Here is a 115343-nt window from a genome sequence, read left to right on the forward strand (position 1 = left end):
TCACGATCTCGTTCTCGTGGTTCACCAGCACCATATTCGCCTCGTTGTTCAGCACGAGGCTCAGCGCGTCGAGATTCGACGAGCCGACCGTCGCCCAGTTCGAATCCACCACGGCCACCTTCCCGTGTAACATGGTTTTCTCGTACTCGGCGATCCGCACGCCCGATTTCAGCAAGTTCCGATACAGAAAAGGCGTCGCGTAATCCAGCGCGACAAACTCCTTCCTGCCGATCACCAGCGTCACGCGCACGCCGCGCTGCGCGGCGCGAACCAGCGCGCGCCGTAGTTTGCGGCCCGGCATGAAGTACGGGTTCGCGAGCATCACCTCTTTTTCGGCGTGCGAGATGGCCGCCAGATACGCCTTTTCAATAGCGCGCCGGTTCAGGAGGTTATCGCGGGCGACAAACGCCACGCACGGCCGGTCAACGGCGTGAATCATGCCCCGCCGCGCCCGCAGACGCGCCCGCAGCGCGCGCCGGCTGCTTCGGGATGAATCGCCGGGCTTCGCGTTTTGGTCTTTCACGCTCGAACTGCGCGGCTTCACGCCGAGACGAATTCGCTGCCATTGAAGATCGAAGGCTTCGCGCACATCGGAAACTATTGGCCCTTGGGTCTCCAATGCAAAGTCCCATCGCGCGAACTCGATCCGCACGCCGTTCTGCTCGTAGTCATCGACTATGTTGATGCCACCGCAAAACGCAATCTGGCGATCGATCACCGCCAGCTTCCGATGCGTGCGCGAGAACCCGAGCTGCCCGAACAAATGCGGGTTATAAATGCGATGCTCGACGTTCGCCGCGGGCCATTCATCGAAGAGCGGGAGCTTCGCCGTGCCGATGCCATCCGTGATCACGCGCACATGCACGCCCCGCCGCCCTGCGTTCATCAACGCAGCGGAAACGGCACGGCCGGCCGCGTCGTCGCAGAAAATGTAGGTTTCGAGCGATACCTCGTGCTTCGCGGCGTCGATGCGTCCGATCAAATCCGGGAAAAACGCATCGCCGGATTTGAGCAATTTGACCGTGTTGTTGATGGTGAAGCACAACCTTCCCGGGCGGCGCCCGCGAAACAACGCCTGCTTGAGCCGCGCAAAGCGACGAGAAGGCCCGCCGAAACCCATCACCGGCTGTGCTCCGCGAGGCGCTCGGGCAATTGCAGAATCGCCTCGCGGTTCGATGAAGAAAAACATTTCGCCGCCGCTTCGCGAAACGGCAGCCACAGAAACGCGGTGTGTTCGCGCGGCGCGAGCGTCACTGGAATGCCGTGCGGCACGAGCAGGCTGAACTGGTGCTCGACGTTGCGCACGACGCCTTCGGCGTATCGATGCCGCCATTCCGGATAAATGTCGTACTCAATCTGGTGATGCCAATCGATGAGCGAGCGCTCCGGCACGCCCGGGCTGCCGACCACGATGCCCGTCTCCTCCGCCACTTCGCGCGCGGCGGTGAGCGAGAAGGGTTCATCGACGTGATCTTTGGAGCCGGTCACCGATTGCCAAAACCCCGGCCGATCGGCGCGCTCGATGACGAGCACGTCCATTTCGGGCGTGTGGATTACAACGAGAACGGATTCAGGGATTTTCGGCGGATTGAGCATTTTTGGAGACGGTGCGGCCATTCATGGAAGCTGGCCGACGAATGTAACCCAAAAAACGAAAAAGGCGCATCAAGCGCCTTTTTCGTTTCGGATGTTGCAGCCGAACTTACTGCACCTTCGGCTCCGGCTGACGCAAACGAATGTGCAATTCCTTCAACTGACGTTCGTCCACTTCGCTCGGCGCTTGCGTGAGCAAGTCAGTCGCGCGCTGCGTCTTCGGGAACGCGATCACATCACGGATCGAATCCGCACCCGCCATCATGGTGACAATCCGATCCAGACCAAACGCAATACCACCATGCGGCGGCGCGCCGTACTGCAGTGCGTCGAGCAGGAAGCCGAACTTGATCCGCGCTTCTTCAGCGTTGATCTTCAGCGCGCGGAACACCTTGCTCTGCACTTCTTCCTGATAGATCCGCACCGACCCGCCGCCGATTTCCCAGCCGTTCAGCACCATGTCGTACGCCTTCGCGAGGCATCGGCCCGGATCGGTTTCCAGATATTCCAGATGCTCGTCCTTCGGGCTCGTGAACGGGTGATGCGCGGCCACGTAGCGGTTGTCTTCTTCATCGAATTCGAACATCGGGAAGTCGATAACCCACAACGGCTTCCAGCCCGATTCGAACAGCCCGTTCGCGCGGCCGAATTCCGAATGGCCGATCTTCAGGCGCAGCGCGCCCAAGCTGTCGTTCACCACTTTCGAACGATCCGCCGCGAAGAAAATGATGTCGCCGTTCTGCGCGCCGGTCCGCTCGATGATCGCGGTGATCGATGCGTCGTGCAGGTTCTTCACAATCGGGCTTTGCAAGCCGTCGCGGCCCTTCGCGATGTCATTCACCTTGATCCAGGCCAAGCCCTTCGCGCCGTAGATCCGCACGAATTCCGTGTAGCCGTCGATCTCGCTACGCGTCATCTCGCCGCCACGCGGCACGCGGATCGCCGCCACGCGGCCATCCTTGGAGTTGGCCGGCGTACTGAAGACCTTGAAATCGACGTCGCGAACGGCATCGGTCAGATCCGTGAATTCCAGCTTCACGCGCAGGTCCGGCTTGTCCGAACCAAAGCGGCGCATGGCTTCCGAATACAGCATGACCGGGAATTTCTCGTCGAGCGAAACGTCGATGGTCTTCTTGAACACATGACGGATCATCGCTTCGAACAGATCGCGAATTTCCTGCTCGCTCAAGAACGACGTTTCACAGTCGATCTGCGTGAATTCCGGCTGACGATCGGCGCGCAGGTCTTCGTCGCGGAAACACTTCACGATCTGGTAGTAACGATCGAAGTTCGCGACCATCAGCAACTGCTTGAACAATTGCGGCGACTGCGGCAACGCGAAGAACTGACCCGGGTTCGTACGCGACGGCACCAGGTAATCGCGCGCGCCTTCCGGCGTGCTCTTGGTCAGCATCGGCGTTTCGATGTCGATGAAACCCTGCTCGTCCAGATACTTGCGCACTTCAATTGCCACGCGATACCGCAAGCGCAAGTTCTGCTGCATTTGCGGACGGCGAAGGTCGAGCACGCGATGCGTGAGGCGCGTGGTTTCGGACAGGTTGTCGTCGTCGAGCTGGAACGGCGGCGTGACCGACGGGTTCAGCACATTCAACTCGTGGCACAGCACTTCAATCTTGCCGCTCGTCAGCCCGGCGTTCGCCGTACCTTCGGGACGAGCGCGCACAACACCCTTAACCTGCACGCAAAACTCGCCGCGCACGCCTTCGGCAACCTTGAACATGTCCGCGCGATCCGGATCGCACACAACTTGAACGAGGCCCTCACGATCGCGCAGATCGATAAAAATGACGCCGCCGTGGTCGCGCCGGCGATGTACCCAGCCGCACAGCGAAACGCTTTGGCCCAGAAGGGCTTCGGTCACCAGACCGCAGTATTCAGATCTCATCGACATGATGTTGTGTCTTTCGTTATTCATTGATCAACGGCACGCACGAACACGCTGGAAACGATGTTCGCGGCACGCCGGCATTACAGCGGCGGGTCGACGGGACGGCGCGGCGCGGCCTGCGCTTGCGGCATGGACGGCGCGACTACTCCCATTGACACGATGTACTTCAACGCAGCGTCGACGGACATGTCGAGCTCGATGACTTCGCTTTTCGGCACCATCAGGAAAAAGCCCGAGGTGGGATTCGGCGTGGTCGGCACGTAGACGCTCACATGATCTTCGGTCAGGTGATTGACTACGTCGCCGCCAGGAACACCCGTCAGGAAACCGATGGTGTACGAACCCGAATGAGGATAACGGATCAGCAGTGCCTTGCGGAACGCGTTGCCGCTGCTCGAAAGCAACGTGTCCGACACTTGTTTCACGCTGGTATACAGCGGTCCGACCACGGGAATGTGACGCACGATCACATTCCACCACTCGACCAGTTTCTGGCCGATGAAGTTCTGCGTGAGCAAGCCCACGACAAAAATGAACGCGAGCGTCAGCACGGCGCCGAGACCCGGCAAATGAAAACCGAACACGCGCTCAGGCTGCCACGATTCCGGCAGGAGCAGCAGCGTCTGGTCCATGGTTCCGATCACGAGCCCGATCACCCACAAGGTGATGGCGAGCGGCACCAGCACCAGCAAGCCGGTTGCGAACACGGATTTCAACGTAGTCTTTTTGGTCGTCATTTACACAGCCGGAAGGCCGCACCGCAGGATTTCACGGTTTGGCTGGTTCGCCGCCCGAGGTGCATCTTGAGTTTCGGGCGGACATCTGCGTGCGTGCGATCGGACAGATCGAGCGGTTGAGCGCGGTGAAATTGCTCGCGCGGGTCGGGCTTCGTTTCCGTTTCAGACTTCGCGCTTCGTTTCGAGACTTCGGCGAGCGTCAATTAGATGCCGGAGCAGCCGGTTTCGATGCCGCCGGCGTGGACGACGTGCTGCTCTTAGAGCTATCCGATGACGCCGGTGCGCTCGCTGTCGACGATTCGCTTTTTGAGGCGTCCTTGCCCGAACTGCCCGAATCCGATGCGCCTTCGCTCTTCGTTTCGGCCTTCGCGCCATCGTCCTTCTTCGCCGCCGCGGGCGCGCCGTTGTTACCGCCACGGAAATCCGTCACGTACCAGCCCGAGCCCTTCAGTTGAAAGCCTGCTGCAGTGACTTGCTTGACGAACGTGTCCTTTCCGCATTGCGGACAGGTGGTGAGCGGCGCATCGCTCATTTTCTGGAGCGCGTCTTTTTGAAAGCCGCATGACTCGCAGCGGTACGCGTAGATCGGCATGGCACTCTTCCTACGGATTAACGTTTCGGCGCTTGCAAAGCCTTGAATTATAGCCGCAAACCATCAGCGCCCCCCTAAATTCGGCCGGGCGCTGGCAGGTTTGCGACCCGTTGCAACAGGTTGATGCGTGTTTTCTATCGCTGAAACGTAACGCGCACGCCTGTGGAACATTTCTCCCGCGCATCAAATATCGGCATCTTATTTTGTGGCGGTACCGGCTGTTTTAAAGACAGGCGCCTTAAACTTTTGATCGGCGTCGCCAAGTCAGCCAGCGCTCGCGCCCGGCGAATACGCTGATGGAGCCGGTCACGTCGTGCTCTTCGACCAGCTCGAAATGCGGTGTGAGCAATGCATCGAGCGCATCCCTTTCGATACCGAACGGTGGCCCGTTGGGTATCGCGCCAAGGAAATAGAAGCCGGCGAGCAACGCGCCCGGACGCAGGAGCGCCGCCATGCGCGTGGCGTAATCGGGCCATCGTTCACGCGGCAAAGCGCAAAGGAATGCGCGCTCGTAGATCCAGTCGGGCTCAAAAGGCGGCTCGTACGAAAAGAAATCGGCCTGCTCGACGAGCTTTGCATGCTCGCCCAACTGCAGCCGAGCCGCGCTTACGGCGCTTGGAGAAAAGTCGATGGCCTTGACCTGCCATTTTTCCTGAGCCAGCCAAAGCGCTTCATACGCGCTGCCGCAGCCGGGAATCAGCACGTTTTTCAACGCCTCGCGATGCTCAAGCGCAAACGCCAAAAACGCCTCGGGCACGCCGGCCTGATCCCACGGCATGAAGCGCCGGTCAAAACGTTCGTCCCAGAACTCGGGCGAATTGGCGTCGCGCGTAGCGAACGTCGGGACAGCGGGAGTGGGCTTATCGGCCATGGTCTAGCCTCCGTATGCGAACGCCTGCCAAAATTCCGCGAGCACAGCGCCCGCGCCAACGGCTAGCCCAAAGATCAGCAACGCCTGTAGCAATCGGTTGGTCCGTTTCTGCTCGAGCAGGATCATGCGCATCATTTCGTCGTTGCCGCCACGCGACGAGTCGTGTTGGTTTGCCAGCACCTGATGGATCAGGCGCGGCAACTGGGGCATGGTCTTGCTCCATTGCGGGGCTTCGAGCTTGAGCCTCTCATACCAGCCGCGCCAGCCGACTTGCTCGTTCATCCACCGTTCGAGATACGGCTTGGCGGTCTTCCACAAGTCGAGATCCGGATCGAGCGAACGCCCCAGACCTTCCACGTTCAGCATGGTTTTTTGCAACAAAACAAGCTGGGGCTGAATTTCGACGTTGAAGCGGCGCGAGGTCGAAAAGAGCCGCATCAGCACCTGACCCAGCGAGATATCTTTCAACGCGCGATCGAAATACGGTTCGCACACGGCTCGAATCGCGCTTTCCAGTTCCTCGACGCGCGTAGTCGGCGGCACCCAGCCCGACTCCAGATGCAGCGTGGCGACACGGTGATAGTCACGCTTGAAGAACGCCAGGAAGTTCTGCGCGAGATAGTTTTTATCGAAGTCAGAAAGCGCGCCTACGATCCCGAAGTCCAGCGCGATATACCGCCCGAACGTGTCCTCCGCCAGACTCACCTGAATGTTCCCGGGATGCATGTCGGCGTGAAAAAAACCGTCGCGGAAAACTTGCGTGAAGAAGATCTCGACACCTTCCTGCGCCAGCTTCGGGATATCGACGCCAGCCGCCCGCAACACTTCCACCTGACTGATCGGCACGCCGACCATGCGCTCCATCACGAGCACGGCGGGCGCCGAGTAGTCCCAGTACATCTCCGGCACCATCAGCAAATCGAGGCCGGCAAAATTGCGCCGTAACTGGCTGCCGTTTGCAGCTTCGCGCATCAGGTCGAGTTCGTCGTGGAGATATTTGTCGAACTCGGCGACAACTTCTCGCGGTTTCAGACGTTTGCCATCGGCCCACAACCGCTCGGTCCAGTAAGCAATATCGCGCAGCAGCGCCAGATCGGAGTCGATCACTGGCAGCATGTTCGGCCGCAACACTTTCACCGCAACCGGTTTGCCCGCGTGCGCGCCCGTCTTGATCTTCGCGAAGTGCACCTGCGCAATGGACGCGCTCGCCACCGGCACGCGCTCGAAATCATCGAACAACACGTCGATAGACGAACCCAGCGACTTTTCGACTATCGCGATAGCCACGTCCGAATCGAACGGCGGTACCTGGTCTTGCAGCTTGGCGAGTTCATTCGCGATATCGACCGGCAGCAAATCGCGACGCGTGGACAGCACTTGCCCGAACTTCACAAAAATCGGACCGAGGCTCTCGAGCGCCAAACGCAGCCGTACGCCACGCGCGACCTCGAACTTGCGGCCGAACGTGGTCACGCGCATCAGCATGCGAACGCGCCGGTCCTGAATGCCGCTCAGCACCAGTTCATCCAGGCCGAATCGCACTACGGTGAAAAAGATCTTGAGGAAACGCAGAAAACGCATGGTTCAGCCCATTACTTGCTCGTGCCGCGCGCTGGCGCGGCGCCGGGCGCTGACGCGCCACGGGCTTCGGCTTTTTGTTCGAGTCGCTCGATGCGTTTTTCGACGCGCGCGAGCGCGTCCCGGGCTATCGACAATTCAGCATTGAACGTGTCGAGGGCGCTACGGCGCACGAGTTGAGGTTGTTCGTCGAGCAGATATTCCGCGACCGATTCAAGCAGGTTGCGCCCCGAGCGGCGCGCTTGTTCACCGGCCAGCCGCACGGTCGAACCTATCCGGTGCGCCGGTCCGTCGCCAATCACGCGCGCCAGATCTTCCTCAGGCTCCCAACGCAGATGCTCGGCCAGTTTCGCGATGGTCGTCGCAAATTCCGCGTCGCCTTCAATGCGCACGTGTTTCATAACGGCCGCCTGGCCGCCTTGCATGAACGCGGGGAGAGCGTCGGGCGGCACGGAGAGCGTCACGTCGAACGTAGCCTGGTTTTCGTCGATAGCACCGATCAGCCCGTCCGGCTGCACCATCAGATACAGCGAAAACGGCGCGAGAACAAAGCACGCGGTCTTGCCTGCATACGGGGAAAGACGCTCGCGAGCCCATGATTCGCGCGCGAGCATGTGGTTCACAGCGGCCGCAAACGCCTTCGATGCGGTTCTGGCTGCGGCCTGGGTGGCAGAGGGGACTGCGGGTTGGGCGAATTCGTCTGCGTGCGTCATCGGCTCTGAGATGAAAAAACCCGCACAAGCGGTCACTCGTGCGGGTTTCTATTCTACCTTTGCAACTGGCGTTATCGTTTGGCTATGGTCACGCGAAACGCAACGTTAGCCGTCCGGTCTAGCCGACAAAGCCTGAACATCAAGCCTTCCCTGCTCAGCTAACCTGCTGAATACCAGCCAGCAGCCAGCCTTCGTTGCCGTACTTCTGCTTCGACAGGTTCCAGATTTCGACGAACGGCTCGGCAGCAGCACCTTCCGTTTCGCGGATCAGGCCGTGGAAACGCACGCTTGCCAGGCTCTCCGTGCCGCGATCTTCCACGCCCAGAATGTCGGCGTTGAGTTGCACGACGTCCGTGCGGTTCGGCTGCGTCCCACGCGCGTCAATATCCAGTTTCACCTCAGCGAACATTTCCGGCGTGGTGAATTCGCGAATGTCGTTCGAATTGCCACGATCCCAGGCGTCCTGCAGGCGCACGAAGTAGACCTTCGCGTTGCGCAGGAACGCGTCGGTATCGAAACCGGACGGCACGGCGACTTGCGGCGCCGTTGCCGCGTCAACCGGGCTTGCGTAGCTCTGAACACCCGACGGACCGTAACCACCCGGCGCCGACGGCGGCACGTAACTCGGTTCCTGCGACTGATTCAGGTTGGTACGAGCGGAACCTCCAAACGGCGAGCCCGCGCCCGCGCTGGCCAGAGCCGGCGTTGCGCCCTTCCTGCGGTTCATGAAGAAGCGGAAGATCATCACGGCAGCCAGAACGATCAACGCGATCATGATCATGTTGGCCATTGCGCCGGCGAACGCGCCGCCCAGACCGAAATGCGACAGCAATGCCGCGATCCCCAGGCCAGCCGCGAGACCTGCGATCGGGCCCAGCCAGCGGTTACGCGCGGGTTGTGCAGCCGCCGCGCCTGGAGCCGCAGCCGGTGCTGCGCGCTGAGCGTTCGCGGCCTGGCCCGGTTGCATGGATTGCGACGGCGGCGTGGCTTGATGTTGTTGAGTTGCCGTGGTCGATTGACGGCCCATGCTGCGGCCACCGCCCATGCGGCGCGCCTCGGCATCTTCTGTAACTAGAGCACCGGCCATGATTACGCCAGCCAGCGCAACGACCCCGGCTTTCCTGAATAACGACTTCAGGAAACCCCGAGTTTGGGGTAAGCGCGAATCGGACATTTCGAATCCTTTTAAAAGTGGAACACTAAAATTTGGTCCCGACGTGTAACGCTACCACGCCACCTGACAAATTGTAATATTCGACTTGTTCCAAGCCCGCGCGTTCCATCATTGTTTTTAAAGTTTCCTGGTCCGGATGCATCCGGATCGATTCCGCGAGGTATCGGTAGCTATCTGCATCTTTCGCTATCTTGTCGCCAAGCCACGGCAAAATCTTGAAACTGTATAGATCGTAAGCTTTTTTGAGCGGGTCCCATACCTTCGAGAACTCCAGCACCATCACCTTTCCGCCCGGCTTCACAACACGGTGCATTTCGGCTAACGCACCATCTTTGTGCGTCATATTACGAAGTCCAAAGGCAACTGTAATGATATCGAAATAATTGTCCGGGAACGGGATTCGCTCTGCGTCGCAGATCAGGGTCGGGGTGATCACGCCTTTATCAAGAAGCCGATCTCGCCCGACGCGCAGCATCGATTCGTTGATATCCGTGTGCCAGACTTCGCCTTTTTCACCGGCCTGCCTGGCGAACGCCTTTGCCAGATCGCCCGTCCCGCCTGCCAGATCGAGGACTTTGTAGCCCGGCCGCACCTTCGCCTGGCCGATCGTGAACAACTTCCACGCGCGATGCAAACCGCCCGACATCAGGTCGTTCATCAGGTCGTAGTTGCTCGCGACGGAGTGGAAAACGCCCGCCACCTTCTTCGCTTTATCTTGTTCGTCGACCGTTTCAAAACCGAAGTGGGTCTTGCTCATCGCGTTTGTCCTCGCTTTTATTCGTGTAATCGGCCGCGCTCCCCTGAGCCTTCGGCCATGCGCTGCGGCAAATCGCCGCTGCTATATATAAATTGTCAGTGGCGGTGTCCGCCGGACGCTTTTGGCGTCATTGGCGTGTCGCGATCAACGCCTGCCATTTCCAGCTTGGTCAGGTACTGCGCCCACAACTCTTCCTGACGCACCGCGAAGTCGTGCAGGATGTCCCACGAGTAGATGCCGGTGTTGTGGCCATCGGAGAAGTTGAGTTGCAGGGCGTAATGGCCGACGGGATCGGCCGAAATTATGGTTACGTCGCGCTTGCCGGTCTGCAGCGTTTCCTGCCCTGGACCGTGCCCCTGGACTTCTGCCGACGGCGAATATACGCGCAAAAGCTCGAACGGTACGCGATACGTCTGATCGTTGCCATATTGCAATTCGAGCGCGCGCGTCTTGGAATGCACGACGATGCCAGTCGGGATCGGTGTTTGTTTGGTGAGTCCGCTCATGTTGAGCCTTTATTGAAAGTCTGGGCTTATGACCCGAAAGCCGCCGCCATTTCGCTGCGCACCGCTTCCCGCAGCAACGTGGCCTGGGCGCGCCGATTCGATAACAGCGCCTGCGAAACCGTGCGCTGGCGTGGCGCCCAGATGGGCAGCGGGAACCGGGAATCGTTGGAGTGACGGGGAATGACGTGCCAATGGACGTGCGGAACCTGGTTGCCGAGGCTCGCCAGATTTACCTTTGCGGGCGCGATCACACGCCGGATCGCACGCTCGACGCCGTTCACCGCCAACATCAGCTTCGCCCGGTCGGCATCGCCGAGGTCGGACATCTCGGCCACGTGCGCAGTCCAGATCACGCGGCAAAAGCCCGGCCAGTCGGGCTCGTCGGCGAGTACGACGCGCAGCGCGTCGTCCGACCACAAGACTTCGCCGCCGTCTTCACGGCAAAAGACACAGTCCATCGTTTTCCTCTAGCGAAACTTGACCCCGGTCCGCTATTACACCAGCACGCGCTCGATCCCGCCATCATTGGCACGTGCGACGTAATCTTCCATCCAGCTCGCGCCGAGCACCTTGCGGGCGATTTCCACGACGATGTAATCCGCCTCGATATTCGCGTCCTCGTTGTACCGCGACAAACCCTGCAGGCACGACGGGCAGCTGGTGAGAATCTTGACGTCGGTTCCGGTGGATAACGCGCCGTCCCCTGCTTTTAGCACTGAACCCGGCGCGGCGCCCGCCGTTCCTGCAGACGCGTTCGCCAGACTGATGCCGTTTGTACCAGCTTCGGCGACGAGCGGAATGTCGCGCAGCTTCGCCGCGCCCTTGCGGATTTCCTCTTCCTTGCGGAATCGGACTTGCGTGGAAATGTCCGGACGCGTCACGGCGAGCGTGCCGGATTCACCGCAGCATCGATCGTTCTTTTCGATCTTGTAGCCGTCGTTGGCCGATCCCATGATGTCGTTCACGAGCTTGACCGGATCCATGGTCTTGATCGGCGAGTGGCACGGGTCGTGATACATGTAACGCGTGCCGCTCACGCCTTCCAGCTTGATGTTCTTTTCGAGCAGGAATTCGTGGATATCGATGATCCTGCAGCCCGGGAAGATCTTCTCGAATTCGTATCCGGCGAGCTGGTCGTAGCAGGTTCCGCATGACACCACGACGGTCTTGATGTCGAGGTAATTCAGCGTATTGGCCACGCGATGGAACAGCACGCGGTTATCGGTGACGATTTTTTCGGCTTTGTCGAATTGACCGGAACCGCGCTGCGGATAACCGCAGCACAGGTAGCCCGGCGGCAAAACCGTTTGCACGCCCGCTTCCCACAACATGGCTTGCGTCGCGAGACCGACTTGCGAGAACAAACGCTCGGAACCACAGCCTGGGAAATAAAACACGGCTTCGGTATCCGACGTGGTCGTTTTCGGATTGCGGATGATCGGGACGATCTTGTTGTCCTCGATGTCCAGCAGCGCCCGCGCCGTCTTCTTCGGCAAATTGCCGGGCATCTTCTTGTTCATGAAGTGGATGACCTGCTGCGTCACCGCCGGCTTGCCGACCGTTGCCGGTGGTTTCGCCGTCTGCTTCTTCGTGAACTTCTTCAGCACGTCGTTGCCGAGGCGCTGCGCCTTGTAGCCCACACCCATCATCGCCGTGCGGGCGAGGTTGATGGTTTGCGGGTTCGTGGCGTTCAGGAAGAACATGCCGGCCGCGTTGCCTGCGTTGAACTTCTTCTTGCCCATCTTGCGCAGGAGGTTGCGCATGTTCATGGTGACATCGCCGAAATCGATCTTCACCGGGCACGGCGTCACGCACTTGTGGCACACGGTGCAGTGATCGGCGACGTCGTTGAATTCGTCCCAATGCTTGATCGATACCCCGCGACGCGTTTGCTCCTCGTACAGGAACGCCTCGACCAGCAAGGACGTAGCCAGAATCTTGTTGCGCGGGCTGTAGAGCAGGTTGGCTCGCGGCACGTGCGTGGCGCAAACCGGCTTGCACTTGCCGCAACGCAGGCAATCCTTGATGGAATCGGCGATCGCGCCAATGTCCGACTGCTGCATGATCAGCGATTCGTAACCCATCAGCCCGAAACTCGGCGTGTAGGCATTGCGCAGATCTGCGCCAGCGAGCAGCTTGCCCGCATTGAATCGGCCGTTCGGATCGACGCGTTGTTTATACGCGCGGAATTCGCCGATCTCGTCTTCCGTCAGGAATTCCAGCTTCGTAATGCCGATGCCGTGTTCGCCCGAAATCACGCCGTCCAGATCGCGCGCGAGCTTCATGATGCGCGCGACCGCGACGTGCGCGTCCTGCAGCATCTCGTAGTTGTCTGAGTTGACCGGGATGTTCGTGTGGACGTTGCCGTCGCCGGCGTGCATGTGGAGCGCGACGAACACGCGGCCGCGCAGCACCGTCTTGTGGATGTTTTGCGCTTCTTCCAGGATGGGCTTGAACTCGCCGCCATTGAAGATATGGCGCAATTCCGCCCGGATTTCCTGCTTCCAGGAAACGCGGATGGTGCGGTCCTGGGCGACATCGAATACGCGAACGCCTTCCTGGGAATCCACCCGATCCGCGAGTTTTTCGGCGAGACCTTCATAGCCGAGCTGAACCAGATAATGCTGTGCTTCACGCAACGGCATATCCAGCTTTTCGCCGACAAACGTCCAGCGCTCACGCACGCGCTTGAGCAGATCGAGCGCTTGCTGCACGCGGTCTTCGAGCAATTCGGCGCTCGGAATTTCGTTGGCGTCGTCGCTCTTGCCGAGCGGCAGCTTGCCGGCCTTGAAGAACGTTTCGAGCGCATCGACGAGTTGCAGCTTGTTCTTGATCGACAACTCGATGTTGATGCGCTCGATCCCGTCCGTGTACTCGCCCATGCGGTTGAGCGGGATCACGACGTCTTCGTTGATCTTGAACGCGTTCGTATGCTTGGCGATGGCCGCCGTACGCGAACGATCCAGCCAGAACCGTTTGCGCGCCTCGGCGTTCACCGCGACAAACCCCTCGCCGCTCTTGCCGTTCGCCATGCGCACGACTTCGGACGTGGCCTGGGCCACGGCATCTGGATCGTTCCCGACGATATCGCCGATCAGCACCATCTTCGGAAACGCGTTGCGCTTGCTTTTGGTCGCGTAACCGACGGCGCGCAGATAGCGTTCGTCGAGATGCTCGAGGCCCGCGAGAATCGCGCCGCCCTGCTTCGACGTCTCGAACAAATAATCCTTGATCTCCACGATGCTCGGAATCGCATCGCGCGCCTGGCCGAAGAATTCGAGGCAGACGGTGCGCGTATGCGCCGGCATCTTGTGCAGAATCCATCGCGCGGATGTAATCAATCCGTCGCAACCTTCCTTCTGCACGCCCGGCAGCCCCGACAGGAACTTGTCCGTCACGTCCTTGCCGAGTCCTTCCTTGCGGAACTTCGCGCCGGAAATATCGAGCGATTCCGTGCGCAGCAATTTTTCGCCGGGCGCGCGCGAACCGTCGAACCAGTCGAGGCGAAATCGCGCCACGGGAATGTCGTGGATCTTGCCGAGGTTGTGATCGAGCCGCGTAATTTCGAGCCAGTTGCCTTCCGGATCGACCATGCGCCACCAGGCGAGGTTGTCCAGCGCCGTGCCCCACAGGACGGCCTTCTTCCCGCCGGCGTTCATCGCGACATTGCCGCCTACGCACGATGCATCCAGCGAAGTCGGATCGACGGCGAACACGAAACCGGCCTGTTCGGCGGCGTCCGTCACCCGACGCGTCACGACGCCCGCGCCCGAGAAAATGGTCGCGACACGGCCATCGACGCCCGGCAGATCCGTCATCTCGACGGGGCCGAGTTGTTCCAGCTTTTCGGTGTTGATGACGGCCGCGAACGGCGTCAGCGGGATTGCGCCGCCGGTGTAACCCGTGCCGCCTCCGCGCGGAATCACGGTCAGCCCGAGCTCGAAGCACGCCTTGATCAGCCCGGCGATTTCGGCTTCTGTATCTGGAGTGAGCACGACAAACGGATATTCGACGCGCCAGTCGGTGGCGTCCGTCACGTGAGACACGCGCGACAGGCCGTCGAACTTGATGTTGTCTTTTTCGGTGACCTTGCTGAAGACCTTCGATGCCTTCTTGCGCAAATCGTAGGTCTGCTCGAACTCCTTCTTGAAGTCCTCGACGGCGCGGCACGCAGAGCTGATGAGCAGTTCCACGCGCGCGGCGCGGTCGCGGCCGGCATCGTCCTGATGTTGCGAGAGATCGGCCTTGCGACGCTTTTCGATATCGCCCAGCCGATGATTCAGCGCTTCGATCAGCAAGGCGCGGCGTTTGGGGTTATCGAGCAGATCGTCTTGCAGATAGGGATTGCGGCGCACCACCCAGATGTCGCCCAGCACTTCGTAGAGCATGCGCGCCGAGCGGCCCGTGCGGCGTTCGCTGCGCAAATGGGCGAGCGCGGCCCAGGCTTCTTCGCCGAGCAGGCGGATCACGATTTCGCGATCGGAGAACGACGTGTAGTTATAGGGAATTTCGCGCAGGCGCGGCTCGGTATCGAGAGCCACGGCATGCGCGGCGCCGTTCGGATCGAAGGCTTGTGGTGCGTTCATATTCGACAGTTCGGTGGGCCGGCGCCCGCGCTGTTTGATGCAAAAGCAGCGATATAGCCGGCATTGCGCGGGGAAGCGCAGTTTTCGAGTGAAACTTTTTTAGTGAAGGTGCTCGCCGGCAGGGGTCACGAGCGATGCAAAACCTTCGAAAGTACCGGAATCATCGCCACGATCGCGCATGTGACTGCAGAGCCGCCCGGGTCGTGCGGCACAGCGCGCTGCACTCGGGTTGAGCGTCGCGGGGAACATGCGTCAAGAGGCCGATCCGGCTGCGCCGTTGCATCTTCCGATCCTGTATCGAAAAGCGGATTCTAACCTATCGCGATATTCGCCGTTCGCAGTCGCTAGCGGGTTGAAGGGGTTTGTGCTTGTTTGTTTTCGACGGGGATTTGGGAGTTTTGGCAGGAAGCGTTCGGCCACAAACGTGCACCAACCCGGCTGCTGCAAACAAGCCCTGCAAGCGCCAGCGCCAACCCCTTGGGCTATTATTGACACTTTCGCTCAAAAATGGCGCGCAACGCCGCGCGAACGGCTCCGGAATGACCCACCCTGATTACCTCAAGAAAGTCCTGACCGCGCGCGTCTACGACGTCGCCCGCGAAAGCGAACTCGAACCCGCCCGCAATTTGTCCGCGCGACTGCACAACTCGGTCTACCTGAAGCGCGAAGACAACCAGCCGGTGTTCTCGTTCAAGATTCGCGGCGCGTACAACAAGATGGTCCATCTCCCCGCCGATATCCTCGCCCGCGGCGTAATCACAGCATCCGCAGGAAACCACGCTCAGGGCGTCGCGTATTCGGCCACGCGGCTTGGCTGCAAGGCCGTGATCGTGGTGCCGGTGACCACGCCGCAAGTGAAAATCGATGCCATGCGCGCGTTCGGCGGACCGACCGTGGAAGTCGTCCAGCACGGCGAGTCGTATAGCGATGCCTACGGCCACGCCGTCAAGCTGCAAGAAGAACGCGGCCTGACCTTCGTCCATCCGTTCGATGACCCCGACGTCATCGCCGGCCAGGGCACCGTCGCCATGGAAATCCTGCGCCAGCATCAAGGCCCGATCCACGCAATCTTCGTCCCCATCGGCGGCGGCGGACTCGCGGCGGGCGTCGCGGCTTACGTGAAAGCGGTGCGCCCGGAAATCCGCGTGATCGGCGTGCAGTCCATCGATTCATGCGCGATGAAACAATCCATCGCCGCCGGAGAACGCCTCACGCTGACCGAAGTCGGCCTGTTCGCGGACGGCACGGCGGTGAAACTCGTCGGCGAAGAAACGTTCCGGATCTGCCGCGAGTTGCTCGACGAAGTCGTCACGGTCGACACCGACGCGCTCTGCGCGGCCATCAAGGACGTCTTCCAGGACACGCGCAGCGTGCTGGAACCGTCGGGAGCGCTGGCGGTTGCGGGCGCGAAGCTTTACGCCGAGCGCGAAGCGCTGGAAGCGAAGACGCTGGTCGCCATCACGTCCGGCGCGAACATGAACTTCGATCGCATGCGGTTTGTCGCGGAACGGGCGGAGGTCGGTGAAGCGCGCGAAGCCGTGTTCGCCGTGACCATTCCCGAAGAGCGCGGCAGTTTCCGGCGCTTCTGCGAACTGGTCGGTACGCGCAGCGTGACGGAGTTCAACTACCGGATCGCCGATTCGAACGCGGCGCATATCTTCGTCGGCGTGCAGATCAAGACGCGCAACGAAGCTGTGCAGATGGCGAATGCGTTTATCGAACACGGGTTTGCCACGGTCGATCTCAGCCACGACGAACTCTCGAAGCAACATATCCGCTACATGGTCGGCGGTCATTCGCCGCTCGCGCAAGATGAACGTCTGCTGCGTTTCGAGTTTCCGGAACGTCCGGGCGCGCTGATGAAATTCCTTTCTTCGATGGCGCCGAACTGGAATATCAGCCTGTTCCATTACCGGAATCAGGGCGCGGACACGAGCTCGATCCTCGTCGGCATCCAGGTCCCGCAATCCGATAACGCCGCGTTCGGACAATTCCTCGCCACACTGGGTTACCAGTGGTGGGACGAAGGCGCGAACCCGGTCTACAAGCTGTTCCTGGCCTGACGCACGCATGGCCTTCACGCTCGCCGACAAGCTGGTGGTCGCGATTTCGTCGCGGGCGTTGTTCGATTTCGAAGAGGAAAACGAGGTCTACGAAGCCGGCCGGCTGAGCGATTACGAGGCGTTGCAGCGTTCGCGGCTGAACGTTCCGGCCAAACCGGGCATCGCGTTTTCGTTGATCGAGAAATTGCTTGCGTTGAACGTGGACAGCGAGCGACGCGTGGAAGTCGTGATTTTGTCGCGCAGCGATCCCATCAGCGGTTTGCGCGCGTTCAGCTCGTGCAAGGAACATGGCCTCACGATCGAGCGCGGCGTGTTCACGCGCGGCGAGTCGCCGTTTCGATACCTCGAGCCGTTTCGCGCGTCGTTGTTTTTATCGGCGAATTCGGTCGATGTGCGCGATGCCATCGCCGCCGGTTTTCCCGCCGCGACCGTCGTTCCGCGCGCGCCGCTGGCCGTGAGCCGGTATCCTGACGAAATCCGGATTGCCTTCGACGGCGATGCCGTGCTTTTCTCCGATGAGGCCGAGCAAGTGTTTCAGGCGCAGGGATTGCCCGCGTTTGTCGAGCACGAGGTCGGCAAGAAAGATCTGGCTTTGGCGAACGGTCCGTTGAAACCGTTGCTTGAAGCGCTTCACAAGCTGCAAAAACTCGGCCACGAGGCGACGCGGATGCGCATTCGCACGGCGCTTGTCACCGCGAGATCGGCGCCCGCGCACGAGCGCGCGATCCGAACGCTGATGGCCTGGAACATCGAAATCGACGAAGCGATGTTCCTCGGTGGGTTGAACAAAGGCCCGTTTTTGGCCAAGTTCGAACCCGACTTTTTCTTCGACGACCAAATTGGCCATATCGAATCGGCCCGCATCGTGACAGCGACCGGGCATGTTCCGAATGGCATAGCGAACGCCTCATGACGCCAGAACAATCTCCCCTTGGTAAGCCCGTCCAGTACCGCGAACAATATGATCCCGCGCTGCTTTTTCCCATCGATCGCGCTTCGGGCCGCGCGACCATCGGCCTCTCGGCGCAACTGCCGTTTTTCGGCACGGACATCTGGAATGGCTACGAGCTTTCGTGGCTGAATCGCAAGGGCAAGCCGCAGATCGCGGTGGCGACGTTCATCGTGCCGGCGGATTCGCCGAATATCGTGGAGTCGAAGTCGTTCAAGCTGTATCTGGGATCGTTTTCGCAGACGGCTTTTGATTCCATCGATGAAGTTCGTGCTGCGATTCGCAAGGACGTTTCGGCCGTGTGCGGCGCGAATGTTTCGGTTCAGCTTGTTTCGCCCTATGAGTTTGGCGTGAAGCTGAAGATGGAGGAGTTCGAGGGTTTGTCGCTGGACCGGCTCGATCTGGATGCGGATATTTATACGCCCGATCCTTCGTTATTAAGCGCGTCGTTCGGGGAGTCGCCGGTTGATGAAACCGTGTTCTCGAATCTGCTGAAATCAAATTGCCCGGTGACCGGGCAGCCGGATTGGGGCAGCGTGCAGATTCGTTATGTCGGTGCGCCTATCGATCACGCCGGCTTGCTTCGGTACATTATTTCCTACCGCGAACACACCGGATTTCACGAGTTATGCGTTGAGAATATCTTTGTGGACATCATGCGCGAATGCAAGCCGGAACGCCTCGCAGTTTACGCACGATACACCCGGCGCGGCGGACTTGATATCAATCCGTTCCGGACCAACTTCAATTTGCCGATGCCGGATAACGCGCGGCTGGCGCGTCAATAAGGCAAACGATTCAGCGCATTTCTTTTAATGCTAAGGCTTGCGCTGAATCACCTGCCGCGCCCCTATTGATAACTCATTGTGAAGGTCGCATTCGCATCAGCAGTCCCTCGTGTTATAGGACCTGTGCGCACATAGCGAGCAGTGAACGGAATAGTCAGTGTTCCGGACAGGCCCACCGTGCCTACATTGAACTGATTCAAATTATTTATGATAGCGGAGTCCGGACCGTAGCTGATTATCCCGCCGTTATACACAATCTGATAACCCACCCCTTTTGCACTCGACGCAGAATTGAGGGATAACGTATTGCTGACGTTGTTGGGATTGGCGGCATCGGTCATGGTCATCGCGACTGACACCGGGCTTGGACAGTCAATCGAGATATTGAAACCTGTGTCGCCGCTCGTTGATCCAATCGATGGCAAATCGCTCACATGACCGACCGGCATCTTTACGGAGATGGCCGACTGCTGCACCGAACACGCGGGCGCGCTAACTGCGGCGGTATTGTTCGATAACTGTAATACGTTTATTTCGGCCACATCCATGTCCCCCGTTGCAAGCTTGACCGGAAGGTTAAAGTTTCCTGGCAGTACTTGGCCGGTTTTAATCAATTGAACGCGGAACACACCCGTGTAGTAGTTGTAAAGCTGCGCAATATGAGAGCCCCATACGGCCTTTGGCGAGGTCATGACGGCAGTCGCGTTGTCCATGGTATGGCTGGTATCCATGCCGTTATACCAGCTAGCCTTTATGCCAATACCCGTAACCCCGGTTTCATAGACATTGGTCATTCCAGGAACAGCCTTCATGGCGACAACATATCCGGCGGTGTTGTCCCCGGCGGAGCCGCAATTAGCGCGAGCATTGGGCGTTGCAACCCATTGGCTATCAAAGAGAATCGTTCCCACCGCGCTGTCCCGAGGAATACTAAGGTTAAGAGGGAGCGCCACAGTCGCGATAGTTGCGGGAGTCATGCCATACACATTGCAGCCAGCAAACGTGGACGCGTTAAGGCAGAAGTAAAGCATCAGCGCGCACGCAATCTGCGGCGCTGAAGAACATCGCAGTACTCTTTCACCCATCCATTTAATGAACATATTAGACGCCGGCAGGGTTAGCTTTTGGCAAGTATCCTGCCTACGTCAATGTGGATCAAATACTTTTCCACCATCTCCTATAACGCTTTCGCTTTACGACACGAGCGCATGAAGCATTCAGATTTTCCAGCGCGTTCATGACAATTTTTAGTTATCTTCACCGCTCGCGTTTCAATGCTGCAATTGCAATCTGGAAACGTTGGCCGCAACCGCCTACGCTTCCAGTCGCAATATAACCACTAAGGTTTTTGAAGAAAAAATCACCACATGCCACGTTGCAATCAAGCGACGGCCTTCTTATAAGCCACACAATCCACTTCAACCTTGCAATCGATCACCATCGACGAAACCACGCAAGCGCGCGCCGGCGGATGCTCACCAAAATATTCCTTGAACACCTTGTTAAACGATGCGAAGTCGCGCGGGTCATCGAGCCATACGCCGCATCGCACGACATGCTCCGCGCCATATCCTGCTTCTTTCAAAATGGCGAATACGTTCTGAATCGCCTTGTGCGATTGCGCGACGATTCCGCCTTCGATCACTTCGCCGTTTTCCATCGGCGTCTGGCCTGAAACAAACAGCCAGCCATCCGCTTCAACAGCACGCGAGAACGGCATTACCGCGCCGCCCTGTCCTTTACCACCTTCCACGCCATATCGTTTCATTTCGAAGTTCCTTTAAGTTAAAAATGCCCCAGCGCGTCGAGTTTCGAAGCCTCGCCACGCGCCACAAAATGTCCCGCCCGTAATCCCGTCACGGCGCCATCCAGATACGACAACGCGCCGTTCACCCAGACTGCGTCGATACCATCGGCCGTCTGGCGCGGCTCGGCGAAGGTCGCGGTATCGCGGACTTTATCGGCGTCGAACAGAACGAGGTCCGCGTGAAATCCCACCTTCACGAGACCGCGCCCGGCCAGTCCAAACCGCCGCGCCGATAACCCCGTCATCTTGCGCACCGCCTCCTCCAGCGGCACGAGCGACGTGTCGCGCGCGTAGTGCCCGAGCACGCGCGGGAACGCACCCCACAAACGCGGATGCGGCAACGGATCGTTCGGCAAACCGTCCGAGCCGACCATGGTCGCCGGATGCGACAAAATCCGCCGCACGTCGTCTTCCGACATGTTGTGATATACCGCGCCGGCCGGCTGCAAGCGCTTGCCTGCCTCCTGCTGCGTGACCTGCCACTCGGCCGCGACCTCGGAAATCAGCTTGCCGGCCATCTCCGGATGAGGCGTGGACCACGTGATCGTGATGTCGATATCGCCGGTTACCTGCTTCACGTCCAGCGTCGATGAACTCCGGTTATACGGATAACAATCGCATCCCACGGGCTGGCCGGCGCGGACTTTATCGAGCGACTTCAAGACCTCCGTGCTGCGCCCCCAGTTCGATGGCCCCGCGCACTTCAAATGCGAGATCACAACCGGAATGCGCGCATGCTTTCCCACGCGATACGCCTCGTCCATCGCGTCGAGAATGGCGTCGAATTCCGTACGCATATGCGTGGTGTACAGCGCGCCGGCGTTGGCCAACGGTTCGGCCAGCGCCATCACTTCTTCGGGCGGTGCGCTGAACGCCGAGCCGTACGCGAGACCGCTGCTCAGCCCGAGCGCGCCATGCGCCAGCGCTTCTTCGAGTTGCGCGCGCATGCCCTCGATTTCATCCGGCGATGCCCCGCGATCCAGCCGGTCCATATGGTTGTTGCGCAGCGCCGTATGCCCGATCAACGCGCCCACGTTCACGGCCGGACGCGCGTCGTTGACGGCATCGATATACGCAGCGAACGTCGGATATTTGAAGTCGCCTTGGGCACCCAATAGATTCATCGGATCGGGCGGCGCGCCCTTCAATGTCACCGGCGACGCGCTGATGCCGCAATTGCCGACAATCACCGTCGTCACGCCTTGCGAGATTTTCGGCAGCATCTCCGGCGAGCGGATGACGTGGGTATCGTCGTGCGTATGGACATCGATAAAACCCGGCGCCAGCACGCGCCCATCCGCTTCGACCACGTTCTCAGCCGTCCATTGATCGAGCGCGCCGATCGCCACGATTGTCCCGTCCTTGATCGCCACGTCGCGCAGAACGGCGGGCGCGCCCGTTCCATCTATGAGCCTTGCGCCTTTGATCAGCGTGTCGGCGTGTGTTTGTGAATCCGTTGTCATTTCAGTCTCCTAGAGGCTCGCCGTATGGCTCGCCGTAGGGCTCGCCGTGCGGCCGGCGTTCACCGCTGCCGCCGCGATACGCGTCGAGCGCGTGTTTCATGCGCCGCAAAAGCTCGCGGCTGGTTTCGCCTTGCTTCACGGCAAGTTCGGTGACGAGCAGGTCGAGCGCCATCAACATCGCGTATCGGGATGTGGATGGTTTGTAGATAAAGTCGGTCTCGTTCGCGATGACCGGGATCAGCCAGTCGGCCAGTTGCGCGAGCGGCGAAACCGGCGCGGTCAGCGCGATCACGCGCGCGCCATATTCCCGGGCGATGCGGCAGCTTTCAACCATCTCGGGCGTCCTTCCCGTCACCGATAACGCCACGACCACGTGGTCCTTCGAAAGCGTTGCGGCGACCATCCGCTGCAGCAAACCATCCTGATACGACGCCACCGGACGCCCCAGCCGTACAAGGCGAAAGCGCATTTCGTCGGCGAGCGCGGTCGATCCGCCGCCCATGCCGAAGACGTAGATCATCTGGGCATCGGCAAGGGCATCGGCGGCTGCGGCGATGGGCGCTGCCTGCAACGCGCCGCGATTGTGGGCGAGCGTGGTGTGGATATCGTCGAAAATGCGGGAAGCGAGGGAATCGGGAAGCGCGTCTTCACTGCTGCGATCACCGCCGCCGCGTAAAAACCGTTGGCCGACCGCCGCCGCTTGCGCGAGACGCAGCTTCAGTTCGCGCACGTCCTCGCAGCCGACCGCCTTCGCAAAGCGCGTCACGGTCGCGATGCTGACCGCCGCTTTTTTCGCCAACGCGCCGATGCTCGCGCGCGACGCGCCGGTCAGATCGTCGAGAATGAGCGCGGCAACCTTGCGTTCCGCCGTGCGCAATTCGGGCGCACGCTCGGCAATCCGGGCGACGATATCGAAAGGTGGCGGTTCGGACGACACGTTCATTGCAAGCCTTTTGGCGCGGTTTACGAGCGTGATACTAAATAACAATTTATCAGGCATCGTACTTTCTGTACCATAACCGAGTCAATCTCGAATATGCAGGTTTCGGCTTAAAAGCCGAGCCTGAACATATCAAAACGAACGATGGAGTAGCAGCACATGAAAGTTACAAACTATCAGACCCCGACAATCGACCCGTTCGGCAAGGGCCTTGGCATGGTCCCGGGCGTCAGCGTCCACCTGGCGGACGCGGCGCGTCTCGACTGGAATCTCCTCGACGAAGACGTGAGCCTTCCCGCCGCCGTGCTGTACGCGGACCGCATGGAGCACAACCTGAAATGGATGCAGGCGTTCGTGGCCGAATACGGCGTGAAGCTCGCGCCGCACGGCAAGACGACGATGGCGCCGCAATTGTTCCGCCGCCAGCTCGATGCCGGCGCGTGGGGCATCACGCTCGCGACCGCGCATCAGGTTCGCGCGGCGTATCGCGGCGGGGTGCATCGCGTGCTGTTGGCAAATCAGCTCGTCGGCAAGCGCAACATGGGCATGATCGCGGAATTGCTCACCGATCCGAATTTCGAGTTTCATTGCCTCGTGGATTCGGCGGATAACGTCGATCAGCTCGGCACGTTTTTCAGCGATGTGAACAAGCAGATCAACGTGCTGCTGGAACTGGGCGTGGAAGGCGGCCGAACCGGCATTCGCGACGACGCGCAACGCGACGCGGTGCTTGCCGCCATCGCGCGCTGGCCGGATACGGTGAAGCTGACTGGCGTCGAGTTGTACGAAGGCGTGCTGCAGGATGAATCGAAGGTGCGCGCGTTTTTACAGCACGCCGTGGACGTGACGCGTTCGCTCGTCGCGCAGGGCAAGATCGAACGCAGGCCCGCCATTTTGTCAGGCGCGGGATCGGCCTGGTACGACGTCGTCGCCGATGAATTCGCGAAAGCGAACAGCGATGCCATTGAAGTAATCTTGCGTCCGGGCTGTTATTTGACGCACGACGTGGGCGTGTACAAGAAAGCGCAGAACGAGATTTTCGCGCGCAATCCTATCGCGAAAAAGATGGGCGAAGGCCTGAAGCCGGCGCTGCAATTGTGGGCTTACGTGCAGTCGATTCCCGAGCCGGATCGCGTGATCATCGGTTTAGGAAAACGCGATGCAGCCTTCGACGCCGGCATGCCCGAACCCGCGCGGCATTTCCGTCCCGGCACGCAAATGCCGCGCGACGTGACGCCGGGCGAAGGCTGGGAAATCTTCGGCATGATGGACCAGCACGCGTATTTGCGGATCAAGCCGGGCGACGACATCAAGGTCGGCGACATGATCGCGTTCGATATCTCCCACCCCTGCCTCACGTTCGACAAATGGCGTCAGATTCTGATCGTGGATGCGAAATATCGCGTGAAGGAAGTGGTCGAAACCGCGTTTTAAGCGTTGCCGCTGAGCGTTGCGTCGCTTTCTGAAGATGTCGATGCAACCTCGATGATGCGCTGCTCGAGCACGCGCAGCGCACCCGACAAGGCCGCGATGGCTTCGTCGGGAAGCGTGGAAAGCGTCTCGCGCAGAAATTCGTTGCGACGCGGCAAACCGGCGTTGACGACGGCGCGGCCTTCGTCGGTGAGAATCACGTTGGAGATGCGGTTGTCGCGTTGATCGACGCTGCGCGTTATCCATCCCAGCGCCTCTAGCGTTTTCAATTGCCGCGTGAGCGCGCCTGGATCGACGCGCAACCGCTCGACCAGCTTCTTCTGCGACAACTCGCCCGAGTGATCGTGCAACGCGATCAGGACGCGCCAGCGCGGCATCGGCTGGCCGACTTGCGACTCGAACGACTGCATGAACACACGATAAGTGCGTCCAAATTGCTGAATGACCGCGATGCGTTCCGTTTCGTCCATGCTGTTTGATTCCTGCTTCGCGTTAGTGCTGCGCGTCCGACACTGAATTCATTCGGCCATTACGGCCGGCTCCACCTTCGTGCCCTTCAGGCGGACCGGCGGCACGCGCCGCGATTGCCACACGGCGATCACGGCGACAACCGCCGCCACCGCAATGCCGATATGTATTGCAGCGACCAGGGATTCACGCGCCGATTCGAGCAACGCAACGCCGTTGTGACCCGCCGCGACGAGTTGCGACAAGAGCGTGGTCTGCGCGTCGTGGTTGATGAGAATCTGCGGATCGCTGAGATCGCCGAACCAATGGCCGGCGTTGTCTTTATCGAGGGAAAGCCGCACGCCGCTTGCGTACAGATGCGTGATCATCGTGCCGGTCAGCGCCGTGCCGACCATCCCGCCAATCATGCGCAAGGATTGCAGCAACGCCGTCGCGATACCCAGATGCTCGCGCCCCGCCGTCAACTGCGCGAACACGGTCAGATTCGGCATGACGAAACCCAGACCCATGCCGCCGAGCACCATGATCGCCATCAACAGCGGCCGCGGCATGGAACGCGTCGCGATCACCACGCCAAGGCATGAGATCGCGAGCAACGCGAAGCCGATATACAGCATCGCGTTCGGATTCTTCACGCGCGTGACGATCCGCCCATTCAGAATGCTGCCGATGGTAATAAACACCACCAGCGGCGTGATGATCAGCCCGGCGTCTTTCGGCGACATGCCGAACCCGCCCTGGAACAGCAGGGGCGCGTAGAACAGCAGCGAGAACATCGTGAAACCGCCCAGTATCGCCAGCGTGAACAGCGCGGACAGGCTCTTGTTGCGGAACATATCGACGGGAAGAATGGCGTAATCGCAGCGCCGTTCCCATTTCCAGAGCGCATATCCACACGCAACGCTCACCACGAGCAGCACCAGCGTTCCCGCTGAAACGCCGTGTTTGGGCAACATTTCGACGAACAATTGCAGCGAACCCAGCGCAATCGCGATCAGGCCCGCGCCTTGCCAGTCAAGTCGCATCTTGCCTTCGTGCTTGATGTGCCGAAGGTGCGGCAGGAAGCGCCAAACGAAGAACACCGAAATCAGTCCGACGGGCAAATTGACGTAGAAAACGGAGCGCCAGCCGTAATATTGGGTCAGGATTCCGCCTAGCGACGGCCCGACCGCGTTGGCTATACCGAACGCCGAGCTCATCATGACTTGCCATCGCAGGCGCACGACTGAATCGGGGAACAGATCGGCAATGCACGCGAACGCGGTCCCGACCAGCATGCCGCCGCCGATTCCCTGAAGGCCGCGCGCAAGCACGAGAAACAGCATGTTGTTGGCCATGCCGCAGAGCGCGGACGCGGCCGTGAAAACAACAATGGATGCAATCACGAACGGTTTCCGGCCGTAGTAATCGCCGAGCCGCCCGAAGATAGGCACGGTAATGACCGATGTCAGCAAATAGGAGGTCGCGACCCACGCGTAGAGATCAAAACCTTTGAGTTCTGCGACGATGGTCGGCAACGCCGTGCCGACCACGGTTTGATCGAGCGCGACCAGCATGGTCACGAAGCAGATTCCCAACATCGCCATCAGCGATTCGCGGAACGGAAGCACTTGTCCCGCGGAGTGATGCGCGGCAGTATGAACGGCCATTTTTTGATACCGCAATGATTGACTTGTCAACAGACTTGGAATCATAGCACGCGATATTGTTCTAAATCAAAGCCTGAATCCTTATTGGACCCTTTCGAAAAACATCATGGAACCGACGCCCATCTCCGCCTCGCCCCTTTCTCCGGAAGACCTGGCGACCTTGCGCCGCGCCAAGGAAGCGCTGGAAAGCCCGTCCCTGACGATGAAACTTGCGAGCGTGGTGGGCTCGCCCATCGAAAAATTGATGGCGCGCATGCCGAACATCGCGCAGGAAAAAATCGATGACGCCACGCAGGCCGCGCTCAAGAAATGCCTGCAACTGGCGCTGCGCACGCTGACCAAAAGTTCAGTCGATGGCGTTCTGTTGCCGCCCGAAAAGCCCCACAACCTGATGCACAAGCTCGCGGTCGCGACGACCGGCGCGGCCGGCGGCGCGTTCGGGATGTTCGCGTTGCCGGTGGAACTGCCGGTCACGACCACGCTGATGTTTCGCTCGATCTGCGACATTGCGCGCAGCGAAGGCGAAGACATTCATCTCATCGATACCCAATTGCAATGCATGATGGTCCTCGGCATGGGCGGCCCGAGTTCCAGCGACGATAACGCCGATATCGGTTATTTCATTGTGCGCGGGACGTTGGCGCAGTCGGTATCGAAGGCGACGAGCGAGATTGCAGCGAAGGGATTGAGCGGGCACGGCTCGACGGCGTTGCTCAAGTTCTTACAGACGGTGGCGTCGCGCTTTTCCGTACAGGTCAGCGAACAGGTCGCCGCGAAGTCGATCCCCGCGATCGGCGCCGTGCTTGGGGCGATGGTGAATACAGTGTTTATCGATCACTTCCAGCAGATGGCGCACGGGCATTTCACCGTGCGCCGGCTCGAGCGTCAGTATGGACAGCTTGCGGTGGAACGCGCGTTTCAGACCATCGACATTTCTAGTGGCCGTTGAAGCGCGACGCCGCGTACGAACTGAGCCGCGTGTTCCAACGCCTGGTTCGCTTCGGGCACGAACGGCGCCAGCATTTGCAACGCGTGCGGCATGTTCGGCAGGATCTCGAACTGCACGCTCACGCCCGCCGCGCGCGCCTTCTCGGCGACGCGCGTGGAATCGTCGAAGAGTACTTCCGTGTCGCCCGCTTGAATTAAGAGCGGCGGCAAGCCGTCGAAGCGCCCATATAACGGCGATACATAGGGATTACGAACGTCCGCATTTCCCGTATAAAGCTTGCCCGCCGGGGCAATTGCGCGGCCGTAGAACATCGGGTCGCGGCCATTGTTGGTCGTAACCGATGCACCCGTTGCCGCCAGGTCCGTCCATGGCGAAAACAGCACGGCGCCGGCCGGCAGCGGATCGCCGGCATCGCGCAATGCAAGCAGCGCGGCGAGCGCAAGACCGCCTCCGGCTGAATCGCCCGCAATCACGAGAGACTGCGGCGCGACACCATCCGCGATCAGCTTTCGATACGCAGCCAAAGCGTCATCGAACGCCGCCGGAAACGGATGTTCGGGCGCGAGCCGGTAATCAAGCGAAAAGATCCGCGCGCCGGAACGCCGCGCAAATGCGAACACGAGATTGCGATGCGTCGCAGGCGAACAAAAGTAATAACCGCCGCCGTGCAAATAAAGGATCGTGATATCCGATGGCGTTTCCGGCGAAAGCCATTCGCCGCGAAGGGGTGCGTCGCTAACGCTGTATCGCTCATCGAGATGCCAGCCGCGCGGCACTTTCGGCGACCACACGCGTTTCGATGTCATCGCGCGCGCCCGGGCCACATCGATACCCGGGGTTGCAGTTGCAGGGCGCATCTTGTTTCGCAGGACCCAACACATCAGCGCGCTTTGCCAGCTCATTACCCGTCCTCTTTATATAAGCGGTGTTAGTTTGCGGGCATCACTTGTCCGCGGATCTCGCCCGTAGGGTTCTTCTCGGTATGAACGTTGAAGTAGTACTTGCCGGCCATCAGATCGGTGGCTTGGTCTTCAGAGAGCGTAGCCTCGCCGTTGATCGGACTTGGCAACGCGTTTTTATCGATAGGAACCTGCACCTTCGCGTTCTGCCCCACCGGCGCGGGACCGTGGAAATGCGCCATGGTCGCCGGACCCGACAAGTCGGCGTACGTCACGTTCCACTGCAGCGTTTTGGTGCTTGTATCGAAGGTGGCTTTCAGCACGCCGTGCCCCTTGCTCACGCGCGGTGGCACTTCGCTCGATGGTTGCAGGTTGGCCTGCAACGCGACGCTATCGGCGAACGCCGAAACAGACACGACTGACAGCAACGCCAAAGCCAGATTTGCAAGGCGCCTACGATGCAATGAACTCGGTCTCGTGAACATTTTTGCTCTCTAGTGGCTAACCAACGAGTCGATGAGTGGTCTGTCTCATCGACCAGTCATAGTAGAGCATTTTTGATATGGGCTTCGATGCAGGCCTTTTAAGAAGAGTTCGAGCGGATATGCGAAAAGGCGCCCGAAGGCGCCTTTTCTTTACAGCATGAAACTTACAGCGTTAAAGCATTAGAAGCGGTGACGGATACCCGTCGAGATCACAACTTGGTTGCCATGCGCTGAAACGGCTTGGCCTGCAGTGAACACTTGCGCTTCTGCGCCGCTCTTGGCGAGCTGAACGATACCTTCAGCATAGATGTCCGTACGCTTCGACAACGAGTAGTCGGTCTGCAAACCGACTTGGTGGAAGCGTGCGCGATCATTATCGCCGCCCACACGGCTACCCTTCGCATCCGTGTAGGTGTAAGCTGCGCCGACTGCCAAAGCAGGCGTCAGTGCGTAACGAGCATTCAACTCGTAGTTGTTGTAACGATCGGTAGAACTAAGGCCTGAATCCTGGAAGCGGCTTTGCGTCCACACGCCACCGAGGACAACCGGGCCGATAGCGTAGTTCGCGCCAACGCCAAACGTGCGTTGCGTCTGGGCCGCAAGGTGACTTTCGGTAACAGCACCGAACCCAGTAGCGTTCGTGTTTTGCCCTTGCAGGTATGCTGCTGCAATCTTGAAAGGACCGTTGGCATATTGCAGGCCGGCGCTGTACGCGCGGTTGTTAGCAAATCCACCTGCCTGGTTCGAGAAGCCATACAGACCACCGAACGTCAGGCCACCGTAGTTCGCGCTCTGGTACTTGACCGCGTTGTTCGTGCGGACCGAGCCATTCAGGTTGTCGAGGTCACCCGGGTGTGCGAAGAACGTGCCGCCCCAGCTGCCAGTTGCCGACATCGGCCCGAGATAGTCGACCACGGAGTCATATTGGCGACCGAGCGTCACTGTGCCCATGTTTGCAGTGCTGATGCCGGCGTAAGCCTGACGACCAAATTGACCGCCATTTTGTTGCGTTTTGCCGTCGCCCATGCTGAAGCCGTTCTCCAACGTGAAGATCGCCTTCATGCCGCCGCCGAGATCTTCAACGCCACGCAGACCCCAACGGCTACCGTTGAGGTTGCCGCTCGACAGACGGAATGCAGCAGCGCTGCCCTTGTCCGAGCCAGGAGCAACTTCATTGTTCACGTACGTGAAGCCAGCATCGATAAGGCCGTACAGCGTAACGCTGCTTTGCGCGTTAGCGGCGGTCGCAAAAGAAGCGGCTACGGCCGCAACGATCAGAGTCTTTTTCATGGTTGATCCTTTTAATGAGTCTGACGACTCGACTAGTTGCATAACGCGACGCCCACTTGCTTGACTTCAAGGCGACTCGTCTCCGGTCTTTCCCGGACACCGCGATTCGGCTGAACAAAGTTTAGGGCGCAGGCTTTTAAGCAAACCATCGAAGCAGACACAAAAGGCTTTTTGAATAAGTCGAAAAGTCGGGTTTCAATCGGCGCAAACGCTTGCCGCATCAGGCATTTCCGTTATCTTGAATTAACCTCTGGATACCTAATTAGTTGAACGCGTTGCACAGTTGCGACAGTAGCAACCGCACGACACAACGGCCCTTTCCGTCGCTTTCGTCTTATTCCTATTTCTCCGATAACGCCACGCGATTAGCATCGCGCACGCGAGTAGGGGTCTCTGCAAGACCCTCTACGCATCCCTACTCCCGCCCCGAAAACGTCACCATGGGGCGACTCTGTGAGCGTCGGTAGTCAATGAATCATCTGCAAGCCATGCGCGTTTTTGTGAAGGTCGCCGAAACCGGATCGTTCGGCCGGGCTGCGGCCGCGCTCGATTTATCGAATGCGGTGATCACGCGATATGTCGCGTTGCTCGAGGCGCATCTCAACACGCGGCTTCTGAACCGCACCACGCGCAGCGTATCTCTCACCGAAGCAGGCGCGTCTTACGCCGAAGGCTGCCGCGCGGTCATTGAACAGGTGGAGACGATTGAATCGACGGTATCGCAAACATCGTTTGATCCCTCAGGCGTGTTGAAGCTCGTGGCGTCGGCGTCGTTTTCGTTATTCGGGCTCACGCCATTGCTCTGCGAATATCGCGATGCATTTCCCAACGTGAAACTACGGCTCACGCTGTTGCATAGGCCCGTGGATCTCGTGGATGAAGGCTTCGATGTAGGGATCGTCGTGCCGCGCATGGTCAACAGCGGCACGCTGATCAACCGGCCGCTGTTCAAGGTCACGCCCGTGATCGTGGCGGCGCCCGACTACCTCGCAAAACACGGTGTGCCGTTGCGTCCCTCCGACCTCACGGCGCACGCGTTTTTATCGCCATCGGCGGATATACATGGCGCCACGTGGTCGTTCACGAACGCGGCGGGTGAGAACGAAGATATCGTCATCGACCCGGATTACACAGTCAACAACTCACAAATGCTGCGGCAGGCCGCACTGTCCGGAATGGGTATCACCGCGCTGCCGGAAAGTCATGTCGCCGAGGATCTCGAGAACGGCGCGTTGCTGCGCCTGTTGACCGACTACACGGTCAATAACGCCGACAAGGAAGTGTCGCTGGTTTATCCCGGACGCCGGCATGTGTCGGCGAAAACACGTTCGTTCGTGGACTTCGCGATCGCGCATTTCAGGAAAGATACGGCTGTCGGCGCGTTGTTCTGAGCGCGCCGGATCAACCTGAACGCCTTCATGCCATTGCCGCGCACTGCCCTTCTATGATTTCCAGCAACACTTCGCAGCGCGCGATCAGTAACTTGCCGTCCTCGTTTCTACGCGCGGCGGGTTTATCCAGAAGATCGCGCCGGAATGCATCGAGCGCCATCTGCAACGGACGATACTGCAACACGCTCGCCGCCCCGATCACGCGGTGATGCCACTCGCGCAATTGTGCGACGGAACCGCCGGTATCGAGCAGCGACCTGAGCGTATGAAGGTCATCGCGAAAGGAAGAGACGAACGCATCGAGCAAGGCCTTCACCGTCGTCTCGCTGCCCCAGAGCTGCGTCATGTAGTCGAGATCGAGTTCATCGCTTTCATCCGCCTCATCCGGATCTGAGCGATGGTCCGCAACGTCAAGTGGCTCTGGTCCGGGCAACGTGTTCTCCATCACGCGCCATCGGTTCAGATGCTCGCGTAACGTGGCAAGACGAGTCGGCTTGACGAAGCAATCGTCCATACCGGCATCGCGGCACATGGAAAGCTCCTCGGGCGCTGTGCTCGCGGTGATACCCAATATGGGCAATCTCTTCGATAACCCCAATTCACTCGCCCTGACACGCCGCGCCAGCTCGTATCCGGTCATGTTCGGCATATGGCAGTCGGTGATGAGAAAACCGTAGTGCCCGTGCTTCAGCGCCGCGAGCGCTTCCACACCATCGGGCACGATATCGCAAGCGAATCCGAGCAAGGAAAGCTGATGACGGATCAACTCCTGATTCACCGGATGATCTTCCGCGACGAGCACGAGCTTTCCTGTGCGAATGGCGCGCTCGCGATCGGGCGCTTCCATGCTTGTCTCGATGCCCCGTGTCGCGCGCGATGCAATCTGCGGCAAGCCGGTCAACGCGGCCACGCACGCAGCGCCGAGGCCGCGCCATGAAATTGGATTGACGCTCACGCGAATATCGTCTTCGAGGATTCGATACCCCGTCGGCTTCGGCTTTTCCGTGACGTGAATCACGCGTGTTTTTAATGGCAGCGCTTCTTCGTGGGTATCGCTGAGGAACACCAGATCGGTGCCATTGAACGTTTGGGGATCGCGCAACGCGGCGTCATCGCGAGAACGAATGGTGAGGTCGAGGCCAAGTGCGTGCCCGTAGTCGACAAGCGCACGGGCGACGCGAAGATCATCGATGGCGATGATGCCGCGCTTGCCACGCAATCCGTCGATCTGATAGGTCGTCGTTTCAACCGGCATGGCGAGCCGCACGGTCATTTTCGTGCCGACGCCCAATGCGCTTTTCAGCTCGAGCGTTCCGCCCATCAGCTCGACGAGCTTGTGACAGATGGTGAGGCCGAGACCCGTGCCGCCGAAGCGGCGCGTGGTGGACGATTCAGCTTGAACGAACGGCTCGAAAAGGCTTGCTTGAGCATCGGCGGCAATGCCTATGCCCGTGTCTTCCACGCTCAACTCGATCGTCTGCGCGCCGCGCACGCTTTCGACCATGTTCACCGACAGCATGACCTCGCCTTTCATGGTGAACTTGATGGCGTTGCTCAGCAGGTTGAACAGCACCTGGCGCAAGCGCACGCTGTCGCCGCGCACGCTAGCAGCAACGTCGGGCGATACCGCCACGCGCACGCGCAAGCCTTTTTCATGCGCGCGTCCGGCAAGCAGGCCGACGGCGTTATCGACGAGTTCGCGCAAGTCGATAGGCATCGACTCGATGTTCAGCCGCCCGGCCTCGATCTTCGAATAGTCGAGCAGATCGTCCAGGATCTGCAGCAATGCGCTTGCCGAATCCTGGATCATGCCGAGCATCTGCGATTGATCCGGATTGAGCGGCGTGGTTTCGAAGACTTCGACAAGCCCGAGCACGCCGTTCATCGGCGTACGGATTTCGTGGCTCATCATCGCGAGGAAATCGTCCTTCGCGCGCGACGCCGCTTCGGCCGTATCGCGCGCCGCCGCGAGTTCGTCGGCACGGGCGCGCTCGATGCTTGCGTCGACCCAATAGCCGTTCCAGACCACGGCGCCGTCCGCCTCGCGACTCGCGACGAGATCGGCGCGAATCCAGCGGCGTCCTTCGTCGACGATCGATCGAAACTCCGTGTGGACCGGCTCGAGCGTCACCGCGGAACGCTCGATTGCATCGCGCACACTGCGCTTGTCCTCGGCGTGAATCGCCGACAAGCCCGCGACCTCGTCGCGGCTCAGCGTCGCGAGATCCAGGCCGAATAAATGCCGCGTATCGCCGCCAACGTACGGGAAGCTGTAGGTGCCGTCCGGCGCGCGCCGCAACTGGAACACGACGGCCGGCAACGAGCGCGTGACGTCGTGCAGGCGGCGCTCGTTTTCGCGCGCGCGCATTTCGGCGTCGCGGATATCGGTGATGTCGATCATCGTGCCGACAGCGCCCGCCATCTCGCCGTCTGCCGCCTTGAACGCGCCGGTCCAGAAAAGCCCATGACGCGGCTCACCCGCGCGATCCCGGAAAGCGATCTCGACTTGCTCGCGCTGCCCGTTCGCGATGCTCTGACCAACGAGGTCGTGCAGACGCTTGCTGTTTTCGGAGCCCCACGACTGCGTTTCGATCGTCGTGCGGCCGACCACGTCCTCGCGCCGGATTCCAAGCGTCTTTTCAAATGCCCGGTTCACCGCGATGTAACGATTCTCCAGGTCCTTCGCGATCAGCGGATAGGGCACGACTTCCATCATGGTCTGCTGGAAGCTGAGTTGCGTCGCGAGACGTTGTTCCGTCTTGACGCGCCGCGCCATCTCGCGCTGAAGCAAAACGAACGCGCGCAACGTAACGCCGAGAATCACGCCGATGGCAATGAGCACCGGCAGCAAACGCACTGCGCTGACGCTCCATCCGCTCGATGGCGGATCGAATGCGGCCTGACGCGCGAGGAGAATCTTCTCCTTGTCGGCGACAGGCATGGCGCGCAACGCCCGATCGATAATCGGCACGAGCCGGCGGTACTCGGGGCGCAGCGCGAAACCCATTTGCTCGAACTCGCCCGCGGGTCCAATGATCTTCAGTTGATCTTCGTATCGCGCGGCCAGCGCAATATCGACGGCGGCGAAGTCGCCGACAAATATGTCCGCCTCGCCGCGCGCGACCCGGTCGAGCGCCGCGGTCAGATTCGGCGCAACGCTGAACGCCGCGCTCGGAGCGAGGTTGCCAAGCCGCCCGCTCGCGGCAAGGCGTGCGGTCACGACCACGCGCCGCGCCGGCGCTTCCCCGAGATTGTCCGCTGGCGCCTCGTTCAGGCGCCCGACCATCACAAGCGGATAGCTTTCGACCGGCTCGGTCGCGATCCCGCCGGCCAGACGCGGCGTACCGCGTCGGGTTGTGGCGAGCACGTCGATCTGCCCGTTCGCGAACGCGCTCGATACCGCCGCCCAATCCGGATACACGCGCTGGTCGAAATCGATATCGAGCGCCTTCGACAAATACGCCGTGTAAGCCAGCGCAATCCCGCCTGTCTGGCCATCGGAACCGGCATAAGTAAACGGCGCCCAGCTGGTATCGATACCCAGCGCGAGCGGAGGCAACGAGCGCAGGTACGCGCGTTCGTCGGCGCTCAGGTCGAATGCCGGGGTTTGCTCATTGTTACTTGCCCATCGCGTCCGGATTGCCTCGATAGGCGCCGGACCCTGCTCGATCAGCCGCTGGTTCACGTCGTCGCGCGACGCGGTGCGGGCGTGCGGCATGGCGAAATGCGCTTCGCTTGGATTCGTTTCCGCGGACACGCCCGATCCCGCCATCACGAGCACGAGCACGAACAGCGCCATCAGGCGGACGAAGCGGGAAATATGCGAAGTTGACATGGCGTGCAGAACTGTTCGATGCGCGCTGGTCATAGCGGCTGTTTGCCGAGCGCGCCGCTGACACGGCCCGTGTGTCGTATCGGGCGGGTATCGACGGAAGCGTTGCGCTGGAGCATGGGAAAAAAGAAGCCCGCGAGCACGCCGCCAGCAAGCGGCGCGGCCCAGAAAAGCCATAACTGATCCAGTGCCCAGCTTCCCATGACGAGTGCCGGACCCGTGGAACGGGTTGGATTGATGGACGCGTTGGTAACCGGAATGGCGAGCAATGAACACAATGTCAACGACAACCCGATCAGCGCCGGGCCGCCAATTCGCATGCGTTTGCCAGCGGTCACGACGAGATTGACCCACACGAACACGAACGTCATCAGCACTTCCACGATCAACGCCGCGTGCAATTCGTAACGTCCGGGTGAATGCGCGCCGTAGCCGTTCGCGCCCAGCGCAACGAGGCCCGGCGACGCGCCCGGCCGCCCACTGGCCACAACATATAGAAGCCATGCGCCCACAATCGCGCCACAAACCTGCGCTGCGATTGCTGGTATGAGCTCGCGTATGGGAAATCGATTGGCGATGGCGAATCCGACCGTCACGGCCGGATTGAAGTGGGCGTAAGAAATGGGGCGCAGCACGTAGACGAGCGTGGTTGCGGCAAGCCCGAAGGCCACCGCCTGGCAGATGAGCCCAAGGTCCGCGCGGAAGTACCCGCTCGCCAGCGCCGTGCAGCCGCAACCGAAAAAGACGAGCGAAAAAGTTCCGACGCACTCGCCTAACATTTTCTTGAACATATCGTCTTCCATCCCAGGTTGAGCGTCGTCACCCGAGGCGTCACCGCAAGGCAATCGTCGCGGAACCGCAAACATCGGGGGGAGTAAAACGATCAAGTCTGGGCGCAAAGACCCATCCCATTAATCAGAGCATTCCTAAACGTTTCTGACTAATATGGAGGCATGTTTCTATCGCGATGCAGGAAGATGCCGCGAAAAGGACGTCAGGCGAGCCCGATCTGCCTGAGATAGTTCAACAATTGCGTTTCATTTTCGAGACCGAGTTTTCGCATGGCGTTGCGCCTTTGCGTACCGATGGTCTTGACGCTTCTTCCAAGATGTTCGGAGATGCCATTGAGCGACTTGCCACTCGCATACAACTGAAACACCTCCCATTCACGCGCACTCAGTACGCCGGCCTGGCTGGGGATATCGTTGAAATGGGATTTCAGCAGTGCTTGCGCGTGTGTCGACACGAAACACCCGCCGCCGATGACGGCAACCACCGCCTCGCTCAGGGAATCCATGCAATCGCGCTTGTCCACAATTCCATCAACCCCAAGCTCGAGCAGACCGGCGAGCATTTGCGCTTGCGCAATCATGGTGACGACGATCAGGCGGGGCCGCTCGGGTTGCCTTAGAAAACGCCGCAGGAAGGCGATGGCATTGCTCTCGCCGCTAATACCCGGCATGCCAATATCCGAGATCACAATATCGCAAGGGAAGCGGTCGATCCGGTCGGCGAGCGATTCGGTATCGATGGCCGTTGCCACCACCTCGACCCGCGGATCACGGCGAAGCCAGTTGCCGATACCCTCTCTGACGGCCGCGTGGTCGTCGGCCAGGATGATCCGGACGTTCGAATCCGCTAGTATTTCTTCCACGCTTCGTGCTAGGTCCCGAGCCGTTGTACCTGGACCAGACCACTGTCAAACGCGAAACGATAAAGCTCTGCGTCCGTGTGCAATTCAAGCTTGCGCATGGCGGCGCATTTTTGCGCGCTGATCGTCTTGACGCTACGCCCGAGTTCGCGCGCGATTTCCGTCACATTTCCGCCGCGCGCGTAGCGTGCGATGACGTCGAGTTCGCGACGCGTGAGCTTCTGGCGGATCAGGTCCACGCGATGCGACGAGGTCGCATCGGCGAGAAGCGCACGCACTGACGGGCCGAGATAATCCTCATTCGCCAGCACCGTGACGATTGCCACGTAGATCAACTCAAGGCGATCCTGCTTGCTCACCACAGCGTTCGCGCCTGCGTCGAGCGCCCGGGCGATGAGATCGGCGTCCGTTGTCATCGATAAAACGACAATCGCCGCCTTCGGATGATTCTTGACAATGAACTTGATCAAATCGATGCCATCACCGTGCGTACCGCCCGGCATGTAAAAATCCATGATGACGACGTCGCATTCCTCTTTCTCCAGCGCGGCGATCAGCCCCGTAGAATCCTGCGCGCGGCACACGATCTCGATGTTCTGCACATTGGCAATCAAACGCTCGATGGCCAGAACGACTAATGGATGATCATCGGCGACCGCCAACCTGATTCGTTGAGTGAACGCAATCATTTCCTAACCTCTTTAAACCCGATATCCGCCCGGGTGATGCGTCCGCTCAAGGCGGGTTGCACTTTGCCTGTGTTCGCATGGCCCGGTGCAGGATCGTTGATCTGTGTCGCCATCGACATAAGATGCTTCTGAAAGCATTTCAAGTTAAGAAATCTCATTACGTGAGGCCGTATGCGCGCGCGAACGCGAACAGTCCCGGATCGTTCTGGACTCCGAGCTTGCTCATGGCGTCGCGTTTTTGCCGGCTGATGGTGCGCACATCGCGCTCCATGAAGCGCGCGATCTCGGTGATCGAGAGGCCGCTTGCAAACATACGTACTACTTCGATTTCGCGAGGCGACAGGCGCGGACCTTCGCCGAGCAGATCGTTTTCCGCACCGGCGACAGCGAGCGCGTCGACAACCGATGAGCTTAGATACCGGCGCCCGACGCCCGCAAACTTGACGGCCGCCGCGAGCTGATCCATGGATTCGACCTTGTTGAGCAGGCCCATTGCGCCTGCGCTCAGGATCGATCGCAGGATCGCAACATTGCTCATGCTGGTCAGCACGACGATACGAATCTCCGGCCAGTCCCGCCGCACCCGCTTGATCAGACGCAGCCCGTCCTCCGCCTGCAAACCCAGTTCGGGCATGGCGAAGTCCGTAACGAGCACGTCGCAAGGCGTGCTACCCAGTAATCGCAGCAACGCGGCCGCGCTTGCGGCTTCGCCTACGACTTCCAGATTTTCATCCGTGCTGAAGGTGGCTCGAATGCCAAGCAAAACGAACGGATGGTCGTCTGCCAGAACGATTCTCAGTTTCAATCCGGCCTCTCATTTTTTTGTTTGCACGTCGGGTTAGTTCAGGGCCGATCCGGCAACGATTAGTTTGGCAACACGCCGTTACGGATAAGAACACGGGCACCAAGCCCCTCAATATAGGAACACTCTCAATGTCCCTTTCACAAAGCGAGGCGCTTTCTAAGATTTGACTTATTTCCAAGCTCGGCGCGCTCGCCTGCGCGCTTTGCCGGGTTGGGCGGCACTCGGTTTTGCTGCGATTCAACGATATTCAGAGTAGTTTTCAACCGACTGACGCCTCAATACGAATTGTCCTATTCGCGCGCGTTTAGAAACATTCCACTACTTTGATTCGATTGAAGAAATAGTCGATCGACACACGATGCGTGGAAATCTGTTTCAAGGGTAAAGGCGATGGAAAGGCGGCTAGGGACTTGAACAGCGATGCGAATAGGCCCAAAACGTCCCCAACCGCATTTGCGGAGGTTCGGGCCAAGCCGGAGGTATTTCTGGTTTTATCGGAAAAAGCGAACAAGGCTTTCATAAAAGACACGCGCAAACGATTGCGCTTGCGCAAACTAGTCGTGGCTAAATCGCAACGCCAAGCCCGGCCTCTAACCAGAGCAAAATTTGCCGGCAACAAAAAAGACCCGGAGTTTTCCGCTCATCAGTCAGTGAGCAGGAAACTCCGGGTCCATCACGTACGATCCAAGAACTGGATTTTGCCGTTTAAAACGGAATGTCGTCGTCCATTTCGTCGAAACCGCCGCCAGCCGGCGCGCTCGGACGGCTTGCACCACCACCGCTTCCGCCCGCCGCCGGACGTCCGCCCGATGCGCCGCCACGGCTCGCTCCGCCGCCGCTGCGCTCAGCGGGCGCACGGCTGCTGTAGCCGCCTTCATCGCCGCCGCCACCGCCGCCCGCGCCGCCACGTCCGCCCAGCATCTGCATCTGTTCCGCGACGATTTCGGTCGCGTACTTTTCCACGCCCGCCTGATCGGTGTACTTACGCGTGCGAATACGGCCTTCGACGTAGATGGACGAGCCCTTCTTCAGGTACTCATTGACGATCTCGGCCAGCCGGCCGAAAAACGTCACGCGATGCCATTCCGTCATTTCCTTCATGTCGCCGGATGCCTTGTCCTTGAAGCGATCGGTCGTCGCAAGACGGACGTTGGCCACGGCGTCGCCGCTTGGCAGATACCGGGTTTCCGGATCAGCGCCCAGATTTCCCACCAGAATGACCTTGTTGACGGATGCCATGATTTCTCCTGTTGATTCAATTCAGTTCAATACGATTCAATTCGATGCCACGCGGGCCCAATTCAACTACGCCGTGCGCCGGATCTTTTGCGGCGGCGGCTTCATGTTCGTTGCGACGATCAGCCAGGCCAGCACCAGCCCCGAACACGCGAAAAATACGGCGCTCTGGCCGTCCACCTTCAGCAGCCATCCGCCAATCACTCCGCCGATTGCCAGGCCGATCGACTGCGTCGTGTTGTAGACGCCTGCCGCCGCGCCCTTTCTCGTCCCGGGCGCGAGCTTGGAGACCAGCGACGGTTGCGACGCCTCCAGCACATTGAAGCCCAGGAAGTAGATAAACAAGATCGCGGCCACTGACCACAGAGTATGCGGAGCGGCGCCGAGTAACAACTGGCCAATCAGGATAAGCAAAATGGCGCCGAGCATCACGGCCTTCATCTTGCCGCGTTTTTCAGCAGCAATAATTGCCGGCACCATCAGGACGAACGCGAGGCCCATGACGGGCAAATACACTTTCCAGTGCGCCGCGACGGGCAAACCGCCTGCTTCAAGAATGCGCGGAACGACCAGAAACAGTGCCGTCTGCGTGGCGTGCAGGACTAGCACGCCGAAGTTCAGGCGTAGCAATTCGACGTTGTGGAGCACTTCGGCGAAAGGCGCCTTTACGTGCACGGGCGGCCGGGGCGCGTCGGGGACCACCCAGATGACCACGCCGACGGCGAGTATCGATAAAAAGCCGATCAGCGTGAACAGTCCGCTCATGCCGACCCACTGGAACACGATCGGCGCACCGACGATCGCCACGGCGAACGAAACGCCGATGCTCGCGCCGACCATCGCCATGGCCTTCGTGCGGTTTTCCTCAGTCGTCAGGTCCGCGATAAACGCAATCACCGCCGACGAAACCGCGCCCATGCCCTGAATCACGCGCCCGACAATGATCCACGTCATGGAATGCCCGGCCGCCGCGATAAAGCTGCCGATCGCAAAGACGATCAGCCCGAACGCGATGACCGGCTTGCGCCCGAGCTTGTCCGAGACCCAGCCGTAGAAGATATAAAGCAGCGATTGCGTGACGCCGTAAGCGCCGAGCGCAATGCCGACGAGCAGCACGTTGTCGCCGCCGGGTATCGTTTTCGCGTAGATGGAAAACACCGGCATGATCATGAAGAGACCGAGCATGCGCAGCGCGAAGATCGCGGCAAGCGACATGGTCGCACGCAACTCGGGCGCGCTCAGACGTGTGGACGTAACAGACGGATTGGACATCGGACGAGGTAATGTGGAAACGCGTCAGGCGGAGTGCGCGATACGCGCAAACCGGGCGGTCGCCTTGTGGTTGCCCGGAACGGCACTATATGAGACAGACGGCCGGGGCGGAAATTTGTACTTTGGAACGTGCTTCGGAACCACGCTCCGGCCCCACGTGAACGTCATGAAAACCCCGCCGCACGCTTGATTGACGCCGATGAGCGCGGGCAACGCGCCCTCGAAAAGTCGTTATAGTAGCAGGTTTAGCCCCCTTACTTTCCGCCCGGATTCATGGAAGAAATACGTATTCGTGGGGCTCGCACCCACAATCTCAAAAACATCAGTCTCGACTTGCCGCGTCACAAGCTGATCGTGATTACGGGCTTGTCGGGTTCGGGGAAATCGTCGCTCGCCTTCGACACGCTCTACGCGGAAGGTCAGCGCCGTTACGTCGAAAGCCTGTCCGCCTACGCACGCCAGTTCCTGCAGCTGATGGAAAAACCGGATGTCGACCTGATCGAAGGGTTGTCGCCGGCAATTTCGATCGAACAGAAGGCGACTTCGCATAATCCGCGCTCGACGGTCGGCACCGTCACCGAGATTCACGACTATCTCCGGCTGCTGTTCGCCCGCGTCGGTACGCCGCATTGTCCGGATCATCACATTCCGCTCGAAGCGCAAAGCGTGTCGCAAATGGTCGATGCCGCGCTCGCCATGCCCGAGGAAACCAAGCTGATGATCCTCGCGCCCGTGGTCGCGGATCGCAAGGGCGAGCACACGGAATTGTTCGAAGCCATGCAGGCACAGGGTTTCATCCGCTTTCGGGTGCGTTCGGGCGGCGGCACGGCCAATGAAGGCGTCGCGAAGATCTATGAGATCGAGTCGCTGCCGAAGCTCAAGAAGAACGACAAACATACGATCGATGTCGTCATCGACCGGTTGAAGGTCCGGCCCGACATGAAGCAGCGGCTGGCGGAATCGTTCGAAACCGCGCTGCGTCTCGCCGACGGCCGCGCGATCGCGCTCGAAATGGATTCGGAGCGCGAGCACTTATATAGCTCGAAGTTCGCTTGCCCGATCTGCTCGTACTCGCTGCAGGAACTCGAGCCGCGCCTGTTCTCGTTCAACAATCCCATGGGCGCGTGCCCGGAATGCGATGGCCTAGGTCAGATCACCTTCTTCGATCCGAAGCGCGTGGTCGCGCACCCGTCGCTGTCGCTCGCGGCCGGCGCGGTAAAAGGCTGGGACCGGCGCAACCAGTTTTACTTCCAGATGCTGCAAAGCCTGGCGTCGTTCTTCGAATTCGATCTCGATGCCGCTTTCGAAGACTTGCCGGAAAAAGTCCGCAAGATCCTGCTGTTCGGTTCGGGCAAACAGGTGATTCCGTTCTCGTACATCAACGAGCGTGGCCGCACGACGGTTCGTGAGCACGCGTTCGAAGGGATCATTCCCAGCCTGGAACGCCGCTACAAGGAAACGGATTCCGCGGCGGTGCGCGAGGAATTATCGAAATATCAGAACAACCAGGCATGTCCGGCTTGCGAAGGTACGCGGTTGCGCACGGAAGCGCGCAACGTGAAGCTGGGCACGGGCGAACATGCGCGCGCTATTTACGAAGTGAGCGGCTGGCCGCTGCGAGACACGCTCGGTTACTTTCAGACGTTGCGGCTCGAAGGCTCGAAGGCCGAGATTGCGGATCGGGTCATCAAGGAAATCGTCGCGCGGCTTACCTTTCTGAATAACGTCGGGCTGGATTATTTGTCGCTGGAACGCAGCGCCGAGACGCTCTCGGGCGGCGAAGCACAGCGCATCCGGCTGGCATCGCAGATTGGTTCGGGACTGACCGGCGTGATGTACGTGCTGGACGAACCGTCCATTGGCTTGCATCAGCGGGATAACGACCGGCTCATTGATACCCTCAAGCATCTGCGCGACATCGGCAATTCGGTGATCGTGGTCGAGCATGACGAAGACATGATTCGCATGGCCGATTACGTGGTCGACATGGGCCCGGGCGCGGGCGTGCATGGCGGTGAGATTGTGTCGCAGGGCACGGCGAAGCATGTCCAGAACGATCCGAATTCGATGACCGGACAGTATCTGTCGGGCAAACGCAGCATCAGCTATTCGACCGATCGCATCGCGCCGGATGAACGGCGGCTGCGGATCATCGAGGCTTACGGCAACAACTTGAAGAACGTCTCGCTCGACTTGCCGGTTGGTTTGCTGACGTGCGTGACGGGCGTCTCAGGATCGGGCAAGTCCACGCTCATCAACGACACGCTGTATCACGCCGTTTCGCAGCATTTGTACGGATCGGCGACCGAGCCGGCGCCTTACGAGGCTATCGAAGGGCTCGAACATTTCGACAAGGTCATCAACGTCGATCAATCGCCTATCGGCCGCACGCCAAGGTCGAACCCGGCAACCTACACCGGCCTTTTCACGCCGATCCGCGAGTTGTTCGCGGGCGTGCCGGCATCGAAGGAACGGGGTTACGATCCAGGCCGGTTCTCGTTCAACGTGAAGGGTGGCCGTTGCGAGGCGTGCCAGGGCGACGGCGTGCTGAAAGTGGAAATGCACTTTTTGCCCGACGTGTACGTGCCCTGCGACGTCTGCCACGGCAAGCGCTATAACCGCGAGACGCTCGAAGTCCAGTACAAGGGCAAGAACATCCACGAGGTGCTCGACCTGACCGTGGAAGCGGCGCACGAGTTTTTCAAGCCGGTGCCGATCGTGGCGCGCAAGCTGAAAACCTTGCTCGATGTGGGCCTGGGCTATATTCGCCTCGGCCAGTCGGCGACCACGCTTTCGGGCGGCGAAGCGCAGCGCGTGAAGCTTTCGCTGGAACTGAGCAAGCGTGACACGGGTCGGACTCTCTATATTCTTGACGAACCGACCACCGGATTGCATTTCCACGATATCGCCCTGCTGCTCGAAGTGATTCACCGGCTGCGCGATCAGGGTAATACTGTTGTAATCATCGAGCATAATCTGGATGTAATCAAAACCGCCGACTGGGTGATCGACCTGGGTCCGGAAGGCGGCGCCGGCGGCGGCCAGATCATCGCGCAGGGGACGCCGGAGCAGGTAGCCAAATCGAAGGCCAGCTTTACCGGCCGGTATCTCGCGCCTTTGCTGCAGCGGCCGAGATCGGCGGCATGACGAACACGCACCATCCGCAACCATGAGCCGGCCCGTTTTCAGGCCGTAGCACTCTATAACCCGTTCGCGGCAGGAGACCGAAGGATTCATGGCTAAGCGCAACGAAGCGGCCGAAAACAGGCCCGCAGTCCGGCCCGTGAGGCTGACGAGCGATATGAGCATGCCCAAGCTGTCGGCGGTGGAGATCGGCAGCTATCTGGCCGCGTTCGCCGGCATGTTCGCCGTGCTCCGTCTGGAGCTGCTCGGCGCGCTGCTGGCCGGCATGCTCGTATTCCAGCTCGTGCACACCATTGCGCCCGTTATCGAGAAAACCATGACGAGCGGGCGCGCCCGCTGGGTCGCGGTCGTGATCCTGGCGATAGTGATCGTGGGCGGGCTGGCTGGTGCGACGGTTGCAACCATCGATCATTTTCAACGCGATGTCCCGAGCGTCCAGAAGCTCCTCGATCAACTCATGATGATCACGTCGCACGCGCGCCTGCAGGTGCCGAACTGGATCGCGAACTATCTTCCCGTTGATTCGGAGCAGATGAAGGACAAGGCGACCGACCTGATGCAGAAGCACGCGGCCATGCTGCAGCAAGGCGGAAAAGACGCCGCGCGCGGATTCGGACATGTGCTGATCGGGATGATCATCGGCGCGATCATCGCGGTGGGCGTGCCGCGCACGACGCATCGGCTGCCGCTTTCCACTGCGCTGGTCACGCGCGTGACGCGGTTCTCAGAGGCGTTTCGCCGTATCGTTTTCGCGCAGGTGAAGATTTCCGCCATCAATGCCGCGTTCACCGCGTTGTATTTGCTGGTTGCGCTGCCGGTGTTTCACGAACGGCTGCCGTTATCGAAGACGCTGGTGATGGTGACGTTTATTGTCGGATTGCTGCCGGTGATCGGGAATCTGGTTTCCAACGCGCTGATCGTCGCGATTTCATTGTCCGTGTCTTTTGGAACGGCGGTGGCGTCGCTGGTGTTTTTGATCGTGATTCACAAGCTCGAATACTTCCTGAATGCACGGATCATCGGCGGGCAGATTGAAGCGCGCGCGTGGGAATTGCTGCTGGCAATGCTTGCAATGGAAGCCGCGTTCGGACTTCCAGGCGTGATCGCCGCGCCGATTTTTTATGCTTATATCAAACGCGAACTGGTTTATTTGAGGCTGGTTTAATCTTGGAAACTGGCGGAGATTCAATGCAAACTCCGCCAGCCTTCCGGTCTACTTGAACACCACCGTCTTACTGCCGTTCAGCACGATCCGATGCTCGACGTGCCAGCGCACCGCACGCGCCAGCGTCACGCATTCCACGTCGCGGCCAATCGCCGTCAACTGATCCGGCGCCATGCTGTGATCAACACGCTCCACTTCCTGTTCAATGATCGGACCTTCGTCAAGATCCGTCGTCACGTAATGCGCGGTCGCGCCGATCAGCTTTACGCCGCGATCGAACGCCTGGTAATACGGCTTCGCGCCCTTGAAACTCGGCAGGAACGAGTGGTGAATGTTGATCGCCCGGCCATTCAGCGCGGCGCACAATTCCGGCGACAGGATCTGCATGTATCGAGCGAGTACCACGAGATCGATCTTGTGCTGCTCGACGATTTCCAGCACACGCGCTTCTTGCGAAGCCTTGGCCTCGGGCGTCGATGCCATCAGCGGCAAATGATGAAACGGCACGTCGTAACTCGCGGCGAGCTGATAAAACTCGCGATGATTCGAAACAATCGCCGGAATCTCGATCCCGAGTTGTCCCGTGCGATAACGGAACAGCAGATCGTTCAGGCAATGCCCGATCTTCGACACCATGATCATGACGCGCGGCTTGACGGATGCGTCGTGCAATTCCCACTTCATGCCGAACTGATCGGCGAGCGAACTGAACGATGTGCGCAATGCTTCAAGTCCCGGATCGCCGCCGACTTGCTGGAAATGCACGCGCATGAAAAATTCGCCGGTGTGGCTGTCGCCGAACTGCGCGGAGTCCAGGATATTGCTGCCGAGATCGAACAAGAATCCCGACACGGCATGCACGATTCCCGGACGATCCGGACACGACAACTTCAAGATGAAACTATGTTCGGTCGACATGAACCGATACTCCTTTGAAATATTTCACAGCACTGGCGGCGAGAACACCGCCTGCATGCCTTCGCACGCGTCTTCATCGATCCATTGGCGGCGCAGGAGCAGGTCGAGCGTGGCGAGACTGGCGTCCACGGTCATCGAGCCCTCTTCTATCCAGCGCGCCGCTTCATCTATTCGCGCAAGCCGGTGCTCGCCGACTTCGCCGTCCTGGTTGCGCGGCGCGAAATCTACCGGCAGCGACAGGTCGAAAACGTAGATCTGCTCGACTTGAGTGCCTTCGGACAACGATTGCAGCACATAAAAGACCCGCCCGCGCGTGGCGTTCGCGGCCAGGTCGGGCGGCATGCCGGCTTCTTCCCAGCATTCCTTCACGAGCGTTTCTTCAATCCCCATCCCCCAGCCGATACCCCCTGCCACCACGTTATCGAGCATGCCCGGATCGGTCGCCTTGGTTTCGCTGCGGCGCGCTATCCAGAGCGTGGGCGCCTGGCCCGGCTCTTCCACGACGCCGTTCAAATGCACCGCGTACGTCATTGTGCCGAAGAACCGCGAAGCCGCCCGTTCGATGAACGCCAGCGGATCGGCATCGAAGGTATTTCGGATCGCGTAGGTTTCGTCGCGCCAGCCGGGAATGCGGCCATCGGCGGCGAGCATGCCGATTACCGCACCGAGCGCAGCGCTGCGGGATTCCAGGGTGTTGAATGTGGCCGAGAGACGGACCGCGGTTTCCGTGACTTCGAACACGTCGGGCCAAGGTTTCAGCGCCGATACGTCCGCGCGGCGGATCCAGCCGACCCGCTCTTCGGCGATGTAAAACGGCGAGTGCGCCGAAGCATCGAAACGGCGCGCTGCGGTGATTGCGGGCAAGGTCATTACAGGGCCTCCGGCGGCGGGAAGGCAGGAATTGTACAAGGTGGTGTTGGGCGCGGGGTCTGCTCTTACTTTCGTGCGCTCGTCCTTGCGGATCTCGTCGCCGCGAAAGAGAAAGGTCCGTAAGAATGCGGGGCGATGCGTCAATCCTTTTGCGGGATTTTGCCTGGGAGATTAACTTAATCGGGTAAAGACTCGGTGTTGTCCTTCGACAAAACTCGATACCCGCTGTATTCGATCCACGCTTCACCGCCAAAGCTTGCTGTTAGTACCGCAATTTTTTTTGGTGGCAAGTCTGAGCCAAAAGGTGTCGACTTGTCCAAAATCTCACGCGCAGCCGTGAATTTCGGTGAGTCGAAATCGTAAAGTATATCCAACGAGTAGACGATATTTTCCACGCCATAATCCGTGACAAGGCATCGCGTGACGTCCATAAAAACGATTGTTTTACGTTCCTTGAAATTATCCGAAACCAGTTCAAGATATACCGTGCTGCGCCGATTATCAGACCAGAATCCCGCAAAAATCCAATCGTGGAAGGAGTTAAATCTATCAAAGTTATCAAGCATTTCAACGATTCCATGGGCTGAAAGGTACGACGTCGAAGTTTTTATCGCGACGGCCTCCCGTCCAGTTATGGGCGTGTGGTCGCATCCCTAAATGCGGATGATCGAAATCCAAATCAACTACCGGCGCCCCAGTATCACCGTATAGCCGCATTTGTCCGCTTCCGGGGTTCGTGTACCACGTCCCCGGATCGCCGCGGTTAGGCGTTTTCGCTAGGCTGAAACCATCGCCGAAACTGGGCATGTTGCCATACTCAAACGGCGCGGCGTCGCCTAACGCCGTACCGACCGTGCCGACGTCCAAGACTTCGCCAAGATCAACAGCGCCATCGTCCATGAACGGTAACGAAGACGCAACAGCAGACGCCGCCGTCGATGCAAGCGCGGCAAGTGCATCACGCGCTGCCCAAGCTGCGCGATTGCGAGCCGCCGCCTCTGCAATTGTTTCAATGTGCCGCAACGGTTTCAGCGAGCGCGCTGCACGCTCGGCGCGCTCCATTTCTTGTTTATACGCCTCAAAATCTTCCTCATGTGCTTTTGACCGGGCCTCATAGCGAGCGGCGCGCTCGGCACGATCCGCTAATTCACGCCTATACCTATCATCCTCGGTGAGCGCCGGGACGAAACCATCATGCGGGATATAAGCCGGCTTGGCACGCACAATCACCGCCGCGCCGTTTCGAACCTCCCAGCACAGAGCGTTTATGACGTCGCGCGGGCTATCGCCATAAGGACTTGGCCGGTATGACGGAACCGAATTCACGAGGAAATTTTGAACACGCTCGACAAGCTCCGGCTGGGTTGCCCAATGCTCGAAATTGGCGGTCTTGAATAAGACTTGGCCGGCATCCAGCGCTTCCTGCTGCTCTTTAGTTCTGCCATGCGGCGCGTAATCCCATCGTTTATAAAGCAAGAACCGATGGCTTTCATAACGCATCAATTCGGTTGTCATTCTAAATATTTGATTGTTCTAACGCCTCTACGTTATCGCAACTTTCCGCACACCTATCTCAATAAAGAGGCAGGAGCGCGGGCGGTGACTTGCATTGATGTTCTCGATTACGCGTTAGCGCGTCTGCGCGCTTCAATCCTTCAACGCCACGCGAATTCCCAACCCTATGAACGTCGCGCCCGCCAGCCGGTCGAGCCACAGGCCGACCTTCGGACGGCGCTTCAAATACGCGCCGATCATCCCTGCAGCTACGCCAAATACCGAGAACACCACCACGGTCTGAAGCATGAACACGCCGCCCAGTTCGAACATCTGCAGCATCACGCTTTGCGCGCCGTGCGGATTCACGAACTGCGGCAGGAACACGATGAAAAACAACGTCACTTTCGGATTCAACAGATTCCCAATCACGCTCTGACGAAACACGGTCGTCAACGGCTGGGGCGGCCGCTCGTGCGCGCTCGACAAACCCTTGCTGCGGATCGCCTTGATGCCGATCCAGATCAGATAAGCGGCGCCCGCCAGTTTCACGATCTCGAACGCTACTTGCGATGACTTCAACAGCGCCGCCACGCCTAGCGCTGCAAGCGTCGTGTGAAACGAAATGCCGGCTGCAAAACCGAGCGCGGCGACAAGTCCAGCCGCGCGTCCCTGCGATATCCCACGCGCCAGCACTTGCAGGTTATCGGGACCGGGAGCCGCCGTTATTGCAATCGATGCAGCCAGAAACAGAAGGAAATTTGGCATGGCTCAAAGCGCTCCAGTCAATGACCGTCGAATTCGCAAACGGTGAACAACGGCAATCCGGAATCGCGCAGAAGTTTCGATCCGCCGAGCGCCGGCAGGTCGATGATCGCCGCGCCCTCCACCACCTCGGCGCCCAGGCGCTCCAGCAGGAGCTTGCCCGCCATCATCGTGCCGCCAGTCGCAATCAGGTCGTCCACGAGCACCACGCGCTCACCCGGCTTGCACGCGTCCTCGTGGATTTCAACTGTCGCGCTGCCGTATTCAAGCTCGTACGACTGCGACAGGGTCTTGTACGGCAGCTTGCCTTTTTTGCGGATTGGCACGAAACCCAGGCTCAGCTCGTAAGCGAGGATCGGCCCGATGATAAAACCACGCGCATCGAGCCCGGCGATCGTATCAATACCCGCATCTATATAGCGCTGCACCAGCAAATCGATCAACGTGCGCAATGCGCGCCGGTCTTGAAGCACGGGCGTGATATCGCGAAATTGCACGCCAGGCTGCGGCCAGTCCGGAACCGTGCGGATTCGCTCGCGGATGAAACTCGTTGGATCGGATAACGGCGAAACCACCGGCGCTGCTGTTGAGGACATGATCTCTCCGGAAAAACGTCAGGCTACCGCGCCCGCGCGGCGCGTGCGCGACAGCCGTTCTTCGGCTCGCTGCAACGCTTCAGGCAAGCCGCGCAGCACCACAATGTCGCTCGCGCGCAGCTTGGTTTCAGGATCGGGCTCCACGCCGCGAATCCCGTGACGGCGAATCGCCGTGACTTCCACGCCGTCATCTACAAGCCCGAGTTCATCGAGCGTGCGGCCCACGGCGTCGGCGTTTTCATCGACGGGAACCGATTGTAGCCGCACCTGCTCGCGGCGTTCTTCGTCGTCGGAATCATCCGCGCCGTGAAAATATCCGCGCAGCAAGCTGTAACGCTCGTCGCGCATTTCTTCCACGCGACGCACCACGCGCCGCATCGGCACGCCCATCAGCACGAGCGTGTGAGAAGCCAGCATCAGGCTGCCTTCCACGATTTCCGGAATCACTTCGGTCGCGCCCGATGCGATCAGCTTCTCGAGATCGGCGTCATCGACGGTACGCACGATGGTCGGCAACGTCGGTTCCAGCTCATGAATGCTGTGCAACACGCGCAACGCCGACGGCGTATTGGCAAACGTGATGGCAACCGTCGCCGCACGATGCAAACCAGCCGCGACCAGCGCCTCGCGCCGCCCGGCGTCGCCGTAGACGACGCTTTCGCCCGCCGCCGCAGCAGCAGCCACGCGGTCAGGATCCAGATCGAGCGCCACGTAGGACAAACCTTCGTGCTCGAGCATCCGCGCCAGATTCTGCCCCGCGCGGCCGTAGCCGCAGATGATCACGTGGCCGCTCTGCTTGATGCTGTGCGTCGCGATACGCGTCATCTGCAACGATTGCCGCAACCATTCCGTCGACGAAAGCCGCAGCACGATCCGGTCGGCGTTCTGGATGATGAACGGCGCGGCCAGCATGGAAAGCAGCATCGACGAGAGGATGGCTTGCAGCAGGACGGGCTCGACGAGATGTTTATCGAGGATCAGGTTCAGCAGCACGAAACCGAATTCGCCGGCTTGCGCGAGGTTCAGGCCGGTGCGCATGGCGACGCCGGGCGGCGAGCCGAAAAGCCGCGCAAGCCCGGTGATCATTACGGCCTTGAGCAGAATCGGCACGATGAAAAACGTTGCCACAAGGAATGGATGTTCCCAGATGACGCGCGGATTGAGCAGCATGCCGGTGGTCACGAAGAACAGACCGAGCAGCACGTCGCGAAACGGCTTGATGTCCTCTTCCACCTGATGCCGGTACGGCGTCTCCGCGATCAGCATCCCCGCAATGAAAGCGCCGAGCGCGAGCGACAAGCCGAATTTATCGGTGATGAACGCGGCGCCCAGCGTCACCAGCAACAGGTTCAGCATGAAGAGCTCTTGCGACCGTCGACGCGCGACGATATTGAACCACCGCGTCATGAACTTCTGGCCAAGGAACAACAGCACCGTCAACGCCACGACAATCTTCACGGCGGCAATGGCGAGCCAGAACGCGAGTTCTTTCGAATTCCCGTTACCAAATGCCGCAATGATGATCAGCAGCGGCACCACGGCCAGATCCTGGAACAGCAGCACACCGAAGATATTGCGGCCGTGTTCGGATTCGAGTTCAAGCCGTTCCGCGAGCATTTTCGAAACAATCGCCGTCGACGACATGGACAACGCGCCGCCGAGCGCGATGCTCGCTTCCCACGACATATCGGTCCAGAAATTCGCGATCCAGCCAAACAGCAGCGCAAGCAGGATGGTCCCGCCGACCTGGCTCGCGCCAAGTCCGAACACAATCCTGCGCATCGATCTCAATTTAGATAATGAGAACTCAAGCCCGATCGAAAACATCAGGAACACGACGCCGAATTCGGCGAGATGCTGCGCACGTTCGCTGTCCGGCGCGATGCCCGCCGCATGCGGGCCGACAATGATCCCCACCGCCAGATACCCGAGCATGGGCGGCAGGTTGAAAAAGCGGAACACGACGACGCCGACCACTGAACACAGCAGTAACAGCAACGTCATTTCAAGCGGAGAAGTCATCCGTCTGGAATCCTCGTTGGTCGTTGGATTGCGGATCGGTTTCATCCAGGCGCCGGCTGCTTGCCAGCACGACTGGAAGCCCGACCTGCGTGGGCGGATGAGCGCGGAAACGGCGACGGGTAAAGCCCGGCGGCCGCCGTCCGGCGCGGCATAAAGGTGCCTTTGATATACTCCGCGCATGATAGCGAAAATCAATGGCGACCGGGCACTTGCGCTGGCTCGCACCGTGCTCGAAATTGAAGCCGACGCTGTTCGAGGCCTGTCCGCTCAACTCGATGACAACTTCACCGGCGCCGTCGAATTCCTGCTCGGATGCAAGGGCCGCGTGGTGGTATCGGGCATCGGAAAATCCGGGCATATAGCCCGCAAATTCGCGGCTACGCTCGCAAGCACCGGCACGCCTGGTTTCTTCGTTCATCCGGCGGAAGCCAGCCACGGCGATCTTGGCATGGTAACCGCTGACGATGTGTTTATCGCGTTATCGAATTCTGGTGAAACTTCTGAACTCGTCGCCATCCTGCCGATCATCAAGCGCCTCGGCGCCAAGCTGATCGCCATCACCGGCAGCCCCGAATCCAGCCTCGCGAAACTCGCCGACGTGCATCTGAACGCACACGTCGACAAGGAAGCGTGCCCGATGAACCTGTCGCCCACGGCCAGCACGACCGCGGTTCTCGCGCTGAGCGACGCGCTCGCGGTCGCCGTGCTCGACGCCCGCGGCTTCGGCCCGGAAGACTTCGCGCGCTCGCATCCGGGCGGCGCGCTCGGCCGGCGCCTTTTGACATATGTACGCGACGTGATGCGCACGGACGACGAAGTGCCGGTCGTGTCGCTCGACGCCACCGTGTCCGACGCCCTCTTCCAGATCACCGCGAAGCGCATGGGCATGACGGCCGTGGTGAACGGGAAGAATCACGTTGAAGGCATTTTCACCGACGGCGACCTGCGCCGCATTCTCCAGCGCGAAGGCGACTTCCGCGCGCTGCCGCTGGCGGATGTCATGACCCGTAATCCGCAAACCATCGGTGCGGACCATCTCGCGGTGGAAGCGGTGGAACTGATGGAGCGTTATCGCATCAATCAGATGCTGGTCGTCGATGAAAACGCGATCCTGATCGGCGCCCTGAACATGCATGACCTCTTTTCCAAGAAGGTAATCTGATGTCGACCTTGTCTTTCACGCCGGATGTTGGTGCAACGGAAGACGCGCACGACCGCGCGAGCCGCGTGAAGCTGATGATTTTCGACATCGACGGCGTGTTCACCGACGGCAGCCTGTTTTTCACCGCCACCGGCGACGCCATGAAGTCCTTCAATTCACTCGACGGCCACGGCGTGAAGATGCTGCAATCGGCCGGCGTGCAGACGGCGATCATCACCGGGCGCAACTCGGGAATCGTCGCGGCGCGCGCGGGTGAACTGGGTATCACGCACCTCCACCAAGGCGTCGCCGATAAAACCATCGCGCTGGCCGAATTGCTGCAAAGCACCGGCATTTCGGCGACCGAATGCGGCTACATGGGCGACGACTGGCCCGATCTCGCCGTCATGCGCCTGTGTGGTTTCGCCGCTGCGCCCGCCAATGCGCATGAAGAAGTGCTGCGACGCGTGCACTTCGCGGCATCGAAACGGGGTGGCGAAGGCGCGGTGCGAGAAGTCTGCGACGCAATCTTGCGCGCGCAGGATCGCTATGACGGCCTGCTCGCAGCCGCTATTGGAGCCTGATCCTCATGGCGCGCCCGACCAAACTGACATCACTTTTGCCGCTCGTCGCCATGGCGGCGCTCGCCGGCGTCACGTACTGGCTGCTTCAGGCCACGCTTCCGCCCGCGCAAACGCCGGAGCGCCCGAAGGAACACGCGCCCGACTACTTTGCCAACAACTTCTCGGTCTCCGAGCTCGACACCACCGGCACGACGCAATACCGGCTGACGGCCATATCGATGGTGCATTACGAGGACGACGAAAACAGCGACCTGGTCAAACCGGCCATGCGCATGTTCCAGCCGCTGCGGCCGACCGTCACGGCGACTTCCGAGCGCGGGACGGTGAACGGTGATGTATCGATTGTCGATTTGTACGAAAACGCCCACCTGTTGCGGGTCGCCGGCTTCGGCGACCCGCAGATGACAGCGGATTCCGAGCACTTCCGGATCCTTGTGAACGACGATGTCATTGAAACAGAAAAGCCGGTTAAACTTCAGCGCGGTCCGTCGGTGATGACGGGCGACGGCATGAATTACAACAACGCGACCCGGGTAATGAAGCTCTTCGGCACGGTACGTGGCCAGATCGCCGCCTCCACCCTGAACAACTCATCCAAATAAACCCGGCAGTTCCGACGAATTGCGCTTAATCCATTCAAGTGTGACTGCATGAACAAACCGTTTCTCCGACCCGAATCCGGCCGTCTGCGTGCAGCCCGCGCTGCATTCATACGCCGCGCCGCACGCCTCGTGCAATTCGGGATTGCGGCAGCCAGCGTGGCGTTGCCGCTGGCAGGTTTCGCACCCGCTGCACACGCCGAACGCGCCGATAACGACAAGCCGCTGAACATTGAAGCGGACAACATGACGTATGACGACCTGAAGCAGGTCAACATCTTCACAGGTCATGTGGTCGCGACCAAAGGCACGATCATCATCAAGGCTGACCGTGTGGACGTGACGCAGGATCCGCAGGGTTACCAGTACGCCACGGGCACGTCGACGGGCGGCAATCTCTCGTATTTCCGCCAGAAACGCGACGGCCTGGACGAATACATCGAAGGCAATGCCGTGCGGATCGACTACGACGGCAAGCAGGACCTCACCACGCTCACCACGCGCGCGGTCGTGCGCCGCCTGGTCGGACTGACCAAGATTCAGGACGAAGTGCACGGCAGCGTGATCACCTACGACGGGCAGAAGGATTTCTACACGGCGAAAGCCGGCAAGGATGTCTCAGGTCCGGGCAACCCCACGGGTCGCGTTCGCGCCATGCTCGCTCCGCGCAACGGCGGCGCAGCGCCGCTGACAGGCGGGCCTGCCAAGCTCACCCCGTCCAACACGTTGCAAGGATCGCCGCAGCCGTGAACTCGCCCGCCATGCCTCATCGAAAGCCGGAAGGAACGAGCAGCTCGCTCACCGTCCGCAATCTGAAGAAACGCTACGGTTCGCGCACGGTCGTAAAGGACGTGTCGCTCGACGTGAAAAGCGGCGAAGTGGTCGGGCTGCTCGGGCCGAACGGTGCGGGCAAGACCACCTCTTTTTACATGATCGTGGGCCTCGTTCCGCTCGATGCAGGCGAAATCGAACTCGACGGCACGTCCATCAGCCTGTTGCCGATCCACCAGCGAGCGCGCCTCGGGCTGTCGTATCTGCCGCAGGAAGCATCGGTTTTCCGCAAGCTGACCGTCGAGCAGAACATCCGCGCCGTGCTCGAACTGCAGACCGGCGAGAACGACAAACCGCTCTCAAAGCAGGCGATCACGGACCGCGCGGAAGCCCTGCTCGACGAACTCCAGATCGCGCATTTGCGCGAAAATCCGGCGCTTTCCCTGTCCGGCGGCGAACGGCGTCGCGTGGAAATTGCCCGCGCGCTTGCCACGAACCCGGCTTTCATCCTGCTGGACGAACCGTTTGCGGGTGTCGATCCGATTGCCGTTCTGGAAATCCAGAAGATCGTGAAGTTCCTGAAGCAGCGGAACATCGGCGTGCTGATCACGGACCACAACGTGCGCGAGACGCTCGGCATTTGCGATCACGCGTACATCATCAGTGACGGCAGCGTGCTCGCGGCCGGCGCGCCGAGCGAAATCATCGAAAACGAGAGCGTGCGGCGCGTGTATCTCGGCGAACATTTCCGCATGTGACGGCGTGAACTACATGCCCGCAGTGCTGCAAAGCCCCTGTGGGCGGCAATGCGCGGCTTTGAAACAGCGCCAGCAAGTCTTTCGTGCCGCCCGCGGGCGGCACGCTTGTTTTTGGCCGATCCCCGCGAGGTTTCGCGCCCGTGGCAAACTCTCTACAATGATTAAAACCTTGCCATGAAAGCCAGCCTCCAACTACGCCTATCGCAGCATCTTGCGCTCACTCCACAACTGCAGCAGTCCATCCGGCTGCTGCAGTTGTCGACGCTCGAATTGCAGCAGGAAGTCGCGATGGCCGTGGCGCAGAATCCGTTGCTCGAAAACGAGGACGACTGGACCACCAGTCCGCTGCGCGTGGCGGCGGACGGATCCCTGATCACCACCGGGGCATCGGTGAGCGCGCCCGACCCCATGATGAGCAATGGCACGTCGTCGAGCAGCACGACCGAGCGCTCGGAAAACGGCGACCCGCAAGGTGTCGATGAATACAACGGCATGAGTTCGTCGGACAACGGCCCGGATTCCAGTTCGTGGAATCTGGAGGATTACGGCCGCTCGAACAGCGGTTCCGACGACGACGACCTGCCTCCGCTGCAAATCCACGAATCCACGACCACGCTGCGCGATCACCTGATGTCGCAGTTGCGCATGACGAAGGCGAATCAGCGTGATCGTGCGTTGATCACGTTCCTGATCGAATCCCTGGATGAAGACGGTTATCTCACTTCCTCGCTCGACGAAGTGAAAGCCGATCTGCCCGACGAACTCGACGTGGATCTCGACGAATTGAGTGCCGCGCTCGCGCTGTTGCAAAGTTTCGATCCACCGGGCGTGGGCGGACGTTCTGCATCGGAATGTCTCAAGCTGCAGCTTCTGCGGCTGGATTCATCGCCCATCAGGACGCTGGCGCTCGATATCGTCATGCATCACCTGGAGTTGCTCGCCGCGCGCGATTTCACGCGCCTGCGCAAGCAGCTCAAAGCCTCCGATGACGCGCTGCGAGACGCCCATTTGCTGATCCGCTCGCTCGAACCGTTTCCGGGCGCGGCGTTCGGAAAAAGTGAAGCCGATTACGTGGTCCCGGACATTCTCGTGCGCAAGATGTCTAGCGGATGGACGGCAGAATTGAATCCGGAAATCGTGCCGCGGCTTCGAATCAATCACCTTTACGCGAATATTTTGCGCAACAATCGCGGCGATCCGGGCAGCGGTTCGTTGCGCCAGCAACTGCAGGAAGCACGCTGGTTAATTAAAAATATTCAACAAAGATTCGAGACGATTCTTCGTGTGGCGCAGGCAATTGTGGAGCGTCAGAAGAACTTTTTCGCGCACGGTGAAATTGCAATGCGGCCCTTGGTTTTGAGGGAGATTGCTGATACGCTGGGTTTACACGAATCCACCGTCTCACGTGTGACAACCGGCAAGTACATGCTGACCCCGTTCGGGACGCTTGAATTTAAGTACTTCTTCGGATCGCACGTTTCTACCGACACGGGTGGCGCGGCATCGTCAACGGCGATCCGGGCACTCATCAAGCAACTGATAGGAGCCGAAGACTCAAAATCTCCTCTTTCAGACAGCCGCATCGCCGAATTGCTGGCGGAACAAGGATTTGTGGTGGCGCGCCGCACGGTGGCCAAATATCGCGAAGCCCTGAAAATTCCGGCAGTGAATCTGCGAAAGTCTCTGTAGCCCGCTGCATGTTGCGGCGGGCCTTTACCGGCCGCGTCGCGAACACGCGAACGAGCCGGCCGATGCGTTCCCCGATCCGTTCAGCCGTCGAGCAAATGGCCAACCACGGGCGCAGCGACCGGTTTTCAGCAGCGCAAAAGCGACCAGGCGGCCATTAGCTTGGAGAGCAACTATGAATCTGCAGATCAGTGGACACCATCTCGAATTGACGCCTGCGTTGCGAGAATATGTGATCACCAAACTGGATAGAGTGCTTCGGCACTTCGATCAGGTGATCGACGGCAGTGTGGTCCTCTCGGTCGACAATCATAGGGAAAAGGACAAGCGGCAGAAGGTTGAAATCAACCTTCACCTGAAGGGCAAGGACATCTTCATCGAAAGTTGTGACGTTGATATGTACGCGGCGATCGACCTGATGGTCGACAAGCTGGATAGGCAGGTCATTCGCCACAAGGACAAGATCCAGGGTCACGCACATGCAACAATGAAGTACGAGCCGCTAGAAAGCGAAGCACCGGCGCCGTAACTGCCGGGCACGCTTTTAGAGGTCTGCATCGAATGCTTGGACGGCGCATCAGTTGGACAGTTTTTTCTGATGCGCCGGGGTCCGGACAAACCAGCGCCGGACCACCTTACCGGTAGCAGCCGCCTGACAGCAGGCGGCTTTTTTGTCTCCGGCAGTTGGCTCGTCCTGGTGGGCGCGAAGGCAAATGTCAACTGTTGCATTCGTGGCACCAAACGTTGGCGCCGTATTGCGCGCCGCACCATCGCCGAAGACGCTGTTCTATAATGGTCCGGGTAATACCGGGGTTGTTAATTCGGAATGAAACCTAGCGGAGAGAAGTCGGACTTCGATCTTCCGCACATTCCTAACCAAAATCGCCGTGAGCGCTCAGTGCTTGTTCGAGCTTCTGAAGTCGCCACCGTGAGGAGAATTCAGGCCACGCATCTGCCTGCCAACATGAATCGTTTAGCCAAATTTCTTCCCCTCGAAAATGTCGTACTCGGACTGTCCGTCACCAGCAAGAAACGTGTATTCGAGCAAGCGGGCCTGATCTTCGAGAATCAGAACGGCATTGGCCGCAGCACCGTCACCGACAATCTCTTTGCGCGCGAGCGTCTCGGCTCGACCGGTCTGGGCGAAGGTGTCGCCATTCCCCACGGACGCATCAAGGGCCTGAAGCATCCGCTCGCCGCGTTCGTGCGTCTGGCTGAGCCGATCGCTTTCGAGTCGCCGGACGGCCAGCCCGTATCGCTGTTGATCTTTCTGCTCGTTCCGGAGCAAGCCACGCAGCAGCACCTTGAAATCCTGTCGGAGATTGCCCAGTTATTGTCCGACCGCGACACGCGTGAACGTCTGAACACCGAAGAAAATCGTGAGGCGCTGCATCAGCTTCTCACGCAATGGCAGCCTTAAGTCCGCCAAATCTGCTCGAATCCACGCATATGGCGCGAGCAATCCTCTCGCGCCGGCGGCCCTTCTAGCGCACAATCAGTCCTATTGAGCGGAGCATTGATCGGGCCAACCCCGGCCCCTTCAGTCGCCCAGCGCTCGCGGCCCCTCACGGAGTTCCGGCCTCATGGATACGTCCAGCATCAATGCCCAGAGTATTTTCGACGACAACGCGGCCGCGCTGAAACTCAGTTGGCTGACGGGTCACGAAGGCTGGGAACGCGGCTTTTCAACTGAGACGGTCGCCAATGCAACATCGAGTGCCGATCTGGTCGGCCACTTGAACCTGATTCACCCCAACCGCATCCAGGTGCTCGGCGACGCCGAAATCACCTACTACCAGCGTCAGTCAGACGAAGACCGCTCGCGTAACATGGCCGAACTGATCGCGCTCGAACCGCCTTTCCTGGTGGTCGCGGGCGAAGTCGGCGCGCCGCCCGAACTGGTTTTGCGTTGCACGCGTTCGTCCACACCGCTTTTCACCACGCGCATGTCCGCGGCGGCCGTGATCGACAGCTTGCGGCTTTATATGTCCCGCATCCTTGCGCCGCGCGCGACGCTCCACGGCGTGTTTCTCGATATTCTCGGCATGGGCGTGCTGCTGACGGGCGACTCGGGCCTCGGCAAAAGCGAACTCGGGCTGGAGCTGATCAGCCGCGGTCACGGTCTTGTCGCGGACGACGCAGTAGACTTCGTGCGCCTTGGTCCGGACTTTGTCGAAGGACGATGCCCGCCGCTGCTGCAGAATTTGCTCGAAGTGCGTGGTCTCGGCCTGCTGGACATCAAAACCATCTTTGGTGAAACCGCGGTTCGGCGGAAAATGAAGCTCAAGCTGATCGTTCAGCTCGTGCGTCGGCCGGACGGCGAATTTCAGCGGCTGCCACTGGAAAGCCAGGCGGTCGATGTGCTCGGCTTGCCGATCAGCAAGGTCACCATCCAGGTGGCCGCCGGCCGAAACCTCGCCGTGCTGGTCGAGGCGGCCGTGCGCAATACGATCCTGCAACTGCGCGGTATCGATACCTTGCGGGACTTCATGGATCGTCAACGGCTCGCCATGCAGGATCCGGAGAGCCAGTTCCCCGGCAAGCTGATCTGATCGGTTGACTTACAAGCCGGCGACGTCTGGACCCGAACTTTTTGCCCAATCTGACGAGTCCTTATTCATGCGCATCATCCTGATTACCGGCATTTCCGGCTCCGGCAAATCCGTCGCCCTGAACGCGCTCGAAGACGCCGGCTACTATTGCGTCGACAACCTGCCGCCGCGCTTCTTGCCCGAACTCGCGACTTATCTCGAATCGAAAGGTCAGGCGCGCCTCGCGGTCGCCATCGATGCACGTTCCAGCCGTTCGCTCGACGAAGTCCCGGCCATCATCAACGGCCTCACGCAATCCTTCGATGTCCGCGTGCTGTTCCTCAACGCCAGCACCCAGTCGCTGATCCAGCGGTTTTCCGAGACGCGCCGCCGCCATCCTTTGTCCGGTTCACCCACGCACGACGCCGATGTCGGCCTGCACACGTCGCTTGGCGAAGCCATCGAACGGGAACGCGAACTGGTCTCGGGGCTTGCGGAATTCGGCCACCAGATCGACACGAGCAATCTGCGCGCGAACGTTTTGCGCGCGTGGGTGAAAAGTTTTGTGGAGCAGGAAACGGCCGGCTTGACGCTGATGTTCGAATCGTTCGGATTCAAGCGCGGCGTGCCGCTCGACGCCGATTTTGTCTTCGATGTCCGCACACTCCCGAATCCGTATTACGACCGCGAGTTGCGGCCGCTGACGGGCCTGGATCAGCCGGTGATCGATTTCCTGTCGGCTCAGCCGATGGTTCATCAGATGATCGACGACGTCGGCACGTTCATTGCGAAATGGTTGCCGCAGTTTCGCGAAGACAACCGCAGTTACCTCACGGTCGCGATCGGCTGCACGGGCGGACAGCACCGCTCGGTGTTTATCGCCCAGACGCTCGCCGCGCGTTTCGGCGAAAGCGCCAATGTGATCGTGCGGCATCGCGACGCACCCATCGCCATCGATGGACACGTCGCGCCCTTGCAAACCTGATCGCCTTCGGGCGGTCTTTTTAGAAGAAGCGCGCGATGTCCACCAATCCCCTTCTCGCCGACCTGCCGCTGTTTCCCCTGCACACCGTGCTGTTTCCCGGTGGCCATCTTCCCCTGAAAATCTTCGAGGCGCGCTATCTCGACATGGCGCGCGCGTGCCTGCGCGAAGGCACGCCGTTTGGCGTGTGTCTGCTGAAAAGCGGCAACGAGATTGCATCGCCAGGCGATCCGTCGGTGCCGGAGACCATTGGATGCCTCGCCGAGATCACGCAGTGCGACGTGGACACGTTCGGCATGCTGCTGATCCAGGCGCGCGGGACGACGCGGTTCCGGCTGCTTTCGCATCGCGTCGAACCGAGCAATTTGCTGGTCGGCGTGGCGGAGACGATCGGGGACGACGCACCGCTGGAAAATGCCGAAGCAGTGGTCAAGTTCGGCGCGTGCGCGGAGGTGCTGGAGCGGATCATCGATGCAATCAAGGCGCGGGAACCGAAGGACCTGCCCTTCATTGAGCCTTTCCTGCTCGACGATCCGACGTGGGTATCGAACCGTTTGTCGGAGATCCTGCCGATCCCCATGCGCGCCCGGCAAAAGCTGATGGAGCTGGAAGATGCTGCGGCGCGCATCGATGTCGTGCATCACTATATGCAGCAGCATCAGCTTCTGTAACTCAACTCAGATCAGCGAACCTTGCAGCGCGTCGAGCAGCTTGCGCACCGGCGCCGGAACGCCGTAAGCGTCGATCTTCGATAACGGCGCCCAGACCGTGTGGTTATCGGCGAGTTCGGGCGCTGCGTCCGCGCGCCCAAGACGCGGTTCGATATCCAGCTTGAAATGCGTGAACGTGTGCGTGAACGGGCTCAGGCGCTGAAGCTTGTCCGTGCCGCCGCCGAGGCTATGCGCGACGGCGGCTAAAGCGTCTTCATCGGCGGCTTCGGGGAGGCTCCATAAACCGCCCCAGATGCCCGTTGGCGGGCGTTTTTCCAGTAAAACCGTATCGCCGTCCTGCAACACCAGCATCCACGTCTTGCGTGTCGGCACCGTTTTTTTCGGCCGCGCCGTTGGCAATTCCTTTTGCCGATGCGTCACGTTCGCCACGCAATCCGGCGCGAACGGGCAGCGCGGGCAGTCCGGCTTGCCGCGCACGCAAAGCGTCGCGCCCAAATCCATCAACCCCTGCGTGTAGGCCGTGACGTCGTCCTTATGGGCAGCGTCGGGCAACAAGGATTCGGCGAGCGTCCACATCGCGTTTTCGACTTTCTTCTCGCCCGGGAAACCTTCCACGCCGAACACGCGCGCCAGAACGCGCTTGACGTTGCCATCGAGAATCGTCGCGCGCGCGCCATACGCGAACGATGCAATCGCCGCCGCCGTCGAGCGGCCAATCCCTGGCAATTCCGCGAGTTCATCGACGCTGCGAGGAAACTCGCCGCCATGTTCCGTCGCGACGACGTCGGCGCATCGATGCAGATTCCGCGCGCGCGAGTAGTAGCCGAGGCCGGCCCAAAGCGCCATGACGTCGTCGATGGGCGCGGCGGCAAGCGCGTTGACATCGGGGAAACGGTCAAGAAACCGCGCGTAATACGGAATCACCGTGGACACCTGCGTCTGCTGCAGCATGATCTCCGACAACCAGATCCGGTAAGCATCGCGCGTGTTTTGCCACGGCAAGTCGTGACGGCCGTGAACGCGTTGCCACGCGATCAGGCGCGTTGAGAAATCGGTGAGCTGGAGCATGTCGGCTAGCGCTGGCAGCGCGGGCAAAAGTACGTGGATCGCTGGCCTTGCACGATGTGTTTGATGGCCGTTCCGCAAACGTGGCATGGCAGGCCGGCGCGATCATAGACGAAATAATCGAGCTGGAAATAACCCGACTCGCCGTTGCTGCCAACGAAATCCCGCAGGGTGCTGCCACCCTTTTCGATAGCTGCCGCAAGCGTTGTGCGTACGGCTTCGGCCAAGAGATCGTAGCGCACGAGCGAAATGCGCCCTGCCGCGACCGTCGGCCGGATTCCCGCACGGAACAAGCTTTCCGATGCATAGATATTGCCGACGCCCACGACCATCGTGCCCGCGAGCAGCGCCTGTTTCACGGACACCTTGCGCCCGCGCGTCAGCCGGTACATGAGCGTGCCGGAAAACTCGGCGGTGAAGGGCTCGACGCCCAGACCGGCGAGCAGCGGATGGTCGAGAACATTGCCGTCTTCGCGCGAATGCCACAGTACGGCGCCAAAACGCCGCGGATCGCGGAAGCGCAAAATGAAGTCGTCGAAGATCAAATCGATATGATCATGCTTCGCGGCATCGGGAGGGCGCGGGACATTACGCAATACCCGCAGCGTTCCCGTCATGCCGAGATGCACGATCAGCCAACCGTCAGAGGTTTCGAAGAGCAAATACTTGCCGCGTCGCTCGACCTTGTCGATTTTCAGCGCCTTCATTGTCTTTGCAAGGTGCGCGGGAATCGGCCATCGAAGCGCGGGCGTGCGGATATCGACACGCTCGACACGGCGGCCGGCAACGAACGGTTCAATACCGCGTCGGGTTACTTCGACTTCCGGCAACTCTGGCATGTTTTACTGGTCTGCAACTTGCTGTGGGACGTGCGCGTATTGTAGCGAGCGCGTTACAATCGACTGAAACATTGATCGGATTTCCATGAACTTGTCCTTCGTTAAGTTGTTTTCGAAGCAGCGTGCAGCGACCGCTGAAACGATTGCGGCACGCGGTAAGCCGGTCTCGCCGAGCAAGCTCGCGGCAGCTGTGGCGCTAGCCGTGGCGGCGTTCGCACTTGGCTCCTCCGCCTACGCCCAGAGCCCGGCGCAACTTCCTTCTCCGGATGACGATCAGGCGTCAATCAACGCAGCCGATCTGATCACCGCGCCGCCCACGGGCAAGGAAACACAGGACCTGCCCAATATTGCGGTGTCCAGCCAGATCGTGTTCCAGGTGCTCGCGGCCGAAGTCGCGTTGCAGCGTAATCAGGCTGCGCCCGCATACCAGACGTATCTCGCGCTTGCCCGTGACACGCATGATCCACGTTTCGCCCAACGCGCGACCGAGATTGCGATTGCAGCACAAAGTCCCAACGACGCGCTGACGGCCGTTCAGCTTTGGCAGCAGTTTTCGCCGAATTCGGAACGCGCGGCGCAATTGAGCGCGTCGTTGCTGATCTTGTCCGGCAAGCCCGACGACGCGGAGCCGATCCTCGCCGGCGAACTCGCGAAGATCCCGGCCGAACAGCGTGGCGACGCAATCATCTCGCTGCAGGTTTTGATCTCGCGCGGTCCGAACCGCGTGGGCGGGCTGAATGTGTTGAAGGACCTGGTCAAGAACGACATGGACCGGCCCGAAACGCAACTGGCGCTCGCCCGCCAGCAGATTGCCGCCGACGATCAGCCGGGCGCGAAGGCATCGCTTGAAAAGGCGCTGCAACTCAAGCCCGACTATTTGCCCGCAGCGTTGACGCTCGCGCGCATGGGTCCGGCCGAGCGCAGCGAAGGTATCGCTTCGTTCGAAAAGTACGTCGACAAGAATCCGAAATCTCATGACGCGCGGCTTGCGCTTGCGCAACTGTATTTATCGGCGGATCGGCTCGATGACGCCCAGAAGCAGTTCGAAGCCATGCGCAAGAACGACGCGAAGGATCTGACGCCGTTGATGGCGCTCGCGTTGATCAACATCCAGAAGAAGCAGCCGGACAAGGCGAAGGACTACCTTACTCAGTATGCCAAGGCGGCGGAAGCCACGCCGGGCGCTGACCCGGGTCAGGCGTACATCTATCTCGCGCAGCTTTCGCTCGAGCAAAAGGACGACGTCGCCGCTAACCAGTATCTCGACAAGATCACGCGCTCGAGCCAGCAGTACTTGCCGGCGCAGGTCACGCGCGCGCAGATCCTGGCGAACCACGGCAAGGTCGACGAAGCCCGCCAGTTGCTCGGCAGCCTGCAGACATCTGATCCGCGCGATCTCGCCTTGCTCGCTCGCACTGATGCTTCGCTGCTGTTCCAGGCCCAGCGTTATCCGGAGGCGGAGACGGCTTTGTCGAAGGCGTCGGCAGCTTTCCCCGAAGATCCGGATCTCACGTACGACTACGCAATGGCCGCCGAGAAAAACGGCCATTACGACGTCATGGAAACGCAGCTTCGCAAGCTGATGAAGACGCAGCCGGACAATCCGCAAGCGTATAACGCGCTCGGTTATTCACTTGTCGATCGCAACGAGCGGCTGGACGAAGCGGTTAAGCTGATTGAAAAAGCGGTATCGCTGGCGCCAAACGATGCGTTCATCATGGACAGCCTTGGCTGGGCAAAATACCGGCAGGGCAATGACGCCGAAGCGGCCAGCATCCTGAAGAAAGCCTACGATTTGCAGCCGAATGCTGAAATCGGCGCGCATCTTGGCGAAGTGCAGTGGAAGTCGGGACAGCAGGACCAGGCGCGCAGCACGTGGCGTCAGGCGCAAAAGCTTGAACCCGGCAACGACACACTCGTCAAAACGCTCAAACGATTCCAGGTGAACGACCTTTGAACTTGAATGCAATGAATGTCTTGAACGGCCAGCGCGCTCGACGCAGCGCACTGGCGTTGATGGCGGCAAGCGCCGTGGTCCTCTCCGGATGCGCTGTCAAACCGCGGGTTCCGACTACATCGAATGCGGCAACCGCTGTCACTGCGCAGACCAGCCGCGCGTATCACGGCAGGTTTGCAGTCCAGTATGACGACCAGAATGGTCAGCAACGAAACGCGTACGGCAACTTCGACTGGCAGGAAACGGGCGATACCGTCACGCTGCAGTTGCGCAACCCGCTGGGACAGACCATGGCTATCGTGACGTCGTCGCCGTCGTCGGCCACGCTGGAATTGCCGAACCGCCAGCCGCAAACAGCCGATAACGTCTCCGAACTCATGCGCAACGCAGTGGGTTTCGCGTTGCCCGTGGAAGGCTTGCGCTACTGGCTGCAGCCGTCGCCAGCGCCGACGTCCCGGGCACGCACGACCATGGATTCATCGTCGCAAAATGACCGCCTGAAGCAAATCAAGCAGGACGGCTGGACCATCGACTATCTGGCCTACGCCGATGCACCCGCCACCGGCGTGAAACGCCTGAACCTGTCGCGCGAAGAACCGCCGCTCGACATCAAGCTCGTCCTCGACCAGTAACGTTTTTCGCATCCACAAGCATGGCTTCCACTCAACCGGGCTCATCAGGCCCGCTGCCGGGCGCATCGCTACGCAATTGCCTTGCGCCGGCCAAGCTCAACCTCTTCCTGCACATCACGGGACGTCGTCCGGACGGCTATCACGCGCTCCAGACGGTATTCCAGTTGCTCGACTGGGGCGACATGCTGCACTTCACCCGTCGCGACGACGGCGTGATCGCCCGCATCACCGACGTCCCGGGCGTGCCTGAAGCAGATGACCTTGTTGTGCGCGCGGCACGTCTGCTGCAGTCCACAACAGGCACCCCCCTTGGCGTAGACATAGAAATTGATAAAATACTGCCCATGGGCGCCGGTCTCGGCGGCGGCAGTTCTGATGCCGCTACTGTGCTGCTTGCCCTGAATCGCTTGTGGGGCCTGGCTTTGTCCAGACAAGCGTTGCAGGAACTGGCGTTGAAACTTGGCGCCGATGTGCCGTTTTTCGTCTTCGGGCAGAATGCTTTTGCTGAAGGCGTGGGCGAAACGCTGCAGCTTGTCGATTTGCCGAAACGTTTCTTTCTGGTGGTGAGTCCTGCGGTACATGTTCCAACTGCCGCGATTTTTTCAGAGAAAGCGTTGACAAGGAACTCAAAAGTCCTCACAATAACGGACTTCCTTGCACAACATAGCTCTGACACAGATTGGCCTGACAGCTTCGGCCGAAATGATATGCAGGCAGTTGTGACAGAGAAGTACGCGGAAGTAGCTCAGGTGCTGGAGTGGTTTTCGAATCTTTCACCTGCGCGAATGACCGGATCTGGAGCGAGCGTGTTTGCCGCTTTTCGTAGTAAAGCCGAAGCTGAGATGGCGCAAGCCAAACTCCCGGCAAGCTGGAAAAGCAAAGTGACCGAAAGCCTGGATTCGCATCCTCTCTTCGCTTTCGCGTCGTAAAGTTTCGTTTTGCCGGGTTTGTCCTACACTGCCCGGTGAGACTCAAAGTTAGTGTAGGGGAGTCGCCAAGTTGGTTAAGGCACTGGATTTTGATTCCAGCATGCGAAGGTTCGAATCCTTCTTCCCCTGCCATTAATTTCCCGCGTTTTTCCTCTCGCCCCAGCCAAGAAACAGGTGCACGATGAGCAGTGACGGCCTGATGGTATTCACTGGCAACGCGAATCCCGCGCTTGCACAGGAAGTCGTCAAAATCCTTGGAATCCCTCTTGGCAAGGCAATGGTCAGCCGGTTTTCCGACGGCGAAATCATGGTCGAGATCCAGGAAAACGTCCGCGGCAAAGACGTGTTCGTGCTGCAATCCACCTGCGCGCCGACCAACGACACGCTGATGGAACTCATGATCATGGTCGATGCGCTCAAGCGCGCATCCGCTGGCCGGATCACCGCAGCCATCCCGTACTTTGGTTATGCCCGCCAGGATCGCCGTCCACGTTCGGCTCGCGTCGCCATTTCGGCGAAAGTCGTGGCGAATATGCTGGAAATCGCCGGTGTGGATCGTGTCATTACCATGGACCTCCACGCCGACCAGATTCAAGGTTTCTTCGACATCCCGGTCGACAACATCTACGCAACGCCGGTTCTGCTCGGCGATCTGCGCAAGCAAAATCACGAAAACCTGCTGGTTGTGTCCCCTGACGTAGGTGGCGTGATTCGCGCCCGGGCACTGGCCAAGCAACTCAACACCGATCTCGCGATCATCGACAAGCGTCGCCCGAAGGCGAACGTCGCTGAAGTGATGAACATCATCGGTGAAGTGGAAGGCCGCACGTGCGTGATCATGGACGACATGGTCGACACCGCCGGCACGCTCTGCAAGGCAGCACAAGTTTTAAAGCAACGCGGCGCAACCAAAGTGTTTGCGTATGCCACGCACCCGGTATTGTCGGGCGGCGCAGGCGAGCGGATCGCGGCATCGGAACTGGATGAACTGGTTGTGACGGACACCATCCCTCTTTCCGACGAAGCGCGCGCATGCACCAAGGTGCGTGTGTTGTCGAGCGCGGGGTTGCTGGCCGAGACGTTCTCGCGCATCCGGCGTGGCGACTCGGTGATGTCGCTGTTCGCCGAGGGTTAAAAAGCGGTTGAAAGTATTTGCGGTGGAGCGAGGATAAAACTTCGCAACGCCGCGTAATCGGTTCAGGCGAACGAAGGCCTGGATCGCTGCTCTGGGGCTGAACGCTTTCGCGGACAGCCCCGTTTTCACTGCCTGGTCGCGGGCAGATTATGGAGTTGAATCATGAAAGTAGTCGCTTTTGAGCGCAATCTGCAAGGTACGGGTGCGAGCCGCCGCCTGCGTAACTCGGGCAAGACGCCGGGTATCGTATATGGCGCAAACGCTGAAGCTCTGGCTGTTGAACTCGATCACAACGCCCTTTGGCACGCGCTGAAGAAAGAAGTTTTCCATTCGTCGATTCTCGAACTGGAAGTGGCTGGCAAGACGCAACAAGTCCTGCTGCGCGATGTGCAATACCATCCGTTCAAGCAAATGGTCCTGCACGTTGATTTCCAACGTGTCGATGCATCGAAGAAGCTGCACACGAAGGTCCCGGTTCACTTCCTGAACCAGGAAACGAACCCGGCCGTGAAGACGGCTGGCGCGGTCATCTCGCACGTGATCAACGAAATCGAAATCGAATGTCTGCCGGCTGACCTGCCGGAATTCGTCGAACTCGACCTCGCCAAGATCGAAGCGGGTCAGGCGTTGCACGTGAAGGACATCGTTTTGCCGAAGGGCGTGGCGCTGATCGCTCACCTGGAAGCAGAAAACCCGGTTATCGCTTCGGCGACCATTCCGGCTGCCGTTGTGTCCGACGAAGCTGCTTCGGGCGATGCCGCTGCCGAAGGCGACAAGCCGGCTGCATAAGTCTGCTGAAGCCTGTACGCTTGAGTCCACTCTCAGGAGTGGACAAAGTGACCCGCCGTTGCTCTGCTCCGGCGGGTTTTTTTTAGCCTTTTTCTGGTGCGGTTGAAGTTTGCTGAGCATGCTCGCGTGCTTTTATGCCGCCACGATTGAACATGATCAAACTGATCGTCGGGCTCGGCAATCCGGGCGCCGAATACACCGCGACGCGTCATAACGCCGGCTTCTGGTTCGTCGATCAACTGGCGCGCGACTCAGGGGCGTCCCTGCGCGATGAACGCCGATTCCACGGCCACTATGGGCGCGGCCGGCTCAACGGCCACGAAATCCATCTGCTCGAGCCGCAGACCTTCATGAACCGGTCGGGACAATCGGTCGTGGCCGTCGCGCAGTTCTTCAAGATCCTGCCGGACGAGATTCTTGTCGCGCACGACGAACTCGACTTGCCGCCCGGCACCGTCAAGCTGAAGCTCGGCGGCGGCAGCGGCGGCCATAACGGTTTGAAGGACATCTCCGCGCATCTTTCGTCGCAGCAATATTGGCGGTTGCGGATTGGCATTGGGCATCCGCGTGATCTGATTCCTGAAGCCGCGCGCGCCGGCGCGAAGCCCGATGTCGCCAATTTCGTGCTGAAACCGCCGCGCCGCGAAGAGCAGGACGTGATCGATGCATCGATTGAACGCGCGCTCGCCGTCATGCCGGTCGCGATCAACGACGAAATGGAACGCGCGATGATGAATCTGCATCGCAATAGCTGAACTGAATGCCTGATAAGGAGCGAAACGTGAGCCGTTTCTGGAGCGAGATCGTCAACATGCTGACGCCGTATGTGCCCGGCGAGCAACCCGCGCTTGCACATCCCGTGAAGCTCAATACGAACGAAAATCCGTATCCGCCGTCGCCGCGGGTCATCGATGCAATTCAGCGCGAACTTGGAAACGACGGCGATTCGCTGCGCAAATATCCCGATCCGACGGCGCGCGCCTTGCGCGAAACGATCGCGCGGCATCATGGATTGCGCGTGGAGCAAGTGTTCGTTGGCAACGGCTCCGACGAAGTTCTCGCGCACACCTTCCAGGCGCTGCTCAAGCACGACAAGCCGATCCGTTTTCCCGATATCACGTACAGCTTTTATCCCGTGTACGCGCAGTTGTATGGCGTCGCGTTCGATGCAATGCCGCTGAACGCGGATTTCGGCATCGATGTCGATGATTTCCGCGCGCCCAATGGCGGCGTGCTTTTGCCGAATCCGAACGCGCCCACCGGTCGTGCGTTGCCGCTCGACGAGATCAGGATCCTGCTCGCGGCGAACCCGGATTCGGTTGTTGTGATCGATGAAGCGTATGTGGATTTCGGCGCGGAATCAGCGGCAACTCTGGTCGATGAATATCCGAATCTGCTGGTTGTGCAGACGTTATCGAAGGCGCGTTCGCTAGCTGGCATGCGCGTGGGATTTGCCCTCGGCCATGAAGCGCTGATCGAGGCGCTCACGCGTGTAAAGGACAGCTTCAATTCGTATCCGCTCGACCGGTTGGCTCAAGTTGCGGCCATCGCTGCGTTTGAAGACGACGCGTATTTCCGCGATACCTGCGCGAAGGTCGTTGCGAGCCGCGAGCGTTTATCGGACGAACTGAAGGCGCTGGGATTCGATGTGGTGCCGTCGGCGGCGAACTTTGTGTTCGTACGCCATCCGTCACATGACGCCGCGGCGCTCGCCGCAAGCTTGAAGGAGAAAGAGATTTTCGTGCGGCATTTCAGGCTGCCGCGGATCGACCAGCATTTGCGGATCACCGTGGGCACGGACGCCGAATGTGACGCGCTTCTCGCCGCGTTGCGCGCCGTGCTGTAAATGCGAACAGGCGCTTGTTCAGGCGCCCTTCGCTTTCATCAACGCGTGATATTTCGCCATCAGCTGGATGGGATTTTCGTCATGCGCCGGGTCGCGCGGAATGCATTCCACGGGGCACACTTGCACGCATTGCGGTTCGTCAAAGTGTCCAACGCATTCCGTGCATTTGTTCGGGTCGATGACGTAGTAGTCGACGCCCATCGATATGGCGTCGTTCGGGCACTCGGGCTCGCACACGTCGCAGTTGATGCACTCGTCGGTAATGAACAGGGCCATGCTTTACTCTCTTCGTCCGGCGTTTCAGCCGGCTTTGTGATGCGCACTCACGGCACAGCAGGATCGGGCACGATCGGACCAACCTTGTCCTGCAAACGCTTTTCCACCGATGGGAACACGAATTTGCTGACATCGCCGCCAAGTTGCGCGATCTCGCGCACGATCGTGCCCGAGATGAATTGATACTGGTCCGATGGCGTCATGAACATGGTTTCGACGTCAGGCAACAGATACCGGTTCATGCCGGCCATCTGGAATTCGTATTCGAAGTCGGAAACAGCGCGCAGGCCCCGCACGATCACGCGCGCGTTGTTCTTGCGCACGAAATCCTTTAGCAGACCCTTGAAGCTCATTACCTTCACGTTTGGATAGTGCCCCAATACTTCATGGGCAATGTCCAGCCGTTCCTGGAGGCTGAAAAACGGCTTTTTGTTGCGGCTGTCGGCAACGCCAACCACCAGCGTATCGAAAATACTCGATGCGCGTCGCACAAGGTCTTCGTGACCGCGCGTGAGCGGATCGAACGTTCCCGGATAAACGGCTGTAACCATGGGGCATCTCCTCTTCTGATACTTTTTCTGGCTATTTCTGCAGAATTCCTGACGATGCTTCGCCAGATGAAAATTGGGACGATGCCGGTATCTACAAGAAGCCGTCGTCAATCATGTCCGGCTACATACCCCTTCGCAGGTCTCTTCGGCCATGACCCGCGCATCGCCGGCCAGCGTTTTGGAACGCGCATTATTCCTCATTTTCGCGCTGCAGCAAATGATAGCGGACCGCGCCGGCCTTGCCTTCGCGGGTAATTGCCCATCCGGCGAGCGCGGGCACCTGTGCGGGGTCGAGCGGTTCGCCCGATTCCACGTACAGCAAGCCACTCGCCGACACCAGCGGCGCCGCGAGCACGAGCGCGCGCTGGAGCATGGTGGTGTCGCCGAAAGGGGGATCGAGGAAAACGACATCGAAGGAATTCGGCGGCAGGTTTGCAGCGAGTCGCAGCGCATCGGCTTCCACGATTTCGATGTTCTTCGCCGCCAGGCGCGCCTGGTTTGCCTTCAACTGCGCGACCGCACGGCCGCTGCGCTCCACCATCAGTACGCGCACTGCGCCGCGCGACGCGGCTTCGAAGCCAAGCGCGCCGCTGCCGGCGAAGAGGTCGAGACAGCGGCGGCCGTCGAGCGACTGACCGAGCCAGTTGAAAAGCGTCTCGCGCACGCGATCTGGCGTGGGACGCAGACCGTCGAGGCTCAGCACAGGCAACGGCGTGCGCTTCCAGTCACCGCCAATGATACGAATGGAATGCGCCTTTCCGCCCCGCGATGGCTGCGCTTCACGCTCTTTCGGCCCCCGCTGAGTCGGCGCGGCGGATTCGCGGGTTTTATCGCGGGTGCGTTCGGGATTTCGCGTGAGCGTTCGGGTGATGTCAGAGCGGGACATGGACGTGCATGAGTGGGCGGACGCTTGGCCGCGGGCGGATCGAAGAAAAAGTAGGTGATAACAATGCCTTTCACCGATGCGGGCACGTTACCACAGCCCCGTCGCCATGGATGTCATGGGCCGCCGCCACGCAGCTACTACAATCGGTGCCGGCTGATAAAATACGCATCTTTCGCGTATTTGCGCTTTTCGCCCGGCTCTTCCCGCTGTTTTTGGCGGTTTTTCGCGGCACGGCGGCTACATCATCTTTGCGTTTTCGCAGACGTTCGACTCGTGAAGTCGCAACAGCACAGATGAATCGCCACCTCCACCATTGCAGACCATGTTCAGCTTTTTCAAACGATTAGTAGGCAAAACGAGCGATACGCCCGATGAAGATCAGGCGGAGGACGCTGTAGTCGATCTGGATTCGGAATCCGAGGCCAATGAAGGACTTCGGCATGCGACCACGCCCGTTACGCCCGCCCAGCCAGTGGAAAGCGTTGACGAGCCTCTTTCGCACGCCACCACGCCCGTAACTGCCGCTCAACCGGCAGACGATTCGCCGAGCGCGGAAACAAAGCCGTACTGGCAAGGCCGCACCGCGTCTCAATGGACCGCACAGCAGGAAACGGCGGTCATCGTGCCGCCGCCGGAGGCGGACGCCGGCGCGAAACGTTCGTGGATCACTCGCCTGAAGACGGGTTTGTCGAAGACGAGTTCGGGACTGACGGGGATTTTTGTCGGCGCGAAGATTGACGACGACCTGTACGAAGAGCTTGAAACCGCATTGCTCATGTCCGATGCAGGCATGGACGCGACCGAATACTTACTCGAAGAGCTGCGTGAAAAAGTGCGCAGCGAGCGCCTCACCGACGCAATGCAGGTGAAGGCCGCGCTACGTTCGCTTCTCGCAGATTTGCTGCGCCCGCTCGAAAAGTCGCTGATGCTGGGCCGCGCACAACCGTTGGTGATGATGATCGCCGGCGTGAACGGCGCGGGAAAGACCACGAGCATCGGCAAGCTGGCGAAGCATTTGCAGAGTTTCGATCAGTCCGTGCTGCTCGCCGCCGGCGACACGTTCCGGGCAGCAGCGCGCGAGCAATTGCGCGTGTGGGGCGAGCGAAACAACGTGACGGTGCTGTCGCAGGAAAGCGGCGATGCAGCCGCCGTGATTTTCGATGCCGTCGGCGCGGCGCGCGCGCGAAAGATCGACGTAATGATGGCCGATACCGCCGGTCGCCTGCCCACGCAACTCCATCTGATGGAAGAGTTGCGCAAGGTGAAGCGCGTGATCGCGAAGGCGCAGCCGGATGCGCCGCACGAGGTTCTGCTGGTTATCGATGCAAACACCGGCCAGAACGCGCTCGCCCAGGTAAAGGCATTCGACGATGCACTCGGCCTGACCGGGTTGATCGTGACGAAACTCGACGGCACCGCGAAGGGTGGGATTCTCGCTGCGATCGCACGCCAGCGGCCGATTCCGGTTTATTTCATCGGTGTGGGCGAGAAGGTGGAAGACCTGCAGCCGTTCAGCGCCGACGAATTCGCGGACGCGTTGCTGGGCAGTTGATTCCGGGCACTGCAGGCTTTCTCATTACGCCTGCAGTGAAGCACGACTTACCGCGAAAAGATCAACACCCCGGCAATCCACCACATCACCACGCCCACAATCACATCGAGCACGCGCCACGAGACATCTTTCTCGAACAGCGGTCGCAGCAACCTGGCGCCGAATCCAAGCGCCGTGAACCAGATAATCGACGAACACATGGCCCCGGCCGCGAACCACGCGTTCCCTGGCCATCCGTACCGCGCGCCAATCCCGCCGAGCAATACGACCGTGTCCAGATAAACGTGCGGGTTGAGCAGCGATAAGGCCAGCACGGTCGATGCCGCTTTCAACGCCGTCTGCGTCTCACCATTCTCGGCCTGCAAGTGCCCCGGCCCTTTCCACGCCGCGTGAAAAGCCCTCACGCCGTAGAGGAACAAGAACACCGCGCCGGCCCAGCGAATCACGTCGAGCAAAACGGGTGCGCGCGCAATCAACGCCCCCATTCCGCCGATACCCAACCCGATCAGCATCACATCGATCAGTGCGCAGATCGAGACGACCAATCCCACATGCCGCCGCTTCAAACCCTGCCGCAATACAAACGCGTTCTGAGCACCAATCGCGATAATCAAACTTGCGCCAAGTCCGGCGCCGGATAAAAAAACTGCTGTTGTCATTCTGCGTCCGGTTGCTGCCCGGGCGCGGCGCGCGCGAACGCATCGATTTGCCCGGCGTGATCGGCGATACGTTCGATCGTCGGATACCGGCTCATGTCGATGTTGAAACGCCGCGCGTTGAAAACTTGCGGAACGAGGCACAGATCGGCGAGCGTGGGCGTATTGCCGAAACACAGCGCGCCGACGCGCGGGTCGTTCGCCAGACGCTTTTCCAGCGAGCTGAAGCCTGCTTCCAGCCAATGCCTGTACCACGCGTCTTTCGCTTCTTCACCAACCTTCAGCGTGTGCTTCAGGTACTTGAGCACGCGCAGGTTGTCGATGGGATGAATCTCGCACGCCACCTGCAGCGCAACCGAACGAATGAACGCGCGATCCAACGCGCTCCCCGGCAGCAGCGGCGGCTCAGGATGCGTCTCCTCCAGATATTCGATGATCGCAATCGACTGCGTCAGCACGTCGTCGCCATCCACGAGCGTTGGCACGATGCCGTCCGGATTCAACTCGCGATATTCGGGCTTCAGTTGCTCCCCGCCATCGCGCAAAAGATGAACCGGCGCGTAGTCGTAATCGAGCCCTTTGAGATTCAGCGCAATCCGCACGCGATACGCGGCCGAACTCCGAAAATAGCTATAGAGCTTCATCGGTCTCCTCCGTTTTTATAGTCAGACCACGCGCACCGCAAACTCGCCGATTCCATCGACGCCGCCTTTCATCAAATCGCCCCTTTGGATCGCGCCGACGCCTTCAGGCGTGCCCGTGAAAATCAGATCGCCAGGAAACAGCTCGAACAACGTCGATAGATACGCGATCGTCTCGCCCACCGACCAGATCAGTTGCGAGATGTCCGATCGCTGTTTCTCTTCGCCATTGACGGTGAGCCAGATCGCGCTTTTTTCCAGATGCCCGACCTTTGCCACAGGATGAACTGGACCGAGCGGCGCGGAGTGATCGAAGCCCTTTGCCGTATCCCACGGACGGCCGAGTTTCTTGGCTTCGGCCTGCAAGTCGCGGCGGGTCATATCGAGGCCGAGCGCGTAGCCGAACACGTAGTCAAGCGCTTGATCGGCGGGAATGTCCTTGCCCCGCTTGCCGATGGCCGCAACCAGCTCCATCTCGAAATGCACATTCTTCGATTGCGACGGATACGGGAATTCGCCGGTCGCACCAGGCGCGACGTACAGCACGGCATCGGCCGGTTTGGCAAAGAAGAACGGCGGCTCGCGATCCGGATCGTGGCCCATCTCACGTGCGTGCGCCTCGTAGTTTCGGCCGACACAGTAAATTCGGCGAACGGGGAATTCATCGCTGGAACCGATCACCGGCACCGCAACCACCGGCGCCGCAGCAAATACGTGACTCATTGCGCTTTCTCCTGTTTGATATGGCTCGACCAAGGACCTAAGTTTAACGTGCGCGGTTTGCCGTCGCGACTCGGCCGAATGGCATAGGCGGTGAGGTAATCGCACCGCCTGCGCTTGCAAGGCCGCCTCAAATGCGGTACTGAATGTGTTCCCGCATTTCACAATTGAAGCGCCTTATCGTGCAAAACCTGAGTGAAGACATCGACACTTGTGCGAGACGGCCGCTCGGACCATTCGATGACCGACTCTGCTGCTTTCCCCTGCGCCCGTTTCATCAAGGAAATCGGCCGCGGGCCAAACGGTGCGCGCGCGCTGACCCGCGAGGACACGTACGCGCTCTACGAAGCGATGCTCGACAACCGCGTCTCCGATCTCGAACTCGGCGCGGTTCTGCTTGCGTATCGTGTGAAGGGGGAAACGTCGGCGGAACTTGCCGCGATGCTCGCGGCCGCGCATCGCTCGTTCGAGCCGCTGCATATCCAGAATGGCCGCGATAACGCGCGTCCGGTTTCGATCCCGACCTATAACGGCGCACGCAAGCAACCCAACCTCACGCCGCTGCTGGCCTTGCTGCTTGCACGTGAAGGTGTGCCGGTGCTCGTGCATGGCGTCACCGACGACCCCGGCCGTGTGACGAGCGCCGCGATCTTCGCGGAACTGGGCATAGAGGCATCGACTTCCCACGATGAAATCGAAGACAACCTTGCCTCGCGCCGCCTATCGTTCGCGCCTATTGGCGTGCTCGCGCCCAAGCTCGCGCGCCTTCTCGCTATCCGCCGGATCATGGGCGTGCGCAATTCCACCCATACGCTGGTCAAGATTCTTCAGCCGTTCGCACAGCCTGGCTTGCGGCTTGTGAACTACACGCATCCGGAATATCGGGAAAGCCTGACGGGGCTTTTCACCGAACATCCCGATGCCGCCGCCGGCGGCGCGCTGCTCGCCCGTGGCACGGAAGGCGAAGCCGTAGCCGATACACGCCGTCAAGTGCAAGTCGACTGGTTCCATGATGGCCACGCAGAAACGCTCGTTTCGCCAGAACGATCGTCGCCGGAAGCGCCCGCCGTGCCGCTGCCCGAAGCCCTCGACGCCGCCACGACCGCACGCTGGATCGAGACCGTTCTGCGCGGCGAAGCGCCGATTCCCGCCGCGCTCGCACGTCAGGCGGAGTTGATTACGGAAATTGTCAGACGGCAAGACGGTTGACAAACCCGCACGCCGTCGGCTAATGTACACGAATGAGCTTTGCCCAATTCTCCTCCCTTCGAATTACTCTGGGTCGCCTAGCGCGGCCCCTATCGCTACGTCTAGCGTAAGTCGCTAAACGTGGCGCCGCGCGTTCCCAACGCCCGGTCCCTCCTGCAGTTCCCGTAGCTCCCCTTTCTTTTACCACCCGTAGTCGTCTGCTTTCGTCCGTTCATCCACGGGTCGAAATCGCGAGGATCACATGCACGCTGCATTTGCATCGTTCACGTTTGTCACCGGCGTCATCCACGCCCGGGCAACACGCGAACCCAGGCAGCGCGCACTGGACCGATGCCGGCAAGCCGCCGGCCACTCGTCCGCCTCGCAACGACTGCGCTTTCACGCGTACAACGCGTTCAGCCGAGGCCCACGATGATGATGCGCAACCCTTCCGAGAAATACCGCCCCTTCCCTCAAGTCACGCTCAAAGGCCGCCAATGGCCAAATCGCATCATCGAGCGCGCGCCCATCTGGATGAGCACCGATCTTCGCGATGGCAACCAGGCGCTGATCGACCCGATGAGCATCGACGCCAAACTCGAGTTCTTCGAGATGCTGGTGGCGGTGGGTTTCAAGGAAATCGAAGTGGGCTTTCCGTCGGCATCGCAGACGGATTTCGACTTCGTGCGCAAGCTGATCACCGAAAACCGCATTCCCGCCGATGTCACCATCGAAGTGCTCGTGCAGTCGCGCCGGGATCTCATCGAGCGGACGTTCGAGGCTGTGGAAGGCGCGCCCCGCGTGATCGTGCACCTTTACAACGCGATCTGCCCGTCGTTCCGGAAGATCGTCTTCGGGATGACGAAGGAAGAAACCAAGGCGCTCGCGGTGGAAGGCACGCGCATCATCAAGGAATGCGCCGCAGCGCGCCCCGGCACGCACTGGACTTATCAGTATTCGCCGGAAACGTTCAGCATGACCGAGCTTTCGTTTTCCCGCGAAGTCTGCGACGCGGTCGCGCAAATGTGGCGGCCCACGCCCGATCACAAGATGATCGTGAATTTGCCCGCCACGGTCGAAGCGGCCATGCCCAACGTCTTCGCCGATCAGGTCGAATGGATGGATCGGAACATGGGATATCGCGACAGCATCGTGCTCTCCGTGCATCCGCATAACGATCGCGGCACGGCCGTCGCCGCTGCGGAACTCGCGATTCTTGCCGGCGCGGATCGTGTGGAAGGTTGTCTCTTCGGCAACGGCGAGCGCACCGGCAACGTGGACCTCGTCACGCTCGCGATGAACCTGTACACACAAGGCGTCGATCCGGGCCTCGATTTTTCGGATATCGATGGCGTGCGCCGCGTCGTCGAACGATGCAACCAGATCCCGGTGCATCCGCGTCACCCGTATGCCGGCGATCTCGTGTTCACGGCGTTTTCCGGCTCGCATCAGGACGCGATCCGCAAGGGTTTCGCGCAGCGCGTAGACGGTACGGTTTGGGACGTGCCCTATCTCCCGATCGATCCCGCCGATCTCGGCCGCAGCTACGACGCCGTAATCCGCGTCAATAGCCAGTCGGGCAAAGGCGGCGCGACCTATCTTCTCGAACGCGGCCTTGGCTTCACGCCGCCGCGCCGCGTACAGATCGAATTCAGCCACGCCGTCCAGAAAGTCGCCGATTCCTCCGGCGAAGAAGTTTCCGGCGAAGCCATTTGCGCCCTCTTCAAACGCGAATACTTCGACGCGAAAGGCCCCGCCTCGCGCGCCGATGCATCGGCGATTCACTTCAATGAACGCCGTGTGACGCTGCCGGTATCGAAGACCGCCGACGAAGCGCACGCGCAGGCCGTTGCCGCGGTATTGGCCGAGGTGGCCGGCGCGACCATCGATGTGACTTCGTTTGAAACGGCGGTAACGGTGAAGGGGGAGACGGCGGTTTTCATCGGTTGCCGGATTGGCGATCAGACCGCGCGATACGGCGTCGCCGTGCACGCGAACGCGGTGCAGGCAATTAGCGACGCGATTATCAGCGCGATGAATCGCGCGCGCTGGGCTGGACGCAAGGCGATGGAAGACGAAGCGGTCGCGGCTTAAGAAGGGTTACATAACGACGAAGCAGGCGACGCCGCGGACCGGCACGGCGGCCAGCGCTCACAAGGCGCTGAAGTTCAACCACCGGCTCTACGATGCCAAACCCACGGCATATAACCGGCGCTAATCCAGCGCCACGCGTGTCGCCTGCATCGCAAGCAGCTTGTAGTGGCCATCGACATGAAGATGAACGGCTGTGTACGCAATCGGAAACAGCAGCGCGCCGTTTTTCGACTCCATCTCGATCAGCGCGCGCCCGTGCACGATCCACGTGTCCCGGCCGCCCGGCATCAGCTCCTGCGTCTGGATCTCGATTTGCCGGTAACGTCGGCGCCCGGCCGTGATTGCGTCGATGAACTGCCGCTTCGACTCGCGCTTGCCATTGGTGTGGACGTAGCTGGCGTTGTCCGCCAGCAGCGCGTCGAGCACTTCGCCGTCGCCGTCGACCATTGCGCGAAAGCGGCCGCGCTCGAGTTCGCGAATTGCCTCGGCGGGCGAATCGGTGGGATGTGCCGGCATCGATCGGTTCCTCTCACGCTTGAGGAACCGACAGACGCGGTCCCCGTCAGAAGTTGTACTGCAAATATAACTGGCTGAAATTTATACCAGGATTCGGGTGTTCGATACCGGCGTTGGATAAATGCTGAAACCGGAAGCCCGCTTGGTAGTTCTGGTGCGCGCCGAACTGCGCGCCAACGCCCACCATATCGGCGAACTGGAAGGACGACGAGAACGTACGGTCCTGCGTCTCCCGCACGTGCGACAAGAGCCGCACGCCAACGCCCGCCTCCACATACGGCCGGAACCAGCCAGAACTCTTGATAAAACGAAATACTGGCGTCAGGCCAAATTCCCAGATGTTCGGATGCGCCGCGTTGCTTTCGCGAATGTCCCAATAAGCGACATGCGCCTCACCGACGACCGTGAAATGGAATCCGCCAATTTCCCACCATGTCCAGTTCGGGTCCCACACGACCCCGACATCCGCCTTGCGGACATCGTGATCGGCAACCCCACCGGCAATCTGAACACCAAACTGGTCAGCTTTGGCGCTAGCCGAAACCAAGGCAAGAGCCCCCAGCAAGGCGCCGTAAAAAGAGCGTTTTTGCCAAACACTTTTGTTCTTTTGCATGAACTACTCCGGAGCTGGTTTCTCGAAACTCACTCGCCGCATGGGCGGCACGTCGCCATTTTAGAGACGGTCTTAAAAAAAAGCTCAGAACAGTTCTGCAGAATGTTGGAAATGCGGAATTAAGTTTCGTCGATCTGGAGTTTAAGAGGTAATTCGTGCGTAAGCTTGCAGGTTTCTTTCGGTAAAATCGACAGCGAACTCGTTTCTGCTTGCGAAATCGAAGGAGTAGGTTCGGGAAACCACGTACGGGCTATTGGAGCATCCGTTCTAATAGCTTTTAGGGAACTCTCGCACATATCGCCCCTCTAATCTTTAGCACTCGAAATAGCAGAGTGCTAATATCGTGGCTGGACCCGGTTTTTCATCGGGTTTTTTGTTGATAAGGAGCAGACAAGCGTGACCAATGCGATAACCCTTCCGATTACTGGACACTCGGCGTCGGCCAAGGCCGCTTCGGCAGGTGCGCTCACGTTCGCGCAGTCGTCCATGTTGACTGGTCAAATCGGCAACATCGACGCCTACATTTCGGCTGTCAACCGGATTCCGATGCTAACGCCGTCGGAAGAACGTCAGTACGCCACCGAATTTCGCGAGAACGACAACCTCGACGCTGCCCGTCAGCTCGTGCTGTCGCACTTGCGCCTGGTCGTGTCCATCGCCCGGAATTATCTGGGCTACGGCCTGCCGCACGCCGACCTGATTCAGGAAGGCAATATCGGCTTGATGAAGGCTGTAAAGCGTTTCGATCCGCAGCAAAACGTGCGGCTCGTTTCGTATGCCATGCACTGGATCAAGGCCGAGATTCACGAATACATCTTGCGCAACTGGCGCACGGTGAAGGTTGCAACCACGAAGGCGCAGCGCAAGCTGTTCTTCAACCTGCGCAGCCATAAGACCGGGCACAACGCGTTCACGCCGGGCGAAGTAGATAGCCTTGCGAAAGAGCTGAATGTGAAGCGCGAAGAAGTCTCGGAAATGGAAACGCGTCTTTCCGGCGGCGACATTGCGCTGGAAGGCCAGATTGACGACGGCGAAGAATCGTACGCGCCTATCGCTTACCTGGCGGATTCGCACAACGAGCCGACCAACGTGCTGGCATCGCGTCAGTTCGACAAGTTGCAGAGCGAGGGGTTGTCGACCGCGCTCGAATCACTCGATGAACGCAGCCGCCGGATCGTTCAGGCGCGCTGGCTCGAAGTGGAAGACGACGGCTCGGGCGGCAAGACATTGCACGAACTCGCCGATGAGTTTGGCGTGTCGGCTGAGCGGATTCGTCAGATCGAAGCCAGCGCCATGAAGAAGATGCGCTCGGCCTTGCATGAATACGCTTAAAGCGTAAGTAGCAAGCTTGGAAAATGCCCGCGGTCGAAAGACGGCGGGCATTTTTTTGTCCGGAAATTTTATGCAGACAGCTTTGCGATAAAAAAAGCGCCCGGAGTTTCCTCCGGGCGCCGTTCCTATGCAAATCGCAGCGCTAAGAAGCCTAGCGCGACATCATATGGTGGCCAACGTTATGCATGACCCACAACGTCCCGCCAATCACGATCACCGCCACCAGAATGGTGAATCCGAACGCGACGACATTCCATCGCTGCGATGACGACGTGTTCATGTGCAGAAAGAACACGAGATGCACGAAGATCTGGATCAAGGCGAGCACCGCAATCGCGATGATCGTTTCCGTCGGCCCCAAGGCCTTTTGCATGACCAGCCCGAACGCTGCAGCCGTCAGCACGACCGACAGAACAAAGCCAATGACATACGAGCGCACGCTGCCGTGGCCCGCGCCGGTATCGATTGAATGTGCGTGTGCCATTTATACGACGCTCGTCAGATAAACAAAGGTAAAGACGCAGATCCAGACGATGTCCAGGAAGTGCCAGAAGAGGCTCAGGCACGCGAGGCGCGTCAGACTGCGTTGGGTAATTTTCTTGCTGCCGATAACCTGCACGGCGAGTACCACCATCCAGATCAGGCCGGCCGTAACGTGCAGCCCATGCGTTCCCACCAGCGTGAAGAACGCCGACAAAAACGCGCTGGTTCCGGGGCCGTAGCCTTGCTGGATCAGCAACTGGAACTCATGAATTTCCAGCGCGATAAACGCAGCGCCCAGCAGAAAAGTGACGGCGAGCCAGGACAGCAGCGCAGTCTTCTTGCCCTTATAAGCGGCAAGCATGCCGAAGCCAAACGTGATGCTGCTGAACAGCAGAATGGCGGTTTCCAGCATGACGCCAGGCAATTCGAACACGTCCTTTCCTGAAGGACCTGCTGCAAACTGGTTGCCCATGACGGCGAACACGGCGAACAACGACGCAAAGATGATGCAGTCGGTCATCAGGTATACCCAGAACCCGAGGACCGTATTCGATGAGCCGTGGTCGTCGTGCGACTCCGGCATATCGTGTGAAATGGTTTTAGTCAGCATTACAGTGCCTCCTGCAGGTCGCGCGCGCGTGTTTGCGCCGGCGAGCCATCCATTCCCGCAACGGTTGCAGCGGGAATGGTGTAGTCGATGTCATTGTCGTAGCTGCGAATGATCAGCGTCACGATCACGCCCAGCAATCCGGCAATCGCGAGCCACCAGATGTGCCAGACCAGCGCGAAACCTATTGCCAGGCTGAACAAGGCGACCACAAGGCCGGCGCTGGTGTTGCGCGGCATGTGGATATCGCGGTAATCCTCGCGGGCGTGGCGCGTGCGGCCCCGTTCCTTCATGTGAGCGAAGGCGTCGAGTTCATGCACCACCGGCAAGACCGCGAAGTTATAAACCGGCGGCGGCGAGCTGGTCGCCCATTCGAGCGTGCGGCCATTCCACGGATCACCGGTGACGTCCTTGTACGCCGGCGTATTGCGCTTCACCACGCTGACAACAACCTGAGCCACCTGGCACAACACACCGACGAGGATGATCAAGGCGCCGATCAGCGCGACGATCATGTAAGGCTGCCAGCCGGGGGTGTCGTAGTGATTCATACGGCGCGTCGCGCCCATGAAGCCGAGTACGTACAGCGGCATGAACGCGGTCCAGAAGCCGATGAGCCAGCACCAAAACGCGCACTTGCCGAGGGTTTCGTTCAGCTTGAAACCGAACGCCTTCGGGAACCAGTACGTAAAGCCGGCAAGATAGCCAAACACCACGCCACCGATAATCGCGTTATGGAAGTGAGCGATCAGGAACAAGCTGTTGTGCAGCACGAAGTCCGCGCCCGGCACGGCCAGCAACACACCCGTCATACCGCCGATGGTGAACGTCACCATGAAACCGATTGTCCACAGCACAGGCGACGACAACTCGAGCCGTCCCTTGTAAATGGTGAACAGCCAGTTGAAGATCTTCACGCCAGTCGGAATGGCGATGATCATGGTCATGATCCCGAAGAACGCATTTACGTTCGCGCCGGAACCCATGGTGAAGAAGTGATGCAGCCAGACGAGCAAAGACAGCACCATGATCGAGCACGTGGCGTAGACCATGGTCTTGTAGCCGAACAGCGGTTTCTTGGCGAACGTAGAGACGACTTCCGAATAGATGCCGAATGCCGGCAGCACCAGGATGTACACCTCCGGATGTCCCCACGCCCAGATCAGGTTCAGATACAACATGGCGTTGCCGCCGGCATCGTTCGTAAAGAAGTGCATGCCGAGGTAACGGTCGAGCGCGAGCAATGCGAGCGTTGCGGTCAGGATCGGGAACGTGGCGAGAATCAGCACGTTCGAGCACAGCGACGTCCACGTGAACACCGGCATCTTCATGTACGTCATGCCGGGCGCGCGCATCTTGATGATCGTGACGAAGAAGTTGACGGCCGTGAGTAACGTCCCTATCCCGGAAAGCTGCAAGCTCCATAAGTAGTAGTCGACCCCCACTCCTGGACTGAACTGCAGTTCAGACAATGGCGGATAAGCCAGCCACCCGGTTTGCGCGAAGTCGCCGATCACCAGCGAGATGTTGATCAGGATTGCTGCAACCGCGGTCATCCAGAAACTGAGCGAGTTGATGAACGGGAACGCGACGTCCCGTGCACCGATTTGCAACGGCACGACAATGTTCATCAAGCCGATCATGAACGCCATTGCCATGAAAAAAATCATGATGACGCCATGCGCAGTGAAGATCTGGTTGTAATGTTCGGGTGGCAGGAAGCCGGGCCCGTTATACGCGAACGCGAGCTGGCTGCGCATCATCAGCGCATCGACAAAACCGCGCAGCAGCATCAACACCGCGACCACGATATACATCACGCCGATCTTCTTGTGATCGACGGACGTCAGCCATTCGCTCCACAAATAGCCCCACTTCTTGAACCATGTCAGCCCAAGAACCACGGCCACCACAATGAGCGCCATGAAGGCTGCCGCGCCCATGATGATCGGCTGGTCGAACGGTATGTCCGCCAGCGTTAATTTTCCCAACAAATTTCCAAACATGGCTTATCCCTTCGTGCGGCAGATCGGGTCGGGTATGTTGCGAGCATGCCCGTTGTTGTATTTCGCGACGATGGTCTGAAACAGATTCGCGTCGACCTTCGAGAAGTACTGGACCGGGTGCTTTTCGGTCGGCGAGGCAACGGCCGCGTAGTTCACGCCGTCAAGCTGACTTGGAGATGCCTTTACCTTCGCCACCCATGCGGCGAACTCTTCCGGCGTGGTCGCAATGGCTCGGAACTTCATGTCCGAGAAACCCTGGCCACTGAAGTTCGCGGACAGGCCGGCATAGTCGCCGGCGTGGTCGGCGATCAGATGCAGCTTGGTTTGCATGCCCGCCATAGCGTAGATCTGGCCGCCCAGTTGCGGGATGAAAAACGAGTTCATCACCGAATCCGACGTGATCTTGAAGCTCACCGGCGTACCAACCGGAAACTGAATCTGGTTCACCGTCGCAATGCCAAGATCCGGATAGATAAAAAGCCACTTCCAGTCGAGCGCCACGACTTCGACGTTAATCGGCTTTACCTCGGACTCAAGCGGCTTATAAGGATCGAGCGCATGTGTGCTCTTATAAGTCAGAATTCCGAGATAAAGAATAATCAAGGCCGGCACAAGCCAGACCACGATTTCGATTTTTGTGGAATGTGCCCACTTCGGCAAATACTCGGCTGATGTATTCGATGCCCTGTATTTCCACGCAAACAAAAGCGTCAGAAAAATAACAGGCACGACCACGATGAGCATGGCGTATGTGGACGTCAAAATAAGATTCTTCTCAGCCAGCCCGATGCTGCCTTTGGGATCGAGAAGATCCATTTGGCCGCCGCAACCTGACAGAAGAAGAGCAGGGAAAATTGCTAACCGCTTGCAAAACCCCGACCCGGATTTTTGTTTCATACCATGCCCGATTTCAAAGTTTTTGAGATATTACGTTCGACTCTTAATGAGCCTCTGGCAAAGGGTAGCGCGGTTTCAAGGCCTGGTCTGATCCAACTTTTTCAAAAAACATTTTGTGTTTTATTCGATGCGTCTTATCGCCACATATCAATTCTGGTTTTTATCAGGTCGCAGGGAAAGATTTTCGAGATAATCGGATTTAACTAAGAAAGCTCGCGAATTAATGTCACAGAAAAGCTGCAGTTCGGCTAAAGGGTACCGAACTGCGTTCGTTGATGTCGCGCAAAGCCGCTAGTTGATCACTTCAGGTAGATTCCCGGCGTCCAAGTGCCTTCTCTAGAGGAGAACGTCACCGTTCGTCCCGTGTTGTTGCGAATGCACAGGCCGACTTGCGCTACCCCAGCGGCTTTTTGTGATGCGATGTACCCGGATATCTCGTTCAGCCGGACTTGCTTGACGTTATCGAGATAGATCCCGCCTATTCGCTCACTGGTACTGCATGCCGTAGTGGCCGGCAAGTCGGCGCCGTCGTTCCAGGTCGTTGTGGCGGCATAGAGGTCGAGCATGACGGCATCGCTGTCGGTCGAGTTGCCGCCGTAGGTTTGCAAGTACGACTTGGCGTATGGGTAGTCGTTGAGATTGGTCGGCATCGGGAATTTGATCAGAACCACGTTGCCCGGCACGGAGACGATGGTTGTATCGACCGGATGCAGGGTACCGTCGCTATCGACTTGCACATCTGCGCTTGCTGCCGAGTAATAGGTGGGAATGCCGCTGCCGCAGCTTCCGCCCGTTTCGGGCTTGTTCATGCACATATCGACGAGGTATTTCATGGTCGACACGTGCCACGCATTGAAGAAGTCGCCGTGCGCCGTGTACATGCTTCCCCATTGCGGGACCCATTGGCCGTCCTGGAATATCGGGTCGAGCGAGAGTTGCGCAGTCGACAAGTCCGGATCAGTCCCGAGGTCATACGCAAGGTTCAGCTGCAATTCGGGAATCTTCACGGGGTACGCGGCGGGACACGTGCCGTCGCTGTTGCGGTAAGCCACATTCAACGCGCCATTCGCCACTTTCATGAGGTTGTTCATTCGCGCCGTCCGGTTGGTTCCAAGATTCGGTTTCAGCGAATGGCCGTCCCAGCAATCCGGAAAACGCACGGAGATGTTGAGTTGGGACGTTCCGCCAGGGGTGCCGGGCGCGCAGGTCGTGGGCATTGTCGATGTATAGCCCGTGTTCGGGCACAGAAAGCTGACGTGCGAGTTGGGCGCAGTGCCCATATGGTCTCCTGCCAACATTTGCAAGCCCGGTGGTGGAGCAGTGATGGGAACCACTGCCTGGTCGTTCTTGTAATAAGTCTTCTGGTACGAAGGAACGATTACGCCAGACGCGCGCTTTAACTGCGGCGCCCAATACGACGAAACGTCGGCGCTCGCATTGCACGTTGTTACTTTGTTGGCTGCCAGCGATTCGTACGTGGAGTTTGCATTCGATCCCGGATTGCCGAAGAAATCATGCACCATTGCTTCTCCCGGCTTGCCTGGGTAGACAATCGGATCATCCGGCAACGTGTGCGAATACGTGCACTGCACAGAGAACGACGCCGCGGCGTGCGCCCCGCTGGCGGCCAGCATGAGCATGAACCACATGACAAACTTGATTTTCACGATCGACTCCTGTTATGGAAACTGAAATGCCGATTCGATCAGTTTCTCGTTTTTTAAATTGATTAGGATTCTTTATTTAAATAGACGAGTTCGCTCAAAAACAGGTTTTCCTGCGATCAATCATTGATGCAAAAAGGAACAACGGCAGAGTTCGTTACGTTTTAATATTTAATTAGGTAAACTTATTTTTTCCAAACCAAATAATAGACCCGGATCATGACTTTCGCCATGCCGGGTCTTAAAGGGTTTAAAAGCAACCCAAAGGAAACTCATGATTTTCGAACTCATCGAGGCCGATGAGTTCGCGTCGCAGCATCAAGCAGACATCACGCCGGCAGCGGCGAAGCTCCGTTGCCCGGCGAAAGACGCTTCGCCATGGTTGCGGCGTAACGCGGCGCCGAGTTGCCCACGACAATGTGGAACGTATCGGCGGAGACCCACGCTACGTCGAGCGTCGACAAGCGTTGACGATCAACCGACGACGGATCGCGCACGACCACACGCAGACGCGTGGCAGCCACGGCATCGAGCGAAGCAACGTTCGTTGCGCCGCCGAACACTGCAAGCCAACGCACCGGATCGGGATCGAGCGGGCCTTGCTCGTTGGCAGAAACCGCTGCCAATGGCGCAGTTTCCGCGGCGGCGGGCCTGGACGAAGCCGGCGTCGCGCCACGCGTGGACGAACGTTCGAGTTCGGTGCGGATTTCATCGGAGATGAGATCGGCTTCCGGTCCAATGATCACCTGCACGTTCGTCGCACCGCGCTTCAACACGCCGCGTGCTCCGATTGCCTTCAATTGCGGTTCCGAAACCTTTTCCGAATCAACCACGGACAAACGCAAACGCGTCGTGCAGGCATCGACGAGCGTCAGGTTCGACGCACCGCCCAAAGCCGCAATGTAGCGGACAGCGCGCGGCACCGTTGCACCAGCGGTCGGCGAGACGAAGCCGGTGTTATCGAACGATTCGACTTCTGCGTCGGTCGTTGCGGGTTCACGGCCCGGCGTTGCCATGTTGAACTTGCGGATGAAGAAGCGGAACAGGCCGTAGTAGACCAGACCGTAGACGAGGCCAATGGGAATCGCCAGCCAGCCGCGCTGCGAAAGACCGTAGTTCAGCACATAGTCGATTGCGCCAGCCGAGAACGTGAAGCCCAGGTGAATGCCCAACGCCGAGCAGATCGCGAGCGACAAGCCCGTGAGCACCGCGTGGATTGCATACAGAACCGGCGCGAGGAACATGAAGCTGTATTCGATCGGCTCGGTCACGCCAGTCAGGAACGCGGTCAGTGCCATCGAAAACAGCAGGCCGCCCACGACCGCACGACGCTCCTTCGGTGCTTCATGGAACATGGCGAGACACGCTGCCGGCAAGCCGAACATCATGATCGGGAAGAAGCCCGTCATGAAGCCGCCAGCGGTTTTGTCGCCGGCAAAGAAGCGATGCAAATCGCCCGTCACCGCCGCGCCGCCGCCCGTTGGCGTGTACGAACCGAACACGAACCATGCAAGCGAGTTCAGGATGTGGTGCAGGCCCGTGACCAGCAGGATCCGGTTCAGCACGCCGAACACGAACACGCCGATTGCGCCCGCGCCCGTCAGCCAGCCGCCGGCTGCATCGATAGCCGCCTGGATCGGTGTCCAGATGTAGCCAAAGACAATCCCGAGCACCAGACAGGCCACCCCCGTGACAATGGGCACGAAGCGTTTCCCCCCGAAGAACGCGAGGTATTCGGGGAGCTTGATGTCCTTGTACTTGTTGTAGAGATACCCGGCCACGCAACCCGCAACGATCCCCGACAGCACGCCCATGTTGAGCTTGTCGTTGATGTCCTTCATCACCGCAATTTCAATCAGATAACCGATCGCGCCAGCCAGGCCGGCCGTGCCGTTGTTGTCCTTTGCGAAACCCACTGCCACGCCGATGGCGAACAAGAGCGGCAGGTTGGTGAAGATGGTGTCGCCGGCGTCGGCGATCATCTTGATGTTGAAGACATCCGGCTGACCAAGGCGCAATAGCAGCCCGGCAACCGGTAGCACCGCAATCGGCAGCATCAGCGCGCGGCCGAGTCGCTGCATTTTTGCAAACGGGTTGGCGTCCATCGAATTCTCCAAAGAAAGTGTCTTGTCGTTGATCGTGAGGTGAAACGTGTTGTCGATCGATTCTTTTTACTAATGAACGCGAAGGCTGGCAGCCGGAAGGACGTGTTAGTCCAGCGGCCAGATTTCGCGGCTTGCTGCTCTTACTGCCTGTGCCGATTCGAGCGCCAATGCATCGAGCGCGCGCTGACGGCACAGTGGGTAATCGAGTTTGCGCACGAGCGCCTTGATGCCGGGGACCGAAACCGGATCCACCGATAATTCCGTCACGCCCAGTCCCACGAGCAAGGGCACCGCGACCGGATCGCCGCCGAGCGCCCCGCACACGCCAACCCACTTGCCGTGCTTCGCGGCGCCATCGGTTGCCGCCTTGATGAGGCGCAAGACAGCGGGATGCAACCCGTCGGCTTGAGCGGCGAGATCGGCCTGGCAACGATCCATGGCGAGCGTGTATTGCGTGAGGTCGTTCGTGCCGATGGACAGGAAATCCGCGTGTTGCGCGAGTTGATCGGCGAGCAATGCGGCCGACGGCACTTCGATCATCACGCCGACCTGGATAGGATCGGTGCGGCCAATCTCGGCCGCGAGTTCATCAATACGCTTTCTCAAGCGCACGAGCTCACCCGAATCGGTCACCATTGGCAGCAGAATGCGCACCGTGCCGAACGGCTTCACCGCGAGCAAACCACGCAACTGGTCGTCAAGGAGATCGGGGCGCACTTGCGCGAGACGAATGCCGCGAAGGCCAAGCGCCGGATTGGTTTCCGGCGGCAGCGTGAGGTAATCGACTTCCTTGTCCGCGCCCACGTCGAGCGTGCGGATGATCGCCGTACGCCCGCTCAACGCGCCAACGATCGATTGATAGCTTTCTGCGTGTTCAGCAGCCGTCGGCGCCGACTGGCGATGAATGAACAGCAATTCCGTGCGCAGCAGGCCGACGGCATCGGCACCATTTTCGACGGCGGTTTTTGCGTCGTCCAATGTCGCGATGTTCGCCGCAACTTCAATGGTCCGGCCATCGCTGGTCGCGGCTGCTGCCTGCGATGTCTTCCGGTTCACTTCACGCACGCCTGCAAGACGCTGGCGCTCGAGGCGCGCACGTTCCACATCGAGCGCGGTGGGCGCATATTCCAGACGGCCGGTGGTTGCATCGACGACGACTTGCGTGCCATCAGGAATGGCATGCAGCGCGTCGCCCACGGCGACGAGCGCCGGAATGCCGATCTGACGCGCGATGATCGCCGCGTGCGATGTCGCGCCGCCACGCGCCATGACCAGCGCCGTCACACGCGTGCGATCGAGCGATGACAGATCCGAGGGCGTGAATTCATCCGCGGAGAGAACGGCTTCGTCGGGCAACTGGCGCGCGGCCGCGTTCGTGTAACCGAGCGCGCGCAACACACGCTTTTCGATATCGCGAAGATCCGCGGCGCGTTCGGCCAGCAACGCATCTTCCACGTTGGACAGCAAGACGATCTGCGCGCGGATCGCTTCACGCCACGCGAACCCGGCACTCTTGCCGAGGCTGATCAGGTCGCGCGCGGCGTCGAGCAAGGTCGGGTCTTCGAGCAATACGCGATGCACCGCGAAAATGCCCGCTTCGCCAACCGCGCCGCGTTGCGAAGCGGTGCGCACGGTTTCATCGAGTTCTGCGTCGATGGCTGCAATCGCCTTGTCGAGCAAGCGGCTTTCCGCCGCCGACGTCCCCGTTGCCTGTTCGGGCGGCGTGACGTCGTTGTCGTCCCAGCGGACCAGCTTGCCAACAGCAATTCCCGCCGATGCACACACGCCCGCAAGCGTGTTCGGATCGAGCGGCGTGCCAGCATCACGCACAGCGGCAACGGGCGCCGGCGAACGCGTGCGCGCCGGTTTCTCTTCCACTTCACCATGTGCTTCGCGCAGCAATTCGGCCGCGACCGCTTCCACCGCCGCCGCGGCTTGCGACCCGACTCCAAGCAGCTCGATGGTCGCGCCTTCGCCCGCGCCAAGGCCGAGCAGGCCGACGACGCTTTCTATCGGCGCCTTGCGGCCGTTGAAACGGACTTCGACCTTGGCGTCGAAACCGCGCGCTGCTTCGCGTGCACGGGCGGCCGGCCGCGCATGCAATCCACCCGCATGACCGAGCGTGATGCTGCGGCGTGCTTCCTCGGTGACGTTCGAGGTGCTGCGCGCCGCGTCCGCCTTCACGCCGTCCTTGCTGCGCAGAACCAGCAACTGGCTTTCGCCCGCTCGCAACATGCCGCGAGCCGCGCGGTTGACCACTTCGAACGCATCGCTGTTCGCCACCGCAATGACCGACACGAGACTCGGCGCATGCTGCGCGACATAGTCGGCATCGAATTCAATCAGCACGTCGCCGGCGCGCACGGTCGCGCCCTGCTCGACCTTCGGCGTAAAACCCTTGCCGCCCAGCTCAACCGTATCGATACCGATATGCACGAGGATTTCCGCGCCCTGCGACGTGCGCAAGGTCACCGCGTGATGCGTGCGCGCGAGGTGCGTGATGACGCCATCGCACGGCGAAACCATCACGCCCGCAAGCGGATCGATGCCGATGCCGTCGCCGAACATGCCGTCGGCAAATACGGGATCGGGCACTTCGGCGAGCGGCACCATCGGCCCGGTGAACGGCGCGACCAATACAAAATCGCTCTGGTTTTCAGGGGAATGATTCAACAGGGACTCCTCGGCACGGCGCATCGGATTACTCTCGATTAACGGGTTTCGGTGACTTTGGCCAAATGGCGCGGCGCGTCGGGATTGCGCCCGCGCGCGGCTGCCAGGCTGTCAGCCATCACATAGAAAGACAGGATTGCCGCGATCGGATCGAGCGCGAAATGCGCGGTCTCGACGAGCGGCAAATTGGCTTCAGGGATATCGGCGGGCGCGGCGAGCAGCACGCGTGCGCCACGTGCGCGCATGTCGCGGGCGAGCTGGACGAGGCCAGCCTGCTCGGGCCCACGCGGCGCGAACACGAGCAGCGGATAGTCTTCGCCGATCAGTTCCATCGGGCCATGGCGCACCTCTGCGCTCGAGAACGCTTCGGCTTGGATGCCCGAGGTTTCCTTCAGCTTGAGCGCTGCTTCCTGAGCAATTGCGAGCCCGAGGCCACGGCCGATCACGATCATGCGATCGACGTCCTTCAGCTCGCTGACGGCATGCGACCAGTCGAGCTTGCCCGCGGCGCGCAATGCGTCGGGCAACGACTTGAGCGCGTTGAGCAACTCGGCGTCTTTCTGCACATGCGCAATCACAATCGCCGAAAGCGACAGGATCGCGATATAGCTCTTGGTTGCGGCCACGGACAATTCCGGGCCAGCCAACAACGGCAGATTCCATTCGCACGCTTCGGCGAGCGGAGAATTGGGCGCGTTCACGGCGGCCACGGTCAACGCGCCAGCGCTGCGCAAGGCTTGCATCGTGCCGATCAGATCCGGGCTTTTGCCCGACTGCGAAAACGCCACGGCCAACTGGCCTTTCACGCGCAACGGCGCTTGCTGCAGGGTCGCAACGGACATGGGCAACGACGCGACCGGCACGCCGATACGGCTCATGGTCAGCCCTGCGAAGTAACTTGCTGCGTGATCCGACGAACCGCGCGCAACCGTCAGTGCAACATGACGCGGCTCTTCGGCGAGCCGTGCGGCGAGCGCTTCAATGTGGGATGTATCGGCAAGCTGGGCAACCACCACGTCGGCGGACGCCAACGCTTCATCAAGCATATTCGACAATTGATTCACCTTCTACATAAGTTGCTGTCAACGCCAGTTCACGGTCGAACACGACGAGGTCCGCCCACGCGCCACGCGCAATGCGGCCCCGGTCTTCGAGACCGAGATAATCGGCGGCGTAACGTGACAGGCGATTGGAAACATCTGCCATCGGCAAGCCGATGGAGACAAGATTGCGCAGCGCCTGATCCATCGTGAGCGTGCTGCCGGCGAGCGTGCCGTCGGCGAGACGCACGCCGCCCATGCACTTGGTCACATGCTGGCTTCCCAGTCGATATTCGCCATCAGGCATGCCGGACGCCGACGTGCTGTCGGTCACCACATACAGGCGCGGGATGGCGCGCAACGCGGCGCGGATTGCACCGGGATGCACGTGGAGCAGATCGGGAATCAGCTCGGCGTACTCGGCATGCGCGAGCGCAGCACCCACCATGCCGGGGTCGCGATGATGCAGCGGCGACATGGCGTTGAACAAGTGCGTGAAACCGCGCGCGCCATGCTTGAGCGCATTGACCGCGTCGTCGTATGTACCCAGCGAATGGCCCAGTTGCACGCGCACGCCGCGCGCCGCCATTTCCTGGATCACTTCAATGTGCCCGGAGATTTCCGGCGCGATGGTCACCACGCGGATGGGCGCGAGCGAAAGGTATTTCAGCACTTCGTCGCGTACGGCGACGGCGGCGGCGTCCGGCTGCGCACCAAGCTTTCCGGGATTGATATACGGGCCTTCGAGATGCACGCCGAGCACGCGCGCGCCGAAGGGCGCGCGGCGAACAGATTGTTCGCCAAGGCCGGCAACCACCGCCATCAACTCGTCGCGGGGCGCGGTCATGGTGGTGGCGAGCATGCTGGTCGTGCCGTGCTTCGCGTGTTCTCGCGCGACAGTAATAGCGGCGTCACCGCCCTCCATGATGTCGGCGCCACCGCCGCCATGCACGTGGCAATCGATGAAACCCGGCAGGATGTACGGGTCGTCGTTCGTCCTGGGGTCCACGCTCGCACCTTCGAGCGCCGTCACCCGGCCGTTCTCGAACGCGATCGAGCCATGTATCCAGCCGTCGGTCGTCAGGATGTTTCCTTTCAGCATGAATCTCTCTCGTGAAACGTACTGCGTGACGCGCTTTTGGTAGCGTTTCGCGTGGCAGGCGGCCCTTGCGGTGCCCGCCCAACGGCGCTCCGACGCGTGACAAGGCTCCATCAGCTGTCGCGCCCGCTGCGAGCAGGCTGGAAATCACCAAGAAACGGACTGGCGTATTTCCGGCAACGGCGTATTTCGCCCTGGGTTGTTTTTATCGATACCTTTTGTGGCATCTCACCGCACGGGGACCACGCTCCCGGCTGTGGACAAGACATGAAACGAACACCAGATCGACACCTTGATTGACGTTTTTTGATCAATTTTTACGATGATTCCAGCCATCAAGCGTCTTAAGAATCATCGCACGGCAGGTGCAATTGGCGAGCCCATTATATAACCAAAATAATACCAGTCAATTTACGAAATCATTATTTGAGATGTCACCAATCTTGTTAATTATCAATAGCTTGCATAAATTCTTGAGCTATTTGACGAATGGTTTCGCATTGGTAGTTACCCTCGGATACAGCCCACTTTAATGCGGCTGGTCTACACACTATAGACGCCCGCATGCCTCCGCAAGATGCCGTCTGGCGCAAGGTTCGCACGCTCATACTATTTTTCGGCACAATGATCGCGATCGCTTCGCCGGGGGAAACGGTGAAGCGCCAATACAAGGAGAGAGGCAGAGAATGCGTAGTTGCGTGAGCGATGGGCTGACAGATGCGGTGCGCCGCTTCCAATGGTTTTACACACGTCACGTCTGGGCGCCGTATGAACTGGCGGAGCAGAGTGCGCTATCGCCGACTGAATGGCGGGTCCTGTTCGCAATCATGCACGCGGGCACGACCATCGCGGCCGAGCTTTCACGCACGCTACAGATCAATACGGGCTATCTCAGCCGAATGCTCAACGAGTTCGAGCGCAATGGGCTGATCGAGAGGAATCCGTATGCCCGGGACGCGCGCAGCAATCAGGTTTCATTGACGCCAGCTGGCGAAAAATCGCTGGCCGCAACGAGCACCAGCGTGCGCGAGAACGTGTCGACAGCGCTCAAGGCCATGACGCCGGCCGAAGGCTCGCAACTGATGGCATCGATGGAAACCGTCGAGCGCCTGCTCACCCTCTCGCCCAACGGGTCGCGTGTTCGGCTACGCGGTCCGCGGCCGGGCGATTTCGGCTGGATCGTGGAGCATGAAGCGCAACTGGCTGCCGGCGGCGACTCCGCAAGACGGGCAAGCGAGATCCGCGCCGCGAGGGTTGTCGCGGAATATCTGACGGCGCCTGATCCCACGCGCAACGCATGCTGGATCGCAGAGAAAGATGGCACAAGTGCGGGAGCAGGCTTGCTGGTCTGCACGCCCGGATCTCGCGACGCGCGGATTGCGGTGCTTTTCGTCGTCGATCCGGATACCGGACACGATGCAACCGCGGAGCAGTTGATCAAAGCTTGCGAAGAGTTCGCAGTTGAATCGGGCTATGAGCGTCTGAGCTGCGTGTCGGATCTCCGCCACGAACTTTTCCAGCCACTGCTTCACCGGTGTGGGTTCCAAAGGCGGCGTAACGACGAAACGATTTGGGAGAAATTTTTGAAGTAGCCACGCCTGAAAGCATGAAGGCCGTTCCAACTTTCGTTGGAGCGGCCTTTTATATTCTGCGTTGTTACGGAATGCGGTGCGCTCAGTCCAGTAACAGCTTCAAGTCATGCACCCAAATGTCCACGCCCTGTCCGTCGCGGGCGAACAACCTCAGCCGCCCTTGCGGATCCAAGACGTAACTCGCGGCCGTATGGTCCATGGTGTATTCGCCCGGCGCCTTGCCCGGAACCTGGGCGTAGTACACGCGAAAGTCTTTTGTGATCTTCACGAGTTGAGCGGTATCGGCGGGACGCAAGCCGATGAACGACGGGTTGAACGCCGACACGTATTCGCTCAGCAACGGCGCAGTATCGCGGGCGGGATCGACGGTGACCATCAGCACTTGAACGCGTTTGGCGTCGTCACCCAGCTTTTGAAGCGCCTGCGACAGTTCGGCCATCGTGGTCGGGCATACATCCGGGCAATGCGTGTAGCCGAAGAACAGCACGACCACCTTGCCTTTGAAATCGGCCATGGTGCGCGTCTTGCCGCTGGTGTCGGGTAACGAGAAATCGCTGGCGAACTGCGTATTGCCGGTAATGTCGAGATTCGTGAAGGCCGGTTTGCTGTCGCACGCGGCGAGCAATACGGCGGCCAGTGCGAACCCCATCCAGACCACCATCCCGCGAACTGAAAACTTCATACGCCGATCACCGTCCGCACGTAATGGTCCACGAGCAGTGCGCCGAACAGCAGCGACAAATACACGATGGAAAACCGGAAGGTCTTGCGCGCGAGAGCATCGGAATAATCACGATAAATCCTCCACGCATACCCGAGGAACATGCCGCCGAGGACAACGGCGGATGCGAGATACAACACGCCGCTCATGCCCGAAATGAACGGCATCATGGTCACGGCAAAGAGGATCACGGAGTACAGAAGAATATGCAGACGCGTGTATTTCTCGCCATGCGTGTTCGGCAACATGGGCAGGCCGGCGTTCTCGTAGTCTTTGCGTCTGTACAGCGCCAATGCCCAGAAATGCGGAGGCGTCCAGACGAAGATGATAAGTACGAGGATCCACGCGTCGCCGGGAACGTGACCCGTCACCGCCGCCCAGCCGAGAGCCGGCGGCATGGCGCCGGACGCGCCACCAATTACGATGTTCTGCGGCGTAGCCGGTTTCAGCAAACACGTATAGATCACCGCGTAGCCAACAAACGTCGCAATGGTCAGCCACATGGTGAGTGCGTTGGTGAACGTGTAAAGCGTCCACATGCCGGCCGCACCGAGCACTGCCGAGAACAACAGGATCTGCGCCGGCGTGATTTCGCCACGCGCTGACGGACGCCATGCGGTGCGGCGCATCATGGCATCGATTTTTTGCTCCATCAGGCAGTTGATGGCGAACGCAGCGCCGGCCAGCAACCAGATACCGACCGTTCCGCCAATCAGTACAGTCCAGGGCACCATGCCCGGCGTCGAAAGGAACATGCCTATGACCGCACAGAACACAGCAAGCTGCGTCACGCGCGGCTTGGTCAGCGCGATGTACTGGGAAAGGCGGCTACCGGAGGGGGAAATCAGTGTCGTGCTGTCCATAGAAACTCACGGAGCCTGGCGCGGGAGTGATGCGGATACCGCGTCCAGCGAGGCGGTGGCGGACGTTGCCGCAGCGGGACTAAGAGCGTGGCCGTGGCGGCTGGAAGAGATCCGAAAGTTTATCATAACGAGCAGTAGTAACAGGATGGCCGCACCGCCGTTGTGCGCCACTGCGACAGGCAACGGCCATTGCAGCACGATGTTCGAAAGCCCGGTCAGAAACTGCAGGACGATCACGAACATTACGCCATTCGCGGGCCTTCTCAATGACTCAAATCGACGCAGTTTGGCGGCCAGCCACACGAGATAAAGCACCACGACCACCGCAAACGTGCGATGCGTCCAGTGGATCGCAACAAGTGCGTCCTGCGAAATGACATCGCCGTCGCCGGTCATGCCGAGCGCGCGCCACAGGTGAAAGCCGTGCTCGAAGTTCATCGGCGGAATCCAGGCGCCATTGCATAACGGGAAATCCGTGCAGGCGAGCACCGCGTAGTTCGTGCTGACCCAGCCGCCCAGCGCAATTTGCACGATCAGCAGCAGCAAACCCACGAGTGCCGCTGGCAGCCAGCGGGCGGCGGCTGGGTTTATCGATGGCACCGGCGTCTGGCGCGCAGCCAGCCAGCCGAGCGAACCGAGCAGCGCGAGGCCGAGCAGCAAGTGGATGGTCACGATCACCGGCTGCAGCTTCATGGTGACCGTCCATGCGCCGAACGCACCCTGAACCACGATCAGCAACAGGATGGACGTTGGCCACCACGGCGAAACATGCAGCGGGCGCCGCTTGATACGCGCCGTCCATGCAATGATCACCTGCGCGATGATCAACACGCCGATCGCCATCGCGAAATAGCGATGAATCATTTCAATCCACGCCTTGCCGATACTGACCGGGCCCGTGGGCATGGCCTGGTGCGCAGCGGTAATGGCCGCGTGCGCGATAAAAGGCGACGACGTTCCGTAGCAACCCGGCCAGTCAGGACAACCGAGGCCGGAATCCGTGAGGCGCGTGAATCCGCCGAACATCACCAGGTCCAGCGTCAGGAACGTGGTCAGCCAGACGAGCTTGCGGAATTTGTTGTCGTCGGCTTTCACCCATACGTACGAAAGCGGCAACAACGCAATGCAAATGCCGATCAAACCAAGTTGTAAAACGTAAGTCATGCCTGCATGGTTCCTTTTGTCTCAACCGATACGCGACCACTTCAGCAGCTTTGCCAGATCAGCCTTGATCTTTTCCGGCTGCGGGTCCTTCGGGAAACGCATCATCAGATTGCCGTTTGGATCGACGAGAAAGATATGGTCGGTAAGCTGCGAATCCGCGCCCGCCGGCAGCCACGCGGCCACGGCCTTCGGATCGGCGATCAGCATGCGCGTGTCCGGCTGCGGATAGGCCGTCTGGATGACGGGGGCGACGGGTTTGTCATCGGTACGGAGCCACACGTTGACCACGCGCTCGCGTTCAGCCGATTGCAGCGCGCGCACCTGGCGCATGAAGAAGAGCCGCGTGACGCATTTCTCGTCGCAATCGCCGCCGTTGACCGTGACCATCAGCCATTTGCCGCGCAGCGTGGAGAGCGGCATTGGCTTGCCTTGTTCATCGGTCACGACAAGCTGATCCGGAATCGGGCGCTGCGGTTCGACCAGCGCGCCGTAGCTCGTCGTGCCGCCCGTCGGCTTGACGACGTAGTACATGAAATAGGAAGCCAGGACCGGCGCCGCGCACACGAATGCCAGCAAGAGCAGCATCCAGCGGCCCTTGTTCCACGATCCGGGCGTGCGTTCCTGTTGCTGCGCACGCGCTTTGTTGACCGCGGACGGCGAAGGACGGGGAGTTTGCATGGACAAAATTTTGCCTCTATTCGTTTAGGAGCGTCGCGACGTTCGATTGCTCAAGTGCCGCTTCACGCGTTGCCATCGACTGGGTGCGCAGCGCTTTCTTTCGACTCATCTTTCTTCGCGGCCCGGCGCGCGGCGTAGAGCCCGAACCCGAGCGCGGCGGCCGCCATGCCCCACCACTGGAGCATGTAGCCGTAATTTGTGTCGACACCCATTGTGGGCGCCGGCCAGTCTCGCACCAGCTTGTCGCCCGTGTTGTTCAGTTGCTGGATCACGAACGGTTGCAGCGGCAGACCAGTCTCGGCGGCGTAAGCGGCGACATCCAGATTCTGTCGAATCTTCAATTTCGCAGCCGAACCGCCGTGCCCAAGCTCGAATGCCTGCGATGCATTCGCGCGCGCAATCCCTTCAATTTCCACTTCACCGCCGGGCGTTACATACGGCTCGATGCCCGTACGATCCGACAGATTCCGCGGCAGCCAGCCACGGTTCACCAACACTACACCGCCGCCATCGAGTTTAAGCGGCATCACGACGTAAAACCCCGGCTGATCCTGGTAAGGCCGATTGTCGAGATAAACGGCCTGGTCGGGCATGAACGTGCCACGCGCGAACACGCGATGAAACTCGATGTCCTTCAGTGTCACAGGCTCCGCGCCCACACGTTGCGCCGGCGCGTTCTCGAACGCGACAATCCGCGCGTTGAGCTGCTCTTTCTGATGCGCCCGATCGCGTTGCCAAAAGCCGAGCCGCACCGTCACCGCCATGACGATCAGGATGATCAGCGCCGGCCAGAAGCGGATTTTCATACGGCGCCTGCCGCGTCTTGCGCGACCAAACTTTCAACTCGCACGCGGCACATTACCTGCGATGCGATAATCGGGGAATCGAACTTCTTAGCCCAACTGGCTGTTTTCATGCACATATTCGTTGCCATCGCATTCATTCTCATCATCGGCAGCCTGGGTTCGGCGCTGTACTTCATGATGACCGACAAGGGCAAAAGCAAGCGCATGGTGTGGTCCCTCGCCATGCGCGTCGGGTTGTCGATCTCGTTGTTCCTGTTCATCCTGTTCGCGCACTGGATGGGCTGGATTCAGTCTACCGGTATCCCGCTCGGACGCTGATCTCGCTACCCGCCAACCGCCCCATTCGATGCTGCGACAAAACAGCGCATCGTAAAAATGCAAAACGCCGCCCGAATCATGTCGAGGCGGCGCTTTTGCAAAGCATCTTCTTCAATCGACTTCAGACTACCTGGTGAAGGACGCGCACTGATTGACGCATTCCTTCAAGTGAACGCTTACAGCCAGTAAACGACCACGTACAACCCGAGCCAGACCACATCCACGAAGTGCCAGTACCAAGCGGCGCCTTCGAAAGCGAAGTGATGGTCCGCGGTGAAGTGTCCGCGAATCACACGCACGAGCACCACCGTCAGCATGGTGCCGCCAAGGAACACGTGGAAACCGTGAAAGCCGGTCAGCAAGAAGAACGTCGAGCCATAAACGCCCGATGCCAACGTCAGATTCAGTTCGTTATAGGCGTGGAAATATTCGTAGCCTTGGCAGAACAAGAAGAGCACGCCAAGGCCAACAGTCGCCGCCAGCCAAATGATCGTTTTCTTACGATGATTCTCACGCAGCGCATGGTGAGCAACGGTCAGCGTTGCGCCGGAGCTCAGCAGCAGTGCCGTGTTGATCGTCGGCAGCGGCCACGGGGTCATCGAACGGAAATGAGAGATCAGCGCTGCGGGACCGTTGTTCGGCCACACGGCGGTAAAGTCCGGCCAGATCAGCTTGTAATCCAGGCTGCCCAATTCATGCAGCGCGATCTGCCGCGCGTAAAACAGCGCGCCAAAAAATGCGCCGAAGAACATGACTTCGGAGAAGATGAACCAGCTCATGCTCCAGCGGTACGACAGATCGACGTTCTTGCCGTACATGCCGCCTTCCGATTCCCCGATGGAATCGCCAAACCAGTGCCACAGCGTGTAAAGCAGCCAAAGCAGGCCGATGACAAAGCCGATCGGCCCCCACGGTTCACCATTCACCCACGATGCCAGCGAAGCCATCGAGATCAGGAGACCAGCGGCGGCCATGATCGGATGCTTCGACGGATGCGGGACGAAATAGTACGGGCTTTCGTTTTGACCGCTCATTATTGATTCTCCACTTCGATCCAGTTGCTTGAATTTTTTTCGCCTCAGGCGCCGCAACGCAGCGCCGCCAGCTTTATCCCACTACCGCCCGCACCACCACCAGCAACACGATAATAAAAAGCGCCGCCCCAATTACGCCCGCCGCGATCAGATGCAGCGGGTTCAGGGACGCATCGCTTTCAAGGTCGCGGCGACGGCGCACGCCGAAGAACGACCAGAAAACCGCTTTTAGCAACCGGAGAAAACTGCTCTTCGGAGCCGGGTTTTGTGTTTCGACCATCTTGCTTCTCCGCCGCCTTATGCGGCTTTACGCGGCTCGTGAACTGCGTAGCCGCGCATATTTGCCGGGCGCGGCCTTACTAAGTACCGCTTCGTGACACAGACGCCGGGGCGGTTAACTCAAAGAACGTGTACGACAACGTGATCGTTTTCACATCCTTGGGCAGCTTCGGATCCACCACGAACACAACCGGCATGCGGCGCGTCTCGTTCGGCTTCAAGGTTTGCTGCGTGAAACAGAAACACTCGATCTTCTTGAAATACTCGGTGGCCTGCATTGGCGCATAACTCGGAATGGCCTGCGCCTGAACCGTGCGCGATTGCTGGTTGGTGACCTCGTACATCACCGTCATCACTTCACCGGGATGCACGTCCAGCGTGTTCTGCTCCGGCTTGAACTGCAACGGGCCGCGTGCGTTGGCATCGAATTCGATTGCAATCTTGCGGCTCGTATCAACCTGCGTGTTCTTCGCTTCCCGTGCGCCAACGTCGCGCTGCACCAGGTTGTTGATGCCGGTAATCGAACAGATCGCGCGGTACATGGGCACCAGCGCGAAACCGAAACCGAACATGGCGGCCGCGACGACGATCAGCTTGAACATCATCGTGCGGTTGAACGCGCGGTCTTCCTTTACCTCTTGAGGCGTAGACACGTTACTCCCTAGCCTCTCGAACGCACGTACTGGTCGACGACGACGGCCAGGAAAAACACCGCGGCTACCGCCAGCAGGATAAATCCGAGCCGCTTGTTGCCCGCGCGAACCTCCGCGGGCGTGCGTTGCTTCTGTGAATTACGCGTCATCCGATCAGGCTTTATTCCGCTAGTCATGCATTCGCTGTCAATGTGCTGCGTCGCATGCGCCCCGCTTTCCTGCGCGACGCATGGCCAGGCGCTTATTCGACCTGCGGCGGACGCTCGAACGTGTGGAACGGAGCCGGGCTCGGCACAGTCCACTCCAGCCCTTCGGCGCCATCCCACGGCTTGTCGTCCGCCTTCACCAGATCGCCACCACCGCGATACGTCGGCAAGGCGACCGCGAACAGGAAGTACACCTGTGCCAGACCGAAACCAAACGCGCCGATAGTCGCAATCTGGTTGAAGTCCGTGAACTGCGCCGGGTAGTCCGCATAACGACGCGGCATGCCGGCGAGGCCCAGAAAGTGCATCGGGAAGAAGGTGATGTTGAAGAAGATCATCGACGCCCAGAAGTGGATCTTGCCGCGCGTCTCGTTGTACATCCAGCCCGTCCACTTCGGCGCCCAGTAATACCAGCCGGAGAACAGCGCGAACAGCGAACCGGCCACTAGCACGTAGTGGAAATGCGCCACCACGTAGTAAGTGCCGTGCATCTGGATATCGAGCGGCGCCATGGACAGGATCAGGCCCGTGAAACCACCCATGGTGAACACGAACAGGAAGCCGATGGCGAAGATCATGGGCGTTTCGAAGCTCAGCGCGCCACGCCACATGGTGGCAACCCAGTTGAACACCTTAACGCCCGTCGGCACCGCGATCAGCATGGTCGCGTACATGAAGAACAACTGGCCCGTTACCGGCATGCCGGTCGCGAACATGTGGTGTGCCCAGACCATGAACGAAAGGATTGCAATGGAAGCTGTTGCGTACACCATCGAGCTATAGCCGAACAGCGGCTTGCGCGAGAACGCCGGAATCACCTGCGACACGATCCCGAACGCCGGCAAGATCATGATGTACACCTCGGGATGCCCGAAGAACCAGAAGATGTGCTGGTACATCACCGGATCGCCGCCGCCCGCTGCGTTGAAGAACGACGTGCCGAAGTGGCGATCGAACAGCACCATGGTGATCGCGCCTGCTAGCACCGGCATCACGGCAATCAGCAGGTATGCGGTAATCAGCCAGGTCCAGCAGAACATGGGCATCTTCATGAGCGTCATGCCGGGCGCGCGCATGTTCAGGATCGTCACGACGATATTGATACCGCCCATGATCGACGAAGCACCCATCAAGTGGATCGCGAAAATGGCGAAGTCCATGCCCGGGCCCATTTGCGTGGACAACGGCGCGTACAGCGTCCAGCCTGCAGCAGTCGCGCCGCCAGGGACGAAGAACGACGTGATCAGCAAGATGGCGGCAACCGGCAGCAGCCAGAAGCTGAAGTTGTTCATGCGCGCGAACGCCATGTCCGACGCGCCGATCTGCAGCGGAATCATCCAGTTCGCGAAACCGACGAACGCCGGCATGATCGCGCCGAACACCATGATCAGGCCGTGCATGGTGGTCAGCTGGTTGAAGAACTCCGGACGCATGATCTGCAAACCGGGCTCGAAGAGCTCGGCGCGGATCATCAACGCCATCACGCCTCCGGAGAGGAACATGATGAACGAGAACAGCAGGTACAACGTACCGATGTCCTTGTGGTTGGTCGCGAACAGCCAGCGACGCCAGCCGTAAGGCAGTTCGTGCGCGTGCTCGTCGTGCTCATGATCGTGATCATGAGCGTGGCCATGTTCGTGGCCCGCAGTTACATCGTGTCCGATGCTCGACATGACAATCTCCTAAAGCGAATACTGCGGCACTTGGGCGATACGCTACGCCTGCTTTCTTTCAGAAGGAAGCTGGACGTTTGGGTACGTACGTCAAGCAGCCGGACTGATCTCCACACGCCGTGCTTCTCTCGCGTCAGCACCGCCCGTGATCGTTTCCGGCTTCTTCAAAATAATGCGGTCTTCTGCAATGCCCGCGGCCTTCAGCGCGTCGCGAACGGCTTGCGCGCGCGTCTTCGCCAATTCGGCGTTGGTCGCGGCAGAACCGGTTGCGTCGGTGAAACCCGACAAATTGAACTTCGCGTCAGGATGCGCCTTCGCGTAATCAGCGGCGGCCTGGACGGCTGCTGCAGCGTCGGCGGGCAACACGTTCTTGCCCGTTTCGAAATAGATGCTGGCGGGCAGTCCGGCCGACTGGGCCGCACTGTCCGAAGCCGGAGCCGATGCAGCCGATGCAGCGCTCGCCGCTGCGTCCGAACCTGCCGCCGCCGGAGCAGCAGCCCCGGCCGCCGCCAGATGATCCCCGCCTTCAGGCATCTTGCCGTTGCGTGCATCCGCGACTTGCTTCGGCTGGAGAATGTCGCCGGTGTGGTTGCCCCACGTATTGCGTTCGTACGTGATCACCGAAGCGATCTCGACGTCGTTCAACGTCGCGCTCCAGTTGGGCATGGCGCCCTTGCCCTTCAACACGATGTTCACGTGCTCCGCAATCGGACCGTTGGCAATCTTGCTGCCGTCGAGCGCCGGAAACTGTCCTGCGCCCTTTCCGGTCGGCTGGTGGCAGACCGCGCAATTCGCCGTGTAGACCTTTTCACCACGCGCTTTCAGCTCGTCCATGGTGTAGGTCTTGTTCGGATCGTCGGCGCTGGCAGCCATTTTCTTTTTCTGGCCATCGACCCATTTTGTGTAGTCGTCAGCGGACAGCACTTCCACCACGACCGGCATGTAAGCGTGTTCCTTGCCGCACAACTCGGTACAGAAGCCACGGAACGTACCGATCTTCTCGGCCTTGAACCAGGTGTCGCGCACGAAGCCAGGAATGGCGTCCTGCTTCACGCCGAATGCCGGGACGTACCACGAGTGGACCACGTCGTTGGCGGTGGTGATGATGCGGATTTTCTTGTCGACCGGAACCACGAGCGGGTTGTCGACTTCCTGCAGATACAGCTCGCCGATCGGCTCCTGGCCGTTGACCTGGCTGCGCGGCGTGGTGAGCGTGGACAGGAAATTGATGCCTTCGCCCGGTCCCTTCACGTAGTCGTAGCCCCACTTCCACTGATAACCGGTCACTTTCACGGTCAGGTCAGCGTTGGTCGTGTCCTTCATGGCGACCACGGCCTTGGTAGCCGGCAGCGCCATCAGCACGACGATCACAAACGGAACGATCGTCCAGATGATTTCGACGGTGGTGCTTTCGTGGAAATTGGACGCCTTGTGTCCCTTCGACTTGCGGTGCATCAGGACGGAATAGAACATCACGCCGAACACGCCGATAAAAATCACCGTGCAGATGATCAGCATGAACGTATGGAGGCCGTAGAGCTCCTCGGCGATCTTCGTCACGGGCGTCTGGAAGTTGAGTTCGTTCACTCCAGGACCGCCGGGAACGTCACTGACCGCCAGGGCTGCGCCGGCGAACAGGAGTCCGCTTAACGCCAGCACGCCCGAGAGGGCTCGCTTGATTGTTTTCATAGCTTCCTTACCCAAAATTTCCATTCAGACCCTCGACCCCCGTTTGCATCCGTCCGACTCCTGCATCGCTTCCCCCCGGAGGCGATTTACCCGGCAACGCATGTCAGTTGCAGCGCATCAGCCATGTGCGCAACTCGACGGCAAACTGCTTGCGCCGATGCTGTGCCAGATGAATCCCGACAGGCACCGACTGACCCCGCGACACCAGCGTGACCGGATCCCTTGGCCTCGCTCCCGGTTCGACCCGGACCCAGCGCGGGTTGAACTCCACCTGAGTCAGGGTTTCGGCATCCATGCGTTCAATCAGAAGCCGGTCGTGAAACAGCAGGATCCGCTCGTAATCGACAGCATGGCGCGCGTAGATGACGAACGCGATACCAACCGCCAGCAATTCGATACCCGTAAAAGGCAGCACCAGCCAAGCGCCCGCCCAAACCAGCAAACTCGCGATCAGCAAAGAAAACAGCGCCAGCGACACATAAAACGCCACGAACTGGCGCGGCGAAACGGAACAGTTCCGCTTGAACAGCCAGTCCTTCACGACCGGTTCGGGGTCCATCAGCAGATCGGTTGCTTGCATCGCCGTCTCCCGCTTCAGAGTTGTCTCACCCGCGCAGCGCCAAGTGCCAAATCCTGTTCACTTGTTGCTCACCCGTCGCTAGGAATACGACGAAAATCATGCCAGCCAGGCGACAAACTGACGCATTATAGGCGCGTTGCCCAGCATCCACAAGCAAGGTGGCATAAGCCTCAAAGCCAAGCCGCACAAGCTTCTGCGCCCTTTTGCCGCACCCTTTTGGACGCTTGTCAACGCGCGTATTCGCGGGGATGCAAAGGTCATCGCAAGTTTGTTTTGGCTTCGTTCCGGTGGCCCCGTCGCTCTAATCTGCCTCGTTCACTTGCTGCGCTTTGGGCCTCGTCCTATATCTTCCAGCCTGATTATTCCGTGCCCTTCCGCTGTCATTCGCGGTACGGCCTTCCATGCGTGGCCGTAGATCACCTCGAAGGTCAGCGGTATCGTGCCGTCTTCGCGTCGCCGTGATTCCAGCGCCGCGTGCAGCGCGTCGCGCAATTTGCGTCCATGTTGCTGTGCGCCTGTATCCGCGGGAAAAGCACCCCAGCCACGTACATCCTTCAACAACGATTCCGGCGATTTGTACGTGATCGTCAGCACTTCCTGATCCATCACCGGAATTTCAAAGCCGCTCTCGACGAGCATGTCGCCGAGGTCATGCATATCGACAAATTCGATGGTGTGCCGCCGCGGCGCCAATCCCAACGACTTTTCCGCCTGCGTGTATGCACCGCTGAGTTCTTTCAGCGTGTCGGGGCCGAGCGAGCTAAACATCAGCAAGCCATTTACCTTCAGCACGCGCGCCCATTCGGGGAGCACAAGGTCGGGCCGCGCGTGCCATTGCAACGCCAGATTCGACCAGAGCATCTCGAATGCATTGCCGGCAAAGGGAAGCTCGGCGAAATCGCCCTGCGCCAATTGCGGTCCGCGTGCGCCGAATGCCTTGCCCAGCGTGGCGGGCAAGAAGCGGCGCCAGCCAGCGTTGGCTTCCGACTCAGCCCTCTCGGCCTGGTTCGCCCGGTCGAGCATTGCCGCCGATAAATCCAGCCCGATCACCGAGGCATCCGCAAAGCGTTCGCGCAGCCCTGGCAAGTCGGCCCCCACGCCACAACCCGCATCGAGAACGCGCACAGGCGCGACCTTGATGTACTCGAGCCGCTCGCGCATACGCGCCGCGATCTCGCGCGGCAGAAATGCGACGTCATCGAAACGCGCGGCCCGGCGATCGAAAATTTGCCGGATACGGCGCGAATCGTAGGCCGGACGGCCAGCGTTGGCGGAAGTTGAGGACATGACAACCTGTTTTCTAAGAGTGCGAAGTATACTCGGTCGATTGTTAAAACGTTCAGCAAAACCAGACGGCACAACGGTTCGCTGGCGTTATAGCCAGTATTTCGGGTTGTTCCTGTGTATTTGGGTCGGGTTTATGAATCGACAATTTTTCGTGACGTTGTACGGTTCCGATCCGGGTTCACGCTTGGTACGAAAAGGCTTTGTGAATGCCGCGCGCTGGTTTGCCAAGATGCGCGACATCGCATTACCGAGTCAGTGCGCATTGTGTGGCAATTTGTCGCACAGCGTATTGTGTGCTGGCTGCGATGAACAGTATTGGAATCAGGCACGCCTGCGCTGTGCCGTTTGTGCACTGCCCATGCCTGTGCTTGCCGGACCGGGCCGTGATCGCGCGGGCTCTCAGTTGCATTGCAAACTTTGCATGGCCGAGCCCCCGCACTTCGACGCAACCATCGCGCTGGGCGATTACCGCGCGCCACTCGATACACTCGCGCTCGAGTTGAAATTTCATGCGCGGCTTGCCGGTGCGGACGAGTTCGCACGGCAGTTGCGAGCCATGTTCGAAGATACTGATTCGGCTGCGCCTGACATTGTCGCGCCAGTGCCTTTATCGCGAAAACGCCTTAGAACACGCGGTTACAACCAGGCATGGTGTATCGGCAAACCGTTGGCACGCCGGCTCAGCGCGCGGGCTGATGCAACGCTGATCGAACGTACCCGCGATACCGCGCCGCAAGCAAAGCTTGACCTCGATACACGCCGGCACAACGTCGGCGATGCCTTCAAAGTGCTGCGCGACGTTCGCGGCAAACACGTCGGTGTCGTCGATGACGTGATGACTTCGGGCGCAACCCTAGACGCGCTGGCGCGCACGCTGAAAACCGCCGGCGCCCGTCGCGTCACCAATTTCGTCGCGCTGCGTACGCCGCAAGACTAATTTTTCGAGCCATCGTTTATGTTCAATGTTGTACTTGTCGAACCTGAAATTCCGCCGAATACCGGCAACGTGATCCGGCTCTGCGCCAATACGGGCGCACGTCTGCATTTGATCGAGCCGTTAGGTTTCCCGCTCGATGACGCCAAGATGCGCCGCGCCGGACTCGACTATCACGAGTACGCGCAGATGCACGTGCATTCGAGCTGGGATGCTTTTATCAAAAAAGAGACGCCCGACGTGAACCGCATGTTCGCGTTCACAACGCGCGGTTCCACGCCGTTTTTCGGGCACGCGTTCCACGAAGACGACTGGTTTGTGTTCGGCGCGGAAACGCGCGGTTTGTCGGATGCGGTACTTGGACAATTCACGAACGATCGTCGCGTCCGCTTGCCGATGCGCCCCGGAAACAGAAGTTTGAATCTGTCGAATACGGTGGCGATCGTGACGTTCGAAGCGTGGCGTCAGACGGGCTTCGAGGGCGGCGAATAAAGCAATGAGCCTTATTCCGCCTTCGCGTCCCGGCTCAGCAAGGCGTGAACGGCATCGCGCGGCGCGACGTTGTCGAACAAGACGCGGCACACGGCATGGGTGATCGGCATATCGATATTGTGAGATTCAGCCAGCGACAGTACCGCCCGCGCGCAGCGCACGCCTTCGGCAACGTGACCGAGTGCGGCAAGGATGTCCGTCAAGGATCGGCCCGTCGCGAGTTGCATGCCGACCGTGCGGTTGCGCGACAAATCTCCGGTCGCCGTCAGGATCAGATCGCCGAGTCCGGTCAGGCCGTGGAACGTCTCCGCGCGGCCGCCCAACGCCACGCCCAGCCGGGACATCTCGGCCAATCCGCGCGTGATCAACGCGGCGCGCGCGTTGAGGCCGAGCCCGAGTCCGTCGGCAATACCTGTTGCGATAGCGAGCACGTTCTTCACCGCGCCGCCCACTTCGACGCCGATCACGTCGTCGCCGGTATAGATCCGCATTGCGCCATGGTGGAAAGCCGCGACCGTACGCTCGCCTAACGTGACCGAAGCGCTTGCAACCGTCAGGGCCACTGGCAAACCTTGCCCGACTTCGCGCGCAAAGCTCGGCCCGGAAAGCGTCCCATTGCTCGCATGCCGAGGCAATTCAGCCGTAACGACCTCGTTCGGCAAGCATTGGGTATCGGCTTCAAATCCCTTGCATAACCACACGATATGCGCCGGGACGATGCCCGATTCGCGCATGGTCCGGCATAACGCGCGCAAGCCCGCGACGGGAGCGGCGACCACGCAAAGTGCATCGGCTGCCGCGCCGTGACTTAGCGCAGAGGAAAGATCCGGCTCATACACGAGTGACCCGGGCAGCGTCACGCCGCGCAGATAGCGCTCGTTTTCATGAGAAATAGACAAGGATTCGATGAGCGCGCGGTCGCGCGCCCAGAGGACCGTGTCGTGGCGAGTGGCCAAATGGCCAGCCAGCGCGGTGCCCCACGCACCGGCGCCGAGAACGGCTACTTGCATGCCCGGCTCCGGAATAGCGGTTTTAGTTCAGTGTCGCGCCGTTCGCCACGCCTTCCTGGGCAGCGGACAACTGCGAAATACGTTGTTCGTACAGCGCCTGGAAGTTGATTTCCGCGAGGTGGATCGGCGGGAAACCAGCGCGCGTGATGGCGTCGGCAATATTCGAGCGCAGGTACGGGAACAGGATGGTCGGGCAAGCAATGCCGACGAGCGGATCGATCTGGTCGGCCGGGATGTTGCGGATATCGAAAATGCCGGCTTGCTTGGCTTCGATCAGGAACGCGACCTTGTCCGACACCTTCGCCGTCACGGTGCCCGTTACCAGCACTTCGAACACGCTTTCTGCAAGGCGCTCAGCCTTCACGTCCACTTCCACTTCCACCGACGGCATGTCCTGCTCGAGGAAAATCGCCGGTGAATTGGGCTGCTCGAGCGACATATCCTTGAGATAGATGCGCTGGATGTTAAAGAACGGTTGGTTGTTGTCGTCAGACATGTTGATTCCCTTGATTATTTAAAGTGCAGTCCGCGGCTTTTCCGGTTTTTCCGGCTCAATGCCACCGACTGCTTTGCTGCCGGCAACGCGTTCAGGCCGCCTCGAGCAGCGGCATCAGGCCGCCCTTGCGATCAAGCGCGGACAGGTCGTCGTACCCGCCGACATGCGTTTCACCGATAAACACCTGCGGCACCGTCCGACGGCCCGTACGCGTCATCATTTCTTCACGTTTTGCCGGATCACGGTCGATCAGCACCTTCTCGACGTTTTCCACGCCGCGCGACTTTAGTAGACGTTCGGCCATCTGGCAATACGGGCACACTTGCGTGCTGTACATGATTACTTTGTTCACTTTAGGGCTCCTTGTTTCACGACCGGCATGCCGGCTTTCTGCCAGGCATCCAGCCCGCCTTGCAATACGTGGACCTCGGCGTAGCCTGCATCGCTCACAATCTGGCTCGCCTTCTGGGACTGTTGCCCGGTCTGGCAAACGAGCAAGACCGGATTGCTCTTATTCTTCGCGATTTGGCCAACTTTTGCTTGGAGCTCCGCCAAAACGAAGTTTTTCGCGGCAGGAATGTGCCCTTGCGAGTATTCGGCGGCCGGCCGCAAGTCGATGACCGAGGCGTTGCGCCGGTTGATCAGGAGGACGGCATCGGCCGGTGAAACGGCGCCGCGGCCGCGCCGCATAAGCGTTGGCCACAGCAGCAACCCGCCCGAAACAAGGAGGACGGCAATAAGTACGAGGTTGGTGTAATCGGTGAAAAACTTCACGTCGGGACCGCCGGATTGGGAGTGTGGAGAAAAGAAAAGCCGCAAAAAAATCGGGACAATCCAGCCATTATAAAATAACCGTTCTCCGCAAAGGCATCGGCCGAACGGCCGAGTTGCGCCGGAACGCATTGCCGCACAAAATCGATGCCAGTTTTCCCCTACCCGCTGTCTCTAACCGGCTTCCCAACTAACCGACCTCTAAACGGACATCATGTACAAGCTAGTGCTCATCCGCCACGGCGAATCCACGTGGAACAAGGAAAACAGATTCACAGGCTGGGTCGACGTCGACCTGACCGAACAAGGCGTGCGCGAGGCTCAGCAAGCCGGCGTCTTGCTGAAGGAAGCGGGCTTCAGTTTCGACATTGCGTACACCTCGGTCCTCAAGCGCGCGATCCGCACGCTCTGGCACGTGCAGGATCAAATGGACGAGATGTACCTGCCCGTCGTGCATTCGTGGCGGCTGAACGAGCGGCACTACGGTGCGCTCGCGGGTCTGAACAAGGCCGAAACGGCGAAGAAATACGGCGACGAACAAGTGCTGATCTGGCGCAGAAGTTATGACACGCCGCCGCCGGCACTCGATCCGTCGGATGAACGCACCTCGTTCAACGATCCTCGCTACGCCAAGGTGCCGCGCGAAGAGCTGCCGCTGACCGAGTGCCTGAAGGACACGGTGGCGCGCGTGCTGCCCATTTGGAACGAGTCCATCGGGCCGGCCGTCAAGTCGGGACGGCGCGTGCTGATTGCCGCGCACGGCAATTCCATGCGCGCCTTGATCAAATATCTGGACGGCATTTCCGATGACGATATCGTAGGATTAAATATCCCGAATGGCGTGCCGCTCGTCTACGAACTCGACGAAAACCTGAAACCTATCAAACATTATTATCTCGGCGACCCCGACGCTATTGCGAAGGCGCAGGCTGCAGTCGCGAAACAGGGTAAAGCGGGATAATCAGGATTCGGCGTGCAACCGGGGCCGGACCATCGGAATGCCGGATTCCGGTTGCCCGCCCCGCCGCGCGAGAGATGCGAATCCTGAGGCTCGCATCTCTCGTGTCTTATGGTCCAAGCAAATCCACTCTTAGGCCATCGGCGGCAGTCATTGATTTTTACTGGCGGATAAACCGCTATCAGGTCTTTTTGCTGTAGTCACATAACCGGGCCCGACATTTGCGTACGGATTACCGTTTTTAAAAAATCGCAGCTTCGAAGAAGAACTTACCCACTATGCCGGCGAGGGCTGTTTAAGCTGTGTTTAAGTCGTGGTCCGGGGCTTGCAGTTATACTGCCCAGTCAACCACGACGCAGCCTAATCCGCTTCCGACCGCAACAGACTCTATGCGAAAGAACCTGAAAAATATCGGCCTGATCGCCGCGGGCCTTGCTACCGGCGCATTTGCCACGCTGCAACTCTCCGCATCCGCCCAGCAAGCCGCCACCGCGCCTCTCCCGCTAGATCAACTGCGGTTGTTTGCCGAAGTCTTCGGGCAAATCAAGCATGAATACGTCGAACCGGTCGACGACAAAAAGCTCCTCACCGCCGCCATCAAAGGCATGGTGTCCAGCCTCGACCCGCATTCGTCGTATCTCGACAAAACCGATTACGAAGAACTGCAGGAGCAGACCAAGGGTCGCTTTGCAGGGCTTGGTATTGAGATCTCGTCGGAAGACGGGTTGATCAAGGTGATTTCGCCTATCGAAGACACGCCGGCGTTCCGCGCCGGTATTCGTCCGGGCGATTTGATCACGCGCATCAACGACAAGCCGGTGCGCGGCATGACGCTCGACAACGCCGTGAAGCAAATGCGCGGCGAACCCGGTACCAAGGTCACGCTGACCATCTTCCGTAAGACCGACGACCGGACGTTCCCGATCACGGTTACGCGCGCGCTCATTCGCGTGCAAAGCGTGAAGATGAAGATTCCCACGCCCGGTTACGGCTATATCCGTATCACGAGCTTCCAGGAACGCACGGTGCCTGATCTCGCCGCGAAGCTGCAGGACCTCGCCCGTCAGCAGCCGGACCTTAAGGGTCTCGTGCTCGACCTGCGCAACAACGGCGGTGGTTTGCTGCAGAGCGCTGTCGGCGTGGCCGGCGCGTTCCTGCCGGACAACGCCGTTGTGGTCTCGACCAACGGTCAGATCGCGGACGCGAAGCAAACTTTCCGCGATACCTACGACAACTATCGCCTGCCGTCATTCGACACTGATCCCTTGAAGAACTTGCCGGAAATCTTCAAGAAGGTGCCAATGGTCGTGCTGACCAACGCTTACTCGGCGTCGGCATCGGAGATCGTCGCGGGCGCGCTGCAGGATCACCATCGCGCGTTGATCGTGGGCAAGACCACGTTTGGCAAGGGTTCCGTGCAAACCGTCCGGCCAATGACCGCAGACACCGCGCTGCGCCTGACGACTGCGTACTACTACACGCCAAGCGGCAAGTCGATTCAGAATAAGGGCATCCGTCCTGACGTTCCGGTCGACCAATATGCTGAAGGCGATCCGGACGACGCACTCGTGACGCGCGAAGTGGATTATTCGAACCACTTGGCGAACACACAGGATCCTAACGAGAAGAAGGAACAGGAAGCTCGTGAAGCCGACCGGCTTGAACAACTGCGTATTCTTGAAGAGCAGAACGACAAGAAGACGCCGGAGCAGCGCCGGAAAGATCGTGAGAGGAAGCCTGTCGAATTCGGCAGCGCGGACGACTTCATGCTCAGCCAGGGCCTGAACAAGCTGGAAGGCAAGCCGGTTCAGGAATCGAAGTCGTACTCCGAGCGCAAGCTCGCGCAGGACAAGCCGACACCGTCGGCATCGGCTCCGATCGTTGTGAAGCCTGCCCTGCCGGCTACGCCCGGGTCGGACACTGCTGCGCCTGCTTCGGCACCGGTGCCGGCATCGGCTACGCAATAAGTTTGTTGTCCCGGTAGGTCAAACGCCGCCCCACCTGGGCGGCGTTTTCGTTTCTGCTTTCATGACTTTCCGGCCTCGCGCTTAAAATAGACGCTTCCTGACCGCCACGCCGGTCAATGCCTACACGAGCGCTCGATGAACGACGACCAGCTTCTCCGCTACTCACGCCACATTCTCGTCGATGAAATCGGCATCGAGGCGCAACAGCGCTTTCTGGAGGCGCACGTGATGATCATCGGCGCGGGCGGGCTTGGTGCTCCGGCGGCGATGTATTTGGCGGCGGCCGGTATCGGTGAAATCACGCTGGTCGATGCCGATACAGTCGATCTGACCAATCTTCAGCGCCAGATCGTCCATTTCACCGCGTCCGTGGGCGAAGCCAAGGTGGACTCGGCGCAGAAGACGCTTGCCGCGCTCAACCCCGATGTCAAACTGAACACGGTCGCCACGCGCGCCGACTCGCAATGGCTGAGCGACAACGTCCCGCACGCGAGTGTCGTACTGGATTGCACCGATAACTTCGTCACCCGTCACGCCATCAATGCAGCGTGTTTCGCGCACGGCGTGCCGCTGGTCTCGGGGGCGGCGCTTCGCTTCGATGGCCAGATCAG

General features: G+C 59.8%; 111 protein-coding genes and 1 tRNA gene (2 of these 112 running past the window's edge). 39 read left to right on the forward strand and 73 right to left on the reverse strand.

Annotated features, from left to right (window positions below; genetic code table 11):
* From HB633_RS22230 to HB633_RS22295, 14 genes are all read right to left on the reverse strand, one after another.
* Window positions 1-1120: the 5' portion of a phospholipase D-like domain-containing protein gene (locus tag HB633_RS22230; RefSeq protein WP_213780484.1), read on the reverse strand. The gene continues 158 nt to the left of window position 1, outside the view; only the first 1120 of its 1278 coding nucleotides appear in the window; its start codon is at window positions 1118-1120; its stop codon lies beyond the left edge, outside the window.
* Window positions 1120-1596 carry a dihydroneopterin triphosphate diphosphatase gene (gene nudB, locus HB633_RS22235; protein WP_213780485.1) on the reverse strand — a complete coding sequence of 159 codons (477 nt, stop codon included), beginning with the start codon at window positions 1594-1596 and terminating at the stop codon, window positions 1120-1122. The genes HB633_RS22230 and nudB overlap by 1 nt, the downstream gene beginning before the upstream one ends.
* 106 nt (window positions 1597-1702) lie before the next feature.
* Window positions 1703-3505 carry an aspartate--tRNA ligase gene (gene aspS / locus HB633_RS22240; protein ID WP_213780304.1) on the reverse strand — a complete coding sequence of 601 codons (1803 nt, stop codon included), beginning with the start codon at window positions 3503-3505 and terminating at the stop codon, window positions 1703-1705.
* 77 nt (window positions 3506-3582) lie between these two features.
* A complete protein-coding gene (locus tag HB633_RS22245) occupies window positions 3583-4239 on the reverse strand; it encodes a DUF502 domain-containing protein (protein WP_213780305.1) in 657 nt (218 codons plus the stop codon).
* Entirely contained in the window at window positions 4236-4442 is a 207-nt protein-coding gene (locus HB633_RS22250) for a hypothetical protein (RefSeq protein WP_213780306.1), read from the reverse strand. Before HB633_RS22250 ends, HB633_RS22245 begins: the two co-directional genes overlap by 4 nt.
* Window positions 4439-4831 carry a zinc ribbon domain-containing protein gene (locus HB633_RS22255; protein ID WP_213780307.1) on the reverse strand — a complete coding sequence of 131 codons (393 nt, stop codon included), beginning with the start codon at window positions 4829-4831 and terminating at the stop codon, window positions 4439-4441. The genes HB633_RS22250 and HB633_RS22255 overlap by 4 nt, the downstream gene beginning before the upstream one ends.
* Before the next feature lie 238 nt (window positions 4832-5069).
* Complete coding sequence (locus HB633_RS22260) at window positions 5070-5702, reverse strand: methyltransferase domain-containing protein (protein ID WP_213780308.1); 633 nt, start codon at window positions 5700-5702, stop codon at window positions 5070-5072.
* 3 nt (window positions 5703-5705) lie between these two features.
* On the reverse strand, window positions 5706-7283 hold the full coding sequence (gene ubiB, locus HB633_RS22265; RefSeq protein WP_213780309.1) for a ubiquinone biosynthesis regulatory protein kinase UbiB: 1578 nt from the start codon (window positions 7281-7283) through the stop codon (window positions 5706-5708).
* A gap of 11 nt (window positions 7284-7294) precedes the next feature.
* Complete coding sequence (locus HB633_RS22270) at window positions 7295-7894, reverse strand: SCP2 sterol-binding domain-containing protein (protein WP_255581080.1); 600 nt, start codon at window positions 7892-7894, stop codon at window positions 7295-7297.
* A gap of 253 nt (window positions 7895-8147) precedes the next feature.
* Window positions 8148-9167: a TIM44-like domain-containing protein gene (locus HB633_RS22275; RefSeq protein ID WP_213780311.1), complete on the reverse strand. Its 1020-nt coding sequence runs from the start codon at window positions 9165-9167 to the stop codon at window positions 8148-8150.
* A 25-nt stretch (window positions 9168-9192) separates the two neighbouring features.
* A complete protein-coding gene (ubiE, locus tag HB633_RS22280) occupies window positions 9193-9924 on the reverse strand; it encodes a bifunctional demethylmenaquinone methyltransferase/2-methoxy-6-polyprenyl-1,4-benzoquinol methylase UbiE (RefSeq protein ID WP_213780312.1) in 732 nt (243 codons plus the stop codon).
* 95 nt (window positions 9925-10019) lie between these two features.
* Window positions 10020-10430 carry a DUF971 domain-containing protein gene (locus tag HB633_RS22285; protein ID WP_213780313.1) on the reverse strand — a complete coding sequence of 137 codons (411 nt, stop codon included), beginning with the start codon at window positions 10428-10430 and terminating at the stop codon, window positions 10020-10022.
* A 26-nt stretch (window positions 10431-10456) separates the two neighbouring features.
* The gene (locus HB633_RS22290; RefSeq protein ID WP_213780314.1) at window positions 10457-10888 is read right to left on the reverse strand and encodes an HIT family protein; all 432 of its coding nucleotides are present in this window, start codon (window positions 10886-10888) and stop codon (window positions 10457-10459) included.
* Between the two features lie 36 nt (window positions 10889-10924).
* On the reverse strand, window positions 10925-15016 hold the full coding sequence (locus tag HB633_RS22295; RefSeq protein ID WP_213780315.1) for a DUF3683 domain-containing protein: 4092 nt from the start codon (window positions 15014-15016) through the stop codon (window positions 10925-10927).
* 539 nt (window positions 15017-15555) lie between these two features.
* On the opposite strand from HB633_RS22295, the gene ilvA reads away from it, so the two are divergent.
* From ilvA to queF, 3 genes are read left to right on the forward strand one after another with little or no spacing between them, the layout of a single operon-like run.
* Entirely contained in the window at window positions 15556-17079 is a 1524-nt protein-coding gene (gene ilvA / locus HB633_RS22300; RefSeq protein WP_213780316.1) for a threonine ammonia-lyase, biosynthetic, read from the forward strand.
* A 7-nt stretch (window positions 17080-17086) separates the two neighbouring features.
* Window positions 17087-17992, forward strand: coding sequence for a 5'-nucleotidase (locus HB633_RS22305; protein ID WP_213780317.1), 906 nt, complete (start codon window positions 17087-17089; stop codon window positions 17990-17992).
* Window positions 17989-18816: an NADPH-dependent 7-cyano-7-deazaguanine reductase QueF gene (gene queF, locus HB633_RS22310; protein WP_213780318.1), complete on the forward strand. Its 828-nt coding sequence runs from the start codon at window positions 17989-17991 to the stop codon at window positions 18814-18816. The genes HB633_RS22305 and queF overlap by 4 nt, the downstream gene beginning before the upstream one ends.
* Window positions 18817-18878: 62 nt before the next feature.
* On the opposite strand, the gene HB633_RS22315 is transcribed toward queF, so the two are convergent.
* The 4 genes from HB633_RS22315 to HB633_RS22330 all read right to left on the reverse strand — a co-directional run bounded on the left by HB633_RS22315 (window position 18879) and on the right by HB633_RS22330 (window position 23029).
* Window positions 18879-19916, reverse strand: a complete 1038-nt coding sequence (locus HB633_RS22315) for a fimbrial protein (RefSeq protein ID WP_213780319.1) — start codon at window positions 19914-19916, stop codon at window positions 18879-18881.
* A 281-nt stretch (window positions 19917-20197) separates the two neighbouring features.
* Window positions 20198-20584, reverse strand: a complete 387-nt coding sequence (locus HB633_RS22320) for a Rid family hydrolase (protein WP_213780320.1) — start codon at window positions 20582-20584, stop codon at window positions 20198-20200.
* 17 nt (window positions 20585-20601) lie between these two features.
* Window positions 20602-22086, reverse strand: coding sequence for a D-aminoacylase (locus tag HB633_RS22325; protein WP_213780321.1), 1485 nt, complete (start codon window positions 22084-22086; stop codon window positions 20602-20604).
* Window position 22087: 1 nt separating this feature from the next.
* Window positions 22088-23029, reverse strand: a complete 942-nt coding sequence (locus HB633_RS22330; protein WP_213780322.1) for a MurR/RpiR family transcriptional regulator — start codon at window positions 23027-23029, stop codon at window positions 22088-22090.
* A gap of 156 nt (window positions 23030-23185) precedes the next feature.
* Here HB633_RS22330 and HB633_RS22335 point away from each other — a divergent pair, with 156 nt between their 5' ends.
* The gene (locus HB633_RS22335) at window positions 23186-24460 is read left to right on the forward strand and encodes an amino acid deaminase (protein ID WP_213780323.1); all 1275 of its coding nucleotides are present in this window, start codon (window positions 23186-23188) and stop codon (window positions 24458-24460) included.
* Here the strand turns inward: HB633_RS22335 and HB633_RS22340 are convergent.
* Together HB633_RS22340 and HB633_RS22345 are read right to left on the reverse strand one after the other, a co-directional pair.
* Complete coding sequence (locus tag HB633_RS22340; protein WP_213780324.1) at window positions 24457-24927, reverse strand: MarR family transcriptional regulator; 471 nt, start codon at window positions 24925-24927, stop codon at window positions 24457-24459. The genes HB633_RS22335 and HB633_RS22340 overlap by 4 nt on opposite strands.
* A gap of 48 nt (window positions 24928-24975) precedes the next feature.
* Window positions 24976-26574, reverse strand: coding sequence for an MDR family MFS transporter (locus HB633_RS22345; protein ID WP_213780325.1), 1599 nt, complete (start codon window positions 26572-26574; stop codon window positions 24976-24978).
* Window positions 26575-26680: 106 nt separating this feature from the next.
* Here HB633_RS22345 and HB633_RS22350 point away from each other — a divergent pair, with 106 nt between their 5' ends.
* Window positions 26681-27523 carry an EcsC family protein gene (locus HB633_RS22350; RefSeq protein WP_213780326.1) on the forward strand — a complete coding sequence of 281 codons (843 nt, stop codon included), beginning with the start codon at window positions 26681-26683 and terminating at the stop codon, window positions 27521-27523.
* Here HB633_RS22350 and HB633_RS22355 read toward each other — a convergent pair.
* From HB633_RS22355 to HB633_RS22365, 3 genes are all read right to left on the reverse strand, one after another.
* Complete coding sequence (locus HB633_RS22355; RefSeq protein ID WP_213780327.1) at window positions 27493-28425, reverse strand: alpha/beta hydrolase; 933 nt, start codon at window positions 28423-28425, stop codon at window positions 27493-27495. The genes HB633_RS22350 and HB633_RS22355 overlap by 31 nt on opposite strands.
* Before the next feature lie 26 nt (window positions 28426-28451).
* The gene (locus tag HB633_RS22360; RefSeq protein WP_255581067.1) at window positions 28452-28886 is read right to left on the reverse strand and encodes a CHRD domain-containing protein; all 435 of its coding nucleotides are present in this window, start codon (window positions 28884-28886) and stop codon (window positions 28452-28454) included.
* Between the two features lie 201 nt (window positions 28887-29087).
* Entirely contained in the window at window positions 29088-30239 is a 1152-nt protein-coding gene (locus HB633_RS22365; RefSeq protein WP_255581068.1) for a porin, read from the reverse strand.
* A 428-nt stretch (window positions 30240-30667) separates the two neighbouring features.
* Between HB633_RS22365 and HB633_RS22370 the strand changes: the two genes are divergently transcribed.
* Window positions 30668-31588 carry a LysR family transcriptional regulator gene (locus HB633_RS22370; protein ID WP_213780329.1) on the forward strand — a complete coding sequence of 307 codons (921 nt, stop codon included), beginning with the start codon at window positions 30668-30670 and terminating at the stop codon, window positions 31586-31588.
* A gap of 25 nt (window positions 31589-31613) precedes the next feature.
* Here the strand turns inward: HB633_RS22370 and HB633_RS22375 are convergent, their stop codons facing one another.
* The 7 genes from HB633_RS22375 to HB633_RS22405 form a co-directional block, all read right to left on the reverse strand.
* Complete coding sequence (locus HB633_RS22375; protein ID WP_213780330.1) at window positions 31614-35423, reverse strand: ATP-binding protein; 3810 nt, start codon at window positions 35421-35423, stop codon at window positions 31614-31616.
* Window positions 35424-35452: 29 nt separating this feature from the next.
* Entirely contained in the window at window positions 35453-36211 is a 759-nt protein-coding gene (locus tag HB633_RS22380) for an aquaporin (RefSeq protein ID WP_213780331.1), read from the reverse strand.
* 203 nt (window positions 36212-36414) lie between these two features.
* Entirely contained in the window at window positions 36415-37074 is a 660-nt protein-coding gene (locus HB633_RS22385; protein WP_346730348.1) for a response regulator transcription factor, read from the reverse strand.
* A gap of 8 nt (window positions 37075-37082) precedes the next feature.
* Window positions 37083-37760: a response regulator transcription factor gene (locus HB633_RS22390; RefSeq protein WP_213780332.1), complete on the reverse strand. Its 678-nt coding sequence runs from the start codon at window positions 37758-37760 to the stop codon at window positions 37083-37085.
* 157 nt (window positions 37761-37917) lie between these two features.
* Window positions 37918-38565: a response regulator transcription factor gene (locus tag HB633_RS22395; protein WP_213780333.1), complete on the reverse strand. Its 648-nt coding sequence runs from the start codon at window positions 38563-38565 to the stop codon at window positions 37918-37920.
* Between the two features lie 705 nt (window positions 38566-39270).
* Window positions 39271-39804 carry a single-stranded DNA-binding protein gene (ssb, locus tag HB633_RS22400; RefSeq protein WP_213780334.1) on the reverse strand — a complete coding sequence of 178 codons (534 nt, stop codon included), beginning with the start codon at window positions 39802-39804 and terminating at the stop codon, window positions 39271-39273.
* 66 nt (window positions 39805-39870) lie between these two features.
* Window positions 39871-41073 carry an MFS transporter gene (locus HB633_RS22405; protein ID WP_213780335.1) on the reverse strand — a complete coding sequence of 401 codons (1203 nt, stop codon included), beginning with the start codon at window positions 41071-41073 and terminating at the stop codon, window positions 39871-39873.
* 273 nt (window positions 41074-41346) lie between these two features.
* On the opposite strand from HB633_RS22405, the gene uvrA reads away from it, so the two are divergent.
* A complete protein-coding gene (uvrA, locus tag HB633_RS22410) occupies window positions 41347-44220 on the forward strand; it encodes an excinuclease ABC subunit UvrA (RefSeq protein ID WP_213780336.1) in 2874 nt (957 codons plus the stop codon).
* An 88-nt stretch (window positions 44221-44308) separates the two neighbouring features.
* A complete protein-coding gene (locus HB633_RS22415; protein ID WP_213780337.1) occupies window positions 44309-45382 on the forward strand; it encodes an AI-2E family transporter in 1074 nt (357 codons plus the stop codon).
* 48 nt (window positions 45383-45430) lie between these two features.
* On the opposite strand, the gene purU is transcribed toward HB633_RS22415, so the two are convergent.
* From purU to HB633_RS22450, 7 genes are all read right to left on the reverse strand, one after another.
* Window positions 45431-46300, reverse strand: coding sequence for a formyltetrahydrofolate deformylase (gene purU, locus HB633_RS22420; RefSeq protein WP_213780338.1), 870 nt, complete (start codon window positions 46298-46300; stop codon window positions 45431-45433).
* Between the two features lie 24 nt (window positions 46301-46324).
* Entirely contained in the window at window positions 46325-47170 is an 846-nt protein-coding gene (locus HB633_RS22425; RefSeq protein ID WP_213780339.1) for an NUDIX hydrolase family protein, read from the reverse strand.
* Between the two features lie 176 nt (window positions 47171-47346).
* The gene (locus tag HB633_RS22430; protein WP_213780340.1) at window positions 47347-47736 is read right to left on the reverse strand and encodes a hypothetical protein; all 390 of its coding nucleotides are present in this window, start codon (window positions 47734-47736) and stop codon (window positions 47347-47349) included.
* A 1-nt stretch (window position 47737) separates the two neighbouring features.
* Window positions 47738-48685: a hypothetical protein gene (locus HB633_RS22435; protein WP_213780341.1), complete on the reverse strand. Its 948-nt coding sequence runs from the start codon at window positions 48683-48685 to the stop codon at window positions 47738-47740.
* Between the two features lie 132 nt (window positions 48686-48817).
* Window positions 48818-49432 carry a LysE family translocator gene (locus tag HB633_RS22440; protein WP_213780342.1) on the reverse strand — a complete coding sequence of 205 codons (615 nt, stop codon included), beginning with the start codon at window positions 49430-49432 and terminating at the stop codon, window positions 48818-48820.
* A gap of 17 nt (window positions 49433-49449) precedes the next feature.
* Window positions 49450-50025: an adenine phosphoribosyltransferase gene (locus HB633_RS22445; RefSeq protein ID WP_213780343.1), complete on the reverse strand. Its 576-nt coding sequence runs from the start codon at window positions 50023-50025 to the stop codon at window positions 49450-49452.
* An 18-nt stretch (window positions 50026-50043) separates the two neighbouring features.
* Window positions 50044-52047 (reverse strand): monovalent cation:proton antiporter family protein, encoded by a 2004-nt coding sequence (locus tag HB633_RS22450; RefSeq protein WP_213780344.1) that lies wholly within the window; start codon window positions 52045-52047, stop codon window positions 50044-50046.
* A 16-nt stretch (window positions 52048-52063) separates the two neighbouring features.
* On the opposite strand from HB633_RS22450, the gene HB633_RS22455 reads away from it, so the two are divergent.
* The 12 genes from HB633_RS22455 (at window position 52064) to HB633_RS22510 (ending at window position 61770) form a co-directional block, all read left to right on the forward strand.
* Window positions 52064-52201: a hypothetical protein gene (locus tag HB633_RS22455; RefSeq protein WP_213780345.1), complete on the forward strand. Its 138-nt coding sequence runs from the start codon at window positions 52064-52066 to the stop codon at window positions 52199-52201.
* A gap of 24 nt (window positions 52202-52225) precedes the next feature.
* A complete protein-coding gene (gene kdsD / locus HB633_RS22460) occupies window positions 52226-53209 on the forward strand; it encodes an arabinose 5-phosphate isomerase KdsD (RefSeq protein ID WP_213780346.1) in 984 nt (327 codons plus the stop codon).
* Window positions 53209-53772 (forward strand): HAD family hydrolase, encoded by a 564-nt coding sequence (locus HB633_RS22465; protein ID WP_213780347.1) that lies wholly within the window; start codon window positions 53209-53211, stop codon window positions 53770-53772. The genes kdsD and HB633_RS22465 overlap by 1 nt, the downstream gene beginning before the upstream one ends.
* Before the next feature lie 5 nt (window positions 53773-53777).
* Complete coding sequence (gene lptC / locus HB633_RS22470; protein WP_213780348.1) at window positions 53778-54374, forward strand: LPS export ABC transporter periplasmic protein LptC; 597 nt, start codon at window positions 53778-53780, stop codon at window positions 54372-54374.
* A 48-nt stretch (window positions 54375-54422) separates the two neighbouring features.
* Window positions 54423-55121 carry a lipopolysaccharide transport periplasmic protein LptA gene (lptA, locus tag HB633_RS22475; RefSeq protein ID WP_213780349.1) on the forward strand — a complete coding sequence of 233 codons (699 nt, stop codon included), beginning with the start codon at window positions 54423-54425 and terminating at the stop codon, window positions 55119-55121.
* Window positions 55122-55132: 11 nt separating this feature from the next.
* Complete coding sequence (gene lptB / locus HB633_RS22480; protein ID WP_200945735.1) at window positions 55133-55900, forward strand: LPS export ABC transporter ATP-binding protein; 768 nt, start codon at window positions 55133-55135, stop codon at window positions 55898-55900.
* A 174-nt stretch (window positions 55901-56074) separates the two neighbouring features.
* Entirely contained in the window at window positions 56075-57589 is a 1515-nt protein-coding gene (locus tag HB633_RS22485) for an RNA polymerase factor sigma-54 (protein WP_213780350.1), read from the forward strand.
* A 172-nt stretch (window positions 57590-57761) separates the two neighbouring features.
* Complete coding sequence (gene raiA, locus HB633_RS22490) at window positions 57762-58115, forward strand: ribosome-associated translation inhibitor RaiA (RefSeq protein WP_213780351.1); 354 nt, start codon at window positions 57762-57764, stop codon at window positions 58113-58115.
* Between the two features lie 435 nt (window positions 58116-58550).
* Entirely contained in the window at window positions 58551-59006 is a 456-nt protein-coding gene (gene ptsN, locus HB633_RS22495; RefSeq protein WP_056357931.1) for a PTS IIA-like nitrogen regulatory protein PtsN, read from the forward strand.
* A 163-nt stretch (window positions 59007-59169) separates the two neighbouring features.
* Window positions 59170-60138, forward strand: a complete 969-nt coding sequence (gene hprK / locus HB633_RS22500; RefSeq protein ID WP_031357600.1) for an HPr(Ser) kinase/phosphatase — start codon at window positions 59170-59172, stop codon at window positions 60136-60138.
* Between the two features lie 67 nt (window positions 60139-60205).
* Window positions 60206-61102, forward strand: coding sequence for an RNase adapter RapZ (rapZ, locus tag HB633_RS22505; protein ID WP_056357933.1), 897 nt, complete (start codon window positions 60206-60208; stop codon window positions 61100-61102).
* Window positions 61103-61137: 35 nt separating this feature from the next.
* Window positions 61138-61770, forward strand: coding sequence for an LON peptidase substrate-binding domain-containing protein (locus tag HB633_RS22510; protein ID WP_213780352.1), 633 nt, complete (start codon window positions 61138-61140; stop codon window positions 61768-61770).
* A 6-nt stretch (window positions 61771-61776) separates the two neighbouring features.
* Here the strand turns inward: HB633_RS22510 and mutY are convergent, their stop codons facing one another.
* Window positions 61777-62838 (reverse strand): A/G-specific adenine glycosylase, encoded by a 1062-nt coding sequence (gene mutY, locus HB633_RS22515; protein WP_213780353.1) that lies wholly within the window; start codon window positions 62836-62838, stop codon window positions 61777-61779.
* Between the two features lie 5 nt (window positions 62839-62843).
* A complete protein-coding gene (gene mutM, locus HB633_RS22520; RefSeq protein WP_213780354.1) occupies window positions 62844-63674 on the reverse strand; it encodes a bifunctional DNA-formamidopyrimidine glycosylase/DNA-(apurinic or apyrimidinic site) lyase in 831 nt (276 codons plus the stop codon).
* 85 nt (window positions 63675-63759) lie between these two features.
* Between mutM and HB633_RS22525 the strand changes: the two genes are divergently transcribed.
* The 8 genes from HB633_RS22525 (at window position 63760) to hisC (ending at window position 70962) form a co-directional block, all read left to right on the forward strand.
* Window positions 63760-65631: a tetratricopeptide repeat protein gene (locus HB633_RS22525; protein ID WP_213780355.1), complete on the forward strand. Its 1872-nt coding sequence runs from the start codon at window positions 63760-63762 to the stop codon at window positions 65629-65631.
* An 11-nt stretch (window positions 65632-65642) separates the two neighbouring features.
* Complete coding sequence (lolB, locus tag HB633_RS22530) at window positions 65643-66263, forward strand: lipoprotein insertase outer membrane protein LolB (RefSeq protein ID WP_213780356.1); 621 nt, start codon at window positions 65643-65645, stop codon at window positions 66261-66263.
* 20 nt (window positions 66264-66283) lie between these two features.
* Complete coding sequence (gene ispE, locus HB633_RS22535; protein WP_213780357.1) at window positions 66284-67192, forward strand: 4-(cytidine 5'-diphospho)-2-C-methyl-D-erythritol kinase; 909 nt, start codon at window positions 66284-66286, stop codon at window positions 67190-67192.
* Window positions 67193-67247: 55 nt separating this feature from the next.
* Window positions 67248-67324, forward strand: a tRNA-Gln gene (locus tag HB633_RS22540).
* A gap of 49 nt (window positions 67325-67373) precedes the next feature.
* Window positions 67374-68327, forward strand: a complete 954-nt coding sequence (locus tag HB633_RS22545) for a ribose-phosphate pyrophosphokinase (protein WP_056357954.1) — start codon at window positions 67374-67376, stop codon at window positions 68325-68327.
* 162 nt (window positions 68328-68489) lie between these two features.
* Entirely contained in the window at window positions 68490-69116 is a 627-nt protein-coding gene (locus tag HB633_RS22550; protein WP_213780358.1) for a 50S ribosomal protein L25/general stress protein Ctc, read from the forward strand.
* Between the two features lie 152 nt (window positions 69117-69268).
* Entirely contained in the window at window positions 69269-69871 is a 603-nt protein-coding gene (gene pth / locus HB633_RS22555; RefSeq protein ID WP_213780359.1) for an aminoacyl-tRNA hydrolase, read from the forward strand.
* A 26-nt stretch (window positions 69872-69897) separates the two neighbouring features.
* Window positions 69898-70962: a histidinol-phosphate transaminase gene (hisC, locus tag HB633_RS22560; protein ID WP_213780360.1), complete on the forward strand. Its 1065-nt coding sequence runs from the start codon at window positions 69898-69900 to the stop codon at window positions 70960-70962.
* An 18-nt stretch (window positions 70963-70980) separates the two neighbouring features.
* Here hisC and HB633_RS22565 read toward each other — a convergent pair whose 3' ends face one another.
* The 3 genes from HB633_RS22565 to rsmD all read right to left on the reverse strand — a co-directional run bounded on the left by HB633_RS22565 (window position 70981) and on the right by rsmD (window position 72675).
* Complete coding sequence (locus HB633_RS22565) at window positions 70981-71238, reverse strand: YfhL family 4Fe-4S dicluster ferredoxin (protein ID WP_056357963.1); 258 nt, start codon at window positions 71236-71238, stop codon at window positions 70981-70983.
* Window positions 71239-71285: 47 nt separating this feature from the next.
* On the reverse strand, window positions 71286-71789 hold the full coding sequence (coaD, locus tag HB633_RS22570; RefSeq protein WP_213780361.1) for a pantetheine-phosphate adenylyltransferase: 504 nt from the start codon (window positions 71787-71789) through the stop codon (window positions 71286-71288).
* A 190-nt stretch (window positions 71790-71979) separates the two neighbouring features.
* Window positions 71980-72675 (reverse strand): 16S rRNA (guanine(966)-N(2))-methyltransferase RsmD, encoded by a 696-nt coding sequence (gene rsmD, locus HB633_RS22575; protein ID WP_213780362.1) that lies wholly within the window; start codon window positions 72673-72675, stop codon window positions 71980-71982.
* A 322-nt stretch (window positions 72676-72997) separates the two neighbouring features.
* Here rsmD and ftsY point away from each other — a divergent pair, with 322 nt between their 5' ends.
* Window positions 72998-74227 carry a signal recognition particle-docking protein FtsY gene (gene ftsY / locus HB633_RS22580; RefSeq protein ID WP_213780363.1) on the forward strand — a complete coding sequence of 410 codons (1230 nt, stop codon included), beginning with the start codon at window positions 72998-73000 and terminating at the stop codon, window positions 74225-74227.
* A 47-nt stretch (window positions 74228-74274) separates the two neighbouring features.
* Here the strand turns inward: ftsY and HB633_RS22585 are convergent, their stop codons facing one another.
* Genes HB633_RS22585 through HB633_RS22595 form a run of 3 tightly spaced genes read right to left on the reverse strand, consistent with a single transcriptional unit; the run spans window position 74275 to window position 76247 of the window.
* Complete coding sequence (locus HB633_RS22585) at window positions 74275-74886, reverse strand: LysE/ArgO family amino acid transporter (RefSeq protein WP_213780364.1); 612 nt, start codon at window positions 74884-74886, stop codon at window positions 74275-74277.
* Window positions 74883-75527 carry a maleylacetoacetate isomerase gene (maiA, locus tag HB633_RS22590; RefSeq protein ID WP_213780365.1) on the reverse strand — a complete coding sequence of 215 codons (645 nt, stop codon included), beginning with the start codon at window positions 75525-75527 and terminating at the stop codon, window positions 74883-74885. The genes HB633_RS22585 and maiA overlap by 4 nt, the downstream gene beginning before the upstream one ends.
* A 21-nt stretch (window positions 75528-75548) precedes the next feature.
* Window positions 75549-76247 carry a fumarylacetoacetate hydrolase family protein gene (locus tag HB633_RS22595; protein ID WP_213780366.1) on the reverse strand — a complete coding sequence of 233 codons (699 nt, stop codon included), beginning with the start codon at window positions 76245-76247 and terminating at the stop codon, window positions 75549-75551.
* 237 nt (window positions 76248-76484) lie between these two features.
* On the opposite strand from HB633_RS22595, the gene ybiB reads away from it, so the two are divergent.
* Both ybiB and leuA read left to right on the forward strand, forming a co-directional pair.
* A complete protein-coding gene (ybiB, locus tag HB633_RS22600) occupies window positions 76485-77453 on the forward strand; it encodes a DNA-binding protein YbiB (RefSeq protein WP_213780367.1) in 969 nt (322 codons plus the stop codon).
* 414 nt (window positions 77454-77867) lie between these two features.
* The gene (gene leuA / locus HB633_RS22605) at window positions 77868-79526 is read left to right on the forward strand and encodes a 2-isopropylmalate synthase (protein WP_213780488.1); all 1659 of its coding nucleotides are present in this window, start codon (window positions 77868-77870) and stop codon (window positions 79524-79526) included.
* 120 nt (window positions 79527-79646) lie between these two features.
* On the opposite strand, the gene HB633_RS22610 is transcribed toward leuA, so the two are convergent.
* Both HB633_RS22610 and HB633_RS22615 read right to left on the reverse strand, forming a co-directional pair.
* Window positions 79647-80042, reverse strand: a complete 396-nt coding sequence (locus tag HB633_RS22610) for a nuclear transport factor 2 family protein (RefSeq protein ID WP_213780368.1) — start codon at window positions 80040-80042, stop codon at window positions 79647-79649.
* Window positions 80043-80088: 46 nt separating this feature from the next.
* Window positions 80089-80655, reverse strand: a complete 567-nt coding sequence (locus HB633_RS22615; protein WP_213780369.1) for an acyloxyacyl hydrolase — start codon at window positions 80653-80655, stop codon at window positions 80089-80091.
* A 396-nt stretch (window positions 80656-81051) separates the two neighbouring features.
* On the opposite strand from HB633_RS22615, the gene rpoH reads away from it, so the two are divergent.
* Window positions 81052-81987, forward strand: a complete 936-nt coding sequence (gene rpoH / locus HB633_RS22620; protein WP_213780370.1) for an RNA polymerase sigma factor RpoH — start codon at window positions 81052-81054, stop codon at window positions 81985-81987.
* A gap of 151 nt (window positions 81988-82138) precedes the next feature.
* Here rpoH and cyoD read toward each other — a convergent pair whose 3' ends face one another.
* The 9 genes from cyoD to nagA form a co-directional block, all read right to left on the reverse strand.
* Complete coding sequence (cyoD, locus tag HB633_RS22625; protein WP_213780371.1) at window positions 82139-82471, reverse strand: cytochrome o ubiquinol oxidase subunit IV; 333 nt, start codon at window positions 82469-82471, stop codon at window positions 82139-82141.
* Window positions 82472-83080 carry a cytochrome o ubiquinol oxidase subunit III gene (gene cyoC / locus HB633_RS22630; protein WP_213780372.1) on the reverse strand — a complete coding sequence of 203 codons (609 nt, stop codon included), beginning with the start codon at window positions 83078-83080 and terminating at the stop codon, window positions 82472-82474.
* Complete coding sequence (gene cyoB / locus HB633_RS22635) at window positions 83080-85071, reverse strand: cytochrome o ubiquinol oxidase subunit I (RefSeq protein WP_213780489.1); 1992 nt, start codon at window positions 85069-85071, stop codon at window positions 83080-83082. The genes cyoC and cyoB overlap by 1 nt, the downstream gene beginning before the upstream one ends.
* Before the next feature lie 15 nt (window positions 85072-85086).
* Window positions 85087-85980: a ubiquinol oxidase subunit II gene (gene cyoA, locus HB633_RS22640; RefSeq protein ID WP_213780373.1), complete on the reverse strand. Its 894-nt coding sequence runs from the start codon at window positions 85978-85980 to the stop codon at window positions 85087-85089.
* 299 nt (window positions 85981-86279) lie between these two features.
* Entirely contained in the window at window positions 86280-87647 is a 1368-nt protein-coding gene (locus HB633_RS22645) for a DUF1996 domain-containing protein (RefSeq protein ID WP_346730349.1), read from the reverse strand.
* 326 nt (window positions 87648-87973) lie between these two features.
* Window positions 87974-89749, reverse strand: coding sequence for an N-acetylglucosamine-specific PTS transporter subunit IIBC (gene nagE / locus HB633_RS22650; protein ID WP_213780374.1), 1776 nt, complete (start codon window positions 89747-89749; stop codon window positions 87974-87976).
* A 105-nt stretch (window positions 89750-89854) separates the two neighbouring features.
* Window positions 89855-92446, reverse strand: a complete 2592-nt coding sequence (gene ptsP, locus HB633_RS22655) for a phosphoenolpyruvate--protein phosphotransferase (RefSeq protein WP_213780375.1) — start codon at window positions 92444-92446, stop codon at window positions 89855-89857.
* Window positions 92447-92460: 14 nt separating this feature from the next.
* Window positions 92461-93468 carry an SIS domain-containing protein gene (locus HB633_RS22660; protein ID WP_213780491.1) on the reverse strand — a complete coding sequence of 336 codons (1008 nt, stop codon included), beginning with the start codon at window positions 93466-93468 and terminating at the stop codon, window positions 92461-92463.
* Window positions 93461-94564: an N-acetylglucosamine-6-phosphate deacetylase gene (nagA, locus tag HB633_RS22665; RefSeq protein ID WP_213780376.1), complete on the reverse strand. Its 1104-nt coding sequence runs from the start codon at window positions 94562-94564 to the stop codon at window positions 93461-93463. The genes HB633_RS22660 and nagA overlap by 8 nt, the downstream gene beginning before the upstream one ends.
* 683 nt (window positions 94565-95247) lie before the next feature.
* Between nagA and HB633_RS22670 the strand changes: the two genes are divergently transcribed.
* The gene (locus HB633_RS22670; RefSeq protein ID WP_213780377.1) at window positions 95248-96153 is read left to right on the forward strand and encodes a MarR family transcriptional regulator; all 906 of its coding nucleotides are present in this window, start codon (window positions 95248-95250) and stop codon (window positions 96151-96153) included.
* 82 nt (window positions 96154-96235) lie between these two features.
* On the opposite strand, the gene HB633_RS22675 is transcribed toward HB633_RS22670, so the two are convergent.
* From HB633_RS22675 to HB633_RS22695, 5 genes are all read right to left on the reverse strand, one after another.
* Complete coding sequence (locus HB633_RS22675; RefSeq protein WP_255581082.1) at window positions 96236-96814, reverse strand: SCO family protein; 579 nt, start codon at window positions 96812-96814, stop codon at window positions 96236-96238.
* Window positions 96815-96831: 17 nt separating this feature from the next.
* Window positions 96832-97737, reverse strand: coding sequence for a heme o synthase (gene cyoE, locus HB633_RS22680; protein WP_213780379.1), 906 nt, complete (start codon window positions 97735-97737; stop codon window positions 96832-96834).
* 6 nt (window positions 97738-97743) lie between these two features.
* Window positions 97744-98901 (reverse strand): COX15/CtaA family protein, encoded by a 1158-nt coding sequence (locus tag HB633_RS22685; protein WP_213780380.1) that lies wholly within the window; start codon window positions 98899-98901, stop codon window positions 97744-97746.
* A gap of 21 nt (window positions 98902-98922) precedes the next feature.
* Window positions 98923-99579: a cytochrome C oxidase subunit I gene (locus tag HB633_RS22690; protein ID WP_213780381.1), complete on the reverse strand. Its 657-nt coding sequence runs from the start codon at window positions 99577-99579 to the stop codon at window positions 98923-98925.
* A 62-nt stretch (window positions 99580-99641) separates the two neighbouring features.
* Window positions 99642-100385 carry an SURF1 family protein gene (locus tag HB633_RS22695; protein WP_213780382.1) on the reverse strand — a complete coding sequence of 248 codons (744 nt, stop codon included), beginning with the start codon at window positions 100383-100385 and terminating at the stop codon, window positions 99642-99644.
* A 108-nt stretch (window positions 100386-100493) separates the two neighbouring features.
* Between HB633_RS22695 and HB633_RS22700 the strand changes: the two genes are divergently transcribed.
* Window positions 100494-100703, forward strand: a complete 210-nt coding sequence (locus HB633_RS22700) for a twin transmembrane helix small protein (protein WP_056358051.1) — start codon at window positions 100494-100496, stop codon at window positions 100701-100703.
* A gap of 176 nt (window positions 100704-100879) precedes the next feature.
* Here the strand turns inward: HB633_RS22700 and HB633_RS22705 are convergent, their stop codons facing one another.
* From HB633_RS22705 to HB633_RS22740, 8 genes are all read right to left on the reverse strand, one after another.
* On the reverse strand, window positions 100880-101737 hold the full coding sequence (locus HB633_RS22705; protein WP_213780383.1) for a cytochrome c oxidase subunit 3: 858 nt from the start codon (window positions 101735-101737) through the stop codon (window positions 100880-100882).
* A gap of 73 nt (window positions 101738-101810) precedes the next feature.
* Window positions 101811-102017 carry a DUF2970 domain-containing protein gene (locus HB633_RS22710; protein ID WP_213780384.1) on the reverse strand — a complete coding sequence of 69 codons (207 nt, stop codon included), beginning with the start codon at window positions 102015-102017 and terminating at the stop codon, window positions 101811-101813.
* A gap of 79 nt (window positions 102018-102096) precedes the next feature.
* The gene (locus tag HB633_RS22715; RefSeq protein ID WP_082508379.1) at window positions 102097-102669 is read right to left on the reverse strand and encodes a cytochrome c oxidase assembly protein; all 573 of its coding nucleotides are present in this window, start codon (window positions 102667-102669) and stop codon (window positions 102097-102099) included.
* An 8-nt stretch (window positions 102670-102677) separates the two neighbouring features.
* Window positions 102678-102818: a cytochrome oxidase small assembly protein gene (locus tag HB633_RS22720; protein WP_086383990.1), complete on the reverse strand. Its 141-nt coding sequence runs from the start codon at window positions 102816-102818 to the stop codon at window positions 102678-102680.
* A gap of 92 nt (window positions 102819-102910) precedes the next feature.
* Window positions 102911-104548, reverse strand: a complete 1638-nt coding sequence (gene ctaD / locus HB633_RS22725; RefSeq protein WP_213780385.1) for a cytochrome c oxidase subunit I — start codon at window positions 104546-104548, stop codon at window positions 102911-102913.
* A 90-nt stretch (window positions 104549-104638) separates the two neighbouring features.
* Window positions 104639-106261 (reverse strand): cytochrome c oxidase subunit II, encoded by a 1623-nt coding sequence (coxB, locus tag HB633_RS22730; RefSeq protein WP_213780386.1) that lies wholly within the window; start codon window positions 106259-106261, stop codon window positions 104639-104641.
* Between the two features lie 79 nt (window positions 106262-106340).
* On the reverse strand, window positions 106341-106817 hold the full coding sequence (locus HB633_RS22735; protein WP_213780387.1) for a DUF2244 domain-containing protein: 477 nt from the start codon (window positions 106815-106817) through the stop codon (window positions 106341-106343).
* Between the two features lie 315 nt (window positions 106818-107132).
* Window positions 107133-108104, reverse strand: coding sequence for a methyltransferase domain-containing protein (locus tag HB633_RS22740; RefSeq protein ID WP_213780388.1), 972 nt, complete (start codon window positions 108102-108104; stop codon window positions 107133-107135).
* Window positions 108105-108333: 229 nt separating this feature from the next.
* Here HB633_RS22740 and HB633_RS22745 point away from each other — a divergent pair, with 229 nt between their 5' ends.
* Window positions 108334-109041: a ComF family protein gene (locus HB633_RS22745; RefSeq protein WP_213780492.1), complete on the forward strand. Its 708-nt coding sequence runs from the start codon at window positions 108334-108336 to the stop codon at window positions 109039-109041.
* Between the two features lie 18 nt (window positions 109042-109059).
* The gene (gene trmL, locus HB633_RS22750) at window positions 109060-109530 is read left to right on the forward strand and encodes a tRNA (uridine(34)/cytosine(34)/5-carboxymethylaminomethyluridine(34)-2'-O)-methyltransferase TrmL (RefSeq protein ID WP_213780389.1); all 471 of its coding nucleotides are present in this window, start codon (window positions 109060-109062) and stop codon (window positions 109528-109530) included.
* Between the two features lie 11 nt (window positions 109531-109541).
* Here the strand turns inward: trmL and HB633_RS22755 are convergent, their stop codons facing one another.
* From HB633_RS22755 to HB633_RS22770, 4 genes are all read right to left on the reverse strand, one after another.
* Complete coding sequence (locus tag HB633_RS22755) at window positions 109542-110540, reverse strand: NAD(P)H-dependent glycerol-3-phosphate dehydrogenase (RefSeq protein ID WP_213780390.1); 999 nt, start codon at window positions 110538-110540, stop codon at window positions 109542-109544.
* 22 nt (window positions 110541-110562) lie between these two features.
* The gene (secB, locus tag HB633_RS22760; RefSeq protein ID WP_213780391.1) at window positions 110563-111036 is read right to left on the reverse strand and encodes a protein-export chaperone SecB; all 474 of its coding nucleotides are present in this window, start codon (window positions 111034-111036) and stop codon (window positions 110563-110565) included.
* Between the two features lie 91 nt (window positions 111037-111127).
* Window positions 111128-111388, reverse strand: coding sequence for a glutaredoxin 3 (gene grxC / locus HB633_RS22765; RefSeq protein WP_056358080.1), 261 nt, complete (start codon window positions 111386-111388; stop codon window positions 111128-111130).
* Window positions 111385-111810, reverse strand: coding sequence for a rhodanese-like domain-containing protein (locus HB633_RS22770; protein WP_213780392.1), 426 nt, complete (start codon window positions 111808-111810; stop codon window positions 111385-111387). The genes grxC and HB633_RS22770 overlap by 4 nt, the downstream gene beginning before the upstream one ends.
* A 211-nt stretch (window positions 111811-112021) precedes the next feature.
* Here HB633_RS22770 and gpmA point away from each other — a divergent pair, with 211 nt between their 5' ends.
* The 3 genes from gpmA to moeB form a co-directional block, all read left to right on the forward strand.
* Window positions 112022-112768, forward strand: coding sequence for a 2,3-diphosphoglycerate-dependent phosphoglycerate mutase (gpmA, locus tag HB633_RS22775; RefSeq protein ID WP_213780393.1), 747 nt, complete (start codon window positions 112022-112024; stop codon window positions 112766-112768).
* Window positions 112769-113154: 386 nt separating this feature from the next.
* Entirely contained in the window at window positions 113155-114732 is a 1578-nt protein-coding gene (locus HB633_RS22780; RefSeq protein WP_213780394.1) for a S41 family peptidase, read from the forward strand.
* A 135-nt stretch (window positions 114733-114867) separates the two neighbouring features.
* Window positions 114868-115343: the 5' portion of a molybdopterin-synthase adenylyltransferase MoeB gene (moeB, locus tag HB633_RS22785; RefSeq protein WP_213780395.1), read on the forward strand. It continues 283 nt past the right edge of the window; 476 of the gene's 759 nt are visible here — the first part of the coding sequence; the start codon lies at window positions 114868-114870; its stop codon lies off the right edge, out of view.

Source organism: Caballeronia sp. dw_276, assembly GCF_018449635.1.
Lineage (GTDB): Bacteria > Pseudomonadota > Gammaproteobacteria > Burkholderiales > Burkholderiaceae > Caballeronia.

Excerpts from the sequence above, each read along its gene's own strand:
- HB633_RS22720 (WP_086383990.1), bottom strand. The coding sequence starts at position 102,818 with ATGACGCGTAATTCACAGAAGCAACGCACGCCCGCGGAGGTTCGCGCG.
- HB633_RS22425 (WP_213780339.1), bottom strand. The coding sequence starts at position 47,170 with ATGACCTTGCCCGCAATCACCGCAGCGCGCCGTTTCGATGCTTCGGCG.
- HB633_RS22700 (WP_056358051.1), top strand. The coding sequence starts at position 100,494 with ATGCACATATTCGTTGCCATCGCATTCATTCTCATCATCGGCAGCCTG.
- ssb (WP_213780334.1), bottom strand. The coding sequence starts at position 39,804 with ATGGCATCCGTCAACAAGGTCATTCTGGTGGGAAATCTGGGCGCTGAT.
- mutY (WP_213780353.1), bottom strand. The coding sequence starts at position 62,838 with ATGCTCCAGCTCACCGATTTCTCAACGCGCCTGATCGCGTGGCAACGC.
- ilvA (WP_213780316.1), top strand. The coding sequence starts at position 15,556 with ATGACCCACCCTGATTACCTCAAGAAAGTCCTGACCGCGCGCGTCTAC.
- HB633_RS22660 (WP_213780491.1), bottom strand. The coding sequence starts at position 93,468 with ATGCTTGATGAAGCGTTGGCGTCCGCCGACGTGGTGGTTGCCCAGCTT.
- hprK (WP_031357600.1), top strand. The coding sequence starts at position 59,170 with ATGGATACGTCCAGCATCAATGCCCAGAGTATTTTCGACGACAACGCG.
- HB633_RS22525 (WP_213780355.1), top strand. The coding sequence starts at position 63,760 with ATGAACTTGTCCTTCGTTAAGTTGTTTTCGAAGCAGCGTGCAGCGACC.
- HB633_RS22415 (WP_213780337.1), top strand. The coding sequence starts at position 44,309 with ATGGCTAAGCGCAACGAAGCGGCCGAAAACAGGCCCGCAGTCCGGCCC.
- ubiB (WP_213780309.1), bottom strand. The coding sequence starts at position 7,283 with ATGCGTTTTCTGCGTTTCCTCAAGATCTTTTTCACCGTAGTGCGATTC.
- HB633_RS22690 (WP_213780381.1), bottom strand. The coding sequence starts at position 99,579 with ATGCAAACTCCCCGTCCTTCGCCGTCCGCGGTCAACAAAGCGCGTGCG.
- HB633_RS22435 (WP_213780341.1), bottom strand. The coding sequence starts at position 48,685 with ATGACAACCGAATTGATGCGTTATGAAAGCCATCGGTTCTTGCTTTAT.
- HB633_RS22550 (WP_213780358.1), top strand. The coding sequence starts at position 68,490 with ATGAAAGTAGTCGCTTTTGAGCGCAATCTGCAAGGTACGGGTGCGAGC.
- leuA (WP_213780488.1), top strand. The coding sequence starts at position 77,868 with ATGATGCGCAACCCTTCCGAGAAATACCGCCCCTTCCCTCAAGTCACG.
- mutM (WP_213780354.1), bottom strand. The coding sequence starts at position 63,674 with ATGCCAGAGTTGCCGGAAGTCGAAGTAACCCGACGCGGTATTGAACCG.
- HB633_RS22450 (WP_213780344.1), bottom strand. The coding sequence starts at position 52,047 with ATGACTTCTCCGCTTGAAATGACGTTGCTGTTACTGCTGTGTTCAGTG.
- HB633_RS22365 (WP_255581068.1), bottom strand. The coding sequence starts at position 30,239 with ATGCAACTAGTCGAGTCGTCAGACTCATTAAAAGGATCAACCATGAAA.
- HB633_RS22565 (WP_056357963.1), bottom strand. The coding sequence starts at position 71,238 with ATGGCCCTGTTCATTACCGACGAGTGCATCAACTGCGACGTGTGCGAG.
- HB633_RS22670 (WP_213780377.1), top strand. The coding sequence starts at position 95,248 with ATGCGTAGTTGCGTGAGCGATGGGCTGACAGATGCGGTGCGCCGCTTC.
- HB633_RS22350 (WP_213780326.1), top strand. The coding sequence starts at position 26,681 with ATGGAACCGACGCCCATCTCCGCCTCGCCCCTTTCTCCGGAAGACCTG.
- HB633_RS22430 (WP_213780340.1), bottom strand. The coding sequence starts at position 47,736 with ATGCTTGATAACTTTGATAGATTTAACTCCTTCCACGATTGGATTTTT.
- HB633_RS22740 (WP_213780388.1), bottom strand. The coding sequence starts at position 108,104 with ATGTCCTCAACTTCCGCCAACGCTGGCCGTCCGGCCTACGATTCGCGC.
- HB633_RS22755 (WP_213780390.1), bottom strand. The coding sequence starts at position 110,540 with ATGCAAGTAGCCGTTCTCGGCGCCGGTGCGTGGGGCACCGCGCTGGCT.
- HB633_RS22315 (WP_213780319.1), bottom strand. The coding sequence starts at position 19,916 with ATGTTCATTAAATGGATGGGTGAAAGAGTACTGCGATGTTCTTCAGCG.
- HB633_RS22295 (WP_213780315.1), bottom strand. The coding sequence starts at position 15,016 with ATGAACGCACCACAAGCCTTCGATCCGAACGGCGCCGCGCATGCCGTG.
- HB633_RS22325 (WP_213780321.1), bottom strand. The coding sequence starts at position 22,086 with ATGACAACGGATTCACAAACACACGCCGACACGCTGATCAAAGGCGCA.
- HB633_RS22375 (WP_213780330.1), bottom strand. The coding sequence starts at position 35,423 with ATGTCAACTTCGCATATTTCCCGCTTCGTCCGCCTGATGGCGCTGTTC.
- lptC (WP_213780348.1), top strand. The coding sequence starts at position 53,778 with ATGGCGCGCCCGACCAAACTGACATCACTTTTGCCGCTCGTCGCCATG.
- HB633_RS22485 (WP_213780350.1), top strand. The coding sequence starts at position 56,075 with ATGAAAGCCAGCCTCCAACTACGCCTATCGCAGCATCTTGCGCTCACT.
- gpmA (WP_213780393.1), top strand. The coding sequence starts at position 112,022 with ATGTACAAGCTAGTGCTCATCCGCCACGGCGAATCCACGTGGAACAAG.
- HB633_RS22355 (WP_213780327.1), bottom strand. The coding sequence starts at position 28,425 with ATGAGCTGGCAAAGCGCGCTGATGTGTTGGGTCCTGCGAAACAAGATG.
- HB633_RS22330 (WP_213780322.1), bottom strand. The coding sequence starts at position 23,029 with ATGAACGTGTCGTCCGAACCGCCACCTTTCGATATCGTCGCCCGGATT.
- HB633_RS22735 (WP_213780387.1), bottom strand. The coding sequence starts at position 106,817 with ATGCAAGCAACCGATCTGCTGATGGACCCCGAACCGGTCGTGAAGGAC.
- purU (WP_213780338.1), bottom strand. The coding sequence starts at position 46,300 with ATGTCGACCGAACATAGTTTCATCTTGAAGTTGTCGTGTCCGGATCGT.
- HB633_RS22510 (WP_213780352.1), top strand. The coding sequence starts at position 61,138 with ATGTCCACCAATCCCCTTCTCGCCGACCTGCCGCTGTTTCCCCTGCAC.
- HB633_RS22275 (WP_213780311.1), bottom strand. The coding sequence starts at position 9,167 with ATGTCCGATTCGCGCTTACCCCAAACTCGGGGTTTCCTGAAGTCGTTA.
- maiA (WP_213780365.1), bottom strand. The coding sequence starts at position 75,527 with ATGAAGCTCTATAGCTATTTTCGGAGTTCGGCCGCGTATCGCGTGCGG.
- lptA (WP_213780349.1), top strand. The coding sequence starts at position 54,423 with ATGAACAAACCGTTTCTCCGACCCGAATCCGGCCGTCTGCGTGCAGCC.
- raiA (WP_213780351.1), top strand. The coding sequence starts at position 57,762 with ATGAATCTGCAGATCAGTGGACACCATCTCGAATTGACGCCTGCGTTG.
- secB (WP_213780391.1), bottom strand. The coding sequence starts at position 111,036 with ATGTCTGACGACAACAACCAACCGTTCTTTAACATCCAGCGCATCTAT.
- HB633_RS22340 (WP_213780324.1), bottom strand. The coding sequence starts at position 24,927 with ATGGACGAAACGGAACGCATCGCGGTCATTCAGCAATTTGGACGCACT.
- HB633_RS22695 (WP_213780382.1), bottom strand. The coding sequence starts at position 100,385 with ATGAAAATCCGCTTCTGGCCGGCGCTGATCATCCTGATCGTCATGGCG.
- HB633_RS22320 (WP_213780320.1), bottom strand. The coding sequence starts at position 20,584 with ATGAAACGATATGGCGTGGAAGGTGGTAAAGGACAGGGCGGCGCGGTA.
- coaD (WP_213780361.1), bottom strand. The coding sequence starts at position 71,789 with ATGGTTACAGCCGTTTATCCGGGAACGTTCGATCCGCTCACGCGCGGT.
- HB633_RS22545 (WP_056357954.1), top strand. The coding sequence starts at position 67,374 with ATGAGCAGTGACGGCCTGATGGTATTCACTGGCAACGCGAATCCCGCG.
- rsmD (WP_213780362.1), bottom strand. The coding sequence starts at position 72,675 with ATGTCCCGCTCTGACATCACCCGAACGCTCACGCGAAATCCCGAACGC.
- pth (WP_213780359.1), top strand. The coding sequence starts at position 69,269 with ATGATCAAACTGATCGTCGGGCTCGGCAATCCGGGCGCCGAATACACC.
- ybiB (WP_213780367.1), top strand. The coding sequence starts at position 76,485 with ATGACCGACTCTGCTGCTTTCCCCTGCGCCCGTTTCATCAAGGAAATC.
- ptsP (WP_213780375.1), bottom strand. The coding sequence starts at position 92,446 with ATGCGCCGTGCCGAGGAGTCCCTGTTGAATCATTCCCCTGAAAACCAG.
- queF (WP_213780318.1), top strand. The coding sequence starts at position 17,989 with ATGACGCCAGAACAATCTCCCCTTGGTAAGCCCGTCCAGTACCGCGAA.
- ubiE (WP_213780312.1), bottom strand. The coding sequence starts at position 9,924 with ATGAGCAAGACCCACTTCGGTTTTGAAACGGTCGACGAACAAGATAAA.
- HB633_RS22675 (WP_255581082.1), bottom strand. The coding sequence starts at position 96,814 with ATGGTGGTCTGGATGGGGTTCGCACTGGCCGCCGTATTGCTCGCCGCG.
- HB633_RS22245 (WP_213780305.1), bottom strand. The coding sequence starts at position 4,239 with ATGACGACCAAAAAGACTACGTTGAAATCCGTGTTCGCAACCGGCTTG.
- coxB (WP_213780386.1), bottom strand. The coding sequence starts at position 106,261 with ATGGAAATTTTGGGTAAGGAAGCTATGAAAACAATCAAGCGAGCCCTC.
- HB633_RS22370 (WP_213780329.1), top strand. The coding sequence starts at position 30,668 with ATGAATCATCTGCAAGCCATGCGCGTTTTTGTGAAGGTCGCCGAAACC.
- HB633_RS22290 (WP_213780314.1), bottom strand. The coding sequence starts at position 10,888 with ATGGACTGTGTCTTTTGCCGTGAAGACGGCGGCGAAGTCTTGTGGTCG.
- HB633_RS22745 (WP_213780492.1), top strand. The coding sequence starts at position 108,334 with ATGCGCGACATCGCATTACCGAGTCAGTGCGCATTGTGTGGCAATTTG.
- cyoD (WP_213780371.1), bottom strand. The coding sequence starts at position 82,471 with ATGGCACACGCACATTCAATCGATACCGGCGCGGGCCACGGCAGCGTG.
- HB633_RS22465 (WP_213780347.1), top strand. The coding sequence starts at position 53,209 with ATGTCGACCTTGTCTTTCACGCCGGATGTTGGTGCAACGGAAGACGCG.
- HB633_RS22260 (WP_213780308.1), bottom strand. The coding sequence starts at position 5,702 with ATGGCCGATAAGCCCACTCCCGCTGTCCCGACGTTCGCTACGCGCGAC.
- HB633_RS22685 (WP_213780380.1), bottom strand. The coding sequence starts at position 98,901 with ATGACTTACGTTTTACAACTTGGTTTGATCGGCATTTGCATTGCGTTG.
- rapZ (WP_056357933.1), top strand. The coding sequence starts at position 60,206 with ATGCGCATCATCCTGATTACCGGCATTTCCGGCTCCGGCAAATCCGTC.
- HB633_RS22595 (WP_213780366.1), bottom strand. The coding sequence starts at position 76,247 with ATGAGTCACGTATTTGCTGCGGCGCCGGTGGTTGCGGTGCCGGTGATC.
- nagA (WP_213780376.1), bottom strand. The coding sequence starts at position 94,564 with ATGCTGAAAGGAAACATCCTGACGACCGACGGCTGGATACATGGCTCG.
- HB633_RS22255 (WP_213780307.1), bottom strand. The coding sequence starts at position 4,831 with ATGCCGATCTACGCGTACCGCTGCGAGTCATGCGGCTTTCAAAAAGAC.
- HB633_RS22705 (WP_213780383.1), bottom strand. The coding sequence starts at position 101,737 with ATGAGCGGTCAAAACGAAAGCCCGTACTATTTCGTCCCGCATCCGTCG.
- HB633_RS22585 (WP_213780364.1), bottom strand. The coding sequence starts at position 74,886 with ATGACAACAGCAGTTTTTTTATCCGGCGCCGGACTTGGCGCAAGTTTG.
- HB633_RS22780 (WP_213780394.1), top strand. The coding sequence starts at position 113,155 with ATGCGAAAGAACCTGAAAAATATCGGCCTGATCGCCGCGGGCCTTGCT.
- lolB (WP_213780356.1), top strand. The coding sequence starts at position 65,643 with ATGAATGTCTTGAACGGCCAGCGCGCTCGACGCAGCGCACTGGCGTTG.
- HB633_RS22615 (WP_213780369.1), bottom strand. The coding sequence starts at position 80,655 with ATGCAAAAGAACAAAAGTGTTTGGCAAAAACGCTCTTTTTACGGCGCC.
- ctaD (WP_213780385.1), bottom strand. The coding sequence starts at position 104,548 with ATGTCGAGCATCGGACACGATGTAACTGCGGGCCACGAACATGGCCAC.
- HB633_RS22345 (WP_213780325.1), bottom strand. The coding sequence starts at position 26,574 with ATGGCCGTTCATACTGCCGCGCATCACTCCGCGGGACAAGTGCTTCCG.
- cyoA (WP_213780373.1), bottom strand. The coding sequence starts at position 85,980 with ATGAAACAAAAATCCGGGTCGGGGTTTTGCAAGCGGTTAGCAATTTTC.
- HB633_RS22305 (WP_213780317.1), top strand. The coding sequence starts at position 17,087 with ATGGCCTTCACGCTCGCCGACAAGCTGGTGGTCGCGATTTCGTCGCGG.
- HB633_RS22440 (WP_213780342.1), bottom strand. The coding sequence starts at position 49,432 with ATGCCAAATTTCCTTCTGTTTCTGGCTGCATCGATTGCAATAACGGCG.
- HB633_RS22270 (WP_255581080.1), bottom strand. The coding sequence starts at position 7,894 with ATGCTCGCGCGCGAATCATGGGCTCGCGAGCGTCTTTCCCCGTATGCA.
- nagE (WP_213780374.1), bottom strand. The coding sequence starts at position 89,749 with ATGGACGCCAACCCGTTTGCAAAAATGCAGCGACTCGGCCGCGCGCTG.
- aspS (WP_213780304.1), bottom strand. The coding sequence starts at position 3,505 with ATGTCGATGAGATCTGAATACTGCGGTCTGGTGACCGAAGCCCTTCTG.
- HB633_RS22380 (WP_213780331.1), bottom strand. The coding sequence starts at position 36,211 with ATGTTCAAGAAAATGTTAGGCGAGTGCGTCGGAACTTTTTCGCTCGTC.
- ptsN (WP_056357931.1), top strand. The coding sequence starts at position 58,551 with ATGAATCGTTTAGCCAAATTTCTTCCCCTCGAAAATGTCGTACTCGGA.
- HB633_RS22285 (WP_213780313.1), bottom strand. The coding sequence starts at position 10,430 with ATGAGCGGACTCACCAAACAAACACCGATCCCGACTGGCATCGTCGTG.
- HB633_RS22405 (WP_213780335.1), bottom strand. The coding sequence starts at position 41,073 with ATGTCCAATCCGTCTGTTACGTCCACACGTCTGAGCGCGCCCGAGTTG.
- kdsD (WP_213780346.1), top strand. The coding sequence starts at position 52,226 with ATGATAGCGAAAATCAATGGCGACCGGGCACTTGCGCTGGCTCGCACC.
- ispE (WP_213780357.1), top strand. The coding sequence starts at position 66,284 with ATGGCTTCCACTCAACCGGGCTCATCAGGCCCGCTGCCGGGCGCATCG.
- HB633_RS22335 (WP_213780323.1), top strand. The coding sequence starts at position 23,186 with ATGAAAGTTACAAACTATCAGACCCCGACAATCGACCCGTTCGGCAAG.
- HB633_RS22445 (WP_213780343.1), bottom strand. The coding sequence starts at position 50,025 with ATGTCCTCAACAGCAGCGCCGGTGGTTTCGCCGTTATCCGATCCAACG.
- ftsY (WP_213780363.1), top strand. The coding sequence starts at position 72,998 with ATGTTCAGCTTTTTCAAACGATTAGTAGGCAAAACGAGCGATACGCCC.
- HB633_RS22610 (WP_213780368.1), bottom strand. The coding sequence starts at position 80,042 with ATGCCGGCACATCCCACCGATTCGCCCGCCGAGGCAATTCGCGAACTC.
- trmL (WP_213780389.1), top strand. The coding sequence starts at position 109,060 with ATGTTCAATGTTGTACTTGTCGAACCTGAAATTCCGCCGAATACCGGC.
- cyoC (WP_213780372.1), bottom strand. The coding sequence starts at position 83,080 with ATGCTGACTAAAACCATTTCACACGATATGCCGGAGTCGCACGACGAC.
- cyoE (WP_213780379.1), bottom strand. The coding sequence starts at position 97,737 with ATGGACAGCACGACACTGATTTCCCCCTCCGGTAGCCGCCTTTCCCAG.
- lptB (WP_200945735.1), top strand. The coding sequence starts at position 55,133 with ATGCCTCATCGAAAGCCGGAAGGAACGAGCAGCTCGCTCACCGTCCGC.
- HB633_RS22710 (WP_213780384.1), bottom strand. The coding sequence starts at position 102,017 with ATGGTCGAAACACAAAACCCGGCTCCGAAGAGCAGTTTTCTCCGGTTG.
- uvrA (WP_213780336.1), top strand. The coding sequence starts at position 41,347 with ATGGAAGAAATACGTATTCGTGGGGCTCGCACCCACAATCTCAAAAAC.
- nudB (WP_213780485.1), bottom strand. The coding sequence starts at position 1,596 with ATGCTCAATCCGCCGAAAATCCCTGAATCCGTTCTCGTTGTAATCCAC.
- HB633_RS22390 (WP_213780332.1), bottom strand. The coding sequence starts at position 37,760 with ATGATTGCGTTCACTCAACGAATCAGGTTGGCGGTCGCCGATGATCAT.